Annotated in this window: 70 protein-coding genes and 2 pseudogenes; 37 read left to right on the top strand and 35 right to left on the bottom strand. The window is 74.0% G+C overall.

Annotation, left to right across the window (positions count from 1 at the left end):
* The 9 genes and pseudogenes from ACFQ8T_RS19295 to ACFQ8T_RS19255 form a co-directional block, all read left to right on the top strand.
* Window positions 1-95 (top strand): annotated as a pseudogene (locus ACFQ8T_RS19295) (carbohydrate ABC transporter permease); the annotation flags it as partial.
* Between the two features lie 35 nt (window positions 96-130).
* The gene (locus tag ACFQ8T_RS19290; protein ID WP_430548097.1) at window positions 131-790 is read left to right on the top strand and encodes a hypothetical protein; all 660 of its coding nucleotides are present in this window, start codon (window positions 131-133) and stop codon (window positions 788-790) included.
* Between the two features lie 101 nt (window positions 791-891).
* Entirely contained in the window at window positions 892-3,213 is a 2,322-nt protein-coding gene (locus ACFQ8T_RS19285) for a rhamnogalacturonan lyase (RefSeq protein ID WP_430548096.1), read from the top strand.
* A gap of 116 nt (window positions 3,214-3,329) precedes the next feature.
* Complete coding sequence (locus ACFQ8T_RS19280; protein WP_430548095.1) at window positions 3,330-4,460, top strand: Gfo/Idh/MocA family protein; 1,131 nt, start codon at window positions 3,330-3,332, stop codon at window positions 4,458-4,460.
* A gap of 163 nt (window positions 4,461-4,623) precedes the next feature.
* Window positions 4,624-5,958: an ABC transporter substrate-binding protein gene (locus ACFQ8T_RS19275; RefSeq protein ID WP_430548094.1), complete on the top strand. Its 1,335-nt coding sequence runs from the start codon at window positions 4,624-4,626 to the stop codon at window positions 5,956-5,958.
* Complete coding sequence (locus ACFQ8T_RS19270) at window positions 5,955-6,857, top strand: carbohydrate ABC transporter permease (RefSeq protein WP_430548093.1); 903 nt, start codon at window positions 5,955-5,957, stop codon at window positions 6,855-6,857. The genes ACFQ8T_RS19275 and ACFQ8T_RS19270 overlap by 4 nt, the downstream gene beginning before the upstream one ends.
* Complete coding sequence (locus ACFQ8T_RS19265; RefSeq protein WP_430548092.1) at window positions 6,854-7,771, top strand: carbohydrate ABC transporter permease; 918 nt, start codon at window positions 6,854-6,856, stop codon at window positions 7,769-7,771. Before ACFQ8T_RS19270 ends, ACFQ8T_RS19265 begins: the two co-directional genes overlap by 4 nt.
* 7 nt (window positions 7,772-7,778) lie before the next feature.
* Window positions 7,779-10,853: a glycoside hydrolase family 2 TIM barrel-domain containing protein gene (locus ACFQ8T_RS19260; RefSeq protein ID WP_430548091.1), complete on the top strand. Its 3,075-nt coding sequence runs from the start codon at window positions 7,779-7,781 to the stop codon at window positions 10,851-10,853.
* A gap of 68 nt (window positions 10,854-10,921) precedes the next feature.
* A complete protein-coding gene (locus tag ACFQ8T_RS19255; RefSeq protein ID WP_430548090.1) occupies window positions 10,922-11,698 on the top strand; it encodes an alpha/beta fold hydrolase in 777 nt (258 codons plus the stop codon).
* On the opposite strand, the gene ACFQ8T_RS19250 is transcribed toward ACFQ8T_RS19255, so the two are convergent.
* The 6 genes from ACFQ8T_RS19250 to ACFQ8T_RS19225 all read right to left on the bottom strand — a co-directional run bounded on the left by ACFQ8T_RS19250 (window position 11,670) and on the right by ACFQ8T_RS19225 (window position 22,353).
* Entirely contained in the window at window positions 11,670-12,926 is a 1,257-nt protein-coding gene (locus tag ACFQ8T_RS19250; protein WP_430548089.1) for an ATP-binding protein, read from the bottom strand. The genes ACFQ8T_RS19255 and ACFQ8T_RS19250 overlap by 29 nt on opposite strands.
* Before the next feature lie 67 nt (window positions 12,927-12,993).
* Window positions 12,994-14,700, bottom strand: a complete 1,707-nt coding sequence (gene abc-f / locus ACFQ8T_RS19245) for a ribosomal protection-like ABC-F family protein (RefSeq protein WP_430548088.1) — start codon at window positions 14,698-14,700, stop codon at window positions 12,994-12,996.
* Between the two features lie 189 nt (window positions 14,701-14,889).
* The gene (locus ACFQ8T_RS19240; protein ID WP_430548087.1) at window positions 14,890-17,256 is read right to left on the bottom strand and encodes a hypothetical protein; all 2,367 of its coding nucleotides are present in this window, start codon (window positions 17,254-17,256) and stop codon (window positions 14,890-14,892) included.
* A complete protein-coding gene (locus ACFQ8T_RS19235) occupies window positions 17,253-19,337 on the bottom strand; it encodes a beta-galactosidase (protein ID WP_430548086.1) in 2,085 nt (694 codons plus the stop codon). Before ACFQ8T_RS19235 ends, ACFQ8T_RS19240 begins: the two co-directional genes overlap by 4 nt.
* 245 nt (window positions 19,338-19,582) lie before the next feature.
* On the bottom strand, window positions 19,583-20,977 hold the full coding sequence (locus tag ACFQ8T_RS19230; RefSeq protein WP_430548085.1) for a glycosyltransferase: 1,395 nt from the start codon (window positions 20,975-20,977) through the stop codon (window positions 19,583-19,585).
* Window positions 20,978-21,018: 41 nt separating this feature from the next.
* On the bottom strand, window positions 21,019-22,353 hold the full coding sequence (locus ACFQ8T_RS19225; protein WP_430548084.1) for a nucleotide sugar dehydrogenase: 1,335 nt from the start codon (window positions 22,351-22,353) through the stop codon (window positions 21,019-21,021).
* A 98-nt stretch (window positions 22,354-22,451) separates the two neighbouring features.
* On the opposite strand from ACFQ8T_RS19225, the gene ACFQ8T_RS19220 reads away from it, so the two are divergent.
* Together ACFQ8T_RS19220 and ACFQ8T_RS19215 are read left to right on the top strand one after the other, a co-directional pair.
* A complete protein-coding gene (locus tag ACFQ8T_RS19220) occupies window positions 22,452-22,616 on the top strand; it encodes an LPXTG cell wall anchor domain-containing protein (protein ID WP_430548083.1) in 165 nt (54 codons plus the stop codon).
* Between the two features lie 140 nt (window positions 22,617-22,756).
* Window positions 22,757-23,416 carry a GntR family transcriptional regulator gene (locus tag ACFQ8T_RS19215; protein ID WP_430548082.1) on the top strand — a complete coding sequence of 220 codons (660 nt, stop codon included), beginning with the start codon at window positions 22,757-22,759 and terminating at the stop codon, window positions 23,414-23,416.
* Window positions 23,417-23,623: 207 nt separating this feature from the next.
* Here ACFQ8T_RS19215 and ACFQ8T_RS19210 read toward each other — a convergent pair whose 3' ends face one another.
* Window positions 23,624-24,643, bottom strand: a complete 1,020-nt coding sequence (locus tag ACFQ8T_RS19210) for a LacI family DNA-binding transcriptional regulator (protein WP_430548081.1) — start codon at window positions 24,641-24,643, stop codon at window positions 23,624-23,626.
* A gap of 112 nt (window positions 24,644-24,755) precedes the next feature.
* Here ACFQ8T_RS19210 and ACFQ8T_RS19205 point away from each other — a divergent pair, with 112 nt between their 5' ends.
* From ACFQ8T_RS19205 to ACFQ8T_RS19185, 5 genes are all read left to right on the top strand, one after another.
* Window positions 24,756-25,130, top strand: a complete 375-nt coding sequence (locus tag ACFQ8T_RS19205; protein ID WP_430548080.1) for an L-rhamnose mutarotase — start codon at window positions 24,756-24,758, stop codon at window positions 25,128-25,130.
* 254 nt (window positions 25,131-25,384) lie between these two features.
* Complete coding sequence (gene rhaI, locus ACFQ8T_RS19200; RefSeq protein WP_430548079.1) at window positions 25,385-26,566, top strand: L-rhamnose isomerase; 1,182 nt, start codon at window positions 25,385-25,387, stop codon at window positions 26,564-26,566.
* 2 nt (window positions 26,567-26,568) lie between these two features.
* Complete coding sequence (locus ACFQ8T_RS19195) at window positions 26,569-27,474, top strand: alpha/beta hydrolase fold domain-containing protein (protein ID WP_430548078.1); 906 nt, start codon at window positions 26,569-26,571, stop codon at window positions 27,472-27,474.
* Window positions 27,475-27,542: 68 nt separating this feature from the next.
* Entirely contained in the window at window positions 27,543-29,621 is a 2,079-nt protein-coding gene (locus ACFQ8T_RS19190) for a bifunctional aldolase/short-chain dehydrogenase (RefSeq protein WP_430548077.1), read from the top strand.
* Window positions 29,618-31,063 (top strand): rhamnulokinase family protein, encoded by a 1,446-nt coding sequence (locus ACFQ8T_RS19185; protein WP_430548076.1) that lies wholly within the window; start codon window positions 29,618-29,620, stop codon window positions 31,061-31,063. The genes ACFQ8T_RS19190 and ACFQ8T_RS19185 overlap by 4 nt, the downstream gene beginning before the upstream one ends.
* On the opposite strand, the gene ACFQ8T_RS19180 is transcribed toward ACFQ8T_RS19185, so the two are convergent.
* From ACFQ8T_RS19180 to ACFQ8T_RS19115, 14 genes are all read right to left on the bottom strand, one after another.
* Window positions 31,048-31,569: an ATP-binding protein gene (locus ACFQ8T_RS19180; protein ID WP_430548075.1), complete on the bottom strand. Its 522-nt coding sequence runs from the start codon at window positions 31,567-31,569 to the stop codon at window positions 31,048-31,050. The genes ACFQ8T_RS19185 and ACFQ8T_RS19180 overlap by 16 nt on opposite strands.
* 185 nt (window positions 31,570-31,754) lie before the next feature.
* Window positions 31,755-33,797 carry a pectinesterase family protein gene (locus tag ACFQ8T_RS19175; protein ID WP_430548074.1) on the bottom strand — a complete coding sequence of 681 codons (2,043 nt, stop codon included), beginning with the start codon at window positions 33,795-33,797 and terminating at the stop codon, window positions 31,755-31,757.
* 27 nt (window positions 33,798-33,824) lie between these two features.
* A complete protein-coding gene (locus ACFQ8T_RS19170) occupies window positions 33,825-35,387 on the bottom strand; it encodes a pectinesterase family protein (protein WP_430548073.1) in 1,563 nt (520 codons plus the stop codon).
* Between the two features lie 277 nt (window positions 35,388-35,664).
* Entirely contained in the window at window positions 35,665-36,423 is a 759-nt protein-coding gene (locus tag ACFQ8T_RS19165) for a glycosyltransferase family 2 protein (protein WP_430548072.1), read from the bottom strand.
* The gene (locus ACFQ8T_RS19160) at window positions 36,420-37,031 is read right to left on the bottom strand and encodes a hypothetical protein (RefSeq protein WP_430548071.1); all 612 of its coding nucleotides are present in this window, start codon (window positions 37,029-37,031) and stop codon (window positions 36,420-36,422) included. Before ACFQ8T_RS19160 ends, ACFQ8T_RS19165 begins: the two co-directional genes overlap by 4 nt.
* 70 nt (window positions 37,032-37,101) lie before the next feature.
* Window positions 37,102-39,069, bottom strand: coding sequence for a DUF6807 family protein (locus ACFQ8T_RS19155; protein WP_430548070.1), 1,968 nt, complete (start codon window positions 39,067-39,069; stop codon window positions 37,102-37,104).
* The gene (locus tag ACFQ8T_RS19150; RefSeq protein ID WP_430548069.1) at window positions 39,069-40,598 is read right to left on the bottom strand and encodes a family 43 glycosylhydrolase; all 1,530 of its coding nucleotides are present in this window, start codon (window positions 40,596-40,598) and stop codon (window positions 39,069-39,071) included. Before ACFQ8T_RS19150 ends, ACFQ8T_RS19155 begins: the two co-directional genes overlap by 1 nt.
* Before the next feature lie 136 nt (window positions 40,599-40,734).
* Window positions 40,735-41,214: an HAAS signaling domain-containing protein gene (locus ACFQ8T_RS19145; protein WP_430548068.1), complete on the bottom strand. Its 480-nt coding sequence runs from the start codon at window positions 41,212-41,214 to the stop codon at window positions 40,735-40,737.
* Window positions 41,214-41,549: a PadR family transcriptional regulator gene (locus tag ACFQ8T_RS19140; protein WP_430548067.1), complete on the bottom strand. Its 336-nt coding sequence runs from the start codon at window positions 41,547-41,549 to the stop codon at window positions 41,214-41,216. The genes ACFQ8T_RS19145 and ACFQ8T_RS19140 overlap by 1 nt, the downstream gene beginning before the upstream one ends.
* A gap of 93 nt (window positions 41,550-41,642) precedes the next feature.
* Window positions 41,643-42,968: a glycoside hydrolase family 125 protein gene (locus ACFQ8T_RS19135; protein ID WP_430548066.1), complete on the bottom strand. Its 1,326-nt coding sequence runs from the start codon at window positions 42,966-42,968 to the stop codon at window positions 41,643-41,645.
* Window positions 42,956-45,235, bottom strand: coding sequence for a glycoside hydrolase family 3 N-terminal domain-containing protein (locus ACFQ8T_RS19130; protein ID WP_430548065.1), 2,280 nt, complete (start codon window positions 45,233-45,235; stop codon window positions 42,956-42,958). The genes ACFQ8T_RS19135 and ACFQ8T_RS19130 overlap by 13 nt, the downstream gene beginning before the upstream one ends.
* The gene (locus ACFQ8T_RS19125) at window positions 45,232-46,086 is read right to left on the bottom strand and encodes a carbohydrate ABC transporter permease (protein WP_430548064.1); all 855 of its coding nucleotides are present in this window, start codon (window positions 46,084-46,086) and stop codon (window positions 45,232-45,234) included. Before ACFQ8T_RS19125 ends, ACFQ8T_RS19130 begins: the two co-directional genes overlap by 4 nt.
* Before the next feature lie 25 nt (window positions 46,087-46,111).
* Window positions 46,112-47,044, bottom strand: a complete 933-nt coding sequence (locus ACFQ8T_RS19120) for a carbohydrate ABC transporter permease (RefSeq protein ID WP_430548063.1) — start codon at window positions 47,042-47,044, stop codon at window positions 46,112-46,114.
* A 25-nt stretch (window positions 47,045-47,069) separates the two neighbouring features.
* Entirely contained in the window at window positions 47,070-48,356 is a 1,287-nt protein-coding gene (locus ACFQ8T_RS19115; RefSeq protein ID WP_430548062.1) for an ABC transporter substrate-binding protein, read from the bottom strand.
* 170 nt (window positions 48,357-48,526) lie between these two features.
* Between ACFQ8T_RS19115 and ACFQ8T_RS19110 the strand changes: the two genes are divergently transcribed.
* Together ACFQ8T_RS19110 and ACFQ8T_RS19105 are read left to right on the top strand one after the other, a co-directional pair.
* Window positions 48,527-49,516 carry a LacI family DNA-binding transcriptional regulator gene (locus ACFQ8T_RS19110; RefSeq protein WP_430548061.1) on the top strand — a complete coding sequence of 330 codons (990 nt, stop codon included), beginning with the start codon at window positions 48,527-48,529 and terminating at the stop codon, window positions 49,514-49,516.
* A 61-nt stretch (window positions 49,517-49,577) separates the two neighbouring features.
* Complete coding sequence (locus tag ACFQ8T_RS19105) at window positions 49,578-50,834, top strand: glycosyl hydrolase (RefSeq protein WP_430548060.1); 1,257 nt, start codon at window positions 49,578-49,580, stop codon at window positions 50,832-50,834.
* Window positions 50,835-50,841: 7 nt separating this feature from the next.
* Here the strand turns inward: ACFQ8T_RS19105 and ACFQ8T_RS19100 are convergent, their stop codons facing one another.
* The 4 genes from ACFQ8T_RS19100 to ACFQ8T_RS19085 all read right to left on the bottom strand — a co-directional run bounded on the left by ACFQ8T_RS19100 (window position 50,842) and on the right by ACFQ8T_RS19085 (window position 54,847).
* Window positions 50,842-51,273, bottom strand: coding sequence for a hypothetical protein (locus ACFQ8T_RS19100; RefSeq protein WP_430548059.1), 432 nt, complete (start codon window positions 51,271-51,273; stop codon window positions 50,842-50,844).
* A gap of 249 nt (window positions 51,274-51,522) precedes the next feature.
* Entirely contained in the window at window positions 51,523-52,449 is a 927-nt protein-coding gene (locus tag ACFQ8T_RS19095) for a sugar phosphate isomerase/epimerase family protein (protein ID WP_430548058.1), read from the bottom strand.
* Window positions 52,446-53,639, bottom strand: a complete 1,194-nt coding sequence (locus ACFQ8T_RS19090; protein WP_430548099.1) for a dihydrodipicolinate synthase family protein — start codon at window positions 53,637-53,639, stop codon at window positions 52,446-52,448. The genes ACFQ8T_RS19095 and ACFQ8T_RS19090 overlap by 4 nt, the downstream gene beginning before the upstream one ends.
* A gap of 71 nt (window positions 53,640-53,710) precedes the next feature.
* On the bottom strand, window positions 53,711-54,847 hold the full coding sequence (locus ACFQ8T_RS19085) for a Gfo/Idh/MocA family protein (protein WP_430548098.1): 1,137 nt from the start codon (window positions 54,845-54,847) through the stop codon (window positions 53,711-53,713).
* Window positions 54,848-55,093: 246 nt separating this feature from the next.
* Between ACFQ8T_RS19085 and ACFQ8T_RS19080 the strand changes: the two genes are divergently transcribed.
* The 6 genes from ACFQ8T_RS19080 to ACFQ8T_RS19055 all read left to right on the top strand — a co-directional run bounded on the left by ACFQ8T_RS19080 (window position 55,094) and on the right by ACFQ8T_RS19055 (window position 61,575).
* On the top strand, window positions 55,094-56,023 hold the full coding sequence (locus tag ACFQ8T_RS19080) for a sugar phosphate isomerase/epimerase family protein (protein ID WP_430548057.1): 930 nt from the start codon (window positions 55,094-55,096) through the stop codon (window positions 56,021-56,023).
* A 64-nt stretch (window positions 56,024-56,087) separates the two neighbouring features.
* Window positions 56,088-57,830, top strand: coding sequence for a dihydroxyacetone kinase family protein (locus tag ACFQ8T_RS19075; RefSeq protein WP_430548056.1), 1,743 nt, complete (start codon window positions 56,088-56,090; stop codon window positions 57,828-57,830).
* Window positions 57,827-58,369, top strand: a complete 543-nt coding sequence (locus ACFQ8T_RS19070) for a ribose-5-phosphate isomerase (protein WP_430548055.1) — start codon at window positions 57,827-57,829, stop codon at window positions 58,367-58,369. Before ACFQ8T_RS19075 ends, ACFQ8T_RS19070 begins: the two co-directional genes overlap by 4 nt.
* On the top strand, window positions 58,366-59,118 hold the full coding sequence (locus ACFQ8T_RS19065) for a triose-phosphate isomerase family protein (RefSeq protein ID WP_430548054.1): 753 nt from the start codon (window positions 58,366-58,368) through the stop codon (window positions 59,116-59,118). The genes ACFQ8T_RS19070 and ACFQ8T_RS19065 overlap by 4 nt, the downstream gene beginning before the upstream one ends.
* A 35-nt stretch (window positions 59,119-59,153) precedes the next feature.
* Entirely contained in the window at window positions 59,154-60,113 is a 960-nt protein-coding gene (locus tag ACFQ8T_RS19060) for a 3-hydroxyacyl-CoA dehydrogenase family protein (RefSeq protein ID WP_430548053.1), read from the top strand.
* A gap of 100 nt (window positions 60,114-60,213) precedes the next feature.
* Window positions 60,214-61,575: an MFS transporter gene (locus tag ACFQ8T_RS19055; RefSeq protein ID WP_430548052.1), complete on the top strand. Its 1,362-nt coding sequence runs from the start codon at window positions 60,214-60,216 to the stop codon at window positions 61,573-61,575.
* 31 nt (window positions 61,576-61,606) lie between these two features.
* Here ACFQ8T_RS19055 and ACFQ8T_RS19050 read toward each other — a convergent pair whose 3' ends face one another.
* Window positions 61,607-62,314, bottom strand: a complete 708-nt coding sequence (locus ACFQ8T_RS19050) for a GntR family transcriptional regulator (RefSeq protein WP_430548051.1) — start codon at window positions 62,312-62,314, stop codon at window positions 61,607-61,609.
* Between the two features lie 187 nt (window positions 62,315-62,501).
* Between ACFQ8T_RS19050 and ACFQ8T_RS19045 the strand changes: the two genes are divergently transcribed.
* A complete protein-coding gene (locus ACFQ8T_RS19045; protein ID WP_429765103.1) occupies window positions 62,502-63,515 on the top strand; it encodes a LacI family DNA-binding transcriptional regulator in 1,014 nt (337 codons plus the stop codon).
* Window positions 63,516-63,584: 69 nt separating this feature from the next.
* A complete protein-coding gene (locus ACFQ8T_RS19040; protein ID WP_430548050.1) occupies window positions 63,585-65,045 on the top strand; it encodes a serine hydrolase domain-containing protein in 1,461 nt (486 codons plus the stop codon).
* A gap of 21 nt (window positions 65,046-65,066) precedes the next feature.
* Here ACFQ8T_RS19040 and ACFQ8T_RS19035 read toward each other — a convergent pair whose 3' ends face one another.
* Window positions 65,067-66,311, bottom strand: a complete 1,245-nt coding sequence (locus tag ACFQ8T_RS19035; RefSeq protein WP_430548049.1) for a glycosyltransferase — start codon at window positions 66,309-66,311, stop codon at window positions 65,067-65,069.
* Window positions 66,312-66,463: 152 nt separating this feature from the next.
* Here ACFQ8T_RS19035 and ACFQ8T_RS19030 point away from each other — a divergent pair.
* Window positions 66,464-67,032, top strand: a pseudogene (locus ACFQ8T_RS19030) (DUF1697 domain-containing protein).
* A gap of 6 nt (window positions 67,033-67,038) precedes the next feature.
* On the opposite strand, the gene ACFQ8T_RS19025 reads toward ACFQ8T_RS19030, so the two are convergent.
* Window positions 67,039-67,413, bottom strand: a complete 375-nt coding sequence (locus ACFQ8T_RS19025; RefSeq protein WP_430548048.1) for a VOC family protein — start codon at window positions 67,411-67,413, stop codon at window positions 67,039-67,041.
* A gap of 42 nt (window positions 67,414-67,455) precedes the next feature.
* Window positions 67,456-68,121, bottom strand: coding sequence for a uridine kinase (locus ACFQ8T_RS19020; protein ID WP_430548047.1), 666 nt, complete (start codon window positions 68,119-68,121; stop codon window positions 67,456-67,458).
* A 65-nt stretch (window positions 68,122-68,186) separates the two neighbouring features.
* Here ACFQ8T_RS19020 and ACFQ8T_RS19015 point away from each other — a divergent pair, with 65 nt between their 5' ends.
* Window positions 68,187-68,627, top strand: coding sequence for a type II CAAX prenyl endopeptidase Rce1 family protein (locus ACFQ8T_RS19015; protein ID WP_430548046.1), 441 nt, complete (start codon window positions 68,187-68,189; stop codon window positions 68,625-68,627).
* A 15-nt stretch (window positions 68,628-68,642) separates the two neighbouring features.
* Here ACFQ8T_RS19015 and ACFQ8T_RS19010 read toward each other — a convergent pair whose 3' ends face one another.
* The 3 genes from ACFQ8T_RS19010 to ACFQ8T_RS19000 are packed head-to-tail and all read right to left on the bottom strand — an operon-like array spanning window position 68,643 to window position 71,736.
* Window positions 68,643-69,368: a lactate utilization protein C gene (locus ACFQ8T_RS19010; protein WP_430548045.1), complete on the bottom strand. Its 726-nt coding sequence runs from the start codon at window positions 69,366-69,368 to the stop codon at window positions 68,643-68,645.
* Window positions 69,365-70,918: a LutB/LldF family L-lactate oxidation iron-sulfur protein gene (locus ACFQ8T_RS19005; RefSeq protein ID WP_430548044.1), complete on the bottom strand. Its 1,554-nt coding sequence runs from the start codon at window positions 70,916-70,918 to the stop codon at window positions 69,365-69,367. The genes ACFQ8T_RS19010 and ACFQ8T_RS19005 overlap by 4 nt, the downstream gene beginning before the upstream one ends.
* Complete coding sequence (locus ACFQ8T_RS19000; protein WP_430548043.1) at window positions 70,915-71,736, bottom strand: (Fe-S)-binding protein; 822 nt, start codon at window positions 71,734-71,736, stop codon at window positions 70,915-70,917. The genes ACFQ8T_RS19005 and ACFQ8T_RS19000 overlap by 4 nt, the downstream gene beginning before the upstream one ends.
* 197 nt (window positions 71,737-71,933) lie before the next feature.
* Here ACFQ8T_RS19000 and ACFQ8T_RS18995 point away from each other — a divergent pair, with 197 nt between their 5' ends.
* From ACFQ8T_RS18995 to ACFQ8T_RS18970, 6 genes are all read left to right on the top strand, one after another.
* Window positions 71,934-72,638, top strand: a complete 705-nt coding sequence (locus ACFQ8T_RS18995) for a FadR/GntR family transcriptional regulator (protein ID WP_430548042.1) — start codon at window positions 71,934-71,936, stop codon at window positions 72,636-72,638.
* Window positions 72,639-72,766: 128 nt separating this feature from the next.
* Window positions 72,767-73,483: a SprT-like domain-containing protein gene (locus tag ACFQ8T_RS18990; protein ID WP_430548041.1), complete on the top strand. Its 717-nt coding sequence runs from the start codon at window positions 72,767-72,769 to the stop codon at window positions 73,481-73,483.
* Window positions 73,484-73,710: 227 nt separating this feature from the next.
* A complete protein-coding gene (locus ACFQ8T_RS18985; RefSeq protein ID WP_430548040.1) occupies window positions 73,711-76,032 on the top strand; it encodes a GDSL-type esterase/lipase family protein in 2,322 nt (773 codons plus the stop codon).
* On the top strand, window positions 76,029-78,077 hold the full coding sequence (locus tag ACFQ8T_RS18980; RefSeq protein WP_430548039.1) for a rhamnogalacturonan lyase: 2,049 nt from the start codon (window positions 76,029-76,031) through the stop codon (window positions 78,075-78,077). Before ACFQ8T_RS18985 ends, ACFQ8T_RS18980 begins: the two co-directional genes overlap by 4 nt.
* A gap of 59 nt (window positions 78,078-78,136) precedes the next feature.
* Complete coding sequence (locus tag ACFQ8T_RS18975) at window positions 78,137-79,183, top strand: beta-ketoacyl-ACP synthase III (protein WP_430548038.1); 1,047 nt, start codon at window positions 78,137-78,139, stop codon at window positions 79,181-79,183.
* Window positions 79,184-79,343: 160 nt separating this feature from the next.
* Window positions 79,344-80,732 (top strand): Gfo/Idh/MocA family protein, encoded by a 1,389-nt coding sequence (locus ACFQ8T_RS18970; RefSeq protein ID WP_430548037.1) that lies wholly within the window; start codon window positions 79,344-79,346, stop codon window positions 80,730-80,732.
* 111 nt (window positions 80,733-80,843) lie between these two features.
* Here ACFQ8T_RS18970 and ACFQ8T_RS18965 read toward each other — a convergent pair whose 3' ends face one another.
* From ACFQ8T_RS18965 to ACFQ8T_RS18955, 3 genes are all read right to left on the bottom strand, one after another.
* Entirely contained in the window at window positions 80,844-82,310 is a 1,467-nt protein-coding gene (locus ACFQ8T_RS18965) for a polysaccharide lyase family 1 protein (RefSeq protein ID WP_430548036.1), read from the bottom strand.
* A 67-nt stretch (window positions 82,311-82,377) separates the two neighbouring features.
* Entirely contained in the window at window positions 82,378-83,547 is a 1,170-nt protein-coding gene (locus tag ACFQ8T_RS18960) for a Gfo/Idh/MocA family protein (RefSeq protein WP_430548035.1), read from the bottom strand.
* A gap of 38 nt (window positions 83,548-83,585) precedes the next feature.
* On the bottom strand, window positions 83,586-85,547 hold the full coding sequence (locus tag ACFQ8T_RS18955; RefSeq protein WP_430548034.1) for a DUF6807 family protein: 1,962 nt from the start codon (window positions 85,545-85,547) through the stop codon (window positions 83,586-83,588).
* 213 nt (window positions 85,548-85,760) lie between these two features.
* Here ACFQ8T_RS18955 and ACFQ8T_RS18950 point away from each other — a divergent pair, with 213 nt between their 5' ends.
* From ACFQ8T_RS18950 to ACFQ8T_RS18940, 3 genes are read left to right on the top strand one after another with little or no spacing between them, the layout of a single operon-like run.
* Window positions 85,761-86,684, top strand: a complete 924-nt coding sequence (locus tag ACFQ8T_RS18950) for a carbohydrate ABC transporter permease (protein ID WP_430548033.1) — start codon at window positions 85,761-85,763, stop codon at window positions 86,682-86,684.
* The gene (locus ACFQ8T_RS18945) at window positions 86,677-87,612 is read left to right on the top strand and encodes a carbohydrate ABC transporter permease (RefSeq protein ID WP_430548032.1); all 936 of its coding nucleotides are present in this window, start codon (window positions 86,677-86,679) and stop codon (window positions 87,610-87,612) included. Before ACFQ8T_RS18950 ends, ACFQ8T_RS18945 begins: the two co-directional genes overlap by 8 nt.
* Before the next feature lie 29 nt (window positions 87,613-87,641).
* Entirely contained in the window at window positions 87,642-88,967 is a 1,326-nt protein-coding gene (locus tag ACFQ8T_RS18940; RefSeq protein ID WP_430548031.1) for an ABC transporter substrate-binding protein, read from the top strand.
* Window positions 88,968-89,019 lie beyond the last annotated feature (52 nt).

Raw genomic sequence — 89,019 nt, 5'->3', positions numbered from 1 at the left:
TGGCCGTCCTCGCCCTGCTACCCGTGATGATCTTCTTCATCCTCTTCCAGCGCTACATCGTCGACGGCGTCGCCACCCAAGGCCTCAAGGGCTGAGGATGGTGGACGGCACGACGACGGAAGGGGTGGCCATGGCGGCAGGGGGCCGGCGAGAGCGAGGTCGCGACCGGCGGCGGAAGACCGCCGCCGGGGGCGAGACCAAGACGGGAGCCGCGCTGGCGCTGTTCGCCGAGGTGGTGCTGGCCGGTGTGCTCGTCGCGGTGGGCAGCCTGCTGCTGGTCACCGCCGTACCCTCCCTGGCGGCGGGCGTGGCGCACGTCCGCCGCCAGGTGACCGGCCACGACGTCGGCGTGAGCCGGTTCGTCCGCGACTGGTGGGCCGCGGTCCGGGCGCTGTGGCCGCTCGGCCTCGCCGCCGTCGGCGTCGCCCTGCTGCTGGCCCTCGACTGGCAGCTCGCGCGGGCGGACGTGCTGCCCGGCGCGAGCGTCGTCGCGGTGGTGGTCGCCGTCGCCGCGGCCGCCGTCGTCGCGGTGCTGGCCCGTGCGGCCGGCGCCTGGGCCGAGGCCACCGACGGGCAGGACGCCGGGGCCCGCACCGCGCGGCAGGCGCTGGCCGTGGGCGTGCAGCGCACGCAGGACGACCTGACCGGCTCCGTGCTGGTCGCCGTCGCGGCCGCCCTGTGCGTCGTCTTCGTGTGGATGCTGCCTCCGCTCGTGCTGGTGGTGGGGGGCCTGCTGGCGCTGGCCGTGGTGGGTGTGGAGGCCCGCCGCGGCGGCCGGGCCGACGTCTGACCCGCTCGCGCCCGCCGGGCGCGCCGGCACCCGCATGTGTCGCGCGCGCCCGACGGGCGGTGTCCGATCCCGAGTTGCAACGATGCAGGAAGGAACGTGCCATGCGAACGACCAGAACCACCGTGGGAGCCGTCGCCGCGCTGACGGCGGGCGTGCTCGCCGTCAGCGGCGTGCCGGCCACCGCCCAGCCCGCCCCGTCGGGGGGCGCCGGGGGGACCGGGGGAGTGCAGCTGGAGCACCTCGACCGGGGGCTGGTCGCGGCCTCGACGAGCGAGGGCGTCTTCCTGTCCTGGCGGCTGCTGGGTGACGAGGTCACCGGCCACACCGACACCGGGATGGCCGGGCCGGGCTTCGCCGTCTTCCGCGACGGGAAGCGGGTCGCCACGGTCACGGACTCCACCAACTACGTCGACACCGAGGGGACCGCGGCCTCGCGCTACGCCGTCGCGCCGGTGACCCAGGACAAGCACGGCAGAGAGCGCGTCGGCACGCGCAGCGCCGCCGTCACCGCCTGGTCGGACGACCACCTCGACATCCCGCTGAACAAGCCCGCCGACGACGTCACGCCGCTGGGCGAGCCGATCACCTACTCGGCCAACGACGCGTCCGTGGCCGACCTGGACGGCGACGGCGCGCTGGAGATCGTTGTCAAGTGGTACCCGTCGCGCGCCAAGGACGTGTCGCAGAAGGGGTACACGGGCAACACGTACTTCGACGCGTACGAGCTGGACGGCACGCAGCTGTGGCGCATCGACATGGGCGTGAACGTCCGCTCGGGCGCGCACTACACGCAGTTCCCGGTGTACGACTTCGACGGCGACGGGACCGCCGAGGTCATGATGAAGACCGCGCCCGGGACCAAGGTCACGACCTACCGCCACGGGAAGCCGGCGAACGAGCGCTACGTGCCGATCGCGAAGGCGGACCGCAAGGCCGGCGTCACGGACGACTCCGACTTCCGCTGGAGCGCCGCGGACTACGCCGACCACCTCGTGGAGCTGTTCCAGGGCTGGGCGGCCGAGCCCGAGGTCGTGAGCGGCCAGTGGCCGGCGACGATCGAGGCGGCGCTCGGCATCGAGCCGCGCTACGACTACCCGCTGTCCGAGGCGGACGCGCGCGAGCTCGTCGACTACTACGTCGACGAGTGGGCACCCGCCCGCTCCGACCGCAACGACCTGCGCACGTTCGACGGCTTCGTCCTCACCGGTCCGGAGTACCTCACCGTCTTCGACGGCCGCTCCGGCAAGCCCCTGGACACCGTGGACTACGAGCCCGGCCGCACCGACGACGGGCTGCGCTGGGGCGACTACGAGTGGACCCGGATCGAGCCGGGCAACCGCGTCGACCGGTTCCTGTCCGGGGTCGCGTACGTCGACGGCGAGCACCCGTCGGCGATCTTCGCCCGCGGGTACTACACGCGTGCCGCGATCGTGGCCTACGACTGGGACGGCCGGAAGATCAGCACCCGCTGGACCGCCGACTCCGGCTTCAAGCCGATGAACAACCCGTTCCTGGACAGCGAGAACAAGGGCGTCCAGCCCGACCCGGACCAACCGCTCACCCAGCTGTGGGGGCAGGGGTTCCACTCCCTGTCCGCGGCGGACGTGGACGGCGACGGGAAGCAGGAGATCGTCTACGGGTCGGCGACGCTCGACGACGACGGCACGCTGCTGTACTCGTCGTCCGACACCCTCCCGGAGGGGTCGTCGAACCCGGGCGCGACGGCGAACCTCGGCCACGGCGACGCGATGCACGTCACCGACATCGACCCGGCCCGCCCGGGCCTGGAGATCTGGACCTGCCACGAGGGCGGGGCGGGCGTGCCCTACGGCTCGGTGCTGCGCGACGCCGCCACCGGCGAGGCGATCTTCGGCGCGTTCTCCGGCAAGGACACGGGGCGCTGCCTGACCGGCGACGTCGACCCCACCCCCGGCATCGAGGTCTGGGCGTCCATGCCCGACGGCACCGACGCGTCCGGGCTGCTCAGCGCCACGGGGGAGCAGCTGCGCGCCACCACGCCGGGCACCAACCAGACGGTGCGCTGGGCCGCAGACGGCACCACGCAGATCGTCACGGGCTCGCGCGAGCAGACCCCGCAGATCGTGGACGGCGACGGCACCGTGCGCCGCACGCTGGACGGCACGCTGACGAACAACGACACCAAGGGCAACCCGTCGCTCGTCGCCGACGTGCTGGGCGACTGGCGCGAGGAGGTGCTGGTGCGCACCGCGGACTCGTCCGCGCTGCGGGTCTACACCTCCACCGAGGTGAGCACCACGACGATGTACACCCTGCTGCACGACCCGCAGTACCGGGCCGAGGTGGCCCGGCAGCAGACCACCTACAACCAGCCGTCGTACCCGGGGTTCTACCTGGCCTCCGACACTGACTGGTCGCAGGTGCCCGTCCCGTCGCTGAGGTAGTCCGTCTCCTGCTGAGGTAGTTCCTTTCTCGCCGAGGTAGTGGACCAGACCGCTACCTCGGCGAGATTCGAACCACTTCGGCGAGGCCCGTACCACCTCGGCAGAGAGAAGCACTCATGAAGGTCACGATCCTCGGCGCCGGCGCGATCGCCGGCGCGCACGTCGATGCCGTCCGCGCCCTCGCCGCGCACGGCGGCCCGGACGGCGTCGAGGTCGCGCACGTCGTCGACGTCGACGCCGGCCGCGCCGCCGCGTTCGCGGCCGAGCACGACGTGCCGCACCACGGCACCGACCTGCAGGCGCTGCTCGACGCCGGCGAGGTCGACGTCGTGCACGTCTGCACGCCGCCGTCGGTGCACCTGGGCGCCGCCGTGGCGGCGCTGCGGTCCGGCGCGCATGTCGTCGTGGAGAAGCCGGCGGTGCTGTCGCTGGCGGAGGCGGACGCCCTGGCGGCGGCGGAGCGGCAGGCGATCGACGCCGGCCTGCCGGGGCGGTTCACCCAGATCGTGCAGCACCGGTTCGGCGCGGGGATCCAGCGGCTGCGCCGGCTGCTCGACGACGGGACGCTCGGGCCCGCGTACGTGGCGCAGTGCGACACCCTCTGGTTCCGCACCCCGGACTACTTCGCCGTCCCGTGGCGGGGCCGCTTCGACACCGAGGGCGGCGGCACCACCATGGGCCACGGCATCCACCAGTTCGACCTGCTCCTGGCGGTGCTCGGCCCGTGGACCGAGGTGCGGGCGATGGCCGGCCGGCTCGCCCGGCACACCGACACCGAGGACGTCTCGACGGCGCTGGTGCGGTTCGCGAGCGGCACGATGGCGACGATCACGAACTCCGCCATCTCCCCCCGCCAGACGTCGCGCCTGCGCTTCGACACCGACGCCGCGACCGTCGAGCTGGAGCACCTGTACGGGTACGACGACACGAGCTGGACCGTGACCCCCGTGGCCGGTCGGGACGACGTCGCCGAGGCGTGGGCGGCCGACGTCGCGGCGTCGGCAACCTCCGTCGACGGCGGCGCGAGCGGCCACCTGGCGCAGCTCGTGCCCACCTACCGGGCGCTGGCCGCCGGGCAGACACCGCCGGTCACCGTGGCGGACACCCGGGCCACGCTCGAGCTGGCGGCGGCGATCTACAAGTCCGCCTTCACGGACGCCACGGTCCGCGCCGGCGAGATCGTCGAGGGCGACCCGTTCCACGCCTCCATGGCCGGCACCGGCACCCCCTGGCCGTCCGTGAGCTGACCCCGTGAGGGTCGTGGCAGCGCCCACACCATCTCCCGGACGTGACGGCTGACACGCCCTGAGACGGGTTTGACCCGGGCGTCCGACCCGCTGTTAACGTGACCACGCTCACACGAGCCCGGGGCACCCGCCCCGGCCCGACGTCACGACGAAGTGGGGACGGATGCGACAGGTCACGAGACGGGAGCTCCTCGGCTGGGGGCTCGCCGGGGGAGCGTCGGCGCTGCTCGCCGGGTGCGCGACGCCCGGCACCACGTCGGTCAACGCCCAGCCGGTGGTGCCGGCGGCGGCGGGGGAGAAGGTCACGCTCACGTACTGGGCCTGGCTCAAGGACCTGCAGAAGGTCGCCGACATCTGGAACGCGAAGAACCCGGACGTCCAGGTGCAGGTCTCCTGGATCCCCGGGGGCAACGACGGCGGGTACCAGAAGATGTACTCCGCCCTCGCGGCGGGCGGCGGGCCCGACCTGGCGCAGGTGGAGATGCGCACCGTGCCGGAGTTCATGCTCGTCAACGGGCTCGTCGACCTGGAGCGGTACGGCGTCTCCGAGCACGCGGACAAGTTCGACGAGACGCTGTGGAGCCAGGTGAGCTTCGCCGGCGGCGTCTACGGCATCCCGCAGGACTCCGGCCCGGTGGGCATGTACTACCGGCCCGACCTGTACGAGCAGGTGGGCGCCGACGTCCCCACCACGTGGACCGAGTGGGCGGAGGTCGCCCCCGCGTTCCGCGAGATCGACGCGTACATCGACTCCTTCCCGCTCGACGACACGTCCGTGTTCACCGCGCACGCCATGCAGGCCGGGGCCACGTGGCTCCGCAGCGCCGAGGACGGCTGGGTCATCGACATGGCCGGGGAGGTCACGCTCGACGTCGCGCGCTTCTTCGACCAGGTCATCGACGACGGCCTGGTGACCACGGCCGCCAACCCGTACACGCCCGGCTGGTACGCCGCCGCGGCGCACGACCAGATCGCGTCGCTCGTGAGCGCGAGCTGGGGCGACGCGCTGCTGCAGAGCGTGAGCGGCGCGGAGGGCAAGTGGCGCGTGGCGCCCGCCCCGCGCTGGGACCACGGCTTCGGGTCGTCGTTCATCGGCGGCTCGACGTCGGCGGTGCTCGCGAACAGCCGGCACCCGAAGGAGGCGATGGAGTTCGCCGTCTGGATGAACACCGACCCGGAGGGCATCGACGCGATGATCAAGTACTCCGGCATCGGGTGGTCGCCGGCCCGCGACTACATCGGGGCGGCGCGCGAGGAGCCGAGCGAGTTCTTCGGCGGCCAGCGCTACAACACCGAGGTCTTCCAGCCGGCCACGCAGGACCAGAACCCCGACTGGCAGTGGTGGCCCATCACGCAGCAGACGTTCAACATCCTGGGCGACGGGTTCCGGCGCAAGGCCACGGGCGGGACGCTCGTGGACGCCGTCGTCGCCGCCGAGGACCGGACCATCGAGGTGTTCCGACAGAAGGGCCTGACGATCCGGAGGGCAGAGCGATGACCGCGAAGAAGGCGAGCACCGCCGTCGGGCGCGCGCCCTGGATCCTGGTGGGTCCGTTCCTGCTGCTGTTCCTGCTGACGTTCGTGCTGCCGATCATCGTGGCGATCGGGCAGAGCTTCACCACCGTCACCCGCGCCGGGCTGTTCGGCGAGCAGGGCGTCACCACCGGTTTCGCCTGGTTCGAGAACTACCGGATCGCCCTGGAGGACGGGAACTTCGTCGCGTCGATCTGGCGGATGCTGCTGTTCGGCGTCGTGCAGGTGCCGGTGATGATCGTCGCCGCGACCGTGCTGGCCCTGCTGCTCGAGTCGGCCTCGGCGCGCTGGCCCGGCTTCTTCCGCGCCACGTACTTCATGCCGTACGGCATCCCGGGCGTCATCGCGACCATCCTCTGGTCGTTCCTCTACGTGCCCGGACTGAGCCCGATCATCGATCTCACCGAGACCCTGTTCGGGTTCACGCCCGACTTCCTCGGCGCCGGGACGGTGCTGTGGTCGATCGCGAACATCGTCACCTGGACGTACGCGGGCTACAACATGCTCATCATCGTGGCCCAGCTCAAGGCCATCCCGCCGGAGATGTACGAGGCGGCGCGGGTGGACGGCGCCGGGCCGTGGCGCACGGCGTGGAGCATCCAGCTGCCGCTGATCCGCCCGGCCCTGGTGCTCACCACCGTGTTCTCGATCATCGGGACGCTGCAGCTCTTCGCCGAGCCGCAGCTCCTCATGACCGTCTCGCCGGCGATCGACTCGCAGTACACGCCCAACCTGTCGGCGTACACGACCGCCTTCGCCTACAACGACTACAACGTCGCCGCCGCCCAGTCCGTGCTCATCGCGCTCGTGGCGTTCGCGCTGTCCTTCCTCTTCCTGAGGCTGACGAACAGGAGCTCGCGATGACCGCCGCCGTCTCCACCGCGCCGCAGCGCACCGACCCGACGGACGTCCCCGCCGCGACCCCCGGCGGTCGTCGTCGTCGCCCGGCGACGACGATCCTCGTCACCGCGATCCTCGCCGTCGTCGCGATCTACTTCCTCGTGCCCGTCTACTGGGTGGTCGTCGCCGCCTCGAAGACGACGGACGACCTCTTCGGCACGAACGGCTTCTGGTTCGGCAACTCCTTCGCGCTGTTCGACAACCTCGCCGCCGTGCTCACCTACGGGAACGGCGTCTTCATCCGCTGGTTCGCCAACTCGGTGCTGTACGCCGGGGTGGGCGGCCTGATCGCCACCTACCTGGCGGCGGCGGGCGGGTACGCCCTGGCCAAGTACCAGTTCCGGGGCCGCAACCTCATCTTCGGGCTCGTGCTCGGCGGGGTGCTCGTGCCCGGCACGGCCACCGCCCTGCCGCTGTTCCTGCTGTTCAGCCAGCTCGGGCTCGCCAACACGTACTGGAGCGTGCTGATCCCGTCGCTGGTGTCGCCGTTCGGGTTCTTCCTGTGCCGCATCTACGCGGACGCCACCGTGGACACCTCCCTCGTCGAGGCCGCCCGCATCGACGGCGCGGGGGAGCTGCGCATCTTCCACACCCTGGGGCTGCGGATCATGACGCCGGCGCTCGTGACGGTGTTCCTCTTCCAGATCGTCGGCATCTGGAACAACTACTTCCTGCCGCTCGTGATGCTGAGCGACCAGGACCTCTACCCGATCACCCTCGGGCTCAACAACTGGAACAGCCAGACCGACCGGCTGCCCGAGTTCTACGAGCTCACCACCGGGGGCGTGCTGCTCTCGGTCATCCCGCTCGCCGTCGCCATGATCGTGCTGCAACGGTTCTGGCGCGGCGGCCTGACGGAAGGCGCCGTGAAGGCATGATCGCCGCATGACCCTGCTCTCCCCGCTCCCGCACGAGTCCACCGCGCCCTGGTCCGGGCGCGTCGAGCCGCCGCGGTCCGCGCCCGCCGGGGACGCCCCCCGCCTCTCTCTCGACGGCACGTGGGACTTCCGCCTCCTGGCGGGCGTGCCCGGCACGCCGGGCGCCCACGGAGTCCTGCCGGACGGCGAAGGGGCCGCGGACTTCGCGCGGCCCGGCTATGCGACGTCCGCGGACGCCGGGTGGGGCGAGCTCGCCGTGCCCGCGCACTGGGTCCTCGAGGGCGACGGCGCGCACGGCCTCCCGATCTACACCAACGTGCAGTTCCCGTTCCCGGTGGACCCGCCGCACGTGCCGGACGAGAACCCGACCGGCGACTACCGCCGCGAGGTCGACGTGCCGACGTCGTGGACCGAGGGCGGGCGCGTGCTGCTGCGGTTCGACGGCGTCGAGTCGTTCTTCACGGTGTGGGTGAACGGCGAGGAGGTGGGCTCGGCGTCCGGCAGCCGGCTCGCCCACGAGTACGACGTCACCGACGCGGTGCGCCCGGGCACGAACACCGTGGCCGTGCGCGTGGTGCAGTGGTCGGCCGCGAGCTACCTCGAGGACCAGGACCAGTGGTGGCTGCCCGGCATCTTCCGCGACGTCACCCTGCTGCACCGCCCCGTGGGTGCGCTCGACGACGTCTGGCTGGACGCGGACTACGACCCCGCGTCGTCGGAGGGCGCCCTCGTCCCGGAGGTGCGGGCGGACGCCGCCGCGTTCCCCGTACGGCTGCGCGTGCCCGAGCTCGGGGTCGACGTCGCGTGGGCGGCTCCCGAGGACGTCGCGCCCGTCTCCGTGGGCGCCGTCGAGCCGTGGTCGGCGGAGGAGCCGAACCTGTACGACGTGACGGTCGCGTCGGCCGCCGAGACGGTGTCGCTGCGCGTCGGGTTCCGGCGGGTGGAGATCGTGGGCGACCTGCTGCTCGTCAACGGTCGCCGGGTCGTGTTCTCCGGGATGAACCGGCACGAGACGCACCCCGACCGCGGGCGTGTCTTCGACGAGGAGCACGCCCGCGCCGACCTCGCGCGGATGAAGCAGCACAACGTCAACGCCATCCGCACCAGCCACTACCCGCCGCACCCGCGCGTCCTGGACCTGGCCGACGAGCTGGGCCTGTGGGTGATCCTCGAGACCGACCTGGAGACGCACGGTTTCGAGGCCGGCGGCTGGGTGGGCAACCCCAGCGACGACCCGCGCTGGCGCGAGGCGTACCTGGACCGCGTGCGGCGCACCGTGGAGCGCGACAAGAACCACGCGAGCATCGTGCTGTGGTCGCTCGGCAACGAGTCCGGCACGGGCAGCAACCTCGCCGCGATGGCGGAGTGGGTGCACCACCGCGACCCGTCGCGGCCCGTGCACTACGAGGGCGACTACGCCGGCGAGTACACCGACGTCTACTCGCGGATGTACTCGACGGTGCCGGAGACGGCGTCGATCGGTGGCGACGACCTGTCGCCCGTGCTCGGCTGCAGCATCGGCGACTCCGCCCGGCAGCGGTCCAAGCCGTTCCTGCTGTGCGAGTACGCGCACGCCATGGGCAACGGCCCGGGCGCGCTCGACCAGTACCGCGCGCTCGTCGACACCCACCCGCGGCTGCACGGCGGGTTCGTCTGGGAGTGGCGCGACCACGGCCTGCGCACCACCACCCCCGACGGCGTCGAGTACTTCGCGTACGGCGGCGACTTCGGCGAGGTGGTGCACGACGGGAACTTCGTCATGGACGGCATGGTGCTGTCCGACGACACCCCGAGCCCCGGGCTGGTGGAGTTCTGGCACGTCGAGCGGCCGGTCGTCGTGCGGCCGTCCGGCGGTCCGGCGTCGGGGGCCGTCGAGGTCTGGAACCGCCGTCACACCGCGGACACCGCCGATCTCGTGCTGCGCTGGCGCGTCGAGCACGACGGCGAGACGGTCGCCTCGGGCGAGGCCGCGGTGGCGGACGGCGACGGCGCGCCCGTCGGAGCGGGGGAGCGGGCCGTCGTCGGGCTGCTCGACCCCGCGTCCCTCCCGGCTGCCGCCCCCGGCGCCGAGGCGTTCCTCACCGTGGAGCTCGCGCTGCGCGAGGCCGCGTCGTGGGCCGACGCCGGGCACGTCGTCGCGCGCGACCAGTGGGCGCTGCCGACGCCGGCCGCGGTCCGGGAGCGCGGTCGTCCGGCCGTGGCGCTCGCGGAAGCGCCCGTCGCGTTCCGCGGCCCGGAGCTGGTCGCGCTGGCCGGCGCGGACGTGTCCGCGCCGCGCGTCGAGCTGTGGCGCGCGCCCACGGACAACGACCGCGGCGCCGCGATGGGCAGCTACGACGCCGTCGACCCCACCACCCTGCCGTGGCGCGGCACCCCCGCCCCGCCGGTCGCGGACCGCTGGCGCCGCCAGGGCCTGGACCGGCTCACGCACCGCACCGTCGCGGTCGAGGAGTCGGCCGACCGGCTGCGGGTGCTGCGGCGCGTGTCCGCGGCGCAGAGTCGCAGGGCGATCGACGTCGAGGAGACGTGGACCGCGGAGCGGGCCGCGGACGGCGTCGTCGAGGCGGTGCTGCGCGTCGTCCTCACCCCCGACGACCACTGGGACGACGTGTGGCCCCGGGTCGGAGTGCACCTCGCGCTGCCGACCGACGTCGACGGCGCCGGGTGGTTCGGGCTGGGCCCGCACGACTCGTACCCGGACGTCCGCTCCTCGGTCGTGGTGGGCCGCCACCGTGCGGGGATCGACGACCTGTCGGTGCCGTACGCCCGGCCGCAGGAGTCGGGCCACCGGTCCGAGGTGCGCGAGGTCGCGCTGGAGCGCGGCGGCCGGCCGTGGGCGGGCCTGACGCTCGGCCGCGACGCGCGCGGCCGTCTGCCCGGGTTCACGCTCGCCCGGCACTCGGCCCACGAGCTCTCCGCGGCGGCGCACCCGCACGAGCTACCCGTGCCCGAGCGGCACCACCTGTACGTGGACGCCGCCCAGCACGGCCTGGGCTCGCGCGCCTGCGGCCCCGACGTCTGGCCCACGGCGATGCTCCGCCCGCAGGCCCGCACGCTGGAGCTGCGCTGGCGAGCCCTGTGACTCCACGCGAGCCTCGGACGACGGACGACGATCGAGGGACGTCCCGAACCTGGGGCACTGGCCCCGAGGTGGTCTTCCTCAGCAACCCGCTCGCCGACCCGGTCGCCTGGTCTGCCGGGGTCCGTGAAGAGCTCTTGGCGCTCGGGTACCAGGTCACGACCTTCGCCCACCGTCCGGACGGCCTCGACTGGCGGAGCGTCGTCGCGTGCGTCGGGGACTTCGTCCGACGTCGACCCGAGCCCGTCGCGTTGGTCGGATGGTCGCAGGGCGCCGCGATCGCGCAGGAGGTCGCGCTGGCCGTGGGCGCGCGGGTGAGGGCCGCCGTACTGCTGGCCACCTACGGACGCCAGAACGAGATCGACAAGCTGCTCCAGGCATCGTGGGATCACCTCGTCGATGGTGGCTCGGACGACCTTCGGGCGGTGATGCGTCTCCTGACGTCGTTCCCGCCGGAGCGGTTGGCCGATGACGGCTTCGTCCGAGCCTTGACGTCGCAGGGCGGCTGGGCCGTGAAGGCCGATCCCGCGGAACGGCGTCGGGCCGGCACGTTCATCGCGACGTATCAGCAGCGGCTCGAGGCCCTCCGCCAGGTCACGCAACCCTGCCTGGTCATGGGCTTCGAGTTCGACACCGACACGTTCGCCGCGCGCGCCCGAGAGGTCGCGGCAGCCATCCCGGATGCGGAGTATCACGAGGTCCCAGGCGTCGGGCACGCCGCGCCTATCAGTCACCCGGAGGCGGTCTGGCCCTCGGTCGTGCGCTTTCTGGAGCGGCACCACCCGCCACGTGACCTCCGACGCGAGGAGCGGCGCGCGCCTACGCGCCGAGCAACGCCGCCGGGATGACGGCGATCCCGTCCGGGCGACGGTAGGCGATCTGCCCAGTGGTGATCACCGCGGCATCCGCCAGGTCGTCCCCGAGCTGCTCTCGGAGCCACCGCAGATGCCGGACGTCGCGGTCATCCACGGTGGTCGCCAGCTTGACCTCGAGGGCGACGACCCGGCGGCCGCGTTCCACGATGATGTCGACCTCGTGTCGGCCGTCCTGAATGCGGAGGTGGGCGACACGAGCACCGATGCGTTGGGCGTAGGTCTGGACCGACTGGGTGACCAGGTGTTCGAAGAGGGGACCGAGCATCGATCCCCCGCGGCCGTCGATGCGGACGTCGTCGCGTCCAGAGATGACGTCGTCCCGGTCGAGACCCAGGAGTCGTGTGGCGAGCGCGGGGTCGGCGAGCATGTGCTTGGGAGCCTGGGCGAGCCGCTTGAGCGGGTTGTACACCGGGATCCAGGCCTCGACGGGATCGAGGACGAAGGTGCGTAGCAGGACGTCCCGGTACGTCGTCGTCGCGTCGCGGCTCGGCTTGTCCGGGAGCCCGGCCGTGGCTGCGTCGAGGATGCGCGAGTAGGACGCTGTCGTCGCCGTGGCTGCGGCGTAACCCCGTAGCCAAGCGGCGAGGGAGGCAGGTCGGCGGACGGTGGTCCCCTGCTCGACGAACTCACGCTCGATGGTGTGCGTGACGTAGCCGTCGAGCCGTGCCTCGCGGAGTCGGGCTGGCAAGCGACGGATGCCGGGGAAACCGGAGGCGAAGATCTCGTCGACGTACTCCTCCAACCCGATATTCGTCCTGGCGTCGATCGGGGGCCGGGAGCGGGACATGAGGTCTTCCAGGCTGATCGCCGGCTCCACGATCCCGCGTTCGCTCAGCGTGAGTGGGCGCATCCGGATGGTGTCGATCCTCCCGGCGCCCGAGTGGATACGAGCGCCGGGAGGTGCGGACGACCCGGTCAGGAGGAACGAGCCCGGGGGCGCTCCGGCGTCGACCGCGCGCCGCACCTGGTCCCACGAGGTCGGGTGGAGCTGCCACTCGTCCAGGAGGGTCGTCCCGTCAGGGGCGAGGTCGAACGGACGGGCGGCGAACGCGGCGCGTTCCTGGTCGACGTCGAATCGCACCAGGTGATCGGCCCGCCGGCGTGCTGTCTCCGTCTTGCCCACGCCCTTGGCGCCCTGGAGCGCGATGGCCGGGAGGCCGGCCACCAGCTCGTCGAGCTCGTCGTCGACCAGGCGGCGCACGTAGGGGCGGGTATCGGAGCTGTTCACAGGCTCTAACCTACCATCCACACATTAATCATCCGGCGATTCACACATCCCGCGTCCGGCGATCCACGCGGGCGTCGCGGAGGGGAGGTGACGAGGCACGGCAGCTGTCGGCGACGATCGCGCCGTCGTCGAGCACCAGGCGGCGGCCGCGGAAGCGCTCGCGCATCAGGCGGTCGTGGGAGACGAGGACGAGGGTGCCGTCGAACTCCGCGAACGCCCTCTCCAGCTCCTCGACGAGCGCGGGGGAGAGGTGGTTGGTCGGCTCGTCCACGAGCAGCACGTCCGTCGTGGTGGTGACGACCCGCGCGAGCTCGAGGCGGGACCGCTGCCCCTGGGACAGCTCGCGCACCGGCCGGGGCAGGTCGTCGGGGCGGAACAGGCCCGTGGCGAGCAGCGCCTCCGCGTGCTCCTCCAGGTCGCCGGGACGCCCGGCGGCGAACGCGTGCAGCACGGTACGGCCGTCGCCCGAGGGGGACGCGGCCGTCTGCCGCAGGTGACCGACGGCGCCCGCGGCCCGGGCCGTCCCGGCGTCCGGCCCGACCTCGCCCGCGATCACCCCGAGCAGCGTGCTCTTGCCCGCGCCGTTCGGCCCGGTCACCAGCAGGTGCTCGCCGGCGGCCACCCTGAGGCGGGGGACGGAGAGCCGGCCGCGCACCTCGACCCCGTCGAGCTCGACGGTCCCGTCGCCCCCGCCGGCGCCGACGGGCGCGGCGGTGGCGACGTCCGTCCGGAACACGGCGCGGTCGGCGGGCCGTGCGGCCGGGTCGTCGGTGAGGCGCCGCACCCGCTCCTTGGCGTTGCGGATGCGCCCGGTGGCGCCGTGCGCCCGCGACCGCAGGCGGAACGCCCCCGACCCGAACGACGCGATGGGGACCTTGCGCGGGATCTGCTCCATCGCCTCGACGTTGGTGGCCGCGATCCGCCGCTGCCGGTCGAGGTCCGCGCGCCACCGCTCGTACGCCAGCCGGAGCTGCTCGCGCTCGGCCTCCTTCGCCGCGAGGTACCCCGACCACCCGGTGCCGTAGCGCCGGGCGCGACCGCCGTCGACCTCGACGAGCGTCGTCGTGAGGTCCGCGAGGAACGCGCGGTCGTGGGTCACGGCGACGACGGTGCCGTCGTGCGACCGCAGCCGCTCGGTGAGCCAGTCGAGGGCGTCGTCGTCGAGGTCGTTGGTCGGCTCGTCGAGCAGCAGCAGCTCGGGGTCGGCGGCGAGCGTCGCCGCCAGCGCGAGGCGCGAGCGCTCACCGCCCGACAGGGTGCCGAGCGCCCGGTCGCGGTCCAGGCCGGGCAGCCCGAGGCGGTGGAGCGCGACGTCGACGCGGCGGTCGGCGCCGCGGCCGTCGCGGGCGTCGAAGCGCGCGGTGAGCTCCGCGTACCGCCGCAGCGCGTCGCCCAGGGCGGCGCCGTCGAGCGTCCCGAGCCGGTCCTCGAGCGCGGCGACCTCCGCCGCGAGCGCGCGGACGTCCGCCAGGACGTGGTCGATCGCGTGGGCCACCGTGCTGGCAGGTGGCAGGTCGAGGGTCTGCGGCAGGTGGCCGAGCCCGCCCGGGGCACGCACGACCCGCGTGCCGTTCTGTGGCTCCAGAAGGCCGGCGACGACGGCCAGCAGGGTGGACTTGCCGGAGCCGTTGTCGCCGACGACGCCGACGCGCTCGCCCGGCGAGACGGTCAGGGACAGGCGGTCGAGCACCACGCGGTCGGCGTAGCGCAGGGTGATGTCGGTGAGGGTGAGCTGTGACGGGTCCACGGGCGGGACTCCTTCCGTCGCCGGCGTCGGCGGTCGTGGAGGACGGCGGGCGTGCGAACGCCGACGCGGAGCAGCGCGGTCGTGCCTGCTCGACGCGTCGGCGCCGGAGTGCTCACAGAGTTCCCATCGCCGTGACCCTACGCACCACCGTCCGCCGCCGCCAGGGGATTGCCCACCACGCCCGGGTGGTCACCAGGTCAGGGTGACCGGGCCGATCAGCCCGGACGGGCGGCGGTCGCCCTCGTACCAGTTCGCGGCGCTGTTGCTCACCAGCACCTCGACGGTGCGGGAGCCCGGCGCGAGGGCGCCGAGGTCGACGACGTACGGCGCGGCCGGCGCGTGCCCGGCGACGACGCCGTCCACGCTCACCGTGGCGGCGTCCCCCACCTCGCCCAGGTCGAGGCGTGCCGTGACCACGCCGTCCGGCACGTCCACCTCGGCCGTGTAACGCACGGACCCGGAGAGCCGGCGCAGGCCGGGCACGTGGGTCCAGTCGCCGAGCCGCAGCTCCGGGGGCACGACGTCGGCGGGGCCGTCCGCGATCGCGTCCGGGTCGCCGACCACGCGCTCGACCGTGCCGCGCCAGCCGGTGACCTCGACGCGGCGCCTTTCCGCCGGGCCGACCGTCGCGACGGGGTGCCCGGCGGCCGGGACCAGGGCCAGGGTGCGGCGACGCGCCAGCTCCAGGAGCACGCGGCCGTGGTCGTCGCGCTCGACGGCGTGCCGAGCGTCGGTGAACGGGTCCCACCAGCACGCGTCGTCGGGCACGGACGGCAGCCGCAGCCAGGAGCGGATCGGCGCCTCGCCCTCGTGGAAGACGACGTACCCCGCGCCGCCGGAGAGCACCACGGCTCGCAGGTCGGGCGCGGCGGGCTCGGCCTCCACCACCGGGGCGCCGGCCGCGCGCAGATCCTCCTTGAGGGTGACGACGTCGGGGACGCCGTCGGCCGGGTCGAGCAGGACGGCGTAGCCGGCGGCCGCGCGCTCGTCGTCGCGGTCCACGTACCCGAAGTCGACCTGCGCCTTCAGCAGCGCCCGGACGACCGGGCCGGACGGCGCGGCATCGGCGCGGCTGAGCACGCCGACCGGCCAGACCGGGGGCGCGGCGTCGAGCAGCTGCGCCACCCGCAGCACGTACCGGACCAGCGGCGGCAGGTGCGGCCACCAGGAGTTCCACGGGCCCAGGTCGGGCTCGCTCTCGAACGCCCGCCCGCCGCGCACGGAGGAGAAGAACGCGTGCAGCACGGGCGTCGTCACCCCGCGCGACAGGTACCAGTCCAGCAGCCAGCGCGCCTCGTCCAGGCTCAGCCGCCAGCCGTACGCGCCGAGCACCTCCGTCACCGCCGGCACCCCGCCCCGGGAGCGGGCGGCGCTCGCCGCGACCTTCGGAGCGGTGCTCTCCGGGCCGTCGAGCCCGCTGGTCGCGGCATCGTCGCCGGGCAGCACCCAGCGCCACACCGTGTCCTGCCCGGGCCAGTGGAGGCGCGCGGCGGTGCCCAGGTCGTCCGGCTCGGCAGGGTGCCCGGTCAGCGCGAGGCCGCGCGCGGCGCACCACGCGGCCTGCGCGTCGTAGTACACGCGGTGCAGCCGCGCCCGGACCGCGTCCTCCCAGTCGCGCACGAACCCCGTGGCGCCGGGGTCCGTGCCGCCGGGGCGCGTGCCCTCGCCGTCCCACAGCTCCGGCAGCCGGCGCAGCACGTCCGCCTCGCTGATCCCCAGGGCGGCCGCGACCACTGTCTCCAGGCCCGGCGTGTACGGGCGGGCGAGCGGCCGGTGCCCGCGGCCCAGCAGGAACGGCTCGTCGGTGAACATCGCGACCACCGTGGTGCCCAGGTGCTCCCCGAGCGCGCCGGCGTAGGCGTCGTGCGTCAGCTCCAGGAACGCCGCGACGGCGTCCGGGTTCAGCAGGTCCGCCGCGGGCGGCGCGAGCGCCGACCCGTCGTCCTGCTCCGCGTGCGCCCCGCGGATCGTGCCCCCGCTGGCCGCGTCGAACACCGCCGTGACGCGCCACGCGCCGGGCGGCAGGTCCAGCCGCACCAGCCCCGGCGCGCGCACCGGCAGCAGCACGGCGTCGTCGTCCGTGCCGTCCACGCGCCGCGCGACGACGGCGAGCAGGCGTGCGTCGAGGTCGCGGCCCAGCGCGGGCCTCCAGTACCCGGCGTCCGCGGGGTCGCCCGTCGGCGCGCCGACCTGCACGTCGACGTCGTGCGTCACCGGCACCAGGCACCGGGCGGCGAACGCGGGGTCGCGCGCCACGACGGCGCCGTTGGCGGAGCCGGACGGGTACGACGCCTCGTCGTACAGCATCACCGCCAGCCCCAGCCGCGCGCACTCGTCGACCGCGACGCGCACCAGCCGCAGGAACTCGTCCGTCAGGTAACCCACCCGCCGGCTCAGTCCGACGCGCGCGCTCAGGGTCACGCCGACGAACCCCGCGCCCGCGATCTCCCGGAGCTGCGCGAGCACGACGTCGTCGTCCAGGTCGTCGTTCCAGAACACGAACGCGTACGGCCCCACCGGCCCGGCCCCAGGCCGCTGTGGGTGCGGGTCGGTCATCCGTCGACCCGCACCACGCGCACGGCGCCGGCGGGCACGGCGAGGGTGCCCTCGACCGCGTCGCCGCTCAGCAGCTCCGTGCCGGTCACCGGGGCGCCCGGCGTGCCGAGCGTCGCGTCGGCGTCCGTGTGGTTGATGGCGAAGAGCCACGATGTCGCGGCACCGGTCGCGCCGTCGTCGGCCCACCGCCGCACGACCTCCACGCCCGCCGGCGCGACGACGTCGGGCACCACGCCTGCCTCGGCCACGAGGCGCTCGGCGAGCGCGCCCAGGCCCGCGTCGTCGAGCCGCGTCGCGACGTACCACGCCCGCCCCGCCCCGACCTCGCGGCGGGTGACCGCCGGGCTCCCGGCGAGGGCGCCGTCGTCGTACGACGCGACCACCTCGGTGCCGTCGGCGACGTGCGTCTTCTCGGTCCACAGGTCGGCCGTGGCCTCGCCCCCGACGGCCTTGCCGACCACGCGGACCGACTCGGGCTGCTGCAGCGGGTGGAACTCCTCGGTGCGCACGCCGAGCAGGTCGCGGAACGCGCCCGGGTAGCCGCCGAGGCGGACGTGGTCGTGCTCGTCGACGATGCCGGAGAAGTAGGTGACGACGACGGTCGCCCCGCGCTCGGCGGCGGCCGCGACGTTCGCGGCGTCGGCGTCCGTGACGACGTACGTCGTGGGCAGCACGACCAGGTCGTAGCCGTCGAGGTCGGCGCCCGGCGGCACGAGGTCGGTCGTGACGCCGAGCCGCCAGAGCGCCCGGTACCAGGCCTGGACCTGGTCCATGTAGCGCAGGTCCTGCGTGGGGTGCGAGTCGAGCTCCGAGCCCCACCACGACGGGTAGTCGACGACGACGGCCGCGCGCGACCGCACCCGCGAGCCGCGCACCTCGCCCAGCGCCCGCAGCGCGCGGCCGAGCGTGACGACGTCGCGCCAGACGTCGGAGTCCCGGCCGGCGTGGGGCACCATCGCCGAGTGGTACTTCTCGGCGCCGGCCTTCGACTGGCGCCACTGGAAGAACATCACCGCGTCCGCGCCGCGGGCCACGTGCTGCAGCGAGTTGCGCAGCATCTCGCCCGGGGCCTTGGGCGTGTTGCGGGGCTGCCAGTTCACGGCCGACGTCGAGTGCTCCATGAGGATCCACGGCGCGCCGCCCGCGACGCCGCGCGTGAGGTCGGCGGAGAACGCGAGGTCCACGTGCCGCTCGGGGTCCGCGGGGTACGTGTAGTGGTCGTTCGCGACGACGTCGAGCTCCGGCCCCCACGAGAAGTAGTCCATGCCCCGGCAGTGCGCCGTCGCCATGAGGTTGGTCGTGACAGGGACGTCCGGCGTGATCTCCCGCAGCGTGTCGCGCAGGTCGAGGTAGTAGTCGAGCAGCGTGTCGGAGGAGAACCGGTGGAAGTCGAGCTGCTGCGTCGGGTTGGCGAACGTCGGTGCGACCAGCGGCGGCAGCACGTCGTCGAACGACCCGTAGCGCTGCGACCAGAAGGCCGTGCCCCACGCCTCGTTGAGGGCGTCGACCGTGCCGTAGCGCGCGCGGAGCCAGTCGCGGAACGCCGCCGCGGCGGAGTCCGAGTAGTCGCGCGGCACGTGGCAGCCGATCTCGTTGTCCACGTGCCAGACGGCGAGCGCCGGGTGGTCGCGGTAGCGCTCGGCGATGCGGGTGGTCATGCGCAGCGCGTAGTCGCGGTGGACGGGGTGGGTGACGGCGTAGGCCTGGCGGCCGCCCTGCTGCAGCACGGTGCCGTCGGCCAGCCGGGGCAGGATCTCGGGGTGCTTGCGGGTGAGCCACGGCGGCGGCGACGCGGTGGCGGTGGCGAGCGCGACCCGGATGCCGGCGGAGTGCAGCCGGTCCATCGTCTCGTCGAGCCAGGTCCAGTCCAGCTCGCCCTCGCGCGGCTCGATCGTGGCCCAGGAGAAGATCGCCACGCTGAGGATGGTGACGCCCGCCTCGCGCATGAGCTCGAGGTCCTCGAGGCGCACGTCCTGGGGCCACTGCTCGGGGTTGTAGTCACCGCCGAAGCCGAGACCGTCGAGGCCGGCGTTCCAGGGGCGGGGGGTCGGGGTGGACTCCGGTGTCGTGCGTCGTCGCATGACCCGAGTCTTTCATGTATCGATTCAATGGGGAAGCGCTTGCCGTGGCTCGCCTGCACCAGCGTCGCCGGGCATGACGCCAGGCCGCAGCGACCACCGCCGCCCTACCACCCGGTCACCGTCGCCCACCGCATCGATAGCTCGAGCCCGACCGGCGCAGGTTCGCGCGCTGCCGCGATGGGTACACCAGCGCGCACGGCCCCTGTGCCACCGAACACCCGGCCGCAACAGGACCGGGCTTGGCGTCACGCGTCGTCGAGCGCCAGGACGGGCCGCTGGGCGGGCGCCTCCCTGCCCGTGATCTCGACCGATTGCCGGGTTCCCCAGGAGACGTTGCTGACGGTGGCCATCGCGTACCAGCGCAAGACACGCAGGAAGGTCACGGACCACAGGCCGACGAGGGGGGCGCAGGCCAAGACGGCCAGTCGCTGGCCCGTCGTCTGGTCGTTGCGCCGCAGCGCGAGGTAGGTCGAGGCGACGATGAGCTGGACGCTCCCGACGATGCACGCGCCCAGGAGGATCGTCATGGGGTTCAACAGCGCGCCGGAGGCGAGGACCACGACGAGGGCGACGGTGGCGGCGGCGTACTGTGCCCACCTGGCTACGTGGTACCAGTAGGAGAACCGTCCGAGGGGCAGGCTGCGGAGCCGGGTGCCCGACCGCAGGAAGGACCCCCGCATCCAGCGCAGCTGCTGGCGCCGGTGCCCGTCGAAGGTGGACGGCATCGCCGTGAACGCGAAGGCGCTGGGCTGGTGGACCGTCCGCCCCCGCTGCTGGGCGAAGAGGGTCAGCAGGCTGTCGTCCGAGGTGTGTACTGGACGCCCGCGGAAGGTCTCGGTCAGGTACTCGTCGACGTGGTCCCACAGGATGGCGGCGCGATACGTCGCCATCCCGCCGGAGTTCACCAGGACGGCGCCGGCCCGCGACAGCGCCGCACGGTCGACCATCTGCATGGACAGGTACCAGACCTCCTGCATGCGGGTCAGGACGTTGGTGCGGTAGTTGGTGACGAGGATCGTGCCCGCCACCGACTGGACCTGGGGGTCCTCGAACGGTTGGAGGCTCTCCTCGATCGCCCGCACGTCGAGCTGGGTGTCGCTGTCGACGGTGACGTAGAAGTCGGCGTCCCGGTAGGTGCGCGCGCCGGCGACCTGGGCGCTGCGCTTGCCGCCGTTCTCCTGCCGCTGCCAGGTCGAGGTGACGCCCGCGCGCGACGCGGCCTCGGTGAACCAGTCCCGCACCGTGGCGTAGTCGCCCGTGGTGGACCCGTCGTCGACGACGCAGACGGCGGCCGGCGGGTGGGTCTGGCGCAGCAGCGCCTCGAGGTTGCCGCGCAGGATGTCGTCGGCCTCGTTGTAGACCGGGACGAGGACGGCGACCCGCGCGGCGGCCAGGCGCGCCGCGCCGTCGGGGGACGCGACGGCAGGTCGGTCGAAGGCGGCGGTTGCGAGCTGCCAGACCAGGAAGGCCATGCCGGCGACGTACACCCACAGCACCGGGCTGTGGCCGGTCACGAGGAAGGCCAGCCGATGGGTGGCCCAGACGATGTCGAGCCCCGCCCCGGCGACGAGGACCCAGCGGACGCGGCCCGGGACCCGCGTGGCGCCGAGGGGCGCGTGCTCCTGTGATGGTGCGGTCATGATGCTCTCCGGCGATGACGTATCGAGTGGAATGGACGTGGTCAGAGCCGGTCGGAGGCCTGGTCGAGCGTTCCGGTGGTGTCGAAGAAGCGCTGCGCCGTCGCCGCGAGGCCGGACAGGTCGTAGGCGCTGTGCTTCTGGACGAGGATGACGAGGTCGGCCTCGGCGACGGCGGCGCGCAGGTCCTCGTCGTCGACGCGCCGGACACCGGGCTCGTCCCAGGCCGAGACGTGCGGGTCGTGGTACTCGACCTGGGCGCCGTGGCTCAGCAGCGCCTGGGCCAGGGGGCGGGCGGGCGTCTCACGGTCGTCGGAGATGTCCCGCTTGTACGCGACGCCGAGGAGGACCACCCGGGCGCCTCGCAGGGTGATGTCCGCGTCGTTGAGCAGGTCTTGGCTGCGGCGCGCGACGTATGCGGGCATCCCGACGTTGATCTCCTGCGCCAGCTCCGCCATGCGGAGGGGCCGGCCGGTCTGCTCGCGCAGGTGGGCGCTGAGGTACATGGGGTCGATCGGGATGCAGTGCCCGCCGACGCCGACGCCGGGCCGGAACGGCTGGAAGCCGAAGGGCTTGGTGGACGCGGCTCCGATGACGTCCCACACGTCGATGCCGAGGTCGTGGCACGCCTGGGCGAGCTCGTTGACGAGGGCGATGTTCACCTGGCGGTAGGTGTTCTCCAAGAGCTTCGCGGTCTCCGCCTCGCGGGGTGAGGACACCGGCACGACGCGGTCGACGAACGCGGAGTAGAGCGCGGTGGCGCGGTCGGTGCAGGCCGGGGTGAGACCGCCGACGACCTTGGGCGTGTTCCGGACGCCGAAGGTGCCGTTGCCCGGGTCGACCCGCTCGGGGGAGAAGGCGAGGTGGAAGTCGGCACCGGCCGTGAGCCCGGACTGTTCCGAGAGGATGGGGGCCACGATGTCCTCCGTGGTGCCCGGGAACGTGGTGGACTCCAGCACGACGAGCGTGCCCGGCTGGAGATTGCGACCCACCGTCACGACGGCGCTGCGGACTGCGGAGAGGTCCGGCCCGCCGTCGGCTCCCAGGGGCGTGGGTACGCAGATGACGACGGCACGGGCACGGCGCAGCAGCCGCTCGTCCGTGTCGGCGACGAAGCCCGCCGCCGCCATCGCGGCGACCTGGTCGTCGCTGATGTCGTCCACCGCCGAGCGGCCGGCGCGCAGCCCGTCGACCCGGGCCTCGTCGATGTCGAAGCCGGCCACACGCAGGCCGGAGGTGCTCGCCTCCTGCGCCAGCGGGAGGCCGACATAGCCGAGCCCGACGACGGCGAGGTCGAACGTGGCGGTCGCGCCGCGCGGGGCGGTCGCGGGGACGGCCGTCGGGGTGGTGGCCGGGCGGGTCGTGGTGACGGTGGTCATGATCGCGCTTCTTTCGAGGTTCGGGGTTGAACTCTTCGTGCTGACACCTTTAGTATGCATGTATACACGGATACAAACAAGAGGAGGTGACACAGATCATGAGCGACGGGATGCCGATGGTGACCGGTGGTGGCGCAGCAGTGCTGGCCATGACCGGAGTACAGGCGAGCCTGGGCTGGTTCGTCCTGGCCGCCGCGGGGCTGGTCCTCGCCGGTGCCGTCCTGCTGCGCGTGCGGAGCAGGCGCGCGGCACGACGCGGATGACGCGAGCAGTGCACACACAGCGGGCCGGCCGCCCTCGGGCGTCGGCCCGCCGTCGTACCCGGAACCCCGCGTGCTCGGCAGGCCCGACACGGCCCGCCGCGCTCCAGCCTCTAGTCTCGTCCCGAACCGATGGAGGAACCGTGCCGCTCAGTCCACCCCGCCGTCCCCTTCCCGCCACGAGCGCCCTCGTCGACGGCGTGTACCAGGTGCTGCTCGACGCGATCGTCTCGGGCGAGCTCGCCCCCGGCGAAGTCGTCAAGGAGTCCGAGGTGGGGCAGCTCCTCGGCGTGTCCCGCACCCCCGTACGCGAGGCGTTCCGCCGACTGGCCGAGAGCGGCCTGCTCCGTATCGAGGTCAACCGCGGCAGCCGGGTGGCGGACCTGGACCCCGACCATCTCAGGCAGGTGGGCGACGTCCTGGCCGAACTGGTCGGCTACGCGAGCCGCCTCGCCCTGCCGCGGCTGTCGGACCACGACGTGCGCTGGCTCGAGACGCTCAGCGAGGAGCAGCTGCGGACCGCGCTCTCCTCGCCCGAGGACTACCCGCTTCGGGCGATCGAGCTGCACGACTTCTTCATCGCGCGAGCAGACAACGCGGTGCTCGCGACACTGACGTCCGCACTACGGCCCCACATCCAGAGGCTCGTGTTCGCCAGGCAGGGCCTCCTGGTGCATCTGGAGCAGGCCCAGCAGCTCGCGGCGATCTCAGCGGCGGTCCGCGAGGGCGACGCCGATCTGCTTCAGACCATCGTCAGGGCGTACTGGCACTACTTCACGGAGCAGATGCTCGCGAACGACTGACGGCGGCCGCCTTGCGGTCGGCTCGCCGACGCGAGCCGTCACATCGCGGCACCCGCGCTCGTCCCCAGCCGATGAACCCGGTTGTTCCGGGTGAGTTCTCCTTGCCCGCTCGAGGCGTTCGACGTCCGGCCCGCCGAGCACCCACCGGTGCTCCGTGGGCCGGTGCGCCCTGAGCGCGGTGCACGGTCGACAGTCGAGGCGGTGGGGTCAGCCGACGCCGATGGTGGACTCGCGGACCACCAGCTCGGGCTGGAACGTCACCTGCTCGACGACGTCGTCCGGGTCCAGCAGCAGGTCCGCCGCGCGGTGGCCGAGCTGGTGCGTCGGCTGGCGCACCGACGTCAGCGGCGTGGCCAGCTCGCCCGCGAAGGTGACGTCGTCGTACCCGACCACCGCCATGCCGGACGGCACGGGGACGTCGGCGGCGCGGAGCGTGCGCAGGGCGCCGAGGGCGGTGAGGTCGTTGACGCACATCGTGGCCGTCGGGCGCTCGGCGAGTGCGAGCACCTGCTCGGTGCCGGCCTGGCCGCCGTCGGCGTTGAGGGTGGAGATCGTGATCTCGACCAGTGCCTCGGCGGGGTCGAGGCCGAGCTCCACGAGCGCGTCGTGCAGGCCGGCGCTGCGGTCGGCGCACTGGCGGATGGTGTGCGGGCCGTTGAGGAAGGCGATCCGCTCGTGCCCGAGGTCGACGAGGTGGCGCGCGGCGGCGGCGGCGCCCGCGCGGTCGTCGACGGCCACCGACGACAGGGTGTCGACCGGCGACGGGCGGTCGAGCAGCACGACGCGCAGCCCCCGGGCGCGCAGGGTCTCCAGGTGCTCGAGGTCCTGCGTGGCCGGCACGACCATGACGCCCTGCACGCCGTGCTCCTCGAAGAGGCGCAGGTAGCGGGCCTCGCGCTCCGGCTTCTCGTCGGAGCTGGCGAGCATGAGGGTGTAGTCCGCCTCCTCGAGGCGGTCCTCGATGCCGCGCGCCACGTCGGTGAAGAACGGGTTGGAGACGTCGAGCACGATGGCTCCCGCCGTGGTGATCGTGCCGGCGCGGAGCTGGCGCGCGGACCCGTTGGGCACGAATGCGAGGTCGTCGATGGCGGCGAGCACCCGCTCGCGCGTGGCCGGGGAGACGCGGTCCGGACGGTTGAGCACGTTCGAGACCGTGCCGACCGACACCTTGGCCTGGCGCGCGACGTCGCTGATCGACGCGCGGCGGCGGGGGGCGGTCGTCGTCATGGGCTGCTCCTCGGGTTCGGGCGCGTCGTCGCGCCTGGGCTCCAGCGTAGAGGTACCTGGGCGCCGGTCCGGTTGCTGCCCGGCGCCGTCTCGTGTTGCTAGGTTTCATGCTATGAACCGTTTCACCGATGACGGCGCAACGACGCACGTCTGTTTCGTGTCCCGCGTACGGCGCGACCGGCTCGAGGAGTACAAGGCGGCCCACGCCGCCGTCTGGCCCGAGATGCTCGAGGCGCTGGCCGACACCGGCTGGCACGACTACCGCCTGTTCCTCGGCGCCGACGGGCTGCTCGTCGGCGTCCTGCGCACCGACGACTACGAGCGCGCCCAGCGCGACATGGCCGCCCGCGAGGTGAACGAGCGCTGGCAGGCCGCGATGAAGGACTTCTTCGAGCCGGCCGAGGGGCGACCGGACGAGGGGTTCGTCCAGCTCGAGGAGGTCTTCCACCTGGAGTCCCAGCTCGAGGCCGCGCGCCGCGCCGACTGACCGCCCGCGACCTGTCAGGACCTCGCACACATAAGCCTGCTCTCGGCCCTGACGGCTCCCAGCGCTCGCGAGTCGTCAGGACTACGTTCACGTCTACGTGCTCCTGGCCCTGACACGTCGGCGGGCGAGGGTTCGAAGATGCGCAGACGGTTGACGCCGCCTCGCGCCCCACCTAGGCTATGAAACGATTCAAAGCGCGGTCGCCCCGCCGGCCGCACCAGCACCGCGCGAGGGAGCGCGGACGAGGAGGAGACATGACGGCGACGACGCCCGTGCTCGACGCACGGCTGCGCAAGGCACTCGGCGAGCAGACGATCGAGCTGCCCTCGTGGGCGTTCGGCAACTCGGGGACCCGGTTCAAGGTGTTCGGCACGCCCGGCACCCCCCGCGACCCGTACGAGAAGATCGCGGACGCCGCCCAGGTGCACCGCTACACGGGCATCGCGCCGCGCGTGTCGCTGCACGTCCCGTGGGACCTGGTCGACGACTTCTCCGACCTGGCCCGGCACGCCAAGGAGCACGGCGTGACCATCGGGATGATCAACTCGAACCTGTTCCAGGACGACGACTACAAGCTCGGCTCCCTCACGCACTCCGACCCGGCCGTGCGCCGCAAGGCGATCGCCCACCACGTGCAGTGCATCGACGTCATGCGTGCCACGGGGTCCAAGGAGCTGAAGGTCTGGCTGCCGGACGGCACCAACTACCCCGGCCAGGACTCGATCCGCGCCCGCCAGGACCGGCTCGCCGAGTCGCTCGCGGAGATCTACGCGCAGCTCGACGACGACCACCGCATGGTGCTCGAGTACAAGTTCTTCGAGCCGGCGTTCTACCACACGGACGTGCCGGACTGGGGCACGTCGCTGCTGCACTGCCTCGCCCTGGGCGAGAAGGCGAACGTCGTGCTCGACACGGGCCACCACGCGCCCGGCACCAACATCGAGTTCATCGTGGCGCAGCTGCTGCGTCAGGGCCGCCTCGGCGCGTTCGACTTCAACTCGCGCTTCTACGCCGACGACGACCTCATGGCCGGCGCCGCGGACCCGTTCCAGCTCTTCCGGATCATGCACGAGATCGTGCAGGCGGACGCGCTGCGCCCGGAGTCGGGGGTGAACTTCATGCTCGACCAGTGCCACAACATCGAGGACAAGATCCCCGGCCAGATCCGCTCCGTGATGAACGTCCAGGAGGCCACGGCCAAGGCGCTGCTGGTGGACGCCGAGGCGCTCGACGCCGCCCAGCGCTCCGGCGACGTGCTCGGCGCCAACGGGGCGCTCATGGACGCCTACAACACCGACGTGCGCGGCCTGCTCGCCGACCTGCGCGCCGAGCAGGGCCTCGACCCCGAGCCCATGAAGGCGTTCGCGGCGTCGGGCTACCTCGCGCAGATCGCGGCCGAGCGCGTCGGCGGCCAGCAGGCCGGCTGGGGCGCCTGAGGATGACGACGACGGCAGGGGCGACGGCTGAGACCACCGTCGTCGACAGGGTTGTCGACGGCCCGCACGGTGACCTCCCGGTGCGGGTCTACACGCCGGGGACGACGCCGGTCGCCGGCCTCGTGTGGGCGCACGGCGGGGGCTTCATGCACGGCGACCTCGACATGCCCGAGGCCGACGGCGTCGCGCGGGCGCTGGCGGCGTCCGGCGTGCTCGTCGTCAGCGTCGACTACCGCCGGGTCCTCCCGTTCGACGAGGAAGCGGTCCGGTCCGGCGCCCGCGCCGGGCGGGTGAGCGCGGAGGGCGTCCGCTTCCCGGTGCCCTCCGAGGAGGTCGGCTTCGCGTACGACTGGGCGCTCGGGGCCGACCTCGGCGTGGCGCCCGAGCGTTGGTCGATCGGCGGCGCGAGCGCGGGCGGCAACCTCGCCGCCGGCGCCTCGCTGCGGCTGCGCGACGCCGGCACGCCGGTGCGCAGCACCGTGCTCGCCTACCCGGTGGCGCACTACGCCCTGCCGCCGCACCCGGACGAGCTCGCGGCCAAGGTCGAGGCCATCGGGGGCAGCTTCCCGCCCGAGCTGGTCGCCGCGATGAACGACAACTACCTCGGGCACGCCGACGGGCCGGCGTCGCCGTACGCGTTCCCGGGCGGTGCCGGGGACGACCTGCGCGGGCTGCCGCCGACGTTCGTCCTGACGTCGGACAGCGACGGGCTGCGCTCGTCCGGCGAGGCGTACGCCGCGGAGCTGTCCGCCGCCGGGGTCGACGTCCTGCTCGTCCGCGAGGACGGCACCACGCACGGCCACCTCAACCAGCCCGACCACCCCGGCTGCGCGCGCAGCCTCGCGCGGATCGCCGCGTGGCTCACGACCGACGCCCTCGTCGGCGCCTCGCACGAGCCTGCGCGCTGAACCCCCCCGACCCCTCTGACCGCACCCACCCCCGTCCGTCGGCCGACGGACCGACCACCGGAGCACCGATGACGAAGCAGACCGTCAACCCGACCGTGGAGGCCCTCGTCGCGCGGTCGAACCGCCTGGGCGCCGACCCGCGCAACACGAACTACGCCGGCGGCAACACGTCCGCCAAGGGGATCGAGAAGGACCCGGTCACCGGGCAGGACGTCGAGCTGCTGTGGGTCAAGGGCTCCGGCGGCGACCTCGGCACCCTCACCGCGAAGGGCCTCGCCGTCCTGCGGCTCGACCGCCTGCGCGCCCTCACCGAGGTGTACCCGGGCGTGGAGCGCGAGGACGAGATGGTCGCCGCGTTCGACTACTGCCTGCACGGCAAGGGCGGCGCCGCCCCGAGCATCGACACGGCCATGCACGGCCTGGTCGACGCCGCGCACGTGGACCACCTGCACCCGGACGCCGGCATCGCGATCGCGACCGCCGTCGACGGCCCGGAGCTGACGCAGAAGATCTTCGGCGGCAAGGTCGTGTGGGTGCCGTGGCGCCGTCCCGGCTTCCAGCTCGGCCTCGACATCGCGGAGATCAAGGCCGCCCACCCGGACGCGATCGGCACGGTGCTCGGCGGGCACGGCATCACGGCCTGGGGCGAGACGGCCGAGGAGTCCGAGGCGAGCTCGCTGTGGATCATCGAGACCGCCGCCGCGTACATCGCCGAGCACGGTGCGCCGGAGCCCTTCGGCCCGCCCCTCGACGGCTTCGGCGCCCTGCCCGACGACGAGCGCCGCGCCAAGGCCGCCGCGCTCGCCCCGCACCTGCGCGCCGTCGCGTCGCACGACAAGCCGCAGGTGGGGCACTTCACCGACGCCGACGTCGTGCTCGACTTCCTGGCGAGCGCCGAGCACGCGCGCCTGGCGGAGCTGGGCACCAGCTGCCCCGACCACTTCCTGCGCACCAAGGTGAAGCCGCTGGTCGTGGACCTGCCGGCCACCGCCACGGTCGAGGAGATCGTGGAGCGGCTGCCCGAGCTGCACGAGGCGTACCGCGCCGACTACACCGCGTACTACGAGCGCGGCGCCGCCGAGGCCCGCGCCCGCGGCGAGGAGCCGCCCGCCATGCGGGGCGCGGACCCGGCGATCGTCCTCGTGCCCGGCGTGGGCATGTTCTCCTACGGCGCGGACAAGCAGACGGCGCGCGTGGCGGGGGAGTTCTACGTCAACGCGATCAACGTGATGCGCGGCGCGGAGGCCCTGTCCACCTACGCCCCGATCGACGAGTCGGAGAAGTTCCGCATCGAGTACTGGGCGCTCGAGGAGGCGAAGCTCCAGCGCAAGCCGAAGCCCAAGCCGCTCGCGACCCGCATCGCGTTCGTCACCGGCGCGGCCTCCGGCATCGGCAAGGCCATCGCGACCCGCCTCGCGGCGGAGGGCGCGTGCGTCGTCGTCGCCGACCTGGACCTGGCGAAGTCCGAGGCCGCCGCGACTGAGATCAACGAGATGCTCGGCTCGACCGACGTCGCCGTCGGCCTGGCGGCGAACGTCGCCGACGAGGCCGCCGTGCAGGCCGCGCTCGCCGACGCCGTCCTCGCCTTCGGCGGCGTGGACATCGTGGTGAACAACGCCGGCCTGTCGCTGAGCAAGTCGCTGTTCGACACCACCGAGGCGGACTGGGACCTGCAGCACGACGTCATGGCCAAGGGCTCGTTCCTCGTGGCCAAGAACGCCGCGCGCATCCTCGTGGACCAGAAGCTCGGCGGCGACATCGTCTACATCTCGTCGAAGAACTCCGTGTTCGCGGGCCCGAACAACATCGCGTACTCGGCCACCAAGGCCGACCAGGCGCACCAGGTGCGGCTGCTGGCCGCCGAGCTCGGCGAGCACGGCATCAAGGTCAACGGCATCAACCCGGACGGCGTCGTGCGCGGCTCGGGCATCTTCGCCTCCGGGTGGGGCGCCAACCGCGCCAAGACGTACGGCATCGAGGAGCAGGACCTGGGCAAGTTCTACGCCCAGCGCACGCTGCTCAAGCGCGAGGTGCTGCCCGAGCACGTCGCCAACGCCGTCTACGCGCTGTGCACGTCCGACTTCTCGCACACCACCGGCCTGCACGTGCCCGTCGACGCCGGCGTGGCCCAGGCGTTCCTGCGGTGACGGGCACGACCCCCTCGACGGCGGAGGGCACCCTCGCCGCCGTCGACCTGGGCGCCACCAGCGGGCGCGTCATCCTGGGCCGGTTCGGCGGGCGCGAGGGGCTGCGGCTGCAGCACGTCGCGCGGTTCCCCAACGACCCGGTCCGTACGCCCGACGGCCTGCACTGGAACCTGCTGGAGCTGTACCGCCAGGTGGTGGACGGGCTGGCCGCGGCCGAGCGCGAGGCGCCGGGGGAGATCCTGGGCGTCGGGATCGACTCGTGGGCCGTGGACTACGGCCTGCTGCGCGGCGGCCGGCTGCTCGGCGTGCCGTACCACTACCGGGACGCGCGCACGGCGGACGGCGTGGAGCGCGTGCACGCGCGCGTGGACGCCGCGGCGCTGTACGCGCGCAACGGGCTGCAGCACCTGCCGTTCAACACGGTGTTCCAGCTGGCCACGGAGGGGCCGCTGCTCGACCTGGCCGACCGGCTGCTGCTGGTGCCCGACCTGCTCGCCCACTGGCTCACCGGGGCCGAGGTCGCGGAGCGCACCAACGCCTCCACGACCGGTCTGCTCGACGCGCGCACGGGGGAGTGGGACACGGGCCTCGCCGACCTCGTGGGGATCCCGGCCGGGATCCTGCCGCCCCTCGTCGACCCGGGGGCGTCGCTCGGGGCCCTGCGCCCCGACGTCGCGGAGCTGGTCGGCCGGGCGCTCGAGGTCACGGCCGTCGGCTCGCACGACACGGCCTCCGCCGTCGTCGCCGTGCCCGCCACCGACCGGGACGTCGCCTACGTCTCGTGCGGCACCTGGGGGCTGGTCGGCCTCGAGCTCGACGCGCCGGTGCTCTCCGAGGACGCCCGCCTCGCCGGCTTCACCAACGAGGGCGGCGTCGACGGCCGCACGCGCTTCCTGCACAACGTCATGGGGCTGTGGCTGCTCAGCGAGTCGATCCGCACCTGGGAGCGCGAGTCCACGGCGGCCCAGCGCTCCAGCACCCTGCAGGAGCTGCTGGCCGAGGCGGCGCACGTCACCGCGCCCGTCGCGGTCTTCGACGTCGACGACCCGCGCTTCCTGCCGCCGGGCGACATCCCCGGGCGGATCGCCGACTGGTGCCGCGAGCACGGCCGGCCCGTGCCGGCCACCCGCGGGGAGTACGTGCGCAGCATCGTGGAGAGCCTCGCGCAGGCGTTCGCGGACGCCGTCACGACGGCCGCGCGGCTCGCCGGGCGCACCGTCTCGGCCATCCACGTGGTCGGCGGCGGCGCGCAGAACACGCTGCTGTGCCAGGCGACGGCGGACCGCTCCGGGCTTCCCGTGGTCGCCGGCCCCGTCGAGGCCACCGCCATCGGCAACCTGCTGGTGCAGGCCCGGGCCCGAGGCCTCGTGGACGGCGGCCTGGAGGACCTGCGCGCGCTCGTCGCCGCGGCGTTCACGCCCGAGCGCTACGCCCCGCGGTAGAACCCGCCGGACGCCGCGCCGTGGGTCGCCAGGCCCTGCGGCGCGTCGACGGGCGCCCGGTCGGCGGTCGTGAACCGCGCCCACACGTGCTTCTCGCCGCGGTCGGTGCAGTACCAGCCGACCTCGTCGGCGATCGTCTTCGCGAGGCGCAGGCCGTGGCCGCCCTCGCCCGGCTCCCGGTCGTGCGGGACGACGGGCGGGGCGTCCGGGCTGTGGTCGGCGACGTCGACGACGGCGACGTCGCCGTCGCACAGGAGCCGCGCGACCACGGGCGGCCGGGCGTGCTCCAGGGCGTTCGCCACCAGCTCGCTCGCCACCAGCACCATGCGCTGGCGGCCGGACAGCCCGCCGACGTCCGCGGTGGGGCCCACCTGCGCCGCCGGGCAGTCGCACGGCAGGCGCGCCTCGAGCGCCGCGCGCACGTCCGCGAGGTCGTCGACGGTGCGTACGGCCCACGCCCCGACCACGTCGAGCCGCCCGACGGGGACGGCCTCGACCGGCGTCACCGGCGCACGTCCGGAACCATGCAGCAGCCTCCTGTGGCCACGGGGGATGGGTGCCTTCCGAGGGCCGCGACAGCGGCCTGAACCGTCGTCGACCCTACTGCCCCGAGGCCGCCCCCGCGCGCGCTGTGACGAACGTCGTGGTGAGCGCGGCCCACGCCCGCGGACCGCGCTCACCATGCGTCAGGTCAGCGCCAGGGCGCCCACCCGTCGTCGCCGGCCAGGTACGCCTCGCGGGTGTGCGCGGCGGCCTCGTCGTCGGTCAGCTGCGGGCGGCCGTCGACGACCTCGCCGGCGGGCGCGGCGCCCGGGCCGGCGTTGCGGTACTCCCGCATGAAGTCGTCGCGCCACGACCAGCCGCTCATGTCCGACCAGGCGGGCGTGCCGACGTGCGCGCCCAGCCACGAGTCGCGGACGACGACCGACGGGTCGACGAGCGGGTTGCTGCTGGGGTGCCACGGGCGGCCGAGGAACACGGTGCCCGCCGCGGCGTCCGACGTGAACCGGGTGCCGGTGAACAGGAAGCCCTTGCCGCCGGGCACGGTCGCCGGGGCGGCCACGTACCCGTTGTTGGTCGCGGACCCGCGGTCGAGCGAGCGGATCTCCGAGTCCTCGACGACGAGGGTGCCGCCGCCGTAGACGAAGTCGACGTCGCCCTCGATGTACGAGCCGGTGACCCAGGTGCGCGCCGCCGTGGCGCCGGAGCCCGGGTCGGCCAGGTACGTGTCCTGGTTGCCGAGCAGGCGCACGCCGTCGAGCACGGTGCGGTCGCCCGACGTCCGCAGCGCGAGCGCCTGGCTGCCGCCGTTCGCGGCCTCGTCGTAGGCGTTCTCCACGGTGAGGTCGCGCAGCGTGACGTCGTCGGCCAGCACGGACAGCACCGGCGAGCCGGTGTGCCCGAACGTGCCGCCGTAGAACTTGGCCTGGCCGGCGGCGAGGTCGTAGGTGAGCACCACGTCCTCCGGGTCGCCGGTGGCGCCGCGGATCGTGATCCCGTCGGCGCCGGGCCAGACCCGCACCACCTCGCGGTAGACGCCCGGCTCGACGACGACGTCCACCGGGTGCGGCGACCGCGACGCCGCGCCCACCGCGGCCCCGATCGACGCGTAGTCCCCGGTGCCGTCGAGCGCGACCGTGACCGTGCGGCGGACCTTCTCCGGCGCGCCGAGGGTGCCCGCGCCGGCCGTGACGATGCGGGTGACGTCGGCGACGGCGTCGGGCGTGTACGCGTACCGCGCGGCCGGGTCGAACGTCGGGCCGGTGTCGTCCTTGCGCCCGCGGATGGTCGTGAACCGGTTGTCGCGCGAGTCGACCTTCGACGCCGGGTCCTTGGCGACGATCGCGTCCTCGCCGTTCGAGTACACGCTCGACTCGACGACGAGCTGCGACGCGCCGCGCGACATCGTGCCGTACTGCGCCTGCCCGTCGAACCAGTTGTTGTAGAGGTGGCCGGCGGCGACGTTGTCGATGCTCGCGTTGCGCTGGTAGGTGTTCGAGAACCGGTTGTGGTGCATCGTGATCTCGGTGACCACGTTGTCGGTCCAGCCCACGCCCACCGTCTTGTTGTGGTCGTGCAGGTAGTTCCACGACAGCGTGACCGCCGTGGAGTCCTTGCGGACGTCGATCAGCCCGTCGCCCAGGCGCGTGAGCTCGTTGTGGTCGATCCACACGTGGCTGGAGGTGTCGACGCGGATGCCGTCGTTGTCGTTGTCGGCGCTCTTGCCGTCCCAGTCGCCCGGCACGTACGAGTCGCGGAAGCGCAGGTTGCGCACGACGACGTTCTCCACGTGGTCGAGCCGCAGCCCGACGCCGACCAGCTCGGCGCCGGACGCGAACCCGACGATCGTCTTGTCGCTCGCCACGTCGATCATCGAGCCGAACTCGGCCGGCTCGATGGTGCCCTTGACGTAGATCGTCAGCGGTTCGTCGGACGCCGCGGCCTCGGCGAGCGCGGCCGCGTCGCGGACGGTGACGGAGCCCCCGCCCGCGCCGCCCGTGGTGCCGTGCGGGAGGTCGTCGGTGGGCGTGGAGGCGAAGCCCGTCGCGACGGGCGACCAGACGGGCCCGTCGGCCGTCGTCGTCGTGGGCGCGCCGATGCGCTCCAGGACGGCGGCGCCTGCCGCGGCCGGGTCGCCGTCGGACGGCGCCGCCTGGGCGGCGGGGGCGAGCAGGGTCAGGGCCAGCACCGGGGCGCCGAGCAGCGCGGCGGCGCGGGTGGTCGTGAGTCTCATCGTTGCTCCTCGATCAGGTCAGGAGGGTCAGGAGTGGCGGGGGTCGTCGGTCGAGAGGCCGCCGCCCACCAGGGGGACGTCGTCCAGCACGGTGCCGCCGGCGGCGTCGCGCAGGGCGAGGGTCTCCCTCGGGCCGCCGGCCTCGGCGTCGTACGCGTTCTCGAGCGTGAGGTCGCGCAGGGTGACGCCGTCGGCGAGGACGGTCGCGGTGGCCCAGTCGCTCGCGGGCTTGTCGTAGGTCACGACGACGTCGGCGGGGTCGCCCGTCGCGCCGCGGATCGTGAGGCCCTCGGCGCCCGGCCAGACGGTGAGCACCTCGCGGTACGTGCCCGGTCCGACGACGATCTCGACCGGCCGGGGCGAGCGCGACGCCGCGCCCACGGCGGCCTGGATCGACAGGTAGTCGCCGGTGCCGTCCTGCGCCACCGTGACCTGCCGGCCGAGCCGGTCGTCGCGGGTGGTGCGGGTGCCGGCGTACCGGCTCAGCAGCGGCACGACGTCCTCGACGGGGTCGGCTTCGTAGTCGTAGAGGTCGGACGCCTCGAACGTGGGCCCGGTCTCGGCCGGCTCCTCGCCCCAGTTCCCGCGGAACAGGTTGTCGCGCTGGTGGAGCCTGGCGGCGTCGCCGCTGAGGATGAGCGGGTTGCGGGCGTTCTCGTAGACGCTCGACTCGACCAGCAGCGTGGAGCCGCCGCGCGACGTCGTGCCGTACGAGCTCACCCCGGACAGCCAGTTGTTGTACAGGTGGCCGAGCGCCACGTTGTCGATGCTGCCGTTGCGCTGGTGCACGTTCGAGAACCGGTTGTGGTGCAGCGTCAGCGTGGTCACCACGTTGTCCGTCCACCCGACGCCGAGCGTCTTGTTGTGGTCGTGGAAGGAGTTCCACGACGCCGTCACCGCGGTGGAGTCCTTGCGGACGTCGAGCTGGCCGTCGCCGAGCCGCGCGAACTCGTTGTGGTCGACCCAGACGTGGTCCGACGTGTCGATGCGGATGCCGTCGTTGTCGTTGTCCGCGCTCTTGCCGTCCCAGTCGGCCGCGACGTACGAGTCGCGGAACGTGAGGTTGCGGATGATGACGTTCTCGACCTCCAGCAGCCGCAGCCCGCCGCCGACGAGCTCGCCGCCCGTCGCCGCGCCGACGATCGTCTTGTCGCTCGCCACGTCGATCATCGAGCCGAACGGCTCCACGTCGAGGGTGCCATGCACCAGGATCGTCAGCGGCTCCTCGGCCGCGGCCGCCTCGGCCAGCGCGGCGGCGTCGCGCACCGTGACGGTCCGCCCGCCCGCCCCGCCCGTGGTGCCGTCGGGGAGCTCGTCGGTCGGCACGGACGCGAAGCCCGTCGCGGTGGGGGACCACACGGGACCGTCCGCGGAGGTCGTGGGCGGGGCCCCGATGCGGTGCAGCAGCGCCCGGCCTGCGGCCTCGGCGTCCGTGCCCGACGTCGCGTGCGCCACCGGGGCGAGCAGCGTCAGGCCCAGGACCGGGGCGGCGAGGGCCGCCGCGGCACGGCGGGCCCGCGGTCCCGGGCGGCGGGAGCGGGGGGAGGGGGTGCGGTGCGGGGTGGGTCGATGGTCCGCGCTGAAGGGCATCGTCGCGCCTCTCGTGAGACTCGGGCCGGGTGGCCCTCGGGTCGGGACGAGCGGGGCGGCGGCCGGGGCCCGTCGACGACGGCGGGGTGCCCGGTGGTGCCTGTCGTTGCTGCTCGTGCTGCTCGTGGTGCGGCCGACGTCGGTGTCGGTCTTCCCGTGCCCGTCGCGCTCTGCGACCGGAAACGCCTCAGAAACCGGTTTCTCACAACGTAGCCGAGGACGGCGCCCGCGTCAATAGTTCAGCCGCCGATATCAATCGGCTCGGAGGGCGGAGCTGTCAGGCGGCGATGCCGAGCCGGTCCCGCCAGCGCTCCCACGGCGGTGCGACCGCCCAGTTCAGCCGCAGCGTGCGCACGGCCCGCACCAGGCGTCGACGGCGGGCGTACCGCAGCGACCGGGCGGACACGCCGACGCGGAGCCGGCGGTCGCGGACGATCCGGCGGCGGGGCCCGAGGGCGAACGCGAGGTCCAGGTCGTCGTGGATCTCCGGGTCGACCCGTTCGACCTGGTCACGCACGGCCCACCACGTGCTGCGACGGAACGCCATGCAGGAGCCCCACAAGGCCGTGTGGCCGAGCGCCATCCGGGTGCTGGCGTAGTACGCGGAGAGGTACAGCGCGCACGCCCAGCGGCCGCCCCGCAGGTCGGTGAACGTCCCCGTCCCGGTCACGGCGTCGGCGGCGGGGTCGTCGGCCAGGTGCTGGGCGACGGCGCGCACCCAGCCGGGCGCGGGCTGCGAGTCGGCGTCGAGGCGCGCCACGACCTCGCCCGCCGCCGCGTCGTACCCCGCCGCCGCGGCGGCGGGGATGCCGACCCGCGGCTCGTGGACCACGACCGCCCCCGCGCGTCGGGCGACGTCGGCGGTCTCGTCCGTCGAGGCGTTGTCCACCACGACGACCTCGAGCGGGGCGAGCGTCTGCGCCGCGAGCAGCGCGAGGCACCGCTCGAGCGCGGCGGCGTCGTCGCGGGCAGGGATGACGACCGAGACCGTGGGGAGCGGCCGTCCCGAGAACCGGGCACCCGGCGCCCTCGTCACGGGAGCCCCCGTGCCGGTGTCCGGGCGGCACCCCGGGCGACGAGCCATGCCGCCGCGACGCTGCCCACGAGCGCCGCCGCGAGGTCGCCGACGGTGTCCGGGTACGTCACGTGGATGCTGTCGTCGACGAACCGGTGCCCCACCGCCTCGAGCAGCTCCCAGACGACGGCGAGCAGCGCGCCGAGGCCGACGGTCGTCAGGGCGGCCGTCGCGCGGGGGCGGACGGGAGACGTCGCGAGGCCGTCCCGGGTCAGCACCTGGTGGGCCAGAGCGGCGAGCGCACCGGTCGCGACGGCGTGCACGAGCAGGTCCAGGCCCGCGACCCGCTCGTAGAGACCGGCCGCGGCGCACCAGGCGGCGGCGAGCACGGCGGTCCCGCACGTGACGTCGAGCCACGCGGCGGCGCCGGACGCGCGGGGCACCATCGATCCGCCCAGGACGAGGGCGAACAGCGCGACCGCGACCCAGTCCGACGTCGCCGCGGCGACCAGGAGGCTCACCAGGGCCGCGGCACGGACGACGTCGCCCAGCACGATGCCCCACGTCGGCCGCCCCGGCGAGGGGCTCCAGGCCGTCCTGGTGCGCGTGGTCCACGGTGCCGGCGTCACGTGGCCAGCCTAGGCAGCGACGGCGGAAGCCCACCCGCCGAGGAGGCGGGAGGGCCTCGGCCGCCACCCTTCAGGACAGCCGGGCGGCTCCCACCCGTCCCACCGCGAGGTCGGCGACGTCCCCGGCGCCCGTGATGTCGAGGCGCCGGTCGACGACGGCCGCCACGACGTCGACCTCGAGGGACGACCCCGCCGGCACCGTGCGGACCGTGTCCCAGGCGAGCGCCGGGCCCAGCCCGACGTAGTCGCCCACGCGGGCGAACCACGGGTCGGGCTCCCCGGACGCCTGGGCCAGCACGAGGGTGGTCCAGGCCGGCCCGGTGCGCCGCACGACGGCCACCCACCGGCTGCGCGAGCCGTGCACGTCGCCGCCGCGGTCGGGACTCAGCGCGAAGGCCTCGTCGCCGGACGGGAGCCGCCAGAACCAGCCGCCGTACCCGGCGCCGGGCCGGCCGTGGGTCGCCGGGCTGCCGATCTCGAGGTCGGCGTCGCCGGCGAGCAGGCTGCCGTGCCAGCCGAGCGCCCACGCGTCGACCTCCGGCAGCACGACGGCCGTGAGCCGCCGCTCCTCGGTCAGCTGCACGCCCCCGCGCTCGTCCAGCCAGCGCACCTGCTGGGTCAGTGTGGCGCCGTCGTCCGTCACCTCCGTCCGCCCGGCCTCCTGGCGGCCGTGGTTCGCGAGCAGCGTCGGCCCCTGGTCGCGCACGTACGTGCGCCCGCCCCAGTGGCTGGTGCCGTCCACGTCGGCCACCGCCATCGAGACGCCGTAGTGGTGGCGGTGGTCCAGCGGGCTCTTCGTCGTCATCGCGACGCCCTGCGCCGAGTGCACCGGGTGCAGGAACGGCCGCGGGCTGTGCACCCCGGGCATGCCCTCGCCCCGCGAGTAGCGGCTGAGGGGGCGGTCGTCGCCGACGCCGAGCACCCAGTCGTCGTCGACGGGCCGCCACCGCGCCCGGACCGTGTCGTCGCGGGCGTGCGCGCGCCCCGCGAGGTCCGCCGAGGTCACGCCGAGCCGGCGCGCGGGCGGTACCGGCCCGGTGCTGCCCCGCACCACCAGCCCCGGGGTCACGTGCACGGCGATGCCCTCCGCGCCGAGCCGCGTGCGCTCGGTGCCGAGCACGCGGGCGTGCAGCAGCTCCCAGGCGCGACGGCCGAGGTCGGCCTGCGGCACGGCGGCCGTGGTCAGCGACGGCGTCGCGTAGCGGGCGAGCTCGATGTCGTCGAAGCCGCCGATCGAGATGTCTCCCGGCACCGCCACGCCGGCCTCGTTGAGCCGCGCGAGGAGGCCGAACGCGACCAGGTCGTTGAACGCCACGACGCCCGTCGCCCCGGTCGCCAGCACCGCGTCCGCCGCGCGGTACCCGGCGTCCACGGTGGGGCCGCACGGCACGGTCGTGACGCGCAGGCCCGGGTGCCGCTCGCGGGCGTCGTCGAGGGCGCGGGCGCGCAGCCCGTTCGACGCGCTCGAGCGCGGGCCGGCGACGTACGCGAGCTCGCGGTGCCCGAGCGCGACCAGGTGGTCCACCATGCTGCGCACGCCGGCCGCGTAGTCCACGCGCACGCTCGGCACGGTGAGGCCGGGCACGTGCCGGTTGACCACGACGACCGGCTCCAGCCGCGGCAGGAGCTCGAGCAGCGCGTCCTCGGACGTGCGCGGCGCGGCGAGCACGAGCGCGTCGCACCGCTGCCGCGCCTCGAGCGCGACCTCGGCCTCGTCGGCCGTGTTCTCGGCGGTGTCGGCCACCAGGACGCGGTAGTCGTGCGGCGCGGCCGCCGCCATCGTGCCGCGCAGGATCTGCTGGAACATCGGGTTCGCGAGGTCCGGCACGACCAGCGCCACGGAGTTGGTGCGACCCAGGGACAGGCTGCGCGCCACCCGGCTGGGCTGGTAGCGCAGGTCCTTCGCGGCGACGCGCACCCGCTCGGCGATGTCCCGGGCGACGCTGGCCCGGCCGTTCATCACCCGCGAGACGGTCGCCCGCGACACCCCGGCGGCGGCCGCCACCTCGTCGATCGTCGGGCCGCCCGAGCGGGCCATCAGGCGTCCTTCCCGGCCACGGTGACGCGCACCGGGCCGAAGGTGCCGCCGTCGCCCGGCCGCAGGTCCGCCCCGAGCGGGGCGCTCGCGAACAGGCCGACCTCCGCACCGATCCAGTGGCCGACGACGGCCTGCCACGGGGGCGCGGGCTCGTGCCACTCCGCGTCGTCGTCCCCGGGCGGGGCGTCGTCGCGCCAGGCCCAGGTGACGCGGCCCTCGGCGTCGACGGCGGTGCGTAGGACGACGCCCGTCGCGCCCGCGGGCACGGGCTCCTGCGCGAGGATCTCCTCGTCGCCGTAGGTGCCGCCCCGTCGCACCGTCACCTCGACGCCGCCGGGCGTGCGCACCAGCCCGGCCCAGGCGTACTCGCGGCCGAGGACGACGACGCCGGCGCGGGTGCCGGGCGCGTCGCCCACGAGCCCGACCGGGGTCTCCCACGTGCTCGGCTGCCCCGGCAGCTGCTGGCTCAGGACGGCGCCCTGGTCGCGCAGGTTGCCCCGGGGCGAGGGCTGTGCGGGCAGGCGCAGCGTGCCGCCGCCGTCGGCCACGGCCCAGCCCTCGGCGGGGTTCGCCTGCCAGTGCCAACGGGGTGCGAGGCCCGGGGAGGCGAAGTCGTCGCCGCGCACCGGCTCTCCGGGCTCGGCGGCCGGTACCGGCGTCGGGTGCGTGAGCACGGGCGAGCCCTCCTCGCCCATGACCGGCCATCCGTCGTCGTCCCATCGCATCGGCTGCAGGTGCACGACGCGGCCGAAGACGCCGCGGTCCTGGAAGTGCAGGAACCAGTCGGCGCCGTCGGGGGTGTCCACCCAGGCGCCCTGGTGCGGGCCGTTGACCGGGGTGTCGCCCTGGGCCAGCACCACGCGGTGCTCGTACGGGCCCCACACCGACCGGGACCGGAACGCCGTCTGCCAGCCGGTCGCGACGCCGCCCGCCGGCGCGAGGATCCAGTACCAGCCGTCGCGCTGGTACAGCTTGGGGCCCTCGAGCGTGCGGAAGCCCGGCAGCTCGTCGCCGTCGACCACGGTGCGCGCCGGCCCGACGACGCGGCGCAGGGCGGGGTCCACCTCGACCACCGTGAGGCGGTTCTTCACGCCGGCGCGGCTCTTGGCCCAGCCGTGCACGAGGTAGGCGCGGCCGTCGTCGTCCCACAGCGGGCAGGGATCGATGAGGCCCTGGCCCGGCACCAGGCACCAGGGCTCGGACCACGGGCCGCGCGGGTCGGCGGCCGTGAGGACGAAGATCCCGTGGTCCGGGTCGGGGTAGACGATCCAGAACAGGCCGTCGTGGTGGCGCAGGCTGGGCGCCCACACCCCCGAGCCGTGGCGGGGGAGCGCGTAGTGCCCGGACTGGGGCAGCGCGGGCAGCGCGTTCGCCACGTGCTCCCAGCTCACGAGGTCGCGCGAGTGCAGCACGGGCAGCCCGGGGGCGCGGTTGAAGCTGGACGCGATCAGCCAGTAGTCGTCCCCGACGCGCACCGCGTCGGGGTCCGGCCAGTCCGCGTCGAGGACCGGGTTGCTGTAGTAGGTCATGGTCGCCTTCCGTCACGTCGCTGGGACAGTCGGCGAGAAACCGTGAGAAACCGGTTCCCGCCGTGCTGTGCCCAGCCTAGCAACCGGTTTCCGCCGGAGGGAACGCTCGGTGCGTCGAAACGGTGCGGCGGGCCCCTCAGCCGGCCAGCACGTGCGACACGTAGAGGGCCGCGGCGCCGACGAACGAGACCGCGCCGACGGCGAGGGCCACCTGCTGCATGCGGCGGTGGCCGACGCCGCCGCGGAGCCGGACGGCCGCCCAGATCACGGCGGCGGCGGCCACGAGCGGGACCACGAAGAGCGCCAGGGACACGACGGCGAGCACGACCAGCCAGACGTCCGCGGCGGGCGCGGCGGCCGGGGGCGGAGGGGCCGCCGGGACCGCCGGTGCGGCCGGGGTCGATGCGGCGGCGATGGCGTCCACCGGGCCCAGCTCGTCCAGCACGCGCCGGGCCCCGGCGTCGTCCGACCCGTGCAGCGCGAGCGACTCCGCCGCGTGCTCGCGCACCGCGGCGAGGGTCTCGGCGCGCTCGCGCGGCTCGCTCGCCGCCAGCGCGTGCTCGAGGTCGGCGAGGTACGCCTCGACGAGCGGGGGGAACGCGGGTGCTGCGGTCATCAGGGCTCCAGGGTCGTGCGGACGTCGGCGGTGAACCGGGACCAGGTGGCGGTGAACGTCTCGAGCGCCGCCTGGCCCTCGGTCGTGAGCTCGTAGTACCGGCGCGGCGGGCCCATCGGGGACGCGACCTGCGTCGTCGTGACCCAGCCCTGCTGGCGCAGCCGCGAGAGCAGCGGGTACAGGGTGCCCTCGCTGGTCAGCAGGGTGCTCGTGGCGCCGAGGCGCTCGGCGAGCTCGAGGCCGTAGGCCGGCCCCGATCGCAGGCAGGCCAGGACGCAGTACTCCACGACCCCTTTGCGGAGCTGGGTGAGGACCACGTCGGAGCTCGGTACCATGCCACACAAGATAGCAGTCACTTGCGTCGCAAGGTAGCGGCCCGACGGGAGCCCCGGACGGCGCGCCGCCCGGGGCTCGTGTCAGTGTCCGGTTCAGCCCCGCGCGTCGTCGGCGACGGCCAGCGCGAGCTCGCAGAACATCGAGTCGGCCCACGAGAACCAGGGCCGGGAGAACGATGTCGGGTCCGACGGGTCGAAGCTCTCGTGCACGTGGCCGGTACCGGCGTCGGTCTCAGCCACGAGCTGCAGCAGACGGGCCCGGTCCTCGGGCGTGCCCGTCAGTCCCTCGACGGCGAGCGCGATGGGCCACACCCGGCCCGGTCCGGTGTGCGGGCTGCCGACGCCCGCCGTCACGGTGCCCGAGAACCAGTACGGGTTCGCGGGGCTGAGCACGAAGGAGCGCGTGGCCCGCCAGACGTCGTCGTCGAGCACGTCGGGGGCGATCAGCGGCAGGGAGAGGAGGGACGGAGTGTTGGCGTCGTCCATGCACAGCACGCCGCCCAGCCCGTCGACCTCGTACGCGTAGATCAGCGCGCCGCGAGCCGAGGCGGCCGGGGAGGGCACGGTCCCGTGCGCCTCGACGCCCCGGACGAGCTCGCGGGACAGCGCGCGTGCGTCGTCGGTCAGTGCCCGGTCGCCGTAGACCTCCTCGGCGATCTCGGCGACCGCGAGCAGAGCCTGCGCGGCGAACAGGTTCGCCGGCACGTTGTAGCCGTACGTGCAGGCGTCGTCGGACGGGCGGAAGGCGCTCCACGTCATGCCCGTGAAGCCGACCGGGGTGCCGCGGCCGTCACGCGCGAGCGTCTCGGTGGGGATCGTGGTCTCGCGGCTGAAGCGGTACGGCGACGCGTCGTGGTGCTGCTCCGTGCGCCACTGGTCGACGACCGTCCGCAGCACGCGGTGCGCACGGTCGTCGAACACGTCCGTGCGACCCGTCTCGCGCCACCACCGGTGGGCGAGCGTGACCGGGTACGCGAGGCTGTCGACCTCGTACTTCTGCTCCCACACGTGCGGGTCGTCGCAGACGTCGTCGGGGTCGTAGTGCGCGCCGGTGGGGCCGTCGTTGAACGCGTTGGCGTACGGGTCGTGGTCCAGGCAGGCGAGCTGTCGGCGCACGACGCCTGCCACGAGGGCGGCCAGGGGCGCGCAGTCCGCGAGGAACCGCAGGTACGGCGTGAGCTGGGTGGTCGAGTCCCGCAGCCACATCGCCGGGATGTCACCGGTGATGACGAAGATGCTGCCGTCCGCGCCCACCGTGAGGGTGTCGGTGAGCGTGCGCCGCAGCGCGGCGAGCACCATCGCGCCGACACGCTCGCCCGACGTGGCGCGCACGCGCTCGGCCGCCGCGTGCAGCGTCGCGTCGATCGCCGGGTGGAGTGGCGCCGGGTCGAGGGGGGTGGTCGTGGTCAGCGGTCCCACGGGGTGGTGTCCTCCCGGTCGGTGACGCGCACGACGGCGGCGTCGGCGGGCTCGTCGAGGTCGGGGGTGCACCACGCGCCGACGGTCACGGGCACCGCGGCCGGCTCGCCGGTCGCCCAGGAGCCGAGCGCGTCGAGGCCGAGGTCGAACGTCAGGGACGTCGTGGCACCGGCCGCGACCGTGGCGCGCCGCACGCCCAGGAGCGTACGGCGCCGGGGGCGGATGCCTCGCTCGTGCCGGCGCCCGTAGAGCGGCACCGACAGCTCGAGAGCATCGGGCCCGGAGTTCGTCACCTCGACGGACAGCGCGACGGTGGCGCCGGCGGCGAGGTCGTCCGCGCGGACGGCCGCGGCGCGGGTGCGCACGGTGGTCGTGACGCCCGGTGCGTGCGCGGCGCCGAAGGGCAGCCCCCGCACCACGGGGTGGTCGAGGTAGCCACGGGCCGTCTCGAGGCGCTCGTCGTGCGCCACGGGCACGACGCCGTCGGCCACGGGGAACGTGGCGGGCAGCCTGCCGGAGGCGGCGCCGGTGAGCAGCGCGTCGGCGATCGCGGCGCCGCCGGTGGGGCCGGGGAACGGGACGACGAGCAGGGCGTCGACGAGCGGCAGCAGCGCGGTGAGCACCCGGGGGCGGCCGTCGACCACGACGCCGACCACGGGCCGGCCGGACTCCCGCGCCGCGCGAGCCACGTCGAGCTGGGCCTGCGGCAGCGCGACCGACGAGAGGTCCACGCCCTCGCCGTTCGTGGTGTCGGGGGCGGGCCCCTCGACGGCGCCGTTGTCGGCGAACTCGTCGTCGTAGGAGCGACGGCTGGTCCCGCCGAGCACGACCACGGCCACGTCGGCCGCAGAGCATGCGTCCCGGACGGCGTCGAGCGCGCCGGTCCCGTCGGGCTGCTCGTCGAGGGGACCGCGCAGGCGGCTGCCCGGCGCGTGCCGTACCCGGTCGGTGCCGAGCCGGTCGGCGAGCGCGGACAGCACGGTGGACGCGGCCGGGTCCGCCGGCGGGCGCGGCGGCGTGTAGTCGCCGAGCTGGGCGTCGAGGTCGTCGGCGTTGGGGCCGACGACGGCGACGGTCGTCCCGGCACGCAGCGGCAGCACGCCGTCGTCGCGCACCAGGGCCACGGACTGCCGCGCGGCACGCTCGACGAGGGCGAGCACGTCCCGTGCCGGGGTCTGCAGCGGGGCGGGCACGGGATCGCCGAGCAGCCCGAGCCGGTGCTTGAGGGCGAGCACGCGGTCGACGGCGCGGTCGAGCACGGCCTCCTCGACCAGGCCCCGGTCCAGGGCCTCCTCGACGTGCGTGTACGCCTCGTCCCAGAGGCTGAGGTCCACCCCCGCCTGCAGCGCGAGCGCCGCGGCGGACGCCGGGTCGGGGGAGCTGTCGCGCAGGCGGTCGATCGCGGTGCCGTCGGCCATGACGAGCCCGCGCCAGCCCCATGCCTCCCGGATCGTGCCGGTGAGCAGCTCCTCGTTGGCGCTGCACGGCACGCCGTCGACGTCGTTGTACGCGGCCATGTACCCCGCGACGCCCGCGCGCGCCGCGGCGTACGCCGGGCGCAGGTGCAGCTCGCCGAGCTCGCGCCGCCCGATCGGGGCGCCCGACCCGTTACGACCGCCGATGCCGGCCCCCTGGCCGGCGAGGTGCTTGGCCACGACCGCGACGTGGGCGCCGTCGATCGCGTCGTCGCACGACGTCGTGCCCTGCATCCCGCGGACCGTCGCCCGGACGAGCATCGCGGCGAGGGCCGGGTCCTCCGAGAAGCACTCCTCGGCCCTGCCCCAGCGCGGGTCGCGCAGCACGTCGAGGCCCGAGACGAGCGCGACGTGCGTGCCGCGGGCGCGCGCCTCCGCCGCCACGAGGGCACCGAGCTCCTCGGTGAGCGCGACGTCCATGCCGGCGCCCAGCGCGAGGTTGACCGGCAGCGTCGTCCCGCCGAGCGCCATCAGCCCGTGCGGGGCCTCCTCGACGAACAGGACGGGCAGGCCGTCGCCGTGCCGGGTCACGTGCTCCTGCACCGCGGCGTACGCCTCGGCGCTGCGCTCCGGGGGCACGCCGTTCCCCCAGTGCACCGCCGACCACGGGTCGGCGCGGAGCACGCCGTAGAGGGCGCCGAGCCCGCCCCACCGGTCGACCTCGGCGCGCAGGACGTCGGTGACCCGCGGCGCGCCGTCGACCCAGCGGACCGCCTCCCAGCCCTTGAGGCGCTGGTTGACCTGGCCGATGCGGGAGCGCAGGGACAGCGAGCCGGCGACGACGGCCGTCATCCCTTGACCGCCCCCGACAGCAGCGCGCGCTGCATCTGGCGCTGCAGCACGGTGTACACGAGGTAGACGGGCAGCAGCGTGAACAGCGTGCCGGCCATGAGGACGCCGTAGTCGGTGCCCGCGTCCACCTTGAGGGTCGGCAGCGCCACCTGGATGGTGCGCTGCGCCGTGTCCGGGCCGATGAGGATCAGCGGGTACAGGTAGGCGTTCCAGAACGACAGGAAGTTGAGCAGCAGCACGGTCGCGATGCCGGGGATGCAGATCGGCAGGTAGACCTGCCGGAGCACCTGCAGCGAGGTGGCACCGTCCATCGACGCCGCCTCCTCGAGCTCCCGCGGGATCGTCCGCATGAACGACGTGAGGATGACGACGGACAGCGGCAGCGCGGTGGCCGGCAGCAGGAGCACCACGAACGTGCGCGTGTGGAACAGTCCGAGCGCCGCCGCGAGCAGGAACGTCGGGAAGAGCGCGGCGAACGACGGGATGAGGAAGCCGAGCGCGAAGACGCCCTCGACGACCTTGCCGGCGCGGCCCCGGGCACGGGCCAGGGCGAACGACGCAGGGAGGGCGAGGACGAGCGTGAGGACCAGGGCGCCGAGCGTCGTCAGCACCGAGTTCGCGATGGCGAGCCAGAGGTCCGCCTGGTCGATCGCCGTCACGAAGTTCGACAGGTCCCACGTGGTCGGCAGCGCCAGCGGGGACTCGAAGATCTCCTCGTTGTCCTTGAACGACGAGACGATGAAGTAGTAGAAGGGCACGATCAGCAGGGCGGCGTAGATCCAGGCGAGCGTGCCGCTCGTGATCGAGCCGATGCGGTCGCGCAGGGGCAGGGCTGCGGTGCGCCGGGCCATGGCGGTCTCCTTGGCAGGTCGGGGATCAGTGGGTCGCGCGGAGCACGCGGCGGATGACGCCCATGCCCAGCAGCCCGATCACGAAGAGGATGACGCCGACGGCCTGGCTGTAGCCCAGGTCGGCCTCGACGAACGCCTTCTGGTAGATGAGGTAGGCCAGCGTCGTCGTCGACGTCCCGGGCCCGCCCTGGGTCAGGAGCAGGACGTTCTGCGCCGAGTTGAACAGCATCGACAGGAACTGCAGCATCGTGACGACGCCGATGAAGTCGCGGGCGATCGGCCAGTACATGCGCCAGGCGATGCGCCAGTCGCCGGCGCCGTCGATCCGTGCCGCGGACACGATCTCGGCGTCCACGCCGTCGAGGCGGGAGGCGATGAGCACGGCCGAGTAGCCGATGCCGCTCCACAGCTCGACGGCGATGATCGCGCCGAGCGCGGTGCTCGGGTCCGCGAGCCAGGCCGTGCCGTCGAACCCGAGCGGGCGCAGCACGCCGTTGACGAGGCCGTCCGGGTTGAGCATCGCGTAGAACACCATGGCGGTGGCGGGCGCGGAGATGAGCGCCGGGATGAAGAGCAGATAGCGCAGCACCCGGTGCCCGCGGGGCTTCTGCACCACGTAGAACGCGAGCAGGAACGCCAGCACGATCATGATCGGCAGCCCGACGACGATCTGGACGGCGGAGTTGCGCGTCGCGGCCCAGAAGGTCGCGTCGGAGAACACGGCCGCGAAGTTGTCGAGGCCGGAGAAGCTCGGCGTGACGAGCATGCCCGGCCAGGACAGGAACGCGATGACGAACATCGCGACCACGGGGCCGATCATGAACACCGCGTACCAGACGAGGGCGGGCAGGGCGAGGCCCGGGAACCGCTCGCGGAGCGTCCGGCGGCGGGTCCGGGAGGTGCCCGGCGGTGGGGTGCGGGTGGCGGCGGGGGCGTCGGCGTCGACGAGCGCGGTCATGGGGATCCTTTCGGGGCGCCGGCGGTCAGGCCGCGTCGTAGGACTTCTCGAACGCGTCGACGATCCGTTCGGCGGACGCGGAGGACCCATAGGCCATGGCGGTCACCTTGATCATCGGTTCGAAGACGGAGTCGGGGATGAGCAGGTCGGGCAGCATCACGGGCATGACGTCGTCGTCGGTGAGGCGGGACGCCTGCGCGACCAGGGGGAAGTCCTGGCTGACCGTGTCGGTGACCCGGTTCATGTCGCGGCCGGAGCCCAGGATGAACGCGTCGGTGACCTCGTCGGAGTACAGGTCCTGGACGAACGGCTTGATGAGGTCGAGCTTGTCCGCGCCGTTCTCGCTGATCCAGATGCCGTGGCCGTTGTAGCTCTTGATGACGCTGGGGCGGGCCAGTACGCCCCCCTCGGACGGCATCGGCCAGCCGCCCACCGTGACCTCCTTCGCCCGTTCGTTCGGGACGAGCGCGAGCGCCGAGGACATCGCGGGCACGATCGCGGCCTTGCGGGTGTTGAACTGCGTGAGCTCCGAGTCCGAGGTGTAGCCCTGCACGTCGTCGACGAAGACGCCCGCGTCGCGCAGCTCGACGAAGTGCTCCACGCCGGCGACCGCACCTGCGCTCTCGGACAGCCTGCCGGTCGAGAAGACGGTGCGCGCCTCCTCCTGGCTCAGGAAGCCCTGGAGGATCTGGAGGAACAGCTTCTGCCCGCTCCAGTCGGAGCCGCCGACCGTCACCGGCCCGATGCCCTTCGAGCGCAGGGCGTCCGCGACGGCGACGAGCTCGTCCGAGGTGGTGGGGATCTCGACGCCGGCCTCCTCGAGCAGCCCGGTGTTGAACGACACGGGCCAGTTGGTGCGTGTGAAGGGGAACGCCCGCAGGCGTCCTTCGTCGTCGGTCCACTCGGCGACGGCCTCGGGGAGGATCTTGTCCCGCAGGTCCCAGGCGTCGAGCAGGTCGGTGACGGGGATGGTCGCGCCCGCGCCCGTCCAGCCGAGGGTGCGCCCCATCATGTTGACGATCGCGACGTCGGCCTGCTTGCCGGCGAGGGTGCTGGTCTCGAAGACGATGGGAAGGTCGGAGCCGTTCTTGAGCTGTGCGACGGTGCGGCCCGTGCGGCGCTGGTAGGCCGCGACCACGTCCGAGAACACCTGGGCGCCGGCGACGGCGCCGCTGAGCTGGGTGTGCACGGAGATCGAGCCCGGCCCGCTGGAGGCGGGGACGAGGGCCCCACAGCTCGCGAGGAGCGGCGTGGCGATGGCGCTGCCGAACACGGCCTTCAGCACGGCACGCCTGCTGACGTCGTGGGTCACTGAGCCTCCCTGGGAGCTACGGTGCGTCGTTCGGGTGGTCGGAGACCGTCCTCCGACACCGCTCGTTGTAAAGCGGTACACATCAAGTGGCGTGCAACGTATACCGCTTTACATGCGAGGGTCAACCCCCTACTCTCGGACGCACCATGACTGCAACGAGCCCGAAACGCGTGACGATCGCGGACGTCGCCCGGCGCGCCGGCGTCTCGCCCTCCGCCGTGTCGCACGCCTTCAACGGGCGGCCCAACGTCTCCGAGGCGACCGCGGCCCGGATCCGTGCGGCGGCGGACGAGCTCAACTGGCGGCCGAACTACGCGAGCCGCAAGGTCTCGGGGCAGGGCGGCCGCAGCCTCGGGCTCGTCATCGCCCGGTCGCGGGACACCTTCGGCCGCGACCCGTTCTTCATGCGCCTCCTCGCCGGGCTCACGGAGCCGCTCGCGGACATCGGGTGGTCGCTCTCGCTGACCCTGGTGCAGGCCGACGAGGAGGAGCGGGTCTACCGGCAGTGGTGGGCGGAGCAGCGGGTCGACGCGTTCCTGCTCGTGGACGTGCGGGACGACGACCCGCGTCTGGCCCTCGTCAAGCAGCTCGGCGCCCCGGCGGCGCTGCTCGGTGCGCCGGTCGGGGACGGGGTCGCGTCCGTCACCGTGCAGGACGAGACGGCGTTCACCACCGTCCTCAGCCACCTCGCCGGACTCGGCCACCGCAGCGTCGCCCGCGTCACCGACGCCCCGGGCCTCGCGCACACGGGGACCCGCGACCGACGCTTCGCGGGTGCGGCCGCCGAGCTGGGGGTCGAGGCCACCTTCCACGCCTGGGACCCGGAGGCCGACGACCCGGTCGCCGAGCTGCTCGGCCGCCTCGGTGCCGCCACCGCGATCGTCGTCGACAGCGAGTCGATCGCGGCCCAGATCGTCGCGCACGCGCCGGAGGTCGGCGTCCGGGTGCCGGACCAGCTGTCCGTCGTGGCCTGGGAGGACTCCTGGGTGTCCTCCCTCGTGCGGCCGCGGCTCACCGCTCTCGACGCCCCCGTCGAGGAGAGCGCGCGCACCGCGGTCGCGCTGCTCGAACGACTCGTGCGCGGCGAGGCCGCCGAGTCCCGGACCGTCAGCGGCCGCCGTCTGGTCGTGCGCGACTCGACGGCGCCCGCACCCCGGTAGCCACCCAGCACCACCGAGACCCACCGAGACCCGCCCCACCGAGACACAGCGAGGAAGCACCTTGACTTCGACCGTGCCGCGCTTCGGCGTCAACTACACCCCGTCCCGCGACTGGATGTTCCAGTGGATGGCCGTCGACCCCGACGTCGTCCGCGCCGACTTCGAGGCGATCGCCGGGCTCGGCGCCGACCACGTCCGCGTCTTCCCGCTGTGGCCCGTGCTGCAGCCGAACCGCACGCTGGTCCGCCGGCGCGCCCTCGACGACGTCGCGCTCGTCACCGACGTCGCCGCGGAGTTCGGGCTCGACGTCGCGGTCGACGTCATCCAGGGGCACATGTCAGGCTTCGACTTCGTCCCTGCTTGGCTCGTGAACTGGCACGACGGCAACATGTTCGCCGACCATGGCGCGGTCGACGCCCAGGCCGCCCTCGTGGCCGCCGTCTACGACGCCGTGCGGGACCGCCCGAACTTCCTGGGCCTCACCCTCGGGAACGAGCTCAACCAGTTCCTGGAGCCGAACCCCGCGGCGATGCCGGCGACCACGGACGAGGTCACCCACTGGCTCACCTCGCTGCTCGACGCGCCCCGCGACCGCGACCCGCGCCACGTCGTCGTGCACAGCGAGAACGACCACCTCTGGTACTGGGACGACCACTCGTTCCTGCCCGAGCACGCGGCGCGCCTCGGCGACATGACGACCGTGCACTCCTGGATCTTCAACGGCACGGCCGCGACCTACGGCGCCCTCTCGCCGCAGTCCGTGCGCCACGCGGAGTGGATGATCGAGCTGTCGAAGGCCTTCGCGACGGATCCGCGGCGCCAGGTGTGGCTCCAGGAGGTCGGCGCCCCGTCGATGAACCTCGCCGAGGCCGAGATGCCCGAGTTCTGCTCGCGCACCATCGAGGCGGCCCTCACCTCGAGCGAGCTGTTCGCCGTCACCTGGTGGTGCTCGCACGACGTCACGCGCGACCTCGCCGACTACAAGGACCTCGAGTACTCGCTCGGCCTGCTCGACACCGAGAACCGGGTCAAGCCGCTCGGCCGCCGGTTCGCCGAGGTCGTCGCGGACGCCCGGCGGGGAGCGCTGGCGCTCGCGCAGCCCCGCACCGTCGGCGTCGTGGTCGACGTCGACGACGACGACCTCCCGCGCTCGCGGCCCTCGCTCGGGCCGGGCGGCGCCGTCTTCGAGCTGTGGCACGAGCTGCGTGAGCGGGGCACGGACGTCACCGTCGTGACGAGCGCGACCGCGGCCGACCCGGCGGCGCTGGAGGCGCGAGGGATCACCGAGCTCGCGCGCGCCGAGGCACGGCCGGCCTGACGCCGGCTCAGCCCGCCGCCCTGCGCACCAGGGCGGTGAGCTTCTCCTCGAACGCTGGGGTCCAGGCCAGCACCGCGAAGGCGGTCGGCCAGAAGTCGCCGTCGTCGAGGTGCGCCGCGGGGTCGAAGCCGACGGTCGCGTAGCGGGTCTTGAACTTCGCGGCGGGCTGCACGAAGACGACCATCTTGCCGGCGGCGTCCGCGAAGCCGGGCATGCCGTAGTAGGTCTTGGGCACGAGGTGGGGCGCGACCTCGGAGGTGACCCGGTACAGCCCCTCGGCGATGGCCCGGTCGGTGCCCTCGAGTGGCTCGATCGCCTCGCGCACCGCCTTCTCGCCCGCGGCACGGTTCTTGCCGGCCTTCTCCTGCTCGCGCAGCTCCTTGGCGCGCTGCTTCACTGCCGCGCGCTCGTCGGCGCTCAGACCCTCGGACGTGGCCATGACGTTCCTCCCGGTGGGTGGGGCGGCGCCGTCGTGCGCCGCTGAGAACCAGGCTAGGGAGACACCTCCCCGCCGCGCTTCTCCGTTCCTGATCAGTACGGACGGGTGCGGGACCGGTGCGGGACACGGGCCCGCGCACGACGACGCCCCGCCGTCCGGGGAGGCGACGGGGCGTCGTGCGGCGGGCCGGCGTCGGCGACAGACCCGCACCGGGGTGTCAAGGCCCGGTGTGCTGGAGGGCGGTCGGCCCTAGAGGTGCGGCAGCACGTGCCGCGCGTACCGCTCGCCGACCGTGCGGGCGGTGTCGCGGGGGTCGTCGGCCCAGATCTCCTCGTTGAAGATCTCGGTCTCGACGTCCCCGGCGTAGCCCGCCTCGGCGACCCAGCGCGAGATCGTCGGGAAGTCGACGTACCCGTCGCCCACGTGGCCGCGCGAGTTGAGCGGGTCGGCGGCGAGCGGCAGGTTCCAGTCGCAGACCTGGTAGCCCGCGATCCGCCCCTCCGCCCCGGCGCGCGCGATCGACCCGCGCAGCTGCGGGTCCCACCACACGTGGTACGTGTCGACGACGACGCCCACGGTCTCCGGCGCGAACGGCGCCGCGAGGTCGAGCGCCTGCCCCAGGGTGGAGATCACCGCGCGGTCGGCGGCGAACATCGGGTGCAGCGCCTCGAGCACGATCCGGACGTCGTGCTCGGCCGCGAACGGCGCGAGCTCGGCGATCCGGTCGGCCACGCGGGCGCGGGCGGCGACGACGTCGCGGTCGCCCGGCCCGGCGTCGGGCCGCGGGCCCCGACCGGGCTTGCTGAGGGCGGGCAGGCCGCCGACGACGAACACCAGCTCGCGGGTGCCGACGCCCGCCGTCTCCTCGATGGCGCGCTTGTTGTCGTCGAGCGCGGCGGCGATGCCCGCCTCGTCCGCGGCCGTGAGGAACCCGCCGCGGCACAGCGACGAGACGCGCAGGCCGGCGTCCGACACGATGCGTGCCGCCTTCTCCGCGCCGTGCTCCTGCACCTGGTGGCGCCACAGGCCGACCGCGCCGAGCCCGGCCGCGGCCGCGGCGTCGACCGCCTCCGCGAGCGTGGCGTGCTTGACGGTCGCGGTGTTGAGGGAGCAGCGGCTCAGGTCGGTGTCGGACGCGAGGCCCGCCCCGGTGGGCTCCGTGCCCGACAGGCTCATGCGGACACCCCGTTCGTCACCAGCAGGGCGTCCAGACGGCGGGCGGCCAGGGCCGGGTCGAGCAGCATGCCGCAGCCGTCGGCGAGACGGGCCAGCTCCACGAGGTGCGCCAGCGAGCGGCCGGACTGGAGGCCGCCCACGAGCTGGAAGCCGGACTGGAAGCCGTTCAGCCACGACAGGAACGCCACGCCTGTCTTGTAGTAGTAGGTCGGCGCCGCGAAGATGTGCCGGCCCAGCTTCTCGGTCGAGGCGAGGATCGCGTGCCCACGCGCGCCCTCTCCGGCGTCGAACGCCTGGAGGGCCGTGGACGCGGCCGGGTAGATCGCGGCGAAGATGCCGAGCAGGGCGTCGGAGTGCCCCTGCTCGTCGCCCGCGATCAGCTCGGGGTAGTTGAAGTCGTCGCCCGTGTACAGACGCACGGGCGAGCCGTCGAGACCAGCCAGCGCCCGGCGCAGCCCGATCTCGTGCTGCGCGTCGAGCAGCGACACCTTGACGCCGTCGACCCGGTCCTGGTGGGCCTTGATGAGGTCGAGGAACGTGGCGGTCGCGGACGCGACGTCGTCGGACCCCCAGTAGCCCGCCAGGGCCGGGTCGAACATCGTGCCCAGCCAGTGCAGGACGACGGGCTTGTCGGCCTCGGCCAGCACGGCGTCGTAGACGCGGGCGTAGTCCTCGGGGGAGCGGGCGACCTTCGCCAGCGCGCGCGAGGCCATGACGATGACCTGCGCCCCGGCGTCCTGCACCACGTGCACCTGCTCGCGGTAGGCGTCGATCACCGCGGCGAGGCCCGCCTCGCCGGGCTCGACCGACGCGGGGTCGAGCTGGTCGGTGCCCGCGCCGCACGCGATGCGCGCTCCGACGGACGCGGCCTCGGCCGACGACCGGCGCACCAGCTCCTGCGTCGCGGCCCAGTCCAGGCCCATCCCGCGCTGGGCCGTGTCCATGGCGTCGGCGACGCCGAGCCCGAACCGCCAGATCTCGTGCCGGTAGGCGAGCGTCGCGTCCCAGTCGACGACGGCGGGCGCGCCCGGCACGTTCTCGGCGCCGACCTGCGGCACGACGTGCGCGGCCGCGAACGCGACGCGCGACGTGATCGGCGCGGCCGGGGCGTGCCACGGGCCCGGCGCGTTGAGCTCGCGCACCTCGGTGCCGGTGGCGCGTCCCGCGGCGTCGAACCGGGGGAGGCGCACGGTGACGCCGCTGGGCGCCAGCTCGGGGGCGAGCGCGGGGTCGAGGGCCGGGGCGAGCCGAGCCGGGGGCGTCACAGCGTGATCTCCGGGACGTCGAGGCGGCGGCCCTCGGCCGACGACTGCAGCCCCAGCTCGGCGAGCTGCACGCCGCGCGCGGCGGACAGCAGGTCGAAGCGGTGCGGGCGGCCGGCGACGACGTCGCGCAGGAACTCCTCCCACTGCAGCTTGAAGCCGTTGTCGAGGTCGGCGTTCGCGGGCACCTCGAGCCACTGGTCGCGGAAGGGCTCCGTGACGGGCAGGTCCGGGTTCCACACGGGCTTGGGGGTGTGGGCGCGCTGCTGAGCGACGCACTTGCGCAGGCCCGCCACGGCGGAGCCGTGGGTGCCGTCGACCTGGAACTCCACGAGCTCGTCGCGGTACACGCGCACCGCCCAGGAGGAGTTGATCTGCGCCACGACCGGGTCGCCGCCCGGCGTCTCGATCTCGAAGATGCCGTACGCGGCGTCGTCGGCGGTGGCGGCGTACTCCTTGCCCTGCTCGTCCCAGCGGGTGGGGATGTGGGTGGTGGTCTGCGCGTTGACGGTCCTGACCGCGCCGAGGATGCCCTCGAGGACGTAGTTCCAGTGGCAGAACATGTCCGTGGTCATGCCGCCGCCGTCCTCCTTGCGGTAGTTCCACGACGGGCGCTGGGCGGCCTGGTGCTCGCCCTCGAACACCCAGTAGCCGAACTCGCCGCGCAGCGACAGGATGCGGCCGAAGAAGCCCTCGTCCACGAGACGGCGCAGCTTGACCAGGCCCGGCAGGTACAGCTTGTCGTGCACGACGCCGGCGGTGACGCCGGTCTCCTCGCGCAGGCGGGCGAGCTCGACGGCCTCGGCCAGCGTCTCGGCGGTCGGCTTCTCCGTGTAGACGTGCTTGCCGGCCTGCATCGCCTTGGTGAGGGTCTTGGCGCGCAGCGACGTCATCGAGGCGTCGAACACGATGTCCGTGGCCGGGTCGGCGACGATCCCGTCGAGGTCGGTCGTGTACTCCGTGACGCCGTGCTTCGCGGCCAGCTCGGCGAGCTTGGACTCGTTGCGGCCCACGAGGACGGGCTCCACCTGCACGCGCGAGCCGTCGGGCAGCTCGACGCCGCCCTGATCGCGGATCGGCAGGATCGAGCGCACGAGGTGCTGGCGGTAGCCCATGCGGCCCGTGACGCCGTTCATCGCGATGCGCAGCGTGCGCGTGGGTGTGGTGCTCACTCGGGACTCCTTCGTCGGTGCGTCTCGGCGGGGGCTGCGACGCGATGGCGGAATGCGCTTTCCATCAAGTTAGGCGCTGCCGCCGCCGCCCGTCAAGCAGGAGCCCGGAGCGGCTCGCTCCGCGGCGGGTGAAGACCCGGGCCGGTTGACACTCCGGAGCCCTCCGTGTTTCCTATAGGAAACACGATTCCACGATCGACGGAGATCTCCTTGCGCACTGCGGACACCTGGCCCATCGCCGCCAACATGCTGTCCTTCGGCTCCACCGCGGCCGACGGCACCCCCAACGTCGACGCCCCCGCCGAGTCCTGGCGCGGGCAGCTCCAGCAGGTCGCCGACCTGGGGTTCGCGGACGTCGACCCCACCGACGCGTGGCTGTCGATCGGGGAGATGACGGACGCCCGGTTCGCCGAGCTGCTCGTCGTCCTCAAGGAGGTCGGCCTCGCCGTCCCGTCCGTGTCGACGACGCGCCGGAGCGTGGTCGACGCCGCCCGCGGCGAGGAGTACCTGCGCTTCGGGCACACGATCATCGACCGCGCACCGGCGCTCGGCGCCGAGGTCGTGAACTTCGGCTTCATGCAGGCGCTCACGCCGGCGCAGGAGAAGGCGCTCTGGTTCTGGCTGGCGGAGGGGCACCGCGACGACCTCGCCGACGCCGAGAACCGCGACCTGGCCGTGCGGCGCATCCGCGAGCTCGCCGACCACGCGGCCGAGGTGGGCGTGCAGGTCAGCCTCGAGATGTACGAGGACACCTACATCGGCACGCCGGACCTGGCCGTGCGCTTCCTCGAGGACGTCGACCGCGACAACGTGGGCCTCAACCCCGACCTCGGCAACCTCGTGCGGCTGCACCGCGAGATCGAGGACATCCCGACGATGTTCGCGAAGGTGCTGCCGCACACGAACTTCTGGCACATCAAGAACTACACGCGCGACGTGGACCTGGCGACGGGCGCGTACGCGACCCACCCGACCCCGCTGGTGCAGGGCGTCGTCAACTACCGCGTGATGATCCGGCAGGCGCTCGAGCTCGGCTTCGAGGGCGTGTTCGTCTGCGAGCACTACGGGTCGGACAGCCTCGGCGTCGCGGCGCTCAACCGCGAGTACATCCGCGGCGTGCTGCGCTCCGCGGGGCGCTGAGCAGGCCCCTCCGGCGCCCCGCGCCGCCCCATCCCGTCACCGCACGAGCAAAGGTGCTGCCCCCATGACGTACGTCCACAACCGTCCCGAGGACTTCGCCCGCGAGGCGCTCAGCGGCCTCGTCAAGGCCCACCCCGGCGTCCTGCGCCGCGTGCCCGGCGGCGTCGCGCGCGCCGAGGGCACGCGCCCCGGCAAGGTCGCCGTCGTCGTCGGCGGCGGCTCCGGCCACTACCCGGCGTTCGCCGGGCTCGTGGGGGAGGGCGTGGCCGACGCCGCGGTGTGCGGCGAGGTCTTCGCCTCCCCGTCCACGCGACAGGTGCTCGACGTGTGCCGGGCCGCGGACGCCGGGGCGGGCATCTGGCTGTCCTTCGGCAACTACGCCGGGGACGTCCTCAACTTCGGCGCCGCGGCGAGCCGGCTGCGGGCGCAGGGCGTCGACGTGGCCGTGCGCCTCGTCACCGACGACGTCGCCTCCGCCCCCGCCGACCGCGCCGAGGAGCGGCGCGGCGTCGCGGGCGACCTCGTGGTCTTCAAGGTCGCGGGCGCGGCGGCGGAGTCCGGCGCGGACCTGGCCGAGGTCGACCGCCTCGCGGGCCTGGCCAACGAGCGCACCCGCTCCTTCGGCGTCGCCTTCGACGGCTGCACGCTGCCCGGTGCCGACGCCCCGCTGTTCAGCCTGCCGGAGGGGACGGCCGGCTGGGGCCTCGGGATCCACGGCGAGCCCGGCATCGGCGAGGAGGCGGTGCCGCCCGCCGCGGACCTGGCCGCCGAGCTCGTCGACCGCGTGCTCGCGGACCGGCCCGCCGACGCCGACGGCCGCGTCGCCGTCGTCCTCAACGGGCTCGGCACCGTCAAGTACGAGGAGCTCTTCGTGCTCTGGGACCGGGTGCACGACCTGCTGACGGAGCGCGGCGTGACGCTGGTGGCGCCGCTCGTCGGGGAGTACGTCACGAGCCTCGACATGGCGGGCTGCTCGCTCACCGTGGCGTGGCTCGACGACGAGCTCGAGCCGCTGTGGCTCGCGCCCGCCACGACGCCCGCGTTCCGGCACGGGGGCTGGCGCGCGGCCCCGGTCGCGGCCGCGCCCGACGTCGTCACGGAGCCGGAACCGCCGCTCGTCGTCGCGGCGTCGGCCGAGGGCGCCGAGGCGGCCCGCCTCGTGGTGCGCGCGCTGCACCGCGCGCAGCAGGTGCTGCACGACGCGGAGGACGAGCTCGGCGCGCTCGACGCGATCGCCGGCGACGGCGACCACGGGCGCGGCATGTGCCGTGGTGTCGACGCCGCGGTCGCGGCAGCCGACGAGGCGCTCGCCGCCGGGGCGGACGCCCCGTCCGTGCTGCGGCGCGCCGCGGACCGCTGGGCCGACCGCGCGGGCGGCACGTCGGGTGCTCTGTGGGGCGTCGGCCTGCTCGCCCTCGCCGACCGGCTGCCCGCCGACGAGGCGCTGACGGGCGCCCACGTCGCCGACGGCGTGCGCGCCGCGCGCGACGAGGTCTGCGCGGTGGGCGGGGCACGGGCGGGGGACAAGACGCTCGTCGACGCCCTCGACCCCGCCGTCGAGGCCCTGGCCGCGGCGCACGGGAACGGTGCGGCGGCACCCGACGCCTGGCGGGCCGCTGTGCGCGCCGGTCGGGACGGCGCGGCCCGCACCAAGGACATCACGGCACGCCGCGGTCGCTCGCGCGTGCTGGGGGACAAGAGCCTCGGGGTCGCCGACCCGGGGGCGACGTCGCTCGCGCTCCTCCTCGCGGAGGTCGGGGACGCGCTCGGCGTCAGCACGGACGACGTGGAGGTGGCTGCACGATGACCACGACGCAGGAGACGACACAGGGAACGGCACGGGAGACGACCGCGCTGCGGCTCGTGATCGGCTCGGACGACGCCGGGTTCGACTACAAGGAGCTGCTCAAGGCCGACCTCGAGGCCGACGACCGGGTGGCGTCCGTGACCGACGTCGGCGTCGGGGGCGACGAGCACACCCCGTACCCCTACGTGGGCGCGGCGGCCGCGCGCCTCGTCGCCGAGGGGAAGGCCGACCGCGCGCTCCTCGTGTGCGGCACCGGCCTCGGCGTCGCGATCGCCGCCAACAAGGTGCCCGGCGTCCGCGCCGTCACCGCCCACGACTCGTTCTCGGTCGAGCGGGCGGTGCTCTCCAACGACGCCCAGGTGCTGTGCTTCGGCCAGCGCGTCGTGGGCATCGAGCTCGCCCGCCGCCTGCTGCGCGAGTGGCTGGGCTACCGGTTCGACCCCACCTCGGCGTCCGCGCCCAAGGTCGCGGCGATCGGCGAGGTCGAGGCCGGCGCGGGCACAGGGGCGGTCGCCGAGCCCGCCGGGTCCTGCGGATGACCCGCCCGCTCGTCGCCGTCTCGCTCAAGGCGTACCTCGGGGCCGCGGACACCGAGCGCTGGCTCGCCGCGGTCCGCGACGCCGCCCCTGCGGGCGACGTGGACCTCGCCGTGCTGCCCGCCTTCCCCCTGCTGCCCGCGGCCGCGCGGCTGCTCGGGGGGACGGGGGTGGCCTGGGGCGCGCAGGACGTGGCCCCGGCCGCCCACGGCGCCCAGACCGGCGAGGTCACGGCGGCCCTGCTCGCCGAGCTGGGCTGCGCGCTCGCCGTCGTCGGCCATGCCGAGCGGCGCGCGACGTTCCACGAGGACGACGACGTCGTGCGGGCCAAGGTCGCGCGCCTCGCCGAGGCGGACGTCACCCCGCTGCTGTGCGTGGGGGAGCGCGAGCAGGTCTCCGCGCGGGAGGCGGCCGAGGTCGCGACCGCGCAGCTCGAGAGCGCGCTGCGGGGCTCCGCCCCGCGCGAGGTGGTCGTGGGGTACGAGCCCGTCTGGGCGATCGGCGCCCCGCGGCCGGCGCCCGCCGAGCACGTCGTGACGGTCGCGCACGCGCTGCGCGAGCGGCTCGACACGCTGGGCGTCGACGGCCGCGTGCTCTACGGCGGGGCTGCCGGCCCGGGCACGCTCACCGCCCTCGCGGGCGCCGTCGACGGCGTGTTCCTCGGGCGCTTCGCCCACGACGTCGCCGCCCTGCGCGACGTGCTCGACGAGGCCGCGGCCGCGCGACCTGCGGATTCGGCCGCCCGGCCGTGACCGCCACAGACTGGACCACGAGAGAGGAAGCAACGATGGTCACCAGCATCAGCAGCGTCGCCGTGATCGGTGCCGGCTACATGGGAGGCGGCATCGCGCAGTCGCTCGCGCTCGCGGGCCTGCCCGTCACGATCGCCGACGTCTCCGCCGAGGCGACGGAGGCCGCGTTCGCGCGCCTGCTCGCGGAGGCGCAGGAGTTCGAGGACGCCGGCCTGTACGACGCCGGCGCGACGGCGACGATCCGCGCGAACCTGCGAACCGCCCCGTCGATCGAGGACGCGGTCGCGGACGTCGACTTCGTCGAGGAGGTCGTGTTCGAGTCGGTCGAGGTCAAGCACGACGTGCTGGGCCGCATCTCGGCCGCGGCGCGCGAGGACGCGATCATCGGCTCGAACACCTCGACCATCCCGGCCCGCGTGCTCGCCACGGCGGTGAAGAACCCCGAGCGGTTCCTCACCGTGCACTTCTCCAACCCCGCCCCGTTCATCCCCGGCGTCGAGCTCGTGCTGGGGGAGCGCACCGACGAGGCCGTCGTCCCCGTCGTCAAGGAGCTGCTCGCGAAGGCCGACCGGGAGGCGGCGATCGTCGCCGACGTGCCCGGCTTCGTCCTCAACCGCCTGCAGTACGTGCTGCTCAAGGAGGCGATGTCGATCGCCGAGGAGGGCATCGCGTCCCCCGAGGACATCGACACGATCGTCCGCACGACCTTCGGCTTCCGCCTGGGCTTCTTCGGCCCGTTCGCCATCGCCGACCAGGCCGGCCTCGACGTGTACGCCGGCGGCTTCCGGACGTTCGAGGAGGCGTTCGGCGAGCGGCTCAGCACGCCCGTGCTCGTCCAGGACGCCGTCGCCGCCGACCGGCGCGGCGTGAAGAACGGCAAGGGCCTGCTCAAGGACTACACGCCCGAGCAGGTCAAGGCGCTCGTCGCGCACCGCAACAAGGCGTACAGCGAGATGGGCCGGCTCGTCCGCTCGCTCGGGCCCTCGCCGGCCTGACCGCTCCACGCGGCGCGACCCCCGACCGGGTCGCGCCGCGCCCCCGTGCACGGCTCGTCGTCGAGCCGTGCCCCCGCACGAGACACAGGAGTCCTCGAACGTGACACAGGTCAACGAGCCCGCCCTCGTCCGGAAGGTCACGATGCGGCTGCTGCCGCTGCTGGTGGCCCTCTACACGGTGGCCTACATCGACCGCTCCGCCGTCGGGTTCGCGCAGCTCAGCATGGGCGCGGACGTCGGCATCGGTGACGCGGCGTTCGGCCTCGGCGCCGGGCTGTTCTTCATCGCGTACTTCCTGTTCGAGGTGCCGAGCAACGTGCTGATGCAGAAGTACGGGCCGCGGATGTGGTTCGTGCGCATCCTCGTCACCTGGGGCCTCATCACCGCCGCGATGGCCCTCACGCAGGGGCCGATCAGCTTCTACGTGCTGCGGTTCCTCCTCGGCGTCGCGGAGGCCGGGTTCTACCCCGGCGTGATCTTCTACCTCACCACCTGGTTCCCGCACCGGCACCGCACGAAGGCGACGGGCACCTTCGTGATCTCGGCGCCGCTCGCCTTCATCATCATGTCGCCGCTGGCGGGCTGGCTCCTCGGGGTGTCGGGCCTCGGCATGTCCGGCTGGCAGTGGCTGTTCCTCGTCGTGGGCGTGGCCGCCGTGCTCATGGCGATCCCGACCTGGAAGTTCCTGCCGGAGGCGCCGCGCGTCGCGAAGTGGCTGACGAAGGACGAGGCCGACTGGATCGAGCACGAGCTCGAGAAGGACAAGGCGGAGCGCAAGCAGGAGGACGGGAAGAACCCGCTGCGCACGCTGATCGACAAGCGGGTGCTGGTCTTCGCCCTGCTGTTCTTCCCCTCGACCGTGGGCGTGTACGGGCTGTCGTTCTGGCTGCCCCAGGTGGTGAACCAGTTCTCCACCTCCACCCTGCAGACCGGGATCCTCACCGACGTCCCGTACCTGTTCGCGCTCGTGGGCGTGCTGGTGACGTCGCGCTGGGCGGCCCGGCACTTCCGGGACAACTGGGTGCCGCTCGCCTGCCTGTTCGTCGGGTCCGCGATCGGCATGGGCGCGAGCGCCGCCGTCGCGTCGCCGGTGCTGCAGCTCGCCGCCCTGTCCCTCGCGGCGTTCTGCGTGTACTCCATCGCGGGCGTCTTCTGGTCCCTGCCGAGCGGCGTGCTCGCCGGTGCCACGGCGGCGGTGGCGATCGCCGCGATCAACTCGTTCGGCAACCTCGGCGGCTTCATCGGGCCGTACGTCGTGGGCCTCTTCACCCAGGCGACCGGGACCACCGAGGCCGGCATGTACTTCCTCATGGTGGTGCTGCTGCTCGGCGCGGTCGGGACGTTCGTCGCACGACGCGCCGTCGTGCGGATGCAGCGGGCGGGCGACGCCGTCGAGCCCGACGCCGTCGAGCCCGGCGCCGACGTGCCGGGCACCGAGGGCCGGGGTGCCGCGCGGGTCTGACCCGCCGCCGGGAGCCGGCACTCCCGCAGGGCTACGCGCTCGGCGGGGGTGCCGGCTCGTCGCGTTCCGACAAGGACCGCGCGCGGACGCCCTCGATGTGCCGGCGCATGAGCTCCTGCGCCCGCTCGGGCACCCCCGACCGCATGGCGTCGAGGATCGCCCGGTGCTCCTCGACCGCCACGGCCTTGTCGGTGACGCCCTTGCCCGAGAACTGCCGGAAGCGCTGCGCGAGCCCGCCGAGGGCGGCGAAGGCGGCCTGCAGGTAGGAGTTGTCCGCCGCCTGGGCGACCAGGGCGTGGAAGCGCTCGTCGGCCTCCCAGTAGTCGCGGAACTCCTGGTAGGTGGGGCCGTTGGGCGAGCTCTCGAGCTCCGCGACGGCCTCCTCGAGCCCGGCCAGGAACTCCTCGTCGCCGCGCTCGCACGCGTAGTACGCGTTCGCCGGCTCGACGGCGAGCCGGGCGTCCATGAGGTCCGTCAGCTCCTTGGTGGTCGGCGCCGGGGTGACGAAGTAGCCGCGCAGGGCGACCCGCCGCACCATGCCGGTCGCCTCGAGCCGGGCGAGCGCCTCGCGCACGGGGGTCGGCGAGACGTCGAGGTCGCGGGCGATGCCGTCGATGTTGAGGCTGCTGCCCGCCGTCAGGGTGCCGTCCATGAGCCACGAGAGCAGCTCGTCGAACACGTGGTCGGCGAGCGCCCGCCGCGGGACGGGGCGCGCGGTCGAGCTGCTGGTCCTGGGCACGGGCCGATTCTATCGGTGCGGGCCTCGGGGGCCCTGGCGGCGCCGCATCCCGGGCGACCGCCTCAACCGGGTCGCGGGGGGTCGACGGAAGACGTTTTCCGGCCGCCGATAGGCTGTGCACCGGCGAGCACGTCCGGAGTGCCCGCGTCGGGCGGGTACCGGCCGCCCCGGAGATGGAGGTGTGCTCGTGGCCCGAGCGAGGCTGCAGGACGTCGCCGACCGTGCGGGGGTCTCCCTCGCGACGGCGTCGCGGGTGCTCAACGGCTCGGCGCGGCAGCCCGGGGCCGAGCTGGTCGCGCGGGTCAAGGCCGCGGCCGCCGACCTGGGCTACGTCGTGAACGCGCAGGCGCAGGCCCTGGCGCGCGCCCGGTCGGGGCTGCTCGGGCTGGTCGTGCAGGACATCTCCGACCCCTACTTCTCCTCGATCGCCGCCGGCGCGCAGGCCGCGGCGCGGGCCAGCGGGCGGCTCGTGCTGCTCGCGTCGACCGGCCGCGACCCCGTGGCCGAGCGGGAGGCCGTGGCCGCGTTCGCCGCCCAGCGCGTGGACGCCGTCGTCGTGGCCGGCACCCGGTGGACCCCCGACGACGACGCCGCGCTCGCGGCCGAGCTCGACGCCTTCGTCGCCGCGGGCGGCCGGTCCGTCATCGTCGGCCAGCCGGTGGGCGACGGCTCCGTGGTGCGCCCGCCCAACGCGACCGGCGCCCGCGCCCTCGCGGAGGCGCTGCTGGCGCAGGGGCAGCGGCGGTTCGTCGTGCTCGGCGGGCCGGCACGCGTCGTGACGTCGCGCGAGCGGACCGACGCGTTCACCGCCGCCGCCCGTGCGGGCGGCGGTGACGTCGCGGAGGTGCTGGTCACCGAGTTCTCCCGCGACGGCGGGTACGCGGCCGGCGACGACGTCGCCGAGCTCGTGCGCGAGCGCGCGGCCGAGAAGCCGCTGACGGTCTTCGCCGTCACCGACGTCATGGCGATCGGGCTCATCGCCCGCCTCCGCGAGCTGGGGGTCGAGGTGCCGCGCGACGTGCGCGTCGCCGGGTTCGACGACGTCCCGACCCTGCGCGACCACGCGCCGGCGCTGTCGACCGTGCGCATCCCGCTGGAGGAGATGGGCAGCCTCGCCGTCCGGGCCGCCGTCGGCGACGCCGCGCCCGGCGCCGTCACCGAGGTCGACTTCGAGGTGCAGCTGCGCGACTCGACGCGCTGACGGGACGGCGCTCCTGCGGCGGTGACGGCACGGGGAAATACCGTGGCGCGGCGTCGATAGCGTGCGCACATGAACCTCGGACCTTCGTTGCTGCCGCGTTCGACGCCGTCCGCGGAGGGCGTGTCCGCCCGCGGGGTGATCGAGCTGCTCGACCGGCTCGACGCGGAGTCGGTGGAGTGCCACTCCCTGATGATCGTGCGCCACGGCCGCGTGGTCGTCGAGGGCTGGTGGGCGCCGTACACGGCGGAGCGTCCGCACCTGCTGTACTCGCTGACCAAGTCGTTCACGGCGGTCGCCGTGGGGCTGGCGGTCGCGGACGGGCTGCTCTCGCTCGACGACCGGGTGGTCGACGTGCTGCCGGCGAGCGCTCCGGCCGACGGCCCCGACGACGTCCTCGCGCAGGGCCGCCGCCTCACCGTCCGCCACCTGCTGTCGATGACCACGGGGCACCGCACCGACAGCCTGGCGGAGGCGTGGGAGCTGGAGCCGCAGGACCTGACGAAGGGCTTCCTGCGCGTGCCCTTCACCGACCCGGAGGGCACGGCGCACGGCTACGACAACGCCACCACCTACGTCCTGGCCCGCATGGTGGAGCGGGTCACGGGACGAGGCCTCCCCGAGCTCCTCGACGACCGCGTCTTCGCCCCGATGGGCATCGGTCACGCCGAGTGGGACCGCGTGGCGAGCGGTGCGGCCTTCGGCTTCCACGGGCTGCACCTGACGACCGAGGCGGTGGCCGCCTTCGGCGAGCTGCTGCGGTGCGGCGGGCGGTGGGGCGACCGGCAGCTGGTGCCGCGCGGGTGGGTCGAGGCCGCCACGGCCGCCCAGGTCCCCACGACGCAGGTCGAGGGCTGGTCGGAGAACCCCGACGTGCTGCGCGGGTACGGCTACCAGTTCTGGAGGTCGCGGCACGGCTTCCGCGGCGAGGGCTCGTTCGGCCAGCACTGCCTCGTCGTGCCGTCCCACGACCTGGTGATCGCCGTGACGGCAGCGCTCTCCGGCGGGGGCGAGACACTGCTCGGCCCGCTCTGGGAGTGCCTCCTGCCCGGCATGGGCGATCCCGGTCTCGACGAGGGCGCGCGCCCGTCCGACGACGCCGCGCTCGCGGAGCGGCTGCGCGGGCTGTCCCTCGAGAGCGTGGCGGGGTCGCGGGGCGGGCGGGAGACGGCCACGGTGCGCGTCGACGCGACCCCCGAGGGCTCCGCGCTGCCGCACGGGACGGCGGTGACGGTGGAGCCCGACGACGACGGGTGGCTCCTGCGCCTCGGAGCGGGGCTCGACGTCGAGGTCGGGCACGGGCGGTGGCGGGAGAGCGCGCCGCTCGGCCGGCCCGTCGTCGCCCGCGGCGCCTGGCGGGGCCGCGCCTTCGTCGCCGACGTCGTGGTGATCACGACGCCGCACCGCGTCCGCGTGGAGGTCGACGCCGACGCCGGGACGGCGGTCGCCACGTGGAACCTGGTGCCGCTGACCGGCCCCTCGCTGGCGCTGCACGTCACGGCGCCCCTGATGACGCGCCCCGACGTCGCGTAGGGCGCGGCGGGTCGGCCCGGGTCAGGCGCGCGCGAGCGTCAGGCCCAGCCCGCGGTGGGCCCGCTCGATCGTGGCCGCGTAGGCGGACAGCATCCGCACGTGGCTGAACCGCGGCCGCGCCGCGACGAGCGCGCCGGTGAGGGCGTCCCGCCGCGCCGCCGCCTCGCGCCACGCCGCGGCGATCTCCGCAGGGTCGAAGCCGGTGACGAGGCCGATGCCGTCCACGATCCGCGCGCTGTCGCCCACCGGCGTGGTGACCGGGACCGCCCCGCACATGGCGCCCTCGATGAGGCACAGCGGCGCGGCCTCGCCGAACGCGGACGTCAGCGCGACGACGTCGGAGGCCCCGAGCACCTGCTCCATGTCGTGGCGCACGCCGAGCAGGTGGACGCGGCCCCGCAGGTCGGGTCGGTCGGCGAAGGCGTCGTCCAGGTCGGCCGCGAGGTCCGGGTTGGCGGCGCTCATGCCGGACCCGCACATCACGACGTGCGCGTCGGCGTCGCCCGCCAGCAGCTCGCGGGCCGCGGCGACGAACAGCCGGGGGTTCTTCATCGCGTCGTAGCGCGCGGCGTACGCGACGACCGTCCCGTCCGCGGGGAGCCGGTGCGCCCCGCGGAACGCCAGGCGTCGCGCGGTGCGGGCCGGGCGGAACCGGGTGAGGTCGACCCCGTTGGGGATCACGCGCAGCAGGTGCGCGGGCACGCCGGCGGCCTCGTAGGCGGCTCGCGTGGACTCGGCGCAGCAGACGACGGCGGCGAGCCGGCCGTCGTCCGCCGCGCGCAGCAGGTGCCCCAGGCCCGACCCCTGGTGCTCCGGGTCGGACCGGTGCAGGCAGGCGACCACCGGCCGGTCGGGCAGCACGTCGGGCCGGGAGAGCAGGCGCAGCGGCTGCTCCTTGAGCGAGAGCACCACGTCGGTGCGCCGCAGCTCGCGGGCCAGGATCTCGGCCTCGGCGTCCGTGAGGGCCTCCGGGTCGTGGGGCACGTCCGAGGACCGGCCGAGCGACGTCACGCGGACCCCTGCGGCCATGAGCTGCCGGTACCGGCGGTCGTCGACCATCCGCTGCAGGGCGGCGTCGCGCCGCACCTCGTCGTGCACGCTCAGCGCCGCGTGCCGCTGGCGGCCCTGGGCGTGCAGGCCGGCCACGACCGACGAGTGCAGCACGCGCGCGCCGCCGCTGAAGAAGCCTTCGTAGAGGGAGAGCACGCGGACCGCTCCGTGCTCGACGTACCGATCGAACGTGCGCTCGACGTACTGCTCGGCCATGGGGACCACCTCCTGCCCCCAGCGTGAGCGGCGATGGTGTGGGGCGGATGACCGGCGTGTGACATTCTCATGACGCGTCGTGGCCCGGGGATGGGCAGGTCTTGGGCATCGCGGCCTGCCGTCACGTCGGAGGCGCATGCCATCGTGGCCCCATGGCCGCGTCCCCGCGCCCCCCGACGTCCGTGGCGCTGCTGCGGGGGATCAACGTGGGCGGCCACCACCGGGTCACCATGACCGACCTCGTGGCGTGCTTCCGAGACGGGGGTCACGGGGAGGTGCGCACCGTGCTGCAGAGCGGGAACGTGCTGCTGGCCGCCGATCGGCGAGCGGTCCCGAGCTCGAGGACGCGATCGAGCGGGTGCTCGCCGCCCGCCTCGGCTTCGCCGTCCCGACGCTCGTCCGCTCCCGCGACGAGCTCGCGGCCGCCGTCGCGGCCGCGCCGCCCGACCACTCCTCCGACGCGCTGCGCAGCGAGGTCTTCTTCCTCAAGCACCCGCTCACCGCCCCGGAGGTGCTGGCGCAGATGCCCGAGCTGCGCGAGGGCGTCGACGCCGTCGCGCCCGGGCCGGGCGTCGTCTACTTCTCCCGGGTCGCCGCCGAGGCCCGGCGCACCCGGATCACCCGGCTCATGGGCATGCCCGTGTTCCGGCAGATGACCGTGCGGACCTGGCGGACGACGACGCGCCTCCTCGCGCAGCTCGACGCGCCGCTGCCTGCGTAGCGGGTCTCAGTCGAGGCAGAACTCGTTGCCCTCGACGTCCTGCATCGTGATGCAGGACTCCTCCTCGCCGTCGGCGTACTGCGTGTAGAGGTGGACCGCGCCCAGCGGCTCGAGGCGGGCCTGCTCGGCCCGCAGCGCGGCCAGGCGCTCGTCGCCCACCAGCCCGGTGCCGACGCGGACGTCGAGGTGCACCCGGTTCTTGACGACCTTGCCCTCGGGCACACGCTGGAAGTACAGCCGCGGGCCCTCGCCCGCGGGGTCCTGCGCGACGCAGTCCACGCCCTCGGGCATGACGTACCCGAGCACCTCGCACCAGAACCGGGCGACCCGCTCCGGTTCCGCGCAGTCGAAGGTCACCTGGAACTTCCGCACCGTTGCCATGCGCCCACCGTAGGTGCCGAGGTGGCCGGCACCTACGGGAAATCAGGGGGCGAGCAGCGCGCGGATGTCCCGCTCCGCCTGCGCGGGCGTGGCGAGGCGGCAGCCCAGGTCAGTCCACCGCCGCACCAGTGCGGGCTCGGCGCGCAGCAGCCCCCAGCCCCGGCGCACCAGCGTGGGCAGCGGCTTGCGCGACTCGGCGACGTCGCGCAGGAAGCGGAACCAGAAGCTCACGACGCGCGGCTGGCTGAGGCAGATCGCGTCGGCGAGGATGCCGTCGGCCCGGCACGCGGCCACGAGCTCCGCGGCGAAGATCCCCTCGGCGACGACGACGGGCGCGTCGCCCGCCTCGAGCACCGTGCCGCCCGTGCGGCGCGAGGTGGGGATGTCGTACACCGGCACCTCCGCGCGTCCGGCGCGCACGACGGCGCGCAGCGCGTCGAGGGCGGCGGCGGAGTCCCAGCTGCGGGGGTCGTCCCAGTCGACGATGCCGTAGCGCATGGGCATCCCGGGGAAGTCGGCGTCGTGGTAGAAGTCGTCGAGGTTCATCACCGGCAGGCCGAGCCGCCGGGTGAGCGCCGTCTTCCCCGACCCCGACGGCCCGGTGAGCAGCACGATCCGCCGCGCGGGGCGGCGGGCGCCGGGCGGCACCTCGAAGAGGGCGTCGGACTCGTTCGCCGGGTCGTCCGTCGGCGGCACGCTGTCGGTCACGGGCACCCATTCTCGGCGGCGGCGGTCCTGCTTGTCGAAACCGGGACCCCACCGGCGGGCGCGCCGTGCCGCCCGCGGGTACGTTGCGGACCGCGCGCATCGCGGACGACCCGGACCTCGCGGCCGTGCGCGTCGTCGTCCTCACGACGTTCGAGGGCGACGCCGAGGTGCTCGGCGCGCTGCGCGCCGGCGCCAGCGGCTTCCTCGGCAAGGGCGTGGCGCCCGCCGACCTGGTCAAGGCGGTGCGGACGGTCGCGGCCGTGTCGGTGCTGCACCTGTCGCGCCGGTCGAGCCTGGTGCTCGCGGTGGTCGTCTCGACGCTCCTGTTCGCGGCGCTGCACCTGCCCACCTCCGGCTGGAACGTGCTGCAGTGCGTGCTGGTCATCGGCACCGCGCGGGTGATCCTCCTGGTGCCGTACCTGCTCACCAAGAACCTCGCGGCGTCGGCCACCGCGCACATGGTCGACGACTGGGCGCTGTTCGGCTCGGCCGCGATCCTCGGCTGACCCGGGCCGGCGGGGTCAGCCCACCAGGAGGACGTGCAGGGTCCGCGGGCCGTGCACGCCCTCCACGCGGTCCAGCTCGATGTCCGACGTCGCGCTGGGCCCGGAGATCCAGGTGAGCGGCCGCTCCGGATGCGCGCCGAGCAGGCGCACCGCCTCCGGCACGGTCTGCACGGCCTGGTCCGCCCGCACGACGCACAGGTGCACGTCGGGCACCAGCGAGATGGCCCGGCGGCCCTGGTCGGTCTCGCCGTCGAGCACGATCGTGCCCGTCTCGGAGATCGCGACCCGCGCGGCGGTGACGACGGCCGCGACGGCGTCGAGCTCCGTCGCGGCGAGCGGCTGCTCGCGCGAGTCGCGCACGACGTCGACGTCCGCCGGCAGCGCCGCCAGCCACGCGTCGTCCAGCCCGTCGGGGACCACCACCCGCACCGACCTGTCAGGACCAGGACCGTCAGAACCTGCGTGCGGTCCTGACACGTCGGCGACGAGGGCGGCGACGGTGGCGGGCAGGTCATCGGCGGCCACCTGGTGGACGTGGGCCTTGTAGTCCACCAGCCGGTCGACGAGCTGCTCCAGCACCTCGGGCGAGCCGACGCCGTGCTCCCCGGCGGCGCGGTAGGCGCGCGGCACGGGCTCCGGGCGCGGCGCGGTGCCGACCTTGCCCGACGGCGTCGTGCCGGAGCCGGTCTGCCCCAGCGCCGCCCGCACGCGTGCCAGGACCTCGGTGCGTGCCTCGCTCATCGGGCACCCTCCTCGTTCTCGTGCTCGGCCTGCCACCACTGTCGGAACGTCTGGCGGGGCGGCGCGGGCAGGTCCCGCGCCTTCGTCCACGCCGACGCGGGCGGGGGCGCGACGGAGATGGCGTGGTCCCGCCCGCCGAGCCCGCTGCCCAGCGTGGCGGCACGGCCGGCGAGGGCGAACCGGTCGCCGTCGGCCATGACCCAGGACGCCGCCTTCATGGCCGTCTTCCACGGGTCGACACCGCGCGACGACCGGTCGGCGTCGACCTCGCGGGCGCGTAGGTCGACGAGGATCGACGGGATGTCGATCTTCACGGGGCAGACCTCGTAGCAGGCGCCGCACAGCGTCGACGCGTAGGGCAGCGAGGCGTTCGGGTCGTGGTGCCCGGACACGCCGCCCGTCGACGCGGTGAGCTGCGGCGTGAGGATGGCGCCGATCGGCCCGGGGTACACGGAGCCGTAGGCGTGGCCGCCCACCCGCTCGTAGACCGGGCACACGTTGAGGCACGCGGAGCAGCGGATGCAGTGCAGCGCGGACCGGCCGACCTCGTCGGCGAGCACGTCGGTGCGGCCGTTGTCGAGCAGCACCAGGTGGAACTCCTGCGGCCCGTCGCCCGGCGTCACGCCCGACCACATCGACGTGTACGGGTTCATCCGCTCGCCGGTCGACGAGCGGGGGAGCAGCTGCAGGAACACCTCGAGGTCGTCGAAGGTGGGCACGAGCTTCTCGATGCCCATCACCGTCACGAGCGTCTCGGGCAGCGTGAGGCACATGCGCCCGTTGCCCTCCGACTCGACGACGGCGAGCGTGCCCGTGTCCGCGACGGCGAAGTTGGCGCCGCTCACCGCGACCTTGGCGGACAGGAACTTGCGACGCAGGTGGGCGCGCGCGGCCATGGCGAGCTCGCGCGGCACGTCCGACAGGTCGGGCGGGGCGTCGCCCATGCGGGCGAGGAAGATGTCGCGGATCTCCGACCGGTTGCGGTGGATCGCCGGGACGAGGATGTGCGAGGGCATGTCGTCGGCGAGCTGCACGATCAGCTCGGCGAGGTCGGTCTCGATGGCGGCGATGCCCTCGTCGGCCAGCGCCTCGTTGAGCCCGATCTCCTGCGTGGCCATCGACTTGACCTTGACCACCTCGTCGGCGCCCTTGGACTTCGCGATGTCGGCGACGATCCGGTTGGCCTCCGCCGCGTCGCGCGCCCAGTGCACGACGCCGCCGCGCGCGACGACGTTCTCCTCGAGCTGCTGCAGCAGGTCCGGGAGATTCGCCATCACCTGCTGCTTGACGCCGGACCCGGCGTCGCGCAGCGCCTCCCAGTCGGGCACCTCCCCGACGACGGCGGCCCGCTTGGTGCGGATGACCTGCGTGGCGTGGCCGAGGTTGCGCCGCAGCTGGTCGTTCTTCAGGGTCTGCTTGGCGGCGGCGGGGAAGTCGTCGCCCCAGCGCAGCGGCTCCTGCGGGTGGGGGACGGGGCCGAACGGCTGGTCGGCCCCCGCGTCGTCGGGGCGGCGCAGCGTGCGCGGCAGGCCGAGGAACGTGCGGCTCATCGGGCGGCCTCCGTCCGCGCGGGGCGCTCGCGTTCCGGGCGCGTGAACGTCGTCTCGGGCAGGGGGGTGGGCTCCTCCCGGGTCGAGGCGAGCACCTCCGCCAGGTGCAGCGTGCGGACGCCGGTGCCCTGGCGGGAGAGCCCGCCGCCGATGTGCATGAGGCACGACATGTCGCCGGCGGTGAGCACCTCGGCGCCGGTGCCCCGGACGTTCGCCGTCTTGTCCTCGAGCATCGCGGCGGACGTGTCCGCGTTCTTCAGCGCGAACGTGCCGCCGAACCCGCAGCACGAGTCGGCCGCCGGGAGCTCCACCAGGTCGATGGCCTCGACGGCGCGCAGCAGCCGCAGGGGCTTGTCGCCCACGTGCAGCATCCGCAGCGAGTGGCAGGTGGGGTGGTAGGTGACGCGGTGCGGGAACCAGGCGCCGACGTCGGTGAGGCCGAGCACGTCGACCAGCAGCTCGCTCAGCTCGTACGTCTTGGCGGACACCGCCTCCGCCGTGGCGGCGAGGTCCTCGAGGCCCGCGCGGCGGCAGACCATCGCCTGCTGGTGGCGCACCGACCCCGTGCACGAGCCGGACGGCATGACGACGGCGTCCCACTCGCCGTCCGCGACCGGAGCGAACGTCTCCACGTGGTTGCGGATGACGGGCACCGCCTCGCGGAAGTAGCCGGTGTTGACGTGCATCTGCCCGCAGCACGCCTGGTCGGCGGGGAAGACGACCTCGTGGCCGAGGCGTTCCAGCAGCCGCACGGTCGCGCGCGGTGCCCCGGGGAACAGGGTGTCGGCGAGACAGGTGGCGGCGAGGGCGATGCGCATGCGACTCCTCTGTGCTTCGTGCGGTCGTGCTCGTGCGGTGCCGGCGCCAGGCCGCTGCGGTGCGGCTGTGGTCAGCCACCGTTCGGCTCGGTCCAGCATGACCCGGGCGGGTCGGGGGCGCCACGGCGGCGGCGCCGAGCGGCCACTGTAGCGGATGTGGTCAGACCATTGCTCAGTGCGGTCGTTACGCTGAGCCCGTGCGCACCCACGAACGAGTTCTCGCCCACCTCGAGGAGGGCATCGCCGCCGGCCGCTGGGGCCTCGGCGAGCGGCTGCCCGGCGAGCGGGCGCTCGCGGAGGACCTGGGTGTCTCCCGGCCCTCCGTGCGAGAGGCGATCCGCGTGCTCGACGCGCTCGGCATCGTGCGCCCCGGGGTCGGCTCCGGGCCGACCGCGGGCGCCGTCGTCATCGACCGCCCGGCCGCCGGCCTGGGCGCCGCGGTGCGGCTGCACGTGGCCACCGGCACGCTGCCGGTGCGGGACGTCGTCGCGACGCGCGTGCTGCTCGAGTCCTGGGCCGTGGCCCAGGCGGCGGAGCGGGCGACGGACCTCGCGCCCGGCGCGGCCGCCCACCTCGAGGAGGCGCGCCGGCTCCTGGGCCGGATGGAGGACGACGACGTCCCGCCGGCGGAGTTCCTCGAGCTCGACCAGGCGTTCCACCTGGAGTTCGTGCGCATGGCCGGGAACGTGCTGGTCGAGGCCGTGATGACGGGGCTGCGCGGCGCGATCGGCGGGTACGTCGCCGTCGGGATCGAGCGGCTGCCGTCGTGGCCGCGCACCGCCACCCGGCTGCGTGCCGAGCACCGCGCCGTGCTCGACGCCGTCGCCGCCGGGGACGCCGCGGCCGCCTCTGCCGCGGTGAAGGCGCACATCGAGGGCTTCTCCCGCGAGGCCGGGGTCTGACGCTCGCACGGCGGCACGCGCGGCCCTGTGGACGATGGGCAGGGGTGTCCGCGGGGGCCGCTAACGTCCTGCGGGTGGCCGCGGCTCGGCGGCCGGACGCGACGGGCCCGGACGGGCGGGGGTGACGCATGGAGCGGGAGGGCGCCGCGCGGCTCGCCCGCGGCCTGATGGCCGAGCACGGTCTGTCGCGCTGGACGTTCCGGTTCGACCGGGCGCGGCGGCGCGCCGGCCTGTGCCGGTACGACCGCCGCGAGATCAGCCTGTCGGGGCCGCTGACGGACCTGTACGACGAGGCGGACGTGCGCGAGGTGGTGCTGCACGAGATCGCGCACGCGCTGGCCGGCGCGCGGCACGGGCACGACGCCGTCTGGCGCGCGACGGCGCGGTCGATCGGCTCCACGGGCCGACGCGTGGTGCGCGACGACAGCCCCGAGGTGGAGGGCGACTGGGTCGGCCGCTGCCCTGCCGGTCACCGGGTGACGCGCTTCCGCCGGCCGCAGCGCCCGCAGGCGTGCGCCCGCTGCTCGCCGGTGTTCGACCGGCGCTTCCTGCTCACCTGGACGTACCGCGGCCGGCCGGCGCCCGAGCTCGGACTGCCCGCGGCGACGGCCGGCGGGGCGCCTCGGACCAGCGGGACCTCGGCGCCCGCGACGTCGCCGTCGCGCGTGGACGCGTCGCGGGTGGACCCGGCCGGGGTCCGGCTGGGTGAGCAGCTGCGGGTGGTCGCGCCGGGCCGGTACGACGGCGTCGTCGGCACGCTGCTGAAGCGCGGTCGGACGCGGTTCCACCTGCAGGTCGGCAGGACGGTGCTCACGGTGCCGTTCGGCCTGGTGGAACGCCCCTGACCGGCGGTTCGCGCGGGGCCGCGCGGCCCGGGCGCGCCGCCGACGAGGCCAGCACGCCGCCCTGACCTGGGGTTGTGCTTGCCCGGGTCGACGGGCATCATGGTCGCGCACCACCTGCTTGAATCCATTCAACCTTGACGGCCGACGAGGGCCGCCGAGGGTGGCTCGACGACGAGACCTCGAGGTGAGCACCAGTGTCAGCTCAGAACCGCTCTGCGCGTCCATCGTTGGAAAGCGCTAGCCGGCCGCACGGTCGCCCGGCGGCTCGGCTCGCCCGCAGGGCCCTCGCCGCGGGCGCGACGACCGTCGGCCTGGTCCTCGCGGGCCTGTCCGCCACCGTCGGTGCCGCATCGGGCGCGGCGGCCGCCGATGTCCCCGCCCCCACCGCCGTCCGCGTCGCCCGCGCCGTCGACGGCGCGCTGTCGATGCGCTGGAACGCGGTGACGGGCGCCGCCGGCTACGTGCTGTCCCGCAGCGACGCCGTCGACGGGGAGTACGCCGAGGTGGCGCGCACGGACGAGCGCACGGTCTACGCCACCGACGACGTCGACACCACCGCCGTGCACTACTACCGGGCACAGGCGATCGGCGCCGACGGCACCCTGTCCGCGCCGTCCGCGGTCGCCGTCGGCACGCTGGTGGGCGACGGGGTCGCGGCCCCGGAGATCCCCGAGGGCGGACTCACCCTCGACTTCGGCAACGGCGCGACGGCGGCCGGAGCGACGCGGATCGTCGCGGGTCCCGCGTACTCGAAGGCGCACCGCGTCGGCTTCGTCGACCCCGCCCAGGTGACCCCGGTCCGGCGCGACGGCGACGACCCGCTGCGCTCCGACCTGGTCCGCGTGGGCGACACGGAGCTGGTGGTCGACCTCCCCGACGGCGACTACACCGTGGGCGTGGTCGCCGGCGACCTGGCGGCCGCCACCGACATCGCGATCACCGCCGAGCGGATGGCCAAGGTGCCCGCCACCGAGAAGGCCGCGGGGGAGTTCCTCGAGACCGAGTTCGACATCGCGCTGGTCGACGGCCAGCTCAACCTCGACTTCGCCGGCGCGGCGGCGAACCTCGCCGCCCTCACGATCACCCCGCGGGCACCGCGCGAGGCGGGCGCCGAGCCCACCGTCTACGTCACCGGCGACTCGACCGTCCAGACCTACACCGACTACTGGGCGCCGCAGGCCGGCTGGGGCCAGATGCTGGGGCGGTTCCTGGCCGACGGCGTGACGGTCGACAACCACGCGATCGGCGGCCGGTCGTCCAAGAACTTCATCAGCCAGGGCCGCCTCGACGAGGTGCTGCGCCAGATCCGTCCGGGCGACTACCTCTACGTCCAGTTCGGGCACAACGACAACAGCTACGGCGTCGACGACCGCTACGCGGCGCCGGCGGACTACCGCAACTACCTGCGCACCTTCGTCGACGGGGCGAGGCAGCGCGGCGCGACGCCGATCCTCGTCACCCCCGTGTCACGACGCAGCTTCGACGCATCCGGGCACGCGAACGTCTCGTTCCCCCAGTACGTCGAGCAGGCGCGCGCGCTCGCCGAGGAGACCGGCACCCCGCTGGTCGACCTGTCCGCCTCCAGCCGCGCCTACCTGGACGAGATCGGGCCCGAGGCCGCCAGGTCGGTGTTCCTGTGGGTACCCGCGGGCGTCTACCCGGCCCGTCCGAACGGCACGCAGGACGACACCCACTTCCAGGAGTACGGCGCGATCCAGATGGCGCGCCTGGTCGCGCGGGACACCGCCGGCCTCGACGTCCCGCTGGCCGACGAGGTCGTCGAGGCCGGGCCGCCCGCCCAGGTGCCGGCCGCGCCCACCGGGCTCGCCGCCTCCGCGGTGTCGGGTACGGGCGCCACGCTGACCTGGGACGCGGTCGACGGCGCGGACATCTACCGTGTGCTGCTCAAGGACGGGGACGCCGGCGATGACGCCTACGCCCTGCGGACGACGTCCACCGTCGGACGCGCCGACCTCACCGGGCTGGAGGCGGGCGCGTCCTACGACGTGCAGGTCGTGGCCGTGAACGGCCGCGGCGACTCCGCGCCGTCCGACGCGCTGCGCCTGACCACCGAGGAGCCGCTCTACCGGTTCGACGTGCAGCCCGCGGGCGCGGCGACGATGGACGGCTACCTCCCGCTCGACGACACGACGCTCTACGCGACGGGCCTGGGGTACGGCTTCACCTCGGCGACCGGCCCGGGTGGCCGTGACCGCGGCACGGGCTTCGACCCGGTGCCGACGGCGCTGCAGCGCGACTTCCTGCTGCCGTCGGCGAGCACGCCGATCGCCGTGGACGTCGAGGACGGCACCTACGTCGTCGCCGTCGAGTGGGGCGACATGCTCGGCACCGCCGGCCTCGCCGTGACGCTCGAGGGCGAGGACCGCGGCTCGGCCAACGCCGGCCGCGGCACCACCTCGACGCGCGTGCTCGCTCCGGTCGAGGTGACCGACGGCCGGCTCGACGTCGTCGCGTCGGGCTGGCTCAACGGACTGACCATCACGCGCCTCGACGACGAGGCCACGACCACCACCGGAGGGAACCGATGACGACACCCCTGCACCACCCCGCCGCATCCCCGCGAAGGAAGGCCCGCCCCCTGGCCGCCGGGGCGCTGACGCTGGGCCTCGTCCTGCCCGTCGTCTGCGCGGCGTCGGCCGCGCCCGCCACGGCGTCGGACGACGCCGTGACGTCGTCGAGCACGCCGTCGTCGAGCACGCCGACGTCGAGCACGACGACGCCGAAGCGGCAGGCCGAGCGCCTCGACCGCTCCCCGGTCGCCGTGGCCACCGACGACGGCGTGTACGTCGGCTGGCGCATGCTCGGCGACGACCCGCAGGCGATCGGCTTCCACGTCTACCGCGACGGCGAGCGGATCACCGACCGGCCGATCACGGGCTCGACCAACCTCGTCGACCCGGACGGCACGGCGTCCTCGACCTACCGGATCAGCGCCGTCGCCGGCGGCAGCCGCGTCGAGCGGTGGGCCACCGCCGCGTTCACGGTCTGGGACGGGCAGACCCTCGACGTCCCGCTCGCCAAGCCCGCCGACGGCACGACGCCCGACGGCAAGGCGTACTCCTACCGCGCCAACGACGCCTCCGTGGGGGACGTCGACGGCGACGGGCAGTACGAGATCGTGCTCAAGTGGGACCCGACCAACTCGCAGGACAACTCCAAGGGCGGGTACACGGGCAACGTGTACCTCGACGCCTACGAGCTGGACGGCACGCAGCTGTGGCGGGTCGACCTGGGACGGAACATCCGGGCGGGCGCCCACTACACCCAGTTCCAGGTCTTCGACTACGACGGCGACGGCCGCGCCGAGGTCATGGCCAAGACCGCCGACGGCACCGTCGACGGCGCGGGCACGGTGATCGGCGACGAGGACGCGGACCACCGCAACGCGAGCGGCTACGTGCTGGCCGGGCCCGAGTTCCTCTCCGTCTTCGACGGCGAGACCGGCGCCGCGGTCGACACGGTCGACTACACGCCGGCGCGCGGCACGGTCACCGACTGGGGCGACGGGTACGGCAACCGGGTCGACCGGTTCCTCGCCGGCACCGCCTACCTCGACGGCGAGCACCCGAGCGCGATCTTCTCGCGCGGCTACTACACGCGGGCCGTGATCGCGGCCTACGACTTCGACGGCGAGCACCTGTCCCGGCGCTGGGTGTTCGACTCCGACGAGGCGGGCGACCAGTACGAGGGCCAGGGCAACCACAACCTGTCCGTGGCCGACGTCGACGGCGACGCGAAGGACGAGATCGTCTTCGGCTCGATGACGATCGACGACGACGGCTCCGTGCTCTACGACACCGGGCTGGGCCACGGGGACGCGCTGCACGTGGGCGACCTCGACCCGTCCCGGCCGGGTCTCGAGGTCTTCGCGGCCCAGGAGTCGATGAGCGCCTCCGGGAACCGCGGGGCCACGTTCCGCGACGCCGCGACCGGCGAGGTGCTCTGGTCGATCCCCGCCACGCGCGACACCGGGCGCGCCGCCGCCGGCGACATCGACCCGCGGTACGCGGGCGCCGAGGGCTGGGCCGTCGGCGGCGACGCCGCGTGGAACTCCCGCGTGGGAGAGCTGCACGCCGCGTCCGGCGAGCTGATCGGGAACACCATCCCGGCCGCCAACTTCCTCACGTACTGGGACGGCGACCTGCTCGCGGAGATCGGCGACCACGAGTTCGACGACGGCCCCCGCACCGGCGTGCCCACGATCTCGAAGTGGGACTACGAGAACGGTGAGCAGGTCGAGCTCTACCGCGCGACCGGCACGCTGTCGAACAACGACACCAAGGGCAACCCCGCTCTGCAGGCGGACCTGTTCGGCGACTGGCGCGAGGAGATCGTCACCCGCACCGAGGACTCGACGGCACTGCGGATCGCCACGACCGTCATCCCGACGGAGCACCGGCTGCGCACCCTCATGTCCGACCCGGTCTACCGGCTCGGCATCGCCTGGCAGAACACCGCCTACAACCAGCCGCCGCACACGTCGTACTTCCTCGGCGAGGGGATGACGACGCCCGCCGCCCCGGCCCTGGCGTACACGACGCCGGCGCGACCGGGGGAGAAGGTCGGCCGCTGAGCCGCTCGCCCCGCGAGCACGGGTGAGACCAGGGCGGGTGCGGTGGGATGATCGCTCCCATGAGTGAGTCCACCGCACCCGCCCTGACGCTGCCGGCGGGCGCCGCCGGGTCCCGCATCGTCGGCCTCGGGCACCACCAGCCCGAGAGGGTCATGACCAACGACGACGTCGCGAAGCTCGTCGAGACCAACGACGAGTGGATCCGCTCCCGGACCGGCATCGTCACCCGCCACGTCGCGGCCGACCACGTCACCGTCGCGGACATGGCGACGGGGGCCGCCCGGCACGCGCTCGACGACGCCGGCGTCGCGGCCTCCGACGTCGACCTCGTGGTCGTCGCGACCACCACCGCGTTCGACCGGTCGCCCAACACGGCGGGCCGCGTCGCCTACGCGCTGCGCACCGGCGTCCAGCCCGGGGCGAGCACGCCCGAGGGCGAGGAGGCGCCCGACCTTCGCGACGTCGTCGGGCCCGCCGTCATCGACCTCAACACCGCGTGCTCCGGCTTCGCGTACGCCGTGGGCGTGGCCGACCAGGCGATCCGCGCCGGGTCCGCGCGCACCGCCGTCGTGGTCGGCTCGGAGAAGCTCACGGCCGTGACCGACTGGTCCGACCGCAGCAGCTGCATCCTCACCGCCGACGGCGCGGGCGCGGTCGTGCTGCAGGCCGCCGACACCCCGGCCGTCGGGCCCGTCGTGTGGGGCTCGGAGCCCGAGCTGACCCCGGCGGTGGTGATCGAGGCGCCGCAGGAGAAGTTCGCGCAGGACGGTCGCGCCGTCTTCAAGTGGGCCATCACCCGCGCCGCCGACCGCGCCCGCCGGATCGTCGAGGCCTCCGGGCTCACGCTCGACGACATCGGCGTCCTCGCCGCGCACCAGGCCAACCTGCGCATCATCGAGCCGCTCGCCAAGTCGCTGGGGCTCGAGGACCGCGTCGTCGTCACGGACATCACCGAGTCCGGCAACACGTCGGCGGCGTCGATCCCGATGGGGCTGTCCAAGTGGTGGCACTCCGGCAAGATCCCGGCGGGCACGCCGGCCCTGCTCTTCGGCTTCGGCGGCGGCTTCACCTGGGCCGGCCAGGTCGTCATCACCCCGTCGAGGTAGTACCAACCCTGCCGAGGTAGTTGCCCTTGCGCCGAGGTAGTACCACCTCGGCGCAAGGGGAACTACCTCGCAGGGGTGGGGAGGACGACGCCGCTCGGGTAGGCTGTCGGAAACCGCTTACCCGACGTCGCCGTCGCGGCGACACCCAAGGAGATCGACGATGCCCTCCGTCCCCACCCCCGCCGGCAGCTCGACCGGCACCTCGGCCGGCACCGAGCGCCGCCGATACGCCGTCGCGGGTGCCGGCCACCGCGCCGGCATGTACGTGAACGCGCTGATCGGGGACCACGCCGCCGACGGCGAGATCGTCGCGTGGGTGGAGCCCAACCCCGTGCGCGCGGCCGTGCACGAGGCGAAGGTGGCCGCTGCCGTGGGCGGGGAGCGCCCCGTCTACCACCCCGACCACCTGGAGAAGGCCCTCGACGAGCAGCGGGTCGACCGCCTCATCGTCACGTCGGTCGACAACACGCACGCCGATCTCGTCTCCCGAGCGCTGCGCGCGGGCGTCGACGTCGTGGTCGAGAAGCCGATCGCGGCCACCGAGGACGAGGCGCGACAGATCGCCGACGCCGTCGCCGAGACGGGCCGCGACCTCACGATGACGTTCAACTACCGCTACTCGCCACGCAACTCCGCGCTGCGCGAGGTCATCGCGTCCGGCGAGATCGGGCAGGTGCTGAGCGTCCACTTCGACTGGGCCCTCGACACCGTGCACGGCGCGGACTACTTCCGCCGCTGGCACCGCGAGAAGGTCAACAACGGCGGCCTGCTGGTGCACAAGTCCAGCCACCACTTCGACCTCGTCAACTGGTGGATCGACGCCGTCCCGCAGCGCGTCTTCGCCAGCGGCGGCCGTCGGTTCTACGGCGACGACGCCGCGCACGCGTCCGGCTACGAGCCGACGGCGGGGGAGAAGGCGCTGAACGAGCAGGGCGTGGACCCGTGGCGCATCGACGTCGACGCCGACCCGTACCTCTCCGAGCTGTACGGCCCCGAGGCGCAGGCCGTGGACGGCTACCGCCGCGACCGCAGCGTCTTCGACGCGGGCATCACCACCGAGGACACCCTCGGGCTCGTCGTCGAGTACGCCGGCGGCCCGGTGCTCACCTACTCGCTCACGGCCAGCGCGCCGTGGGAGGGGTACCGGGTCGTCGTCAACGGCTCGCGCGGCCGCGCCGAGCTCGAGGTGGTCGAGCGCGGTTCCGTCGTCTTCGGCGCGGACGGCAAGGCGACCGTGGACCCGAGCTTCACCGCGACCTTCGGCGAGGACACGGTGCGCCCCGAGGGTGAGCGGCTCGTCGTGCAGAAGCACTGGGAGCGCGCGGAGGAGCGGCCGATCGTCGCCGTCGGGCACGGCGGCCACGGCGGCGGCGACGCCCTGCTCCTGGCCGACGTCTTCCGCGGCCGCACCGAGGCCGACCCGCTGGGCCGCGCCGCCGGCTTCCGCGACGGGCTGCGCGCGTCCGGCATCGGCTACGCCGGCAACCGCTCGCTGGCCACCGGCGACCCGGTGCGCCTCGACGACCTGGGCCTCGGCATCGACCTCTGACCCGAGCTCGAGGTGTCTGCGCCGAGGTAGTACCACCCGCGCCGAGGGAGTTCCTGGCCCATGGTCAGGTACTCCCTCGGCGCGAGGCGTCCTACCTCGGCGGGGCTCGTGCTACCTCGGCGTGGTGGAGCGGAGCACGCCCGCTCCGGCACCGGCGTCCACGACGGCGGGCACGGCCCGGGTGGGCAGCAGCCGGTAGCGGTAGTGGTCGGACGGTGTCCAGCGGGCGTCGTCGGCGAGCGGCGCGGCGGCCGTGGCGTTGAACGCGCCGACGGCGTCGACGGGGCGACCGTTCACCAGCGTGCCGGTCTCGCGCAGCATCGTGCCGCCGTAGGCGCCCACGGCCCGCGCGGGCTCGACGCCCCGGGCGAGGCGCAGGGCGTTGTTCTCCACGACCAGGCTCGACTCCTTGCCGGCGCCCCAGAAGTACTGGAACTTCGCCGCCGTCGACTGCTCGTAGGAGTTGTCGTAGACGTGCACGTCGCCGAATCGCACCCGCGGCGCGCGCTGGCCGATGTCCTGGAAGTGGTTGTGGTGGATCGTCACGCGGTGCTGGCCGCGGTCCTGCAGCCGCGAGTCGGACGAGCCGATGATCATCGTCTTGTCGTGGGACTCGAAGCGGTTCCACGACACGGTCACCAGGTCGCCGCCGTGCGTGACGTCGAGCAGGCCGTCGTGGATCTCGAACGGCCGGCCGAAGACCTGCGGCAGGGACGATGCCGGGTGGTCGCCGTCGTCGAAGGTGTTGTGGTCCACCCACACGCCGGTCGACGTCCAGACGGACAGGTTGTCGTACGCGGAGTTCCAGCTGCCGAGGTCGCCGTCGGTGGGGTCCCACTGCGGGAAGCAGTCGCGGCCGTCGGAGAGGGTCAGGTTGCGCACGATGACGTTGTGCGAGTCGCGGACCCGCAGGTTCGCGCCGACGACCCGGGCGTCGTCGCCCACGCCGACGATCGTGACGTTCGAGCCGACGTGCACCTGCGTCTGCGCGGCCTGGACCTTGGCGGCCGCGACGCGCGCGTCCTCCAGCGGCCCCGCGGGCTCCTCGGTGCCCCAGACGGCGGGGTCGTACGCCGCGACGTAGTCGTCCATGGAGAACGGGTCGCCGGTGCCCGCCACCGGCACCCGGTCGGCGAAGTCCTGGCAGCCCAGGGCCGCGCCGCCGGCGCCCGTGAAGGCGTCGATCGTGCCGCGCACGTAGACGATGCGCGGTACCTCGAGCCCGCGCCCGTCGTCGAGGTCCGCGCCCGCGCGGCCGCCGAGGGCGTCGCGCAGCTCGGCCCACGTGTCGACGACGTACACCTCGGACGCCGCGGCCGCGGCGCCCCCGGTGACCGGCGCGGCGTCGCGCGTGACGCCCTCGGGGGAGGTGGTCGTGGCGACCGAGGCCCAGCCGTCGGCGCCCGGCGTCACGACCTGGCGCCCGAGGTCGGTGCGCGGGGGATGGCCGGGGCCGACGGGCCCGCCGTGGGCCGAGGCGGCGCCGGCGCCCGCGGTGACCAGCAGCGCGGCGGCGGCGAGCGCGGCGGCCGCGCGGGGACGGCGTCCGCCCGGGTGGGCAGGGGAGGGCTGGGACATGGTGCGAAACTCCTTCGTTCCGGCGGGACCCGTCCGACGACGGTGTCGGCCGGGAAGGTGTGGTGCGTCAGCCGGCCCAGGGGGCTCCGAGCTCGGCGAACGTGCGCTGCGTGCGCGCGACCTCGGCGCACCAGTGCTCGACGTCCCGCACCACGGGGCGGCGCTCGTCGCCGTCCCCCTGCCACTCGACGTGCTCGGGCGCGATCGGGGTGGGGTCGGCGCTGGTGCGCACGGCCTCCAGCACGCGCATGAACGCGCCGGTGTCGCGGACGTCGCACAGCAGGGGGCGACGGTCGTCGGCACGGGCCGCCAGCAGGTCGTCCAGCAGGGAGGCGCGCCCGTAGGTCTTGTCCATCTGGACGGAGTCCGTGCGCAGCAGCAGGCGGTCGTGCTCGTACTCGAGCACCAGCTCGCCGCGGGAGCCGGTCACGACCACGCGCGCGGGCGTGCGCTCCGCCGCGCACAGCGTGAGGCCGAAGCCGTACCGCCGGCCCGCGGCGTCCTTGACCCGCACCGAGGAGGTGTCGTCCGCCTCGATCGGGTTGGCGCGGTACAGATCGGTGTCCACCCAGGCGACGTCCTGCGCGGTGGACGCCCCGCCGAGCCGCAGCGTGGTCGCGACGGCGTGCGCCAGCGGGTTGGTCACCACGCCGTCGACGACGTCGCGGCCGTCGAGCCGGCGTCGGCCCGCCCAGGCGGCGCGCTGCCAGTACGACGCGGTGCGCACCCAGGTGCCGACGGCGCCGAGGCCCTGCACCTCGCCGATCTCGCCCCGGGCCAGCAGGTCCGCGGCTGCGGGAAGCGCGTGCGAGCCGAACGTCTGGAAGCCCACCTGGCAGCGCCGGCCTGTCCGCTCCGCGACGGCGACGAGCTCGGCGTGCTCGGCGAGCGACGCCGTCGTCGGCTTCTCGAGCAGCACGTCGATGCCCGCCTCCATGGCGGCGCGGGCGAGCGGCAGGTGGGTGGGGATGGGTGTGCTCAGCACGACGACGTCGACCCGCGCCCGCGGGGTGGACAGCAGGTCGCCGAGCGTCGGGAACCACGGCGCCCCGGCGTCGTGCGCGTCGTGGCCGGGCCCCGGCTCGCGCGGGTCGACGACGGCGGCGAGCCGCGCCCGTCCGGCGCGCTGCAGCTCGAGGACCCGGCGCACGTGGGAGGCGCCGTGGCCGTGCAGGCCCACGACCGCGATCTGCGGGGCGATCCGGGTGGCAGAGCCGTCGGAGGTCGGGTCGGTCATCGTCGTCCTGTCGTGTCGTGCCGGGGTTGCCGGCAGGGTCAGCGCAGCGTGGCGGCGAGGGCCGCGGCCTCGCCGTGGTCGAGCGCACGGTCCACGAGCGCGGCCACGACGCCCGTCTCGACGGTGCCGCCCGCGGGCACGACGAGCGGCGTGTCCCACGCGAGCGCCGGCCCCGCACCGGGGTACTCCGCGGCGCGCAGGAACCAGGGCCGCGGCGGCGACGTCTGCGCGAGCAGCAGCGTCGTCGGGCGGTCCTCGGCGTAGGGGTCGTGGTGCTGCTGGACGTACGCGACCCAGGGCGACGTGCTGCCGTGGGCCAGGCTCTCGCCCTCCCCCGCCTGCGACAGCACGACCGTGCTCTGCGACATCGGCGCGCGCCAGAAGACGCCGCCGTACCCGGCGCCCGGCCGGCCGTTGGTGGCGGGCGAGCGGATCTCCAGCGGCCGGTACGACGCGTGGAGCGTGGTGCGCCAGTCGAGCACCCAGGTGCCGTCGTCGAGGAGGCGTGCGCCGAGCCGGCGCTGCTCGTCGAGCAGGGGCTCGCCGTGCTCGTCGTCCCAGCGCACGGTGTCGTGCAGCACGTGGGGCGCGAGCGGGTCGACCTCGGCGCGCGTGCTCACCTGGCGGCCGTGGTTGGGCAGCAGCGTGGGGCCGACGTCGGCCACGAACGTGCGACCGCCCCAGAAGCTCGTGCCGTTGACGTCGGGCACCGCCACGCTCACGCCGTAGTGGTGCCGGTGGTCCACCGGTTCGGACTCGGTGAGGGCCACGCCCGCCAGCGAGTGCACCGGGTGCAGGTACGGGCGCGGGGAGTGGATGGCCGGCAGCCGCTCGCCGTCGACGTACCGCGCCAGCGGCACCCGGTCGCGGGTGTGCCGCAGCACGATCTCGCGCGGTTCCACGGACCACGTGGGGCCCGGGTCGACGACGTCGGCCTCGGGCGCCGCGGCGGGCTCGGGCTCCGTGACGACGGCCCGCGCGATGCCGCGCGGCACCGGCCCGGTGCTGGAGCGGGCCTCGAGGCGGGCGGTGAACCGGGTGGTGGTGGCCGCGTGCGCGTCGTCGTCGATGACGGCGTGCAGCTCGCGCCACGCCTGTCGGCCCAGCTCGGCCTGGGGCACGGACACGGTGGTCAGGCCGGGCGTCGCGTACCGGGCGAGGTCGATGTCGTCGAAGCCGGCCACCGAGATGTCGCCGGGCACGGCGACGCCCGCCTCGTTGAGCGCGGCCAGGAGGCCGAACGCCACCAGGTCGTTGTAGGCGACGACGGCGGTGGCCCGGCTCGCGAGCACCTCGCCGGCGGCCGCGTGGCCGGAGGCCAGGTCGGCGCCCACCGGGAGCTCGACGATCTCGAGGTCCGGGTGGCGCCGGAGGGCGGTGGCGAGACCGGTGCGCCGGGCCACGTCGGTGGCGGCGGCCCGCGGGCCGGCGAGGTAGGCGAGGCGGCGGTGCCCGAGGTCGACCAGGTGCTCGACGACCTGGACCGTGGCGTCCTCGTAGTCGATGACCAGGCTGGGGGTGGCCGGGTGCTCGACGGCGCGGTTGATCACCGCCGCGGGGGTCACGAGGGGGAGCAGCGCGTCGAGCGCGGTGCCGGGCATGCGTGGCGCGACCAGGATGAGCGCGTCGCAGCGCATGCGTGCCTCGCGGGCGATGGCCGCCTCCTCCGAGGGGTCCTCGGCGGCGTCGGCGACGAGCACGCGGTAGCCGTCCTCGGCGGCGGCGGACGTCACGCCACGGAGGATCTGCTGGAAGACCGGGTTGCCCAGGTCGGGCACCACGAGCGCGACGGTCTCCGTGCGCCCGAGGGACAGGCTGCGCGCGACGTTGCTGGGGCGGTAGTTCAGGTCGATCGCCGCCTCCTGCACCCGCGCGGCGATGGCGGGGTCGACGGTGCTGCGACCGTTCATCACGCGGGAGACCGTGGCGCGCGAGACGCCGGCGGCGGCGGCGACGTCCGCGATGGTGACGGACGGGCGCCGGACGTTCAGCTCAGGCATCGATGCCTCCTCGGGCTCACGAGCCGACGGTACACCATTGGAAACCGGTTCCTCTCGTGGTACGTTCCCGAGAAGCAACCGGTTTCCAGGAGCGGGAGCACTGGAAGCCCTCGGATCGACGAAGATCGGGAGGCCGGCGATGACACCCACCAGCACGCCGATCGGCAGTGTGATCGGCCGCGTGCACGGTCGCACGGACGGCCGGGTGCCGCGATGGCGGTGATCCAGGAGGTCGCGCGCACCCGCGGGGCCGCCCGGGAGCGGCGCAAGGGCGACGGCAAGGCCGCGGCGCTCTTCCTCGCCCCGTGGTTCGTCGGGCTGGTCCTCGTCACGGCGTTCCCGCTCGTCGCGTCCCTGTACCTGTCCTTCACGGACTACAGCCTGCTCGAGGCCCCCGGCTGGATCGGGCTCGAGAACTACACGGCGATGTTCTCCGACCCGCGGTTCTTCCAGGCGCTCAAGGTGACCTTCACCTACGTGCTGGTCTCGGTGCCGCTGCAGCTCGCCGCCGCGCTCGCCCTCGCCATGGTGCTCGACAAGGGGCTGCGCGGCCTCGCGTTCTACCGGTCCGTCTACTACCTGCCGTCGCTCCTCGGCGGCAGCGTCGCCATCGCGATCCTCTGGCGGCAGGTGTTCGGGGCCGACGGCCTCGTCAACCAGGTCCTCGGGTTCTTCGGGATCGAGGGCGTCGGCTGGGTGTCGCACCCCGACTACGCGCTCGGCACCCTCATGGTCCTGAACGTCTGGACGTTCGGCGCGCCGATGATCATCTTCCTGGCCGGGCTGCGGCAGATCCCGGCGATGTACTACGAGGCCGCGTCGATCGACGGCGCGGGTCGGTGGCGCCGGTTCCGCAGCATCACGGTGCCGCTGCTCACGCCGATCATCTTCTTCAACCTCGTGCTGCAGCTCATCGGGGCGTTCCAGTCGTTCACGCAGGCGTTCATCGTCAGCGGGGGCACGGGCGGGCCGGTCGACTCCACGCTCTTCTACACGCTGTACCTCTACGAGAAGGGGTTCAGCTCCTACCAGATGGGGTACGCGTCCGCGATGGCGTGGTTCCTGCTGCTCGTCGTGGCGGGCATGACCGCCGTGAACTTCCTCGCCTCCAAGTTCTGGGTCTTCTACGATGACTGACGCTCCCGCGCGCACCGAGCCGCGCCCCGCCGGCCCCCGCCCCACGCTCTCCGAGGTGGCGGCGACCTACCCCGAGCGCCGTCCGCCCCGCGGCCGCGCCTGGGCCGCCGTCCGCCGCGTGCTCCGGCACGTCGCGCTGATCGCCTTCGGGCTCGTCATGCTCTACCCGCTGCTGTGGATGCTGGCGAGCTCGTTCAAGCCGACCGAGCTCATCTTCCGCGAGCCCGGGCTGATCCCCACCGAGTGGGACTTCGGCAACTACACCGACGGCTGGAACGCCCTGCTCGACCCGTTCAGCCACTACCTGCTGAACTCGGCGATCGTCGTGCTCGGCTCGGTGCTCGGCAACCTGGTCTCCTGCTCGATGGCGGCCTACGCGTTCGCCCGGCTGAAGTTCCGGGGCCGCAACCTGTGGTTCGCGATCATGCTCATGTCGATCATGCTGCCGATCCACGTGATCATCGTGCCGCAGTACATCCTGTTCTCGTCGCTGTCGTGGATCAACACGTTCCTGCCGCTGATCGTGCCGAAGCTGCTGGCCACGGACGCGTTCTTCGTGTTCCTCATGGTCCAGTTCTTCCGCGGCATCCCGAAGGACCTCGACGAGGCGGCCCGCCTCGACGGCTGCGGGCACGGGCGCATCTTCCTGCGGATCATGCTGCCGCTGTCGCTGCCTGCCCTCGCCACCACCGCGATCTTCACGTTCATCTGGACGTGGAACGACTTCTTCAGCCAGCTCATCTTCCTGACGAAGCCGGACATGTACACCGTGCCCATCGCGCTGCGGACCTTCGTGGACGCCACGAGCAACAGCTCGTGGGGGCCGCTGTTCGCGATGTCGATCGTGTCCCTGATCCCCGTGTTCCTCGTCTTCCTGTTCGGTCAGAAGTACCTCGTCAAGGGCATCGCCACCACCGGCATCAAGTAGTTCGCACCCGTCGTTCGAAGGAGAACCTCATGCGAGTCACAGCCACCCGGGCCCCGCGGCGCCGCGGCGTCGCGCTCACCGCGCTCACCGCGGCGGGGGCGCTCGCGCTCACCGCCTGCTCCGGCGACTCCGGCGCCATGCCGTCCGACGACGACGGCGGCGGCGGCGACGGGAACGTCGAGATCCGCTTCGCGTGGTGGGGGTCGGACGACCGGCACAAGACCACCCAGCAGATCATCGACCTGTTCGAGGAGAAGAACCCCGGCATCACCGTCGTGCCGGACTACACCGACTGGGACGGCTACTGGGACAAGCTCGCCACCGCCACGGCGGGCGGCGACACCCCGGACGTCATCACCCAGGAGGAGCGGTACCTCTCCGACTACGCGTCGCGCGGCGTCATCGGCGAGCTGACCGGCGTGGACACCTCCGAGATCCCCGCGGACATCCTCAGCACGGGCGAGGTCGACGGGAAGCTCGTCGGCATCCCGACGGGCGTCAACGCGTACGCGATGGTCGCCGACCCGCAGATCTTCGCCGACGCCGGCGTCGAGATGCCGGACGACAAGGCCTGGACCTGGGACGAGTACGTCGACATCGCGGGGAAGATCTCGAAGGGTGCCGGCGACGGCGTCTGGGGCGCGCAGGACTACGGCTTCAACGAGGCCGGCCTCAACGTGCTCGCCCGGCAGAAGGGCGAGACCCTCTACAACGCGGACGGCACCCTCGGGGTCTCGAAGGAGACGGTCGCGGAGTTCTTCCAGACCTCGCTGGACCTCATGGCGAACGGCGGCCAGCCCGACGCGTCGCGGTCGGTGGAGTACCAGAACGCCGGGCCCGAGGGCTCGCTGCTCGGCACCAACGCGGGCGCGATGGGCGTGTGGTGGTCCAACCAGCTCGGCGCGCTCTCCGACGCGTCCGGGCACGAGCTGGAGCTGCTCCGCCTGCCGGGCGAGTCCGAGTTCGAGCGCACCGGCATGTACTTCAAGCCGGCCATGTACTACTCGATCTCCGCGAAGACGGAGCACCCGGAGGAGTCGGCGAAGCTCGTGGACTTCCTGCTCAACGACCCGGAGGTCGCCGAGCTGCAGCTCACCGACCGCGGCCTCCCGGCCAACCTCACGGTGCGCGAGGCGATCCTGCCCGAGCTCACGGCCGCGGACCAGAAGGTCGCGGACTTCATGGCGGCCCTGGAGCCCGACATCGTCGACAACCCGGCGGTGCCGCCGAACGGCGCGAACGAGATCCAGGACATCATGATCCGGATCAACACCGAGGTGCTGTTCGAGCGCATGACTCCCGACGAGGCCGCCGACGCGTTCCTCCAGGACGTCGGCGCCGCGATCGGCGGCTGACCCGGCTCCCCTTCGAGAAAGCGATCTGCCGCGCCATCCGACCGGATGGCGC

Origin of the sequence: Isoptericola sp. NPDC056618 (genome assembly GCF_042792715.1) — a bacterium.
Lineage (GTDB): Bacteria > Actinomycetota > Actinomycetes > Actinomycetales > Cellulomonadaceae > Isoptericola > Isoptericola nanjingensis.
This window is presented reverse-complemented; position numbering and strand designations above follow the sequence as displayed.

Excerpts from the sequence above, each read along its gene's own strand:
- ACFQ8T_RS19220 (WP_430548083.1), top strand. The coding sequence starts at position 22,452 with ATGAGCGACGGGATGCCGATGGTGACCGGTGGTGGCGCAGCAGTGCTG.
- ACFQ8T_RS19275 (WP_430548094.1), top strand. The coding sequence starts at position 4,624 with ATGCGACAGGTCACGAGACGGGAGCTCCTCGGCTGGGGGCTCGCCGGG.
- ACFQ8T_RS19010 (WP_430548045.1), bottom strand. The coding sequence starts at position 69,368 with ATGAGCGAGGCACGCACCGAGGTCCTGGCACGCGTGCGGGCGGCGCTG.
- ACFQ8T_RS19230 (WP_430548085.1), bottom strand. The coding sequence starts at position 20,977 with ATGACCGCACCATCACAGGAGCACGCGCCCCTCGGCGCCACGCGGGTC.
- ACFQ8T_RS19100 (WP_430548059.1), bottom strand. The coding sequence starts at position 51,273 with ATGGCCACGTCCGAGGGTCTGAGCGCCGACGAGCGCGCGGCAGTGAAG.
- ACFQ8T_RS19265 (WP_430548092.1), top strand. The coding sequence starts at position 6,854 with ATGACCGCCGCCGTCTCCACCGCGCCGCAGCGCACCGACCCGACGGAC.
- ACFQ8T_RS19290 (WP_430548097.1), top strand. The coding sequence starts at position 131 with ATGGCGGCAGGGGGCCGGCGAGAGCGAGGTCGCGACCGGCGGCGGAAG.
- ACFQ8T_RS19145 (WP_430548068.1), bottom strand. The coding sequence starts at position 41,214 with ATGACCGCAGCACCCGCGTTCCCCCCGCTCGTCGAGGCGTACCTCGCC.
- ACFQ8T_RS18945 (WP_430548032.1), top strand. The coding sequence starts at position 86,677 with ATGACTGACGCTCCCGCGCGCACCGAGCCGCGCCCCGCCGGCCCCCGC.
- ACFQ8T_RS19065 (WP_430548054.1), top strand. The coding sequence starts at position 58,366 with ATGACCCGCCCGCTCGTCGCCGTCTCGCTCAAGGCGTACCTCGGGGCC.
- ACFQ8T_RS19155 (WP_430548070.1), bottom strand. The coding sequence starts at position 39,069 with ATGGCCCGCTCGGGCGGCCCGACGATCGACGAGGTGGCGGCCGCCGCC.
- ACFQ8T_RS18965 (WP_430548036.1), bottom strand. The coding sequence starts at position 82,310 with ATGTCCCAGCCCTCCCCTGCCCACCCGGGCGGACGCCGTCCCCGCGCG.
- ACFQ8T_RS19240 (WP_430548087.1), bottom strand. The coding sequence starts at position 17,256 with ATGACCGACCCGCACCCACAGCGGCCTGGGGCCGGGCCGGTGGGGCCG.
- ACFQ8T_RS18950 (WP_430548033.1), top strand. The coding sequence starts at position 85,761 with ATGGCGGTGATCCAGGAGGTCGCGCGCACCCGCGGGGCCGCCCGGGAG.
- ACFQ8T_RS18960 (WP_430548035.1), bottom strand. The coding sequence starts at position 83,547 with ATGACCGACCCGACCTCCGACGGCTCTGCCACCCGGATCGCCCCGCAG.
- ACFQ8T_RS19170 (WP_430548073.1), bottom strand. The coding sequence starts at position 35,387 with ATGCCCTTCAGCGCGGACCATCGACCCACCCCGCACCGCACCCCCTCC.
- rhaI (WP_430548079.1), top strand. The coding sequence starts at position 25,385 with ATGACGGCGACGACGCCCGTGCTCGACGCACGGCTGCGCAAGGCACTC.
- ACFQ8T_RS18975 (WP_430548038.1), top strand. The coding sequence starts at position 78,137 with ATGAGTGAGTCCACCGCACCCGCCCTGACGCTGCCGGCGGGCGCCGCC.
- ACFQ8T_RS19270 (WP_430548093.1), top strand. The coding sequence starts at position 5,955 with ATGACCGCGAAGAAGGCGAGCACCGCCGTCGGGCGCGCGCCCTGGATC.
- ACFQ8T_RS19000 (WP_430548043.1), bottom strand. The coding sequence starts at position 71,736 with ATGCGCATCGCCCTCGCCGCCACCTGTCTCGCCGACACCCTGTTCCCC.
- ACFQ8T_RS19235 (WP_430548086.1), bottom strand. The coding sequence starts at position 19,337 with ATGCGACGACGCACGACACCGGAGTCCACCCCGACCCCCCGCCCCTGG.
- ACFQ8T_RS19150 (WP_430548069.1), bottom strand. The coding sequence starts at position 40,598 with ATGACCTACTACAGCAACCCGGTCCTCGACGCGGACTGGCCGGACCCC.
- ACFQ8T_RS18940 (WP_430548031.1), top strand. The coding sequence starts at position 87,642 with ATGCGAGTCACAGCCACCCGGGCCCCGCGGCGCCGCGGCGTCGCGCTC.
- ACFQ8T_RS19140 (WP_430548067.1), bottom strand. The coding sequence starts at position 41,549 with ATGGTACCGAGCTCCGACGTGGTCCTCACCCAGCTCCGCAAAGGGGTC.
- ACFQ8T_RS18990 (WP_430548041.1), top strand. The coding sequence starts at position 72,767 with ATGGAGCGGGAGGGCGCCGCGCGGCTCGCCCGCGGCCTGATGGCCGAG.
- ACFQ8T_RS19025 (WP_430548048.1), bottom strand. The coding sequence starts at position 67,413 with ATGGCAACGGTGCGGAAGTTCCAGGTGACCTTCGACTGCGCGGAACCG.
- ACFQ8T_RS19060 (WP_430548053.1), top strand. The coding sequence starts at position 59,154 with ATGGTCACCAGCATCAGCAGCGTCGCCGTGATCGGTGCCGGCTACATG.
- ACFQ8T_RS19260 (WP_430548091.1), top strand. The coding sequence starts at position 7,779 with ATGACCCTGCTCTCCCCGCTCCCGCACGAGTCCACCGCGCCCTGGTCC.
- ACFQ8T_RS19210 (WP_430548081.1), bottom strand. The coding sequence starts at position 24,643 with ATGACGACGACCGCCCCCCGCCGCCGCGCGTCGATCAGCGACGTCGCG.
- ACFQ8T_RS19095 (WP_430548058.1), bottom strand. The coding sequence starts at position 52,449 with ATGAGCCTGTCGGGCACGGAGCCCACCGGGGCGGGCCTCGCGTCCGAC.
- ACFQ8T_RS19075 (WP_430548056.1), top strand. The coding sequence starts at position 56,088 with ATGACGTACGTCCACAACCGTCCCGAGGACTTCGCCCGCGAGGCGCTC.
- ACFQ8T_RS19190 (WP_430548077.1), top strand. The coding sequence starts at position 27,543 with ATGACGAAGCAGACCGTCAACCCGACCGTGGAGGCCCTCGTCGCGCGG.
- ACFQ8T_RS19085 (WP_430548098.1), bottom strand. The coding sequence starts at position 54,847 with ATGAACGGCGTCACGGGCCGCATGGGCTACCGCCAGCACCTCGTGCGC.
- ACFQ8T_RS19280 (WP_430548095.1), top strand. The coding sequence starts at position 3,330 with ATGAAGGTCACGATCCTCGGCGCCGGCGCGATCGCCGGCGCGCACGTC.
- ACFQ8T_RS19205 (WP_430548080.1), top strand. The coding sequence starts at position 24,756 with ATGAACCGTTTCACCGATGACGGCGCAACGACGCACGTCTGTTTCGTG.
- ACFQ8T_RS19225 (WP_430548084.1), bottom strand. The coding sequence starts at position 22,353 with ATGACCACCGTCACCACGACCCGCCCGGCCACCACCCCGACGGCCGTC.
- ACFQ8T_RS19120 (WP_430548063.1), bottom strand. The coding sequence starts at position 47,044 with ATGACCGCGCTCGTCGACGCCGACGCCCCCGCCGCCACCCGCACCCCA.
- ACFQ8T_RS19285 (WP_430548096.1), top strand. The coding sequence starts at position 892 with ATGCGAACGACCAGAACCACCGTGGGAGCCGTCGCCGCGCTGACGGCG.
- ACFQ8T_RS18980 (WP_430548039.1), top strand. The coding sequence starts at position 76,029 with ATGACGACACCCCTGCACCACCCCGCCGCATCCCCGCGAAGGAAGGCC.
- ACFQ8T_RS19005 (WP_430548044.1), bottom strand. The coding sequence starts at position 70,918 with ATGAGCCGCACGTTCCTCGGCCTGCCGCGCACGCTGCGCCGCCCCGAC.
- ACFQ8T_RS19040 (WP_430548050.1), top strand. The coding sequence starts at position 63,585 with ATGAACCTCGGACCTTCGTTGCTGCCGCGTTCGACGCCGTCCGCGGAG.
- ACFQ8T_RS18955 (WP_430548034.1), bottom strand. The coding sequence starts at position 85,547 with ATGCCTGAGCTGAACGTCCGGCGCCCGTCCGTCACCATCGCGGACGTC.
- ACFQ8T_RS19130 (WP_430548065.1), bottom strand. The coding sequence starts at position 45,235 with ATGACGGCCGTCGTCGCCGGCTCGCTGTCCCTGCGCTCCCGCATCGGC.
- ACFQ8T_RS18970 (WP_430548037.1), top strand. The coding sequence starts at position 79,344 with ATGCCCTCCGTCCCCACCCCCGCCGGCAGCTCGACCGGCACCTCGGCC.
- ACFQ8T_RS19125 (WP_430548064.1), bottom strand. The coding sequence starts at position 46,086 with ATGGCCCGGCGCACCGCAGCCCTGCCCCTGCGCGACCGCATCGGCTCG.
- ACFQ8T_RS19175 (WP_430548074.1), bottom strand. The coding sequence starts at position 33,797 with ATGAGACTCACGACCACCCGCGCCGCCGCGCTGCTCGGCGCCCCGGTG.
- ACFQ8T_RS19195 (WP_430548078.1), top strand. The coding sequence starts at position 26,569 with ATGACGACGACGGCAGGGGCGACGGCTGAGACCACCGTCGTCGACAGG.
- ACFQ8T_RS19035 (WP_430548049.1), bottom strand. The coding sequence starts at position 66,311 with ATGGCCGAGCAGTACGTCGAGCGCACGTTCGATCGGTACGTCGAGCAC.
- ACFQ8T_RS19070 (WP_430548055.1), top strand. The coding sequence starts at position 57,827 with ATGACCACGACGCAGGAGACGACACAGGGAACGGCACGGGAGACGACC.